Below are 113082 nucleotides of genomic sequence, written 5' to 3'. Positions count from 1 at the left end.
CGCTCGGCGCACGCAGCGGCAAGATCCGCAAGACCCCGCTGATGCGGGTCGAGCACGACGGCAGGTACGCGGTCGTCGCCTCGATGGGCGGGTCACCCCGCCACCCGGTCTGGTACCACAACGTGGTGGCGAACCCGCTGGTCGAGCTGCAGGACGGGCCCGTCCGGCAGGAGATGTCCGCCCGTGAGCTCGGCGGCGCGGAGAAGGCCGAGTGGTGGGAGCGCGCGGTGGCGGCCTTCCCCGACTACGCGGCGTACCAGAAGCGGACGGAGCGGGAGATCCCGGTCTTCCTGCTGGAGCCCGTCGGCCATGGCTGACCGCTCGGCGGCTGACCGGGTCAGGTGTCGCCGACCGGTCGGCGCGCGGCGGGGACGGACGTCAGGGCCGCCAGCCGGCGGTGGCGCCGAGGACGACGAGCAGCAGCACCGCGCCCGCGTTCGTCCGCGGGTAGCAGAGCAGCAGCGCGCCGAACTCCCGCAGGACGGCGCCGGGCCAGAGCACTCCGGCCGTCGGCGCGCCGACCACCTGCCCGGACACGCCGGCCCGCCGGGCCTCGACGGCGGTGCGCAGCACGTGGAAGTTGCTGGTGACCACGGTGCACCGGTAGTCGGGCCGGTGGTCGCGCATCAGCCGGTCGCTGAACCGCAGGTTCTCCGCGGTGTTGCGGGAGCGGTCCTCCCGCAGCACCGCGGCGGCGGGCACGCCCCGGTCGGCGGCGTACCGGGCCATCGCCTCGGCCTCGCTGAGCTGCTCGTCGGTGCCCTTGCCACCGGAGACCACCAGGACGGGCGCCGGCGGCCCGTTGCGCTCCTGCTCGGCGCGGAGGCCGAGGGCGCGGTCGAGCCGGGCGGCGAGCAGCGGCGACACCCGGTCGTCGTCGTCCAGTCCGGCGCCCAGCGCCACCACGAAGTCGACCTGCCGGGGCGGCGGGATCCGGCCGTACAGCGCCGAGTACCCGAGGCAGCACAGCAGCAGGAACGCCAGGTAGCCGGCGACCAGCAGGGCGGCCGCGGCGGCCGCGTGCAGCGGCCGGGAGTCGACCCGGGCCGCCGTCCACAGCACCCCGATCAGCACCAGCCCGGCCGACCCGGCGAGCAGCGGCAGCAGGTGGACGGGGCTGCCGCCCGCCCGGCGCACCATCAGCACCCCGTTGCCGACCAGCAGCACGGCCACGGCCAGCGCGGCGAGCAGGGCGGCGACCGGCAGTGCGTCGGCGACGGCGCGGGCCGTGCCCGGCGGCAGCCGGTCCAGCTCGCCCAGCAGACCGGCGGCCGCGGCCGCCACGGCCAGCCCGAGCAGCACCGCGTTGCTCAGCCGCCGCAGGTCCCGCGCGGCGCCGATCACGAAGAGGACCAGCAGAACAGCGGCGAGCAGGAAGGCGACCATGCCGCGATGGTAGGCGCCCGCACCCGAACGGCGGCACGGCCGGGCCCAGGAGGGGCCGCTTCAGGGGCGCGTGGGGCATCTCCCGGCGCCCTTCGAAGACACGTCCTAGCGGGCGGCCGGGAGGCCGTACTCGGGCAGGGCGATGTCGCCGGCCTTGGCGAACTGGGCGGCCAGCAGCTGCCGCATCGGCCAGCGGTTCATCGACCGCATCGACATCGTGCGCAGCCGGATCGCCAGCGCACTGTTCGGGGCGAATCCGCCGGCGCCGCCGGGCGGCAGCTCCTGGGCCTTGGTGACGTACGGCCGCATCACCCGGTCGTAGCGCCGGAACGCGGCGGCGAGGTCGCCGCCGGCGGCGGCCGCCTCGCCGGCCAGGACGTAGGCGCCGACCAGGGCGAGGCTGGTGCCGAGGCCGGTGAGCGGCGAGGGGCAGTGGCCCGCGTCGCCGAGCAGCGCGACCCGGCCGCGGGACCAGGTGTCCAGGTGGACCTGGCCGAGCGAGTCCAGGTGGAAGTCGGTGGAGCGGCGCATCGCGTCCAGCAGCCTCGGCGTCTCCCAGCCGACGCCGGCGAACCGCCGTGCCACGAGCTCCTGCTGGGCGGCGGTGTCCCGGCGGTCGAACTCCAGCGGTCCCGAACGGAAGCCGAAGCCCGCCTTGACCTCGCCGGGCAGGCGGCCGGGGCGCACCGAGGCGACCAGGCCGCCCGGCGCGTTGTGCATCAGGTACCAGCCGTCCAGGTCGAGCTCGGTCTCGGCGGTGAACCAGGCGAGGTAGAGGTCGAGCGGCCGCACGCACTGCGACTCCGGGCCGAAGGCCAGGCCGCGGACCACCGAGTGCATGCCGTCGGCGCCGATGACGGCGGCGTAGCGCCGCGTCCCGGCCCGTTCGAAGTCGACGGTGACGCCGTCGGCGTCCTGGGCGAGCGCGGTGACGGTGTCGTCGAAGAGGTACTCGGTGTAGGGCGCGGTGTCCTCGTACAGCAGGCCGGCGAGGTCACCGCGGAGGATCTCGATCTCGGAGACGATGCCCTCGCCGCCGAAGGCGTCGGCGGGCAGCCGGGAGGTGATCCGGCCCGCCGCGTCGACGGTGGCGATGCCCTTCTGGTCGAGGCTCAGTTCGCGGGCCCGCTCCATCAGGCCCATCCGCGAGATGACGGTGCGTCCGGCGCCGCGGAGGTCGACGGTCTGGCCGCCCGGGCGCGGCGCGGGTGCGCGCTCCACGACGGTCACCGTGAAGCCGGCCGCGTGCAGCCAGTGGGCGAGGGCCGGACCGGCGATGCCGCCGCCGGAGATCAGGATGTCTGTGTTCCCCATGCCGTCGAATGTACGCTGTACGCATCGCACCGCGCAAGCCAGAAATCGCCTTCCCAGCAGGGCGTTTACCTCGGGTGCACTAGTGCTCCTGATGGGTGGTGCACTGCCCTCGGGCGGTCCGGGCGCAGGTGTGGCTAGGCTGACCGGCAGAGCAAGGTGCACTAGTGCGGAGGGGACGGCATGGACCGGACCGACGGATCGCGGTACCGCAGGATCGTCGACGAGCTGCGGGCCAGGATCGAACGGGGCGAACTGGCCCCGGGCGACCGGGTTCCCTCCACCCGGGAGATCACCCGGCAGTGGGGCGTCGCCATGGCGACCGCGACCAAGGCGCTCACCGAACTCCGCCGCACGGGGCTGGTCCGCGCCGTCCCGGGCATCGGCACCGTCGTGGCCGCGCCGCAGGCACCGTCCCCGGCCGGTCCTCCCCCGGCGGCCCCTCTCCCGGCCCCCGTGAAGGCTCCCCGCACCGCCGCCACCGACCCCCGCGGCAGCCGGGACGCCGCCCTGACGGCGGACCGGATCGTGGCCGCCGCAACGGCGGTCGCCGACGCGGAGGGCCTCGCCGCACTCTCCATGCGGCGCGTCGCCGCCGAACTCGGCGTCGCCACCATGTCGCTCTACCGGCACGTGGCCGACAAGGACGACCTGCTGCTGCGGATGCTCGACACCGCCCTCGCCGAGTTCGGCTTCCCCGACGAACGGCCCGACGGCTGGCGCGAACCGCTCGCCCTCGCCGCCCGGATGCTCTGGGACACCTGCCGCCGCCACCCCTGGCTCGCACCCGCGCTCTCCATGACGCGGCCCCAGATCGTCCCCTCCGCCATGCCGTTCACCGAATGGGTGCTCGGCGCCCTCGACGGCCGCGGCCTCGACCCGTGGACGGTCTTCACCACCCACCTCACGCTGTTCAACTACGTCCGCGGCACCGCCGTCAACGTCGAGTCGGAGAGCACCGCCATGGCCGACAGCGGCCTCGACGCCGACGAGTGGATGGCCACCCAGGAACCGGCCCTGCTGGCCCTGATGGACACCGGCCGCTTCCCCCTCCTGCAACGACACGTCACCGACGGCTACGACTTCGACCTCGACCGCCTCTTCGAGTTCGGCCTGCAACGCCTCCTCGACGGCATCGCCGCCCTGATCGACGGCCCGCGCCCCGGCCCGGCCACCGCGTAGCATCGGCCCGTTCGCTGTCGGACGCTCAGGAGGCCGTCGTGGAGATGTTCCGGTTCGACCGCGCGGAGACGGTCGTCGACCGGTTCGGCAGCACGGGCACCGCAGCCACCGGCGTCGCGTCGGGCGAGGGGGCGGTACGGCTGACCTGCCTGACGATCGCACCCGGCGGCGTCCTCGGCGCCCATCCGGCACCGGTGGAGCAACTGTTCCTGGTCGTCGCCGGCGAGGGCTGGGTCGCCGGCCCGGACGGCACCCGGGTGCCCGTCTCCGCCGGGGACGCCGTGCACTGGGCCACCGGCGAGGAACACGGCTCCGGCAGCACGACCGGGCTCACCGCCCTTGCGCTGGAAGGGCCGTCGGTGCGGCCCCTCGCCCCGGCGGCGGGTGGGCCTGCGGCGGGGTGAGGGCGGGGGGATCAGGCGCTCGGCTCGGAGAAGGTGAGGCCGCCGGCGGCGAGGGGGCGGCGGTCCGCGGCGGTCGGGGCCTCCTGGCCGGGCGGGGGCAGGAAGAGGGCACGGTCGATCGGCGGCAGCGGCCGCCGGTCGGGGACGCCCGGCGCGTCGGTGTGCGGGGCGGAGAAGACGGGCAGGCCCAGCGGGCGGCGATCATCGGTCACGAGCGGCAGCCTGTCCCATCGGCCCCCTCCCGGGCAACGGGATTCCCCCGGGAGTCCGCGCAGATGCTGTGAAGACCCACCGGACGGAAGGCGGATCAGGGGTGCAGGGAGCTGCGCGACCCGGATGCGGCTCAACGATGGACTCGGGCCGAGCCTGAACCTGTCCGGAAACCCGCCCCCGGACTGCGCAGTTCCCCGCGCCCCTGGTCTGCCCGGGCCCGATCGCTGCGTGCACCGCATCCGGACTGCGCAGTTCTCACCCGGCCTTCGGCCGGGAGGCGCCCCCGCGCCCCTGGTGGCGGTGCCGCTGGTCCGCTGCCCCTGGGGGCTTCACGGCTCGAAGCGGTAGCCCATGCCGGGTTCGGTGACGAAGTGGCGGGGGTTGGAGGGGTCGTCCTCGAGTTTGCGGCGGAGTTGGGCCATGTAGACCCGCAGGTAGTTGGTCTCGGTGCGGTAGGCCGGCCCCCACACCTCCTGCAGCAGTTGCTTCTGGCTGACGAGGCGGCCGGCGTTGCGCGCGAGCACCTCCAGCAGGTGCCACTCGGTGGGCGTCAGGCGGACGTCGGTGCCGCCGCGGTGGACCTTCTTGGCGGCGAGGTCGACGGTGAAGGACCCGGTGGTGAGCACGGCCTCGGTGCCGCCGGCGGTCACCGGTTCGGCGCGGCGGACGGCGGCCCGCAGCCGGGCCAGGAACTCGTCCATGCCGAAGGGCTTGGTGACGTAGTCGTCGGCTCCGGCGTCGAGCGCCTCGACCTTCTCGTCGGAGGCATGCCGGGCGGAGAGGACGATGATCGGGACGCGGGTCCAGCCGCGCAGGCCGCGGATCACCTCGGTGCCGTCCATGTCGGGCAGGCCGAGGTCGAGGACGACGACGTCCGGGGGCCTGGCGGCGGCCGCGGCGAGGGCGGAGGCGCCGTCGTGGGCGGCGTCCACCTCGTACTTCCGTGCCTTGAGGTTGATCACCAGGGCGCGGACGAGCTGGGGTTCGTCGTCCACCACGAGGACCCGGGTCATGGGGTGTGCGCCGCCTTTCTGCGGTTGGCTGTGCTGTGCCCCGGCGGTGGCCGGGGCACGGGTGGTTCAGGAGGTGCTGGGGGTGGGTTCGCGGGGTTCGCGGGCGGTGCGGGCGGCGGCGGCCAGCGAGACCACCATGGTGAGTCCGCCGCCGGGGGTGTCCTCGGCGGTGATGCTGCCGCCCATGGCTTCGGCGAAGCCGCGGGCGACGGCGAGGCCGAGTCCGACGCCGTTGCCGCGCGGGGCGTCGCCGTGCCGCTGGAAGGGCGCGAAGATCCGTTCCCGGGCCTCTTCGGGGACGCCGGGGCCGCGGTCGGCGACGCGCAGTTCGACGCGGTCGCCACCGGGCAGCCGGAGGGCGTCGGCCCGGACGGTGACGGGCAGGTCGGGCGGGCTGTACTTGACGGCGTTCTCGACCAGGTTGGCGACGACCCGTTCCAGCAGCCCGGAGTCGGCGCGCACCAGCGGCAGGTCCTCCGCGACGTCGAGCCGGACGGCGCCGGCGGGCACTCCGGCGAGGGCGAGCGGGACGACCTCGTCGAGGTCGACGTCGCGCTGCAGCGGGGTGACGCTGCCGGTCTGCAGCCGGCTCATGTCGAGCAGGTTGTTGATCAGCTGGTTGAGCCGGTCGGCGCCCTCCTCGATGCCGGCGAGCAGTTCGGCCTCGTCCTCGGGGCTCCAGGCGACGTCCTCGGAGCGCAGTGAGGTGACGGCGGCCTTGATGCCGGCGAGCGGGGTGCGCAGGTCGTGCGAGACGGCGGCGAGCAGCGCGGTGCGGATCCGGTTGTTGTCGGCGAGCCGGCGGGCCTCGGCGGCCTCCTCGGCGAGCCGTTGCCGTTCGAGGACGGCGACGGCCTGGGCGGCGAAGGCGCCGAGCATCCGGCGGTCGCCGGCGGGCAGCACCCGGCCGGTGAGGACGAGGGCGAGCCGGTCGCCGACGGGGACGTCGACGGTGGCGTCCTCGGGACGGGCGGCCGGGCGGTGGCCGACGGCGGCGCGGGTCTGCCAGGAGCCGCGGTCGCCGGGGCGTTCCAGCAGGGCGACGGACTCCATCTGGAAGGTCTCCCGGACGCGTTCGAGCAGGTCCTCGGGTCCGTCCTGGCCGCGCAGCGCGCTGCCGGCGAGGAAGGCGAGGGTCTCGGCCTCGGCCCGGCTGCGGGCGGCCTGCTGGGAGCGGCGGGCGGCGAGGTCGACCACCGAGGCGACGGCGATGCCGACGCCGACGAAGACGCCGAGGGCGAGGATGTTGGCCCGGTCGGTGATGGTGAAGGTGTGGGTGGGCGGGGCGAAGTAGTAGTTCAGCAGCGCCGAGCCGACCAGGGCGGAGGCGATCGCCGGGAAGACGCCGCCGGCCAGGGCGGCGCCGACGGTGAGGGTGAGGAAGAGCAGGACGGCGGTGGGCAGGCCGACGCCGGGGCCGAGGGCGAGCAGCAGCAGGGTGAGCAGGACGGGGCCGAGGCAGCCGAGCAGCCAGCCCGCGACGGTGCGCAGCCGGCCGAGTTTGACGGGGAGTCGGCCGGGCAGACCGGGTCGGCCGCGGGCGGCGTGTTCGTGGGTGACGACGTGCACGTCGACGTCGCCGGACTCGCGGATGACGGTGGCGCCGACGCCGGGGTAGAGCAGGGAGCGCCAGGCGCGGCGGCGGCTGGTGCCGACGACGACCTGGGTGGCGTTGACGCCGCGGGCGAAGTCGAGCAGGCCGGCGGGGACGTCCTCGGCGAGCACGGCGTGGTAGCTGCCGCCGAGTTCCTCCACGAGGCGGCGCTGGGCGGCGAGTTCGCCGGGGGCGGCGGGGGCGGCGGGGCCTTCGGGGCGGACGATGTGCACGGCGAGCAGTTCGCTGCCGGAGCCGCGGGCGGCGATCCGGGCGGCGCGGCGGATCAGGGTGCCGCCCTCGGGGCCGCCGGTGAGACCGACGACGATGCGTTCGCGGGCGGGCCAGGTGGCGGCGATGCCCTGTTCGGTGCGGTAGCGCTGGAGGTACTCGTCGACCCGGTCGGCCGTCCAGAGCAGGGCGAGTTCGCGCAGGGCGGTGAGGTTGCCGGGGCGGAAGTAGTGCGAGAGGGCGGCGTCGACGCGGTCGGGCGGGTAGACGTTGCCGTGGGCGAGGCGGCGCCGGAGCGCTTCGGGGGACATGTCGACCAGTTCGATCTGGTCGGCGCGGCGGACGGTCTCGTCGGGCACGGTCTCGCGCTGGCGGACGCCGGTGATGCCCTCGACGACGTCGCCGAGGGATTCGAGGTGCTGGATGTTGACGGTGGAGACGACGTCGATGCCGGCGGCGAGGAGTGCCTCGACGTCCTCCCAGCGCTTGGCGTTGCGGCTGCCGGGGACGTTGGTGTGGGCGAGTTCGTCGACCAGGGCGACCTCGGGGCGGCGGGCGAGCACCGCGTCGAGGTCCATCTCGGTGAAGCGGGCGCCGCGGTGTTCGACGGTGCGGCGGGGGACGGTCTCCAGGCCGGTGGCGAGTTCGGCGGTGCGGGCGCGGCCGTGGTCCTCGACGAGGGCGACGACGACGTCGGTGCCGCGGGCGGCCCTGCGATGGGCCTCGCCGAGCATGGCGTACGTCTTCCCGACCCCGGGGGCCGCCCCGAGGTAGATCCGAAGCCTGCCGCGCGCCATGTGCACCATTCTCGTTCCACCGCGGCGCCCGCCGTTGGTCCGGACGCCTTTTCGCGCCTCCGAGCCTAGGTCCACCGGTGGGCGCAGCACCCGGTTTGTCCGGTTCGCCGGGTAGATCCTGGCGTTTTCTTGACGCGTACGGCGGCATGCCGCCGTACGCGTCACGAGTGCCCCCCCCGCGCCGCGGGTCAGCCCTGCGCGGCGGCGAACCGGGCGGCGACGTCCTGCCAGTTCACGACCTCCCACAGCCGCTCGACGTAGTCGGGGCGGACGTTGCGGTACTGCAGGTAGTAGGCGTGCTCCCAGGCGTCGAAGGCGAGCAGCGGGGTGGTGCCCTGGCCGACGTTGCCGTGATGGTCGTAGACCTGCTCGACGATCAGGCGCCGGCCGAGCGGCTCCCAGGAGAGGATGCCCCAGCCGCTGCCCTGGACGCCGACGGTGGCGGTGGTCAGCTGCTTGCGGAGGGCCTCGAAGGAGCCGAAGTGCTCGGCGATCGCGTCGCCGAGGGCGCCGTCGGGGCGGTCGCCGCCCTCCGGGGAGAGGTTCTGCCAGAACAGCGAGTGCAGGACGTGGCCGGAGAGGTGGAAGGCGAGCGTCTTCTGCAGGCCGACGAGGCCGCCGTACTGCTCCTTGTCGCGCGCCTCGGCGAGCTGTTCGAGGGTGTCGTTGGCGCCCTTGACGTAGGCGGCGTGGTGCTTGGAGTGGTGCAGCTCCAGGATCTCGGCGGACATCGCGCGCTCGAGGGCGGAGTAGTCGTACGGCAGGTCGGGAAGCGAGTAGGTGCCCATGGCGGGACACGGCCCCTTTCGACGGACGGTGGTGATCGTGCCGGGGCCACACTATTGCGAATAACTTGCAAGAGCGAATCTCATGCTTCAGCATGTTGAGTGCGAGGTCGGCCGGTCGGCCGTCCGGGGCGCCGTGCGTCCTTCCTGACCGACGATCGTCTTCCCAACCGGCGCCCGCCGGGACGCGGCCGACCCCGCGCCACGACGTGCACCCGGGAGCGCACGCCCCGCAGCCGCCGGCCGGCGGGTGCCCACGGGCGGGTGGGTCCGCCGGCCGGCTTCCGTGCGGTCGCGCCCCCGGTCAGGGCGCCTAGGGCGCGTCGACGGACCAGGTGGTGTCGGCGACGAAGCTCGGCGTGTTGCCGTCCCAGGCGTTCGGCCCGTCGTGGGTGGCGATCCGTACCTGCGAGTCGATGTGCCGCAGGTAGCGGTCCGGGTAGTTGTAGGCGGTGAACCGGACGCCGCCGCTGCCGGGCCGGGCGCAGAAGGTCGCGTCGGCCTGGAAGAGCGCGCCGCTGCCGGCCTCCCGGTACACCCGGCTGTCGCGGTGCCGCAGGTACTGCCCCGGGTAGTTGCGCGACTCGAAGGAGTGGCAGCTGCCGTCGGCCAGGCCCGGGACGACCCTCCGGGTGGCGTCGGCCTTCAGCAGGGCGCTGCTGCCCGCGTCGACCGGGTCGGTGTTGGCGAGGCCGTCGTGGTGCCGCAGGTAGCGGGTGGTGCAGCACGGGGTGGTGACCCGCAGCGACTTGTAGGCGCCGGTCGAGCAGGCCGGTGAAGCGGTCGTTCAGCGCCGCGGTGCCCGGCTGGTCCTCGTAGCTGAACCCGCCGCCGGGGAACCGCTCGTGGCCGGCGACGCGCCGGCCCAGGCCGCCGTCCACCGAGCCGCAGCGGTTGACGCCGCTCATGTCGCCGACCAACCGGGACGGGTCGCAGGCCTTCACGTCGTCGGCGATCCGGGCCTGGTCGTACCGGCCCCAGCCCTCGTTCTCGTCCACCCACTGGATCAGCGCGGGCGAGCTGCGGTTCTGACGTAGAGTCAATTCTTCGTGCTGAAGCGGAACTCGGTGCGGCTGCGGAAGACCCGGCCGGGTCTCAGCACCGTGCTCGGGTACTCGGGGCGGTTGGGCGAGTCCGGCAGGTGCTGGGTCTCCAGGCAGATCCCGGCGTGCTGCGGCAGCGGCCGGCCGTCCGCGCCCGGCAGGGTGCCGTCGAGGTTGTTGCCGGTGTAGACCTGCACGCCGGGCTCGGTCGTCCAGACCTCCATCCGGCGGCCGGCCGAGGGCTCGGCGAGGGTCGCGGCGTGCCGCAGCTCCCCCGGTCCGGCGGCCCGCAGCACCCAGCAGTGGTCGAGCCCGCCCGCGGCCCTGACCTGCGGGTGCCCGTCGGCGATCCGCCCGCCGAGCCGGACGGGCCGCCCGAAGTCGAAGGGCGTGCCCGCCACCGGTTCGGGCGGGCCGTACGGGATGCCCTCGGTGGTGACCGGCAGGTAGTGGTCGGCGGACACCTCCAGCAGGTGGTCGTGGACGGTGCCGTGCCCGGCCAGGTTGAAGTACGCGTGGTTGGTCGGATTGACCACCGTCGGACGGTCGGTGACGGCCCGGTAGTCGACCGCCAGCGTGCCCGGGCCGGCCAGCCGGTAGGTGGCGGTGAGGTCGAGCGCGCCGGGGAAGCCCATGTCGCCGTGCGGGCTGTGCAGGCTCAGCTCGACCCCGGTGCCGTCGGCGGTCGGCTCGGCCCGCCAGACGCGGCGGTGGAAGCCGTCCGGCCCGCCGTGCAGGGCGTGGCCGCGGTCGTTCACCGGGACGCGGTGCTCCGTCCCGTCCAGGGTGAAGCGGCCGTGCGCGATGCGGTTGGCGTACCGGCCGACCACCGGGCCGAGGTACGGGTGGTCCCCGGTCCGGACGCTCAACGAGGGCAGGCCGAGCACCACCGGGCCCGGCGACGCGCGCGGGGCGGGGGCGGTCAGTGCGGCCAGCGAGGCGCCGAGGGTGAGGACGGTGGCCCGCAGGCCGCCGGTGGCCTCCAGCGTCCAGGCGTGCACCGCCCTGCCGTCGGGGGTGGTGCCGTACGCGTCCTGCCGGACGGTGGGTGACATTGCCTCGCTCCTGCAACTGATGGACGGATGAGGGCAGGCGTCCCAGGGGCGGGGGGAACCGCGCGATTCGGGTGCGGGCCACCGGATGAACCAGGGGTCGGCCGATTCTGCACGACACCCACTCCCGGACTGCGCGATTCCCCCGCCCCCTGAAGCGACCACCCGAGCACCCTTTGAAGACAGCTCCTAGCGGGTCCGCCCGACGGTGGAGTCGCGCACGACCAGGCGGTGGCCGGGGCGGGCGCGGCGTGGTTCGGTCGCGGCGGTGCCGGCCAGCCGGTCGACCAGGCAGTCGACGGCGAGCCGGGCGATCGCCTCCTTGTCGGGGGCGATGGTGGTGAGCGGGGTGTGGGCGAACCGGCTCTCGTCGATGTCGTCGAAGCCGACGACGGCGACGTCCTCGGGCACCCGCAGCCCGCGGTCGGCGAGGGTGCGCAGCGCGCCGACCGCCATGGTGTCGTTGTAGGCGAACACGGCGTCCGGGCGGGGGCCGCGGTCGAGCAGGGCGGCCATCGCCCGGGCGCCGTCCTCCCGCCCGTACGCCTCGGTGGCGACGACCAGGTCGTCGCCGGCCGGCAGTCCGGCCGCGTCGAGCTCCTCCCGCCAGCCGCGCAGGCGCAGGTGGGCGGGGCGCCTGGCGCTCTCCTCGCGGGCGCCGAGGAAGGCGATCCGGCGGCGGCCGGTGTCGACGAGGTGGCGGACGGCGAGTCTCGCCGCGGCGACGTTGTCGATCGCGATGTGGTCGTACGGCGCGTCGTACTCCCGCTCGCCGAGCAGCACGAGCGGGGAGGTGTCGGTGCGGGCGAGCAGGTCCTCGGGCTCCAGCTCGATGGGGCTGAGGATGAGCCCGTCCATGACGTGCGCCCGGAAGCCCTGGCAGACGAGCAGCTCCTGGTCGCGCCGGCCGCCGGTGTGGTCGAGCAGGACGGTGTAGTCGTGCCGGGCCGCGGCGTCGATCACCGCCCCGGCGAGCTCGGCGAAGTACGGGTTGCCGAGCTCGGGGACGGCCAGCGCGATGATGCCGGTGCGGCCCTTGCGCAGGTGGCGCGCCGTCAGGTTGGGCCGGTAGCCCAGCTCGTCGATGGCGCGCTGGACGCGTTCGCGCATCGCCGGGGTGACGTGCTGGTAGCCGTTCACCACGTTGGAGACTGTCTTGATCGACACTCCGGCGCGCTGTGCGACGTCCTTCAGACTGACCACGGTGTTCCCTCTCGGCCGACGGTTTCTCGGGTCATTTCTACGGGGTTGGACGCGCGCGGAAGAGGTACCGCTGCGCGAGGACGACCACGATCAGGAAACCGCCGCTCACCACGGACTGGTAGGAGGAGTTCAGCGAGCCGATCTGGTTGATGAGGTTCTGGATGACGGCGAGCAGCAGGACGCCCCACAGGGTGCCGCCCACGGTGCCGGCGCCGCCGGTCAGCAGGGTGCCGCCGATCACCACCGCGGCGATCGCGTCGAGCTCCATGCCCACGCCGACGATGGTGACGCCGGAGGAGAGCCGGGCCGCGCTGAGCGCGCCGGCCAGCCCGGCGAGCAGGCTGCTCAGCAGGTAGACCAGGACCCGGGTGCGGGCGACCGGCAGGCCCATCAGGGTGGCGGCGTCGCTGCTGCCGCCGATCGCGAAGACGCTCTGGCCGAAGGGGGTGCGCTGGAGCAGCACGCCGCCGAGCCCGAAGAGGGCGAGTGCGATCAGCACCGGGTGGCCGAAGCCCCAGACCGTGCCCTGGCCGAGTCCGGCGAAGGCGGAGCCGCGGGGCACCAGGTAGGTGGTGGCGCCCTCGTGGGTGACGGCGAGCAGCAGGCCGCGGGCGGCGAGCAGGGTGGCCAGGGTGACGATGAACGGCGCCATCCCGGCCCGGGCGACCAGCAGTCCGTTGATCGCGCCGATCGTGCCGCAGACCGCGAGCGGCAGCAGCAGCGCCGGGACGATCCCCCACGGGGAGGCCCAGGCGGCCAGGACGCCGCCGAGCGCGAAGACCGAGCCCACGGACAGGTCGATGCCGCCGGTGAGGATGACCAGGGTCATGCCGAGGGCGACGATCGCGAGGAAGGAGGTCTGCACGGTGATGCTGCGGGCGTTGTCGAGCGTCCCGAAGGACGGGAACAGCACCGAGGAGACCAGCACCAGCAGGACGAGCACGGCGGGCACGGCCTGGCGCTGGAGCCGGCCGAGCAGCCGGGCGGCGAGGGCACCGTCCGCGGTGGCGGGGCGGGTGGCGGTGGCGGCGGGTGCGGGACGGGGCCCGGCGGGCGCGGCGGCCGGCACGGGTGTGAGCAGGGCGGGCTTCTTCATCGCGACCGGCGCTCCCGGGCGGCGTAGACGGCGGCCAGGATGATGGCCGCCTGGGCGATCTGGGCGGTGGAGTCGGGCAGGTCGTGTTTGACGAGGGTGGCGCGCAGCAGCTGCATCAGCAGGGCGCCGGTGACGGTGCCGAGGACGCGGACCGAGCCGCCGGTGAGCGGGGTGCCGCCGACCACCACCGCGGTGATGGCGGACAGCTCCATCAGGGTGCCCAGGGCGGACGGGTCGCTGGCGGTGAGCCGGGCGGTGGCCAGCACGCCGGCGAGGGCGGCGAACACCCCGCAGATCACGTACACCCCGCACAGGATCCGGCGGACGGGCAGGCCGGCCAGTCCGGCGGCGGTGCGGTTGCCGCCGACGGCGACCAGGCGGCGGCCGAAGGTGGTGCGGTGGACGAGCCCGGCGACGAGCAGCGCGAGCGCCCCGGCGATCAGCACCGTCCACGGCACGCCGAGCAGGCTGCCGGAGCCGAGGGCGAGCAGGTCGGGGTTGACGATCTGCTTGAGCCGGCCGTCGGCGACGACCAGGGCGAGGCCGCGGCCGCCGACGAACAGGGCGAGCGTGGCGACGATCGGCTGCAGTCCGACGACGGACACCAGGGTGCCGTTGACCAGGCCGACGGCGATTCCGGCGAGCAGGGCGATCAGCAGGGCCGGGACGAGCCCGTAGCCGAGGTAGAGCGGCAGGAGCGCACTGGCGAGGGCCATGGTGGAGCCGACCGACAGGTCGACGCCCTCGGTGCCGATGACCAGGGCCATGCCGAGCGCGACGATCACCACGGGGGCGACCTGGACGAGCTGGGTGCGCAGGTTGTCGGCGGTCAGGAAGTGCTCGGTGAACAGGGCGTTGAACAGCAGCAGGACGGCGACGGCGAGGTACACGCCGTACTTCTGCAGCCAGGCGGCGTCGGGCAGCCGCAGCGCGGCGGGCCGCCCGGCGAGGGCGGGCTGGGTCATCGCTTCTCCTCGGGGGCGGGCTCCGCGGCCGGGCCGTCGGCCGCAGCGGGCTCGGCGGGCTCGGCACTGTCGGCGCTGTCGGCGCTGTCGGCGGTGTCTGCTCGGTCGGCGCTGTCGGCGAGCAGGGCCAGCAGTTCGGACTCGGTGACGTGTTCGCCGGTGAGTTCGCCCGCGACGGCGCCGGCGTGCAGCACGGTGATCCGGTCGGCGCCCTCGACGAGCTCCTCGATGTCGGAGGAGATCAGCAGCACCGCCAGCCCTTCGCGGGCGAGCTCGTCGATCAGCGCCTGCACCTCGGCCTTGGCGCCGACGTCGATGCCGCGGGTGGGCTCGTCGAGCAGCAGCACCCGGGGCTCCAGGCAGAGCCAGCGGGCGAGCAGCACCTTCTGCTGGTTGCCGCCTGAGAGTTCGCCGACCTTCTGCTCGGGGCTGGACGCCTTGATCCGCAGCCGCTTCATGAAGACCTCGACCAGCCGGTCCTGGCGGCGCCGGGAGACCAGGCCGAAGCGGGAGAGCCGGGGCATCGCGGCGAGCACGATGTTCTCCCGGACGGACAGCTCCGGGACGATCCCCTCGGCCTTGCGGTCCTCCGGCAGCAGGCTGATGCCGGCCCGGATCGCGGCGGCCGGGGAGCGCCGGGCGAGCGGGCGGCCGGCCACCTCGACGGCGCCGGAGTCCAGCGGCAGCGCGCCGGCGAGCGCCTTGGCGGTCTCGCTGCGGCCGGAGCCCAGCAGTCCGCCGAGGCCGAGCACCTCGCCGGGGCGCAGTTCCAGGCCGACCCCGTGCAGCTGGTGGCGCCTGGTCAGGCCGCGGGCGGTGAGGACGGGTTCGCGGTCGGCGCGGTGGCCGTCGCCGAAGCCGGTGACCCCGTGCCGGCGGACCTCGGCGACGTCCCGGCCGAGCATCATCGAGACCAGGTCGAGGCGGTCCAGTCCGGCCAGTTCGCCGGTGTGCACCAGGCGGCCGTCGCGCAGCACGGTGACCCGGTCGCAGAGCCGGTACAGCTCGTCCATCCGGTGGCTGACGTAGAGGATCGCGATGCCCTGCGCGTGCAGGTCGCCGACCACCCGGAAGAGCGTCTCCACCTCGCGCGGCTCCAGGGCGGAGGTGGGCTCGTCCATCACGACCACCCGGGCGTCGACGGAGACCGCGCGGGCGAGGGCGACCATCTGCTGGGCGCCGATGCCGAGGGTGTGCAGCGGGCGGCGCGGGTCGACGGTGACGCCGAGGCCGGCCAGCAGTTCGGCGCTCTCCGCGTGCATCCGGGCGAAGTCGATCAGGCCGAAGCGGGTGCGCGGCTCGCGGCCGAGGAAGACGTTGCGGGCCACGCTCATCAGCGGGACGAGGTTGACCTCCTGGTAGATCGTCGAGACCCCGGCCTGCTGGGCGTCGAACGGCCGGTGCAGGGTGACCGGGCGGCCGGCGATCCGCAGTTCGCCGGCGTCGGGGCGGTGCACGCCGGTGAGCACCTTGATCAGGGTGGACTTGCCGGCGCCGTTCTCCCCCACCAGGGCGTGGATCTCGCCGGGCCGCAGGGTGAGCGAGACGTCGTCGAGGGCGACGACGCCGGGGAAGCGCTTGGCCACGCCGACGGCCTCCAGCGCGGGCGGCGCGGCGGCTCCGTCCTCGGGCGGGGCGGCCGCCTGGGCGGGTGGGGCCATGGGTGGGACCTCCGGGGCATACGGGGTGTACGGGGTGTACGGGGTGTACGGGGGCGCACAGGTGTGCGGCGGAGGAAGGGCGGAAGGGCTGGTCCGGGGCGCGCGGCCGGGAGGGCCGGCCGGGCGCCCCGAGGTCAGCGGGGCGCGCGGGGCGAGCCGGCTCAGTACGCGCCGGCGACCGAGGCCGCGGCGTTGCCCGGCTCGTAGGCGCGGTCGGTGATGATCACGCTGTCGGCGACGGACTCCCCGGCGAGGAACTTCTGCAGGGTCTCGAAGGCCAGCGGGCCGAACCGCGGGTTGGACTCGATGACGCCGTTGTAGTCGCCGGCGGCGAGCGCCTGGACGGCGTTGCGGGTGCCGTCGATGGAGACGATCTTGACGTCCTTGCCGGGCTTGCGGTTGGCGCTCTTGAGGGCGGTGACGGCGCCGAGGCCCATCTCGTCGTTCTCCGCGTACACCGCGGTGATCTCCGGCTTGGACTGGATGAGCTGCTCCATCACCTGCTGGCCCTTGTCCCGGGCGAACTCGCCGGTCTGCTGGGCGACGATCTCCATGCCGGGCGCCTTGGCCTTCAGCTGCTCGACGAAGCCGTTGGTGCGGTCGGTGGTGACGTTGTTGCCGGAGGAGCCGAGCAGGATGGCGACCTTGCCGGTGCCTCCGGTGGCCTGGACCAGCGCGTCGGCGGCCCGCTTGCCCTGCTCGACGAAGTTGGAGCCGATGAAGGTCAGGTAGTCCTTGCAGGCGGTGGCGTTGACCTTGCGGTCGATGGTGATCACCGGGACGTGCTTGGCGGCCGCGGCGGCGAGCGCCGGCTGCAGGCCGTCGGAGTTCAGCGGCGCGACGACGAGCAGCTGCGCGCCCTGGTTGAGCATGTCCTGGATGTCGCTGATCTGCTTCGAGAGCTGGGACTGCGCGTTGGTGGTGAGCAGCTTCTTGACGCCGAGCCTGGCGGCCTCGTCCTTGATCGACTGGGTCTCGGCGATGCGGAAGGGGTTGGCCTCCTTCTCCGACTGGGAGAAGCCGACGATCGCGTCCTTCAGGTCGATCTTGGGGGTGCCGGTGCTCTGCAGGGTGCAGCCCGCGCCGGCGGCCGGGGCGGAGGCGGCCGCGCCGGTGGCGGCCTGGGCGGCCTGGCCGTCGCCGGAGCCTGCGGCCGGGGTCTCCTCCTTGGCGCAGCCGGTGAGGACGAGGGCGGCGGAGGCGAGCAGCGCGGCGGAGGCGAGCAGGCTGCGGGATCTGCGGATGCTGGTCATGCGAGGACGCTCCTTGACGGGTGGGACGGCGCGGCCGGGGGGGTTCCGGGCGTGCCGAGGCAGGCCGGGGCGCACCGGTGGCGGGCCGGTTCGGGGAGGCGGGGAAGGCTTCGCTGACGTGCAGGACGAGCGGCCCGGCGGGGAGATCGCGCTCTCCAGCGGGCGTTTACAACGTTATACAACCGGTGTTGCAGGGCCGACAAGAGTCACGGCACGCCCTGTCGAATCCGTTGCCGCACGCGTCCCGGGCCGAGTTGACGGGCCGGCAGCCGACCCGGGCCGACCCCGGGGGCCGGTTCCCGGCCCGCCGCCCGGAGCCGCTGCACTCCCCGTCACCTGGAGTGCAGCGAGGGAAAGGTCACACTGGATTGATCTGCTGTCCGCCTGCTAACGGGCACTAACCTGCACTCATGACGGTCCAGCCCGAAGGGCTTCCCCTGGCCGCCGAGTTCCCGGATGCGACCCGCGAGCAGTGGCAGTGCCTCGTCGAAGGCGTGCTGCGCAAGTCGGGTGTGCAGGACGCGAGCGGCGTTCAGGCGGAGGAAGCGCTCACCACCAAGCTCCAGGACGGGCTCAGCGCCCGCCCGCTGTACACCGCCGAGGACGCGCCGGCCGACGCCGGCCTCCCCGGCTTCGCCCCGTACGTGCGGGGCGGCCGGCCGCACGGCTCCGCCGTGTCCGGCTGGGACGTACGGCAGCGCCACGCCGACCCGGACGCGGCACGCGCCAACGAGGCGGTCCTCGCCGACCTCGAGAACGGCGTCACCTCGCTCTGGCTGACCGTCGGCGACGGCGGCCTGCCGGTGGCCGCGCTGCCCGCCGTGCTGCAGGGCGTGTACCTCGACCTCGCTGCCGTCGTCCTCGACGCGGGCGCCGAATTCCGTCCCGCCGCCGAGCAGTTGTTCGCGCTGCTGGCCGAGCGCGCGGTGCCCGCCGACGTCGCCTCCGGCAACCTCGGCGCCGACCCGCTGGGCCTGCTCGCCCGCACCGGCGACGACTCCGCCACCACCGCGCAGCTCGCCGAGGCCGCCGACCTGGCCGCGCACTGCGGCCGCACCTACCCGAACGTCCGTGCCCTGGCCGTCGACGCCCTCGTCTTCCACGACGCCGGCGCCTCGGCCGCCCAGGAGCTCGGCTGCTCGCTGGCCGCCGGCGTCGCCTACCTGCGCGCGCTGACCGCCGCCGGGCTCACCGCCGAGGAGGCCGCCGGCCAGCTGGAGTTCCGCTACGCGGCCACCGAGGACCAGTTCCTCGGCATCGCCAAGTTCCGTGCCGCCCGGCGCCTGTGGGCCCGCGTCGCCGAGGTCTCCGGGGTGACCGGCCCGGCCGCCGCGCAGCGCCAGCACGCCGTCACCTCCTCGGTGATGATGACCGCCCGCGACCCGTGGGTGAACATGCTGCGCACCACCGTCGCCTGCCTGGCCGCCGGTGTCGGCGGCGCCGACGCCGTCACCGTGCAGCCCTTCGACGCCGAGGCCGGCCTGTCCGACGCCTTCGCCCGCCGGATCGCCCGCAACACCCAGGCGATCCTGCTGGAGGAGTCCAACCTGGCGAAGGTCGTCGACCCGGCCGGCGGCTCCTGGTACGTCGAGGCGCTCACCGACGAGCTCGCCCGGGCCGCCTGGGCCTTCTTCCAGGAGATCGAGCGGGCCGGCGGCCTGCGCGCGGCCCTCGCCTCCGGCCTGGTCGGCGAGCGGATCGCCGCGACCTGGGCGGAGCGCACCGCGAAGATCGCCAAGCGGCGCGAGCCGGTCACCGGCGTCAGCGAGTTCCCGAACCTGGGCGAGCAGCCGCTCGTCCGCGAGCCCGCGCCCGCCCGCCGCGGCGGCGGCCTGCCGCAGGTCCGCCGCGCCGAGGCGTACGAGGCGCTGCGCGACCGCTCGGACGCGCACCTGGCCGCCACCGGCGCCCGGCCGAAGCTGTTCCTGGCCTCGATCGGCACCGCCGCCGCGCACACCGCGCGCACCACCTTCGCCGCCAACCTCTTCCAGGCCGGCGGCATCGAGACCGCCTCCGTCGAGACCGCGATGACCGGTCCGGGCGACCCGGCCGCGCTGGCCGAGGCGTTCGCGGCGAGCGGCGCCACCGTCGCCTGCCTGTGCTCCGGCGACGCGCAGTACGCCGAGCACGGCGAGGCCGTCGCGAAGGCGCTGAAGACCGCGGGCGCCGCGAAGGTGCTGTTGGCCGGACGCCCCGGCGAGCTGCGCGAGGCGCTGGAGCGCGCCGGCGTGGACGCCTACGTGTTCGCCGGCTGCAACGCCGTCGAGGTCCTGACCTCCCTCCTGGACGAGATCGGAGTGGCCCGATGATCCCCGACTTCACCACCATCGGGCTGGGCTCCGGCACGCCCGCCGGCGACGGCGGCCAGTGGCGCGACGCCTGGCAGCGGGCGACCGGCAAGGACGTCGACGAGCAGGTCTGGGAGACCCCGGAGGGCATCGGCGTCAAGCCGCTGTACACCGCGGAGGACCTGGCCGGCCTGGACTTCCTCGGCACCTACCCGGGCGTGGCGCCGTTCCTGCGCGGCCCCTACCCGACCATGTACGTCAACCAGCCGTGGACGGTCCGCCAGTACGCGGGCTTCTCCACCGCCGAGGAGTCCAACGCCTTCTACCGCCGCAACCTCGCGGCCGGCCAGAAGGGCCTCTCGGTCGCCTTCGACCTGCCGACCCACCGCGGCTACGACAGCGACCACCCGCGGGTCACCGGCGACGTCGGCATGGCCGGCGTGGCCATCGACTCCATCTACGACATGCGCCAGCTCTTCGACGGCATCCCGCTGGACCGGATGTCGGTGTCGATGACCATGAACGGCGCGGTGCTGCCCGTGCTGGCGCTGTACATCGTGGCCGCCGAGGAGCAGGGGGTGCCGCCGGAGAAGTTGGCCGGGACCATCCAGAACGACATCCTCAAGGAGTTCATGGTCCGCAACACGTACATCTACCCGCCGCAGCCCTCGATGCGGATCATCTCGGACATCTTCGCGTACACCTCGCAGAAGATGCCGCGGTACAACTCGATCTCCATCTCGGGCTACCACATCCAGGAGGCCGGAGCCACGGCCGACCTGGAGCTGGCGTACACCCTCGCGGACGGTGTGGAGTACCTGCGGGCCGGCCTCGGCGCCGGACTGGACGTGGACGCCTTCGCGCCGCGGCTGTCGTTCTTCTGGGCGATCGGCATGAACTTCTTCATGGAGGTCGCCAAGCTGCGCGCGGCCCGGCTGCTGTGGGCCAAGCTGGTCAAGCAGTTCGACCCGCAGAACGCCAAGTCGCTGTCGCTGCGCACCCATTCGCAGACCTCCGGCTGGTCTCTCACCGCGCAGGACGTGTTCAACAACGTCACCCGCACCTGCGTGGAGGCGATGGCGGCGACCCAGGGCCACACCCAGTCGCTGCACACCAACGCCCTCGACGAGGCGCTCGCCCTGCCGACCGACTTCTCGGCCCGGATCGCCCGCAACACCCAGCTGATGCTGCAGCAGGAGTCCGGCACCTGCCGGGTCATCGACCCGTGGGGCGGCTCGGCGTACGTCGAGAAGCTCACCCACGACCTGGCCCGCCGCGCCTGGCAGCACATCCAGGAGGTCGAGGCGGCAGGCGGCATGGCCAAGGCGATCGACGCGGGCATCCCCAAGCTGCGCGTCGAGGAGGCCGCCGCCCGCACCCAGGCGCGGATCGACTCCGGCCGCCAGCCGGTGATCGGCGTCAACAAGTACCGGGTCGCCAACGACGAGCAGATCGACGTCCTCAAGGTCGACAACTCCTCGGTGCGCGCCCAGCAGATCGAGAAGCTCCGCCGGCTGCGCGCCGAGCGCGACGAGCAGGTCTGCCAGGACGCCCTGCACGCGCTCACCCGGGCCGCCGAGGCCGGCCCGCAGGGCGCCTCGCTGGACGGCAACCTGCTGGCGCTCGCGGTGAACGCCGCCCGCGCCAAGGCCACCGTCGGCGAGATCTCCGACGCGCTCGAGAAGGTGTACGGCCGGCACTCCGGGCAGATCCGTACCATCTCCGGTGTGTACCGAGACGAAGCAGGCCCCTCCACCTCGCTGCAGCGCACCCGCGACCTCGTCGAGCGCTTCGAGGAGGCCGAGGGCCGCCGCCCCCGCATCCTGGTCGCCAAGATGGGCCAGGACGGCCACGACCGCGGCCAGAAGGTGATCGCCACCGCCTTCGCCGACCTCGGCTTCACCGTCGACGTCGGCCCGCTGTTCCAGACCCCGGCGGAGGTCGCCCGGCAGGCCGTCGAGGCCGACGTGCACATCGTCGGCGTCTCCTCGCTGGCGGCCGGCCACCTCACCCTGGTGCCGGCGCTGAAGGCCGAACTCGCCGAGGCCGGACGCGAGGACATCACCATCGTGGTCGGCGGCGTGATCCCGCCGCAGGACATCCCGACGCTCCTGGAGATGGGCGCCGCCGCGGTCTTCCCGCCCGGCACCGTGATCCCGGACGCCGCCCACGACCTGCTCACCTCGCTCGCCGCCGACCTCGGCCACGAGCTGTGAGCCGCTGAGCCGTGGCCCGGACGATCGACCTCGACCAGTACCGGCAGGGTGTCCTGGACGGCTCGCGCGCCTGGATCGCGCGGGCCATCACCCTCGTCGAGTCCATCCGGCCCGACCACCGCGAGCTCGCCCAGCGGCTGCTGGTCGACCTGCTGCCGCACTCCGGCCGGGCCGTCCGGGTCGGCATCACCGGTGTCCCCGGTGTGGGCAAGTCGACCTTCATCGAGGCCCTCGGCACCATGCTCACCGGCATGGGGCACAAGGTCGCGGTGCTCGCCGTCGACCCGACGTCCAGCCGGACGGGCGGCTCCATCCTCGGCGACAAGACGCGGATGGAGAAGCTCTCCGTCGACCCGAACGCCTTCGTCCGGCCCTCCCCCACCTCCGGGACGCTCGGCGGCGTGGCCCGTGCCACCCGCGAGTCCATGGTGGTGATGGAGGCCGCCGGCTACGACGTCGTCCTGGTGGAGACGGTCGGCGTCGGGCAGTCGGAGACCACCGTGGCGGGCATGGTGGACTCCTTCCTGCTGCTCACCCTCGCGCGCACCGGCGACCAGCTCCAGGGCATCAAGAAGGGCGTCCTGGAGCTGGCCGACCTGGTCGCGGTCAACAAGGCGGACGGCCCGCACGAGCGGGACGCCAAGGCCGCCGCGCGCGAACTGGCCGGCGCCCTGCGGCTGCTCCAGCCGCCGGACGCCGCCTGGACACCGCCGGTGCTCACCTGCAGCGGCCTCGGCGGCCTCGGGCTGGACGTCCTCTGGGACCGCCTCCAGCAGCACCGCAGCCTGCTCGACGCCACCGGCGCCCTGGACGCCAAGCGGCGCGACCAGCAGGTCGACTGGACGTGGGCGATGGTCCACGACCAGCTGCTCGCCCGGCTCCGCGAGCACCCCGAGGTGCGGCGGCTCGTCCCCGTCGTGGAGGAGCAGGTCCGACAGGGCACCCTGACCGCCACCCTGGCCGCCCAGCGCATCCTGGACGGCTTCGGCACGGCGAACTGACCCCGCGGCAACGGCCGGTGGGAGCGCGGCACGCGCCCCGCCGGCCGTTGCCGTCCGGGGGCGCGCCGGCGGGGCGCACGGCACTCCGTTCGGGGCGGAACCACTCGAAGGGGGCACATCCGCGGCGTGTCCCCGGCACGTCCGGCTCCGGCTGCGCTGTCCTGGTCGGCACCGAGGGCGGCACACCGCCGCCGATCCGTCCGTTCCCGGAGGTTCCCCGATGTCCACGACCGCCGTCTTCAGTGTCGAAGGCATGAGCTGCGGCCACTGCGAGCGGACCGTCACCGCGGGCCTCGCCGCCCTGCCCGGCGTCACCGACGTCAACGCCCACGCCGCCACCGGCCGGGTCACCGTGGAGTCGGCCGGCGACCTCGACGAGTCCTTGGTGCGCAGCGCGGTCGGCGAGGCCGGCTTCACCCTCGTCGGCCGGGTCTGAGGCACGGCCCTACCGGCGTTCCCCGGCCGGCGTGTTCAGGCCGGCGTGTTCAGGCGGGCGTGTTCAGCGCATCGGGGGCCGGTTCCGGTCCGGCGGCGCGGCCGGGGAGCAGTGGCGTCAGCACCGCCGCCAGGCCGCACCAGGTCAGCAGGCCGAGACCGTTGGCCTTCAACACGCCGAGGCCGGCGGCCTCGACGTAGAACCCGGTCGCGACGGCCGCGTTCACCAGGGCCGCGCTGACCGCCATCTGTGCTTCGGCCTCGTGGCGGCCGAACACCCGGCCGAGGCCGCGGGCCAGCGGCTTCTGCAGCACCAGCAGGACGGGGCACATCGCCACCGTCATGATCAGGGCCACCCACCAGGCCGTCCGCGAGGAGAACAGCAGCAGGACGCCGGAGAACAGGGTGACCACCACCGCGGCGAAGAGCCCGCCGGTGCCCCGGTCGAGCTGCGGCGAGGGCTTGTCGATCCACAGCAGGGCGGCGACCACGAGGAAGGCACCGACCCCGGCCAGCGCGGCGGCCCACGGCGTCCAGGAGTCGAAGGCGGCCAGCTGAACGGCGACGGCCACGCTGCCCGCGAGGGCGCTGCGGAGCAGCGCGGAGGTCCGGGCGGTCATCGGCCGTCCCGGCTCGGCGGGCAGGCCGGCCGGGTCCCCGGTGGGCGGGATCCCGGCGGGCCGGGCGGGGTGCGGCGTCGCGGGTGCGTCCGTGTACGGGGTCGGGCCGGCGGTGGCGGCCGGTCCGGTGGTCGGGGCCACGGGTGCGTCGACCCGGCTCGGGGAGCCGTCGAGGGCCGTCGACGGGTGCGGCACCGCCGGGGACGGGCGCCCCGCGCCGCCGCCCGGACCGGCGGGAGCGGGTTGACCGACGGAAGCGGGCCGGGCGGCGAGCAGCGCGCCGATGATGTCGGCGACCTGCTCGGCGCTGCCGGGCCGCTGCGCCGGTTCCTTGGCCAGCAGCGCCAGGACCAGGGCGTCGACCTCGGCCGGGACCTCGGACCGCACTCCGCCGGGCGCCTCGGGCTGCCGGGTGAGGTGCTGGTGGAGGACGGCCAGGGGCGCGCCGGTGAACGGCGGACGGCCCGTCAGGAGGGTGTGCAGCAGGCAGCCGACGGCGTAGAGGTCCGCGGCCGGGCCGATGCCGCGGTCCCCGCGGGCCTGTTCGGGCGCCATGTAGGCGGCGGTGCCGATGGCGTGGCCGGTGCCGGTGAGCGAGAGGTCCTCGTACAGGTGCTTGACGATGCCGAAGTCGAGGATCTTGACCGTGCCGTCGGGCAGCAGCATGGCGTTGGCGGGCTTGATGTCGCGGTGGACGAGGCCGGCCCGGTGGGCGGCGGCCAGGCCCGTGCAGACCTGCCGCGTCCAGTCGAGGGCCAGGGCGACCGGTGGCAGCGGTCCCTCGGCGAGGACGTCCTCCAGGGCCCGGCCGTCGAGGTGCTCCATGACGAGGAAGGGCGCGCCGCCGTGCGCGGGCCCGGCCCGGCCGAAGTCGTGGACGGTGACGATGTGCGGGCTGCTGAGGTTGCCGGCGGCCCGGGCCTCGGCAGCGAACCGCTCGACGCCGGAGGTGCTGGTGTCGGCACCCGTGAGCAGCTTCACCGCGACGGGCCGGCCGACCCGTTCGTCGAAGGCCCGCCACACCTGGCCCATCCCGCCGGACCCCAGTACCGCCTCCAGCCGGTACCGGCCGTCCAGTTGCTCGCCCTGCATGCCCACCCCCGTCGTGCCCGGGGCGCGACTCGTACGGACACCCCCCACCGCCCCGGCACTCTACCGGGACGACCACCCCGCCCGGGCGTCGTCATCCGGCCCCGCGCTCCGGCGGGCGCACCGCAGGGGATGGAAGGATGACGGCATGTCGGACTCCGAGATCGCCGGGCGCCACGCCCGACTGCTCCGGTACGCACAGAGCCTGACCGCGCCCTCCGGCTGGAAGGTCGAAGTGTCCGGGGACGAGATCATCGTCATGGCCGGCCCGTCGGTGACCCACCAACGCAATCTCCTGGTCGTCCGCGAGCAGTTCGACGCCCACCGCCCGGCCGGGCTGATGCCGAGCGAGAACACCGACCTCGCCTCGCCGAACGTCGGCAAGCTGCGCAACCCGGACCTCACCTACATCCCGTTCTCCGTGGTGGAGCCGGGCGGCAGCGAGGTGCCCGCGGAGCTCGCCGAAATCGCGGTGGAGGTGGTCTCGCCCTCCAATCCCGAGAACGACCTGGTCGGCAAGGTCCGCGACTACCCGCTCATGCGGATCTCGCTGTACCTGCTGATCGATCCGCGCGAGGGCACGATCGTGCTGTTCTCGGAGCCGGACGACGGCGTCTACCACCGGCAGTGGCGTGGGAAGTTCGGCGACCCCGTGCCCGTTCCGGCGCCCTTCTCGTTCGAGCTGGCGACCGGTGAGCTGATCCGCTACGCCGTCTGAGCGGACGTCAGGGCGGGCCCGGCGGCCGCTTCGACGGCGCTCACCGGGACGGTCGCGGGGGTGGATCCGGGTGCCGGGCGGACCCGGACCGGGACGCCGTTGAGGACGGCGGTGCCGGAGAGCGGGTCGAGGGCGTCGGGGTCGGTGAGCCGGTTGACGTTGACGCCGGGATCGCCGGCGGCGGTGCGCAGCCGGGTGCCGGGCCGGTCGTGGCCCCAGCCGTGCGGCAGACTGACGACGCCGGGCATGACGTCCTCGGTGATCTCGACGGGGGCGGTGAGCTCGCCGGTGCGGCTGCTGACGAGGGCACTGCCGCCGTCGGCGAGCCCGAGGGCGGCGGCGTCCACGGGGTGGACGTGCAGGGTGCACCGGTTGCTGCCGCGGGTCAGTGCGGGCAGGTTGTGCAGCCAGCTGTTGTTGGAGCGCAGGTGGCGGCGGCCGACCAGGACGAGGCCGTCACGGCGCTCGGCGAGGGCGGCGCGCAGCCGGTCGAGGTCGGCGGCGAGCGGTGCGGGGCAGAGTTCGACGGTGCCGGAGGGGGTGCGCAGCACCTCGGGCAGCCGGGGTTCGAGCGGGCCGAGGTCGATGCCGTGCGGTGCGGCGAGCAGCCGGGCCAGGGTGAGGCCGTCCGGGTCGGCGCCGAAGCCGTCGCCGTAGGCGCCGAGGCGGAGCATCAGGTCGACCTGGCGTTCGCTGCCGCTGTCGCCGTGCAGGGCGGCGGCGAGTTCGGCCGGGTCGCGGCCGTGGACGGGCGAGGACGGGTCGGCGACGGCCTTGGCGAGGACGCCGGCGATCACCGTGTCGTCGAGGGCGTACGGGTTCGCGGCGGCCGCGGCGCCGTGGCCGGCGGCGATCATGGTGAGCCGGGAGAGGATGCGGCACTCGTCGAGTTCGCCGTCCTCCGGCGGGAGGGGTGCCGGGGACCAGCGGGCGGTGTTGCGGATCGCGAGGTCGCCGAAGGCCAGGTCGAAGTGCGGGGAGCGGCCGGGCGGCGGGGGCGGCAGGACGACGTGGGCGTGCCGGGTGGTCTCGTTGAGGTAGGGGTCGACGCTGACCATGAAGTCGAGGCCGGTGAGGGCCTCGTCGAGGCGGTGGCCGCCGGGAGTGGAGAGCACCGGGTTGCCGGCGACGGTGATCAGGGCGCGGACCTGCCCGTCGCCCGGGGTGGTGATCTCCTCGGCGAGGGTGACGGCGGGCAGTTCGCCCTTGATCTCGGGCAGGCCGCGGACCCGGCTGTGCCAGCGGCCGGTGGTGAAGCCTCGGCCCCGGCCGGTGCCGCGGCGGCGCCGGGCGGCGAGCGGGAACATCGCCCCGCCCGGGCGGTCGAGGTTGCCGGTGAGGGCGTTGAGGACGTCGACCAGCCAGCTGGCGAGGGTGCCGAACTCGACGGTGCTGGTGCCGATCCGGGCGTAGACGGCGGCGGTGGGTGCGGCGGCGAGTTCGCGGGCGAGGTCCTTGATCGACTCGGCGGGGATGCCGCAGGCGTCGGCGACGGCCTCGGGCGGGAAGGGCTCGACGAGCCGGCGGACGTCCTCGGCGCCGGTGAGGTGCGGGCCCGGTGCGGTGAGCTCCTCGGCGAAGAGGGTGTGCACCAGGGCGGCCAGCAGGTAGGCGTCGGTGCCGGGGCGGATCGGCAGGTGGCGGTCGGCGAGGGCGGCGGTGCGGGTGCGCCGCGGGTCGACGACGACGAGACGGCCGCCGCGCCGGCGCAGGGCCTTGAGTTTGCCGGGGAAGTCGGCGGCGGTGCACAGGCTGCCGTTGGACTCGACGGGGTTGGCGCCGAGCATCAGCAGGAGGTCGGTGCGGTCGAGGTCGGGGACGGGGATCGCCAGCGGGTCGCCGAAGAGCAGCCCGGAGGAGACGTGCTTGGGCATCTGGTCGACGGTGCTGGCGCTGTAGACCTGGGTGCTGCCGACGGCCTTGGCGAGGGCGCCGGCGTAGAGGCCGCCGGCCAGGGTGTGGACGTTGGGGTTGCCGAGGTAGGTGGCGACGGCCTGTCGGCCGTGCCGGTCGATGACGGAGGTGAGGCCGGCCTCGACGGCGGCGAAGGCCTCCTCCCAGTCGACCTCGCGGTGGCCGGTGACGGTGCGCAGCAGCGGGCGGCGGATCCGGTCGGGGTCGTTGTCGAGCTGGCCGAGGGCGGCGCCCTTGGGGCAGACGAACCCGCGGCTGAAGACGTCGGCCCGGTCGCCGCGGGCGGCGGTGATCCGGCCGGTGTCCAGGGTGAGTTCGAGTCCGCAGGTCGCCTCGCACAGCGGGCAGACGCGGTACGCCTTCTCGGTCATGCCGACTCCCATCGCCGCGGGTTCTCGCCACCGCTCCGCAGGTTTTAGCGGAACGATAAACCACATCGGGCCGCTTGTCTCCGGCCCCGGCGATTCCGGTGCCGCGCGCTCCCGGGTGGCTTTCAGCGTTCTGCTAGAAATCCGGGTGGCGTCGGCCTCAGGGGCGGGGCGGCCTGGACACCATGGCGTCCAGGCAGCGGGCCACCCGGCCGTCCAGTTCCTCCACCGGCACGTCGATCTCCCGGGCGAGGTGCTCGCGGAACAGCGCGTAGCCGTACACGGCGGAGGCGAGGGCCGCCTGCAGGGCGTCGGTGTCGTCGACGGGCAGTTCGCCGCGGGCGGCCTCGGCCTCCAGCAGCCGGTGCTCGTGGGCCCGGCCGGGCATCGGCCGGGGCCGCTCGTCGCCGTCCAGGACGAGCAGGGCCATCAGCCGGATCGGGCCGGGGCGGCGCAGCGCCGTCCAGAAGAACCGGGAGAGCCGCTTGCGGAGCGGGAGTTCCTCGGAGGCGGCGGCCGCCGCGTCCTGCACGCTCTCCTGGCCCTGCGACCACAGGGCGGAGCGCAGCAGGTCGCGGCGGGAGCCGAAGTACTGGTAGACGAGGCCGCGGTTGACGCCGGCCTCGTCCGCCACCTCGCGGAGGTTGAGTCCGGCGAGCACGCCCTGCTTCTGCAGCAGGTCCAGGGCCGCGCTGCGCAGGGCCTCCTCGGTCGCCGCCCGGTCGTGCGACGAGCGGGTGCGCTGCGGCGTCCGTGGGGTGCTCACCGGGGGCCTCCGCGGGTGGGTTCGGCGCCGCTGCCACCGGCGCGGCCTGCGACGACGACTCTACGGCCTCGGCCCGCCCTGCCGGCGGTGGGCGTCGATCGCCGGTGGGACACCAACGAACGGATCGGTTCGACGCCTCCCGCCTCGACGGCCTCCGCCAGGGCCCGGGTCTGACCGTCGATCATGTCGGGCAGGCGGGCGGCGGCGACCACGGCCGGGGCGGCCTCGAGCGCCGCCGGGTTCCTCTCGGGACGGGGGATGAGCTCGGTACCGCCGTGCGCGGGCCGACTCGCTGCAGCACTGCTCTCCTCGGACGTGCGGCCACTCGGTCGCGGACCACTCGCCGGTGCGGACGCCTCCGGGCCCGTCCCCGTGCGCGCCGACCGCCTCCACAGCGAAGGCCCCGCCGTCGGAACGGCGGGGCCTTCGGTCACTCCGGGGAGTGCGGGATGGTTCAGCCGAGGGCGGCGATGGCGTCGTTGAAGGTCTTCGACGGGCGCATCACGGCCGCGGCCTTGGTGGTGTCGGGCTGGTAGTAGCCGCCGATGTCGACCGCCGAGCCCTGGACGGCGATCAGCTCGTCGACGATCGTCTGCTCCTGCTCGGACAGCGCCTTCGCGAGACCGGCGAACGCCTGGGCGAGCTCGGCGTCGGCGGTCTGCTGCGCCAGCTCCTGGGCCCAGTACAGGGCCAGGTAGAAGTGGCTGCCGCGGTTGTCGATGCCACCGAGGCGGCGGCTCGGCGACTTGTCCTCGTTGAGGAAGGTGCCGGTGGCGCGGTCCAGGGTGTCGGCCAGCACCTGGGCGCGGGCGTTGCCGGTGGTGGTGGCGAGGTGCTCGAAGCTGACGGCCAGGGCGAGGAACTCGCCGAGGCTGTCCCAGCGCAGGTAGTTCTCCTTGACCAGCTGCTGGACGTGCTTCGGGGCGGAGCCGCCGGCGCCGGTCTCGAAGAGGCCGCCGCCGTTCATCAGCGGGACGACCGACAGCATCTTGGCGCTGGTGCCCAGCTCCAGGATCGGGAAGAGGTCGGTCAGGTAGTCGCGCAGCACGTTGCCGGTGACCGAGATGGTGTTCTCGCCGCGGCGGATGCGCTCCAGCGAGAACTTGGTCGCCTCGACCGGCGAGAGGATCTCGATCTGCAGGCCCTCGGTGTCGTGCTCCGGCAGGTACGCCTTCACCTTGGCGATCAGCTGGGCGTCGTGCGCGCGGCCCTCGTCCAGCCAGAAGACGGCCGGGTCGCCGGTGGCGCGGGCGCGGGTGACGGCGAGCTTGACCCAGTCGCGGATCGGGAGGTCCTTGGTCTGGCACATCCGGAAGATGTCGCCGGCGCCCACGACCTGCTCCAGCACGACGGCGCCGGAGGCGTCGACGACGCGCACGGTGCCGGTGGTGGCGATCTCGAAGGTCTTGTCGTGGCTGCCGTACTCCTCGGCCTTCTGCGCCATCAGGCCGACGTTCGGGACGGAGCCCATGGTCGCCGGGTCGAAGGCGCCGTGGGCGCGGCAGTCCTCGATGACGGCCTGGTACACGCCGGCGTAGCTGCTGTCCGGGAGGACGGCGAGGGTGTCGGCCTCCTGGCCGTCCGGACCCCACATGTGGCCGGAGGTGCGGATCATGGCCGGCATGGAGGCGTCGACGATGACGTCGCTCGGCACGTGCAGGTTGGTGATGCCGCGGTCGGAGTCGACCATCGCCAGCGCGGGGCCTGCGGCGATCTCGGCGTCGAAGGACGCCTTGATCTCGGCGCCGTTGGCGAGCGCCTCCAGGCCCTTGAAGATGCCGCCGAGGCCGTCGTTCGGGCTGAGGCCCGCGGCGGCGAGGTCGGCGCCGTAGGTGGCGAAGGTGTTCGGGAAGAACGCGCGCACGACGTGGCCGAAGACGATCGGGTCCGAGACCTTCATCATGGTGGCCTTGAGGTGCACCGAGAACAGCACGTCCTCGGCCTTGGCGCGGGCGACCTGGGCGGTCAGGAACTCGCGCAGGGCGGCGACGCGCATCACCGAGGCGTCGACGACCTCGCCGGCGAGCACCGGCACCTTCTCGCGGAGCACGGTGGTGGAGCCGTCGTCGCCGTGCAGCTCGATGCGGAGGTCGCCGGCCTCGGCGACGACCGCGGACTTCTCGGTGGAGCGGAAGTCGTCGACGCCCATGGTGGCGACGTTGGTCTTGGAGTCGGCGCTCCAGGCACCCATGCGGTGCGGGTGGGCCTTGGCGTAGTTCTTCACCGAGGCGGGGGCGCGGCGGTCCGAGTTGCCCTCGCGCAGGACGGGGTTGACCGCGCTGCCCTTGACCTTGTCGTAGCGGGCGCGGGTCTCGCGCTCCTCGTCGGTCTTCGGGTCGTCCGGGTAGTCCGGCAGGGCGTAGCCCTGGGCCTGCAGCTCGGCGATCGCGGCCTTGAGCTGCGGGATGGAGGCCGAGATGTTCGGCAGCTTGATGATGTTGGCGCCGGGGGTCTTGGCCAGCTCGCCGAGCTCGGCGAGGGCGTCGTCGATGCGCTGCCCCTCCTCGAGACGCTCCGGGAAGCTCGCGATGATGCGCCCGGCGAGGGAGATGTCGCGCGTCTCCACCTTGACGCCCGCCGTCGAGGCGTACGCCTGGACCACGGGCAGGAAGGAATACGTTGCCAGGGCCGGGGCCTCGTCAGTGTGCGTGTAGATGATGGTCGAGTCAGTCACCGGGTACTCCGCTTCACGTGTACAACGTCTCGACGTCAAGATATCTCGTCCGGGACCCTTTTCGACACCGCCCCCCGGATCGAGTTCTCCCGCGGCACCGGAGGCGGCCCGCCGCACGAGGAGTCCGCCGCCACCCTATGACCGTTCCGCGGCCACCGCGCCGCGGCCGCGCCGGGGCCCGGACACCGCCGCGGAGTCCACCCCTCCGGCGCCCGGCGGTGCCATCATCGGGTCATGACGGGATCACCGGACGCGATCGGGCACGGGGACGGCACCCGGCGGCGCTGGGCGGCACGCCTGGCCTTCGCCGCCGTGGGCGGCGCCATGGCGGTGCTGCTGATCGTCGGCGGCCTGAAGTCGCTGGGTCTGCTGATCGCCGGGCTCCTCGCGCTGGCGGTGGCCGTGGCGGGCCTCTGGTGGGCGCTCACCCACCGCGGCACCCGGCGCCTGCTGGCGATCGGCCTGGCCGTCGGCGCGGTGACCGCCGTCCTGGTCGGGTACGCGCTGGTCGACCTGCTCTGGGCCGTGCTGCTGGTGCTGGCGCTGTGGGCGGTCGCGGTGGCGGCCGGGAGGTCCGCCCTGTCCCGCGGCACCAGCAAGCCGGTCGAGCACCGCACGCCGGCGCCCGCCCGGCCGTTCCTGATCATGAACCCGCGCTCCGGCGGCGGCAAGGTCGAGCGGTTCGGGCTGGCCGAGCGGGCCCGGGCACTCGGCGCGGAGGTCGTCCTGCTCGACCCCGGGCACCACCAGGACGTCACCGAGCTGGCCCGGGCCGCGGTGGCCCGCGGGGCCGACCTGCTCGGGGTCGCCGGCGGCGACGGCACCCAGGCGCTGGTCGCGGGCGTCGCCGCCGAGCACGGCGTGCCCTTCCTGGTGATCTCCGCCGGGACGCGCAACCACTTCGCGATGGACCTCGGCCTCGACCGCACCGACCCGGGCACCTGCCTGGACGCCCTCACCGACGGCGTGGAGGTGCGCATCGACCTCGGCCTGATCGGCGACCGGGTCTTCGTCAACAACGCGTCCTTCGGCACCTACGCGGCCGTGGTGCAGAGCCCGGCCTACCGGGACGACAAGGTGCGCACCGTCCTCGACATGCTGCCCGACCTGCTGACCCACCAGAGCGGGCCCCGGCTGGTGCTGCGCGCCGGCGGCACCGCGGTGGACGCCCCGCAGGCCGTCCTGGTCAGCAACAACCCGTACGCGCCCGGCGACGCGGGCGGGCTGGGGCGGCGTCCGCGGCTGGACACCGGGGCGCTCGGGGTGCTCGGGGTCAAGGTCGACAACGCGGCCCAGGCGGTCGGCCTGCTGCGCGGCGGCAGTGCGACCGGGCTGACGGCGCTCGCCGCCCGCGAGGTGGTGGTCGACGCCGACGCCCCCGAGATCCCGGTCGGGGTGGACGGCGAGGCGCTCGTCCTGCCGACCCCGGTGGTCTGCCGGATCCGTCCGGCCGCGCTGCGGGTGCGGGTGCCGCGGCACCGGCCCGGCGTGCCGAGCGCGCGGCCGCCGCTGGACTGGCAGCGGCTGCGGGAGATCGCCTTCCCGCCGCGCGACTCCGCCGGCTGACGCCCCGGCTGCCCGCGGACCGCGCGGGGGCTCCCGCCCGGATCCCCGGTCCGGTGCCCGGGTTCAGTGCCCGAGGGCGGCCTTGGCCGCGACGATGATCAGGCCGAGCAGCAGGTTGGCCACGCCCTCGCCGACCGCCATCCGGCGGGACGCGCCGGCCCGGACGGCGCCGAGGGTCGCCCAGGTGACCTGCTGCGCCACCGCGACCGCGAGCGCGAGCCAGGCCGTTCCGGCGAGGTCGAGGCCGAGCAGCGGGCTGACCGCCACCGCCGCGGCCGGCAGCACGGCGGCCTCCACGATGGACCACTCGTGCCCGGCCACCCGCCGCAGCTCCCGGCGGTCGATGGCCTGGCCGACGATCCGCTCGCCGGCGACCTGTGCGTAGACGTGGGCCGCCCAGAAGACCACGCCGGTGACCAGCAGCAGTCCGATCAGCTGCAGCCGGGGGAACTCCCCGGCCGTACCGGCGGTCGCGACGACGGACGCGGCGAGCAGAGAGCCGTACACCGCACCGGCGTAGTCCGTCCGTCCGGCGTGGGGCCGTTCCTTGTGCACGGGCCGCCCGGTCGGGGCGGGAGTACTGGTCACCCGACCCAACATAGGGGCGCGAACCGGACATTCCGGGGAGCGACGCCGCCCTCCCGCCGGCCCGGATCGGTCCGGCGGGTGCGGTCAGGGGCCGGCGCCGCCCCGCTCGGCGCCGGTCCGGCGGGTCAGCTCGTCGAACCGAGAATCGCCAGTACGACGAGTCCGATGAGCGCCAGCGCCCAGGCCCACCAGGTGTCCTTCAGGTCCATGTGCATCCTCCCGGGAGTGTTGCGCCGATCAGAGCACTACTGTGACGGACGGTCAACACTTCTGACAGAGGGTCGCGTCCGATCACCGGAACAGACCGCCCCGGCGGCCGCTCAGCCGGCCGGGTTGACGAACTCCGGCTGGTCGAGGACGCGCAGCCAGCTCCCGTCGGGCTGGCGGCGCACCACCTGGGCGCGCGCCCCGGCGCCGTCCCGCGGCGGGGTCGAGGTGAGGGCGACGTCCCCGCTGACCAGGGTCGGCAGCGGCGCCTCCGGCTCGAAGTGCGGGCGGTTCGCCAACACCTTCTCCCAGAGTGCCCGGATCGCCTCCCGGCCAACCGTGAACGACCCCGGAGGATAGGCCAGCACGGCATCCTCCGTGTACAGCGCGGCGACCCCGGCGGCGTCGCCGGCGTTGGAGCGCTCGACGAACAGACGGGTGATGTCCTCGGGCCGCGCGGCCTTCTCGTAGCGCCCGTAGTCGGTCCGCTGCTGCTCGCTCTCCGGCATGACGCCCTCCCGGCGATCGATCCGTTCCTGGGTTCCGCGGCCGCCCTCCGGCCCGGTGCTTCCAGCCTCGCCCCGCGGTGATCAGAAGTCCAACAGCTGGATCTGATGGAAGCTAGAATCATCAGTCATGGAATTGCGGCAGCTGGAGTACTTCGTCGCGGTGGCGGAGGAGCAGAGTTTCACCCGGGCGGCGGAACGGGTGCACATCAGCCAGTCCGGGGTCAGCGCCCAGATCCGACAGCTGGAGCGGGCGCTCGGCGCGGAACTCTTCGACCGGTCGGCGCGGGCCGCGACGCTCACCGTGGCGGGCAAGGCGGCCCTCGACCACGCCCGCGCCACGCTGGCGTCGGCGGCGGCCGTCCGGCAGGCGGTGGGCGAGGTGACCGGCCTGATCCGGGGGCGGCTCACGGTGGGCATGGTCGTCGGCTGCACGGTCACCCCGCTGTTCGACGCGCTCGCCGCCTTCCACCGGGCCCACCCGGGGGTGGAGATCACGCTGCAGGAGGACAACTCGGAGCGGCTCGCCGACGCCGTGCGCAGCGGCACCGTAGACCTCGCCCTGGTCGGCACGGCGACCGCCGCGCCGGAGGGCCTGGAGGCCCTGACGATCGTCAGCGAACCGCTGGTCGCGGCCGTCCCCGCGGGCCACCCGCTGGCCGGGCGCGGCCGCCTCGCGCTGGCCGACCTGGCGGAGCACGCAGTGATCTGCATGCCGCGGGGCACCGGGATCCGCACGGTGCTGGACGGGGCGTCCGCCGCCGCCGGCGTCCGGCCGGCGATCGCGCTGGAGGCCGGGGCGGCGGACGCCGTGGCCGACCTGGCCGCGCGGGGCCTCGGGGTGGCCGTGCTCAGCGCCTCGATGGCCGCCGCGCACGCGGACCGGCTGACCGCCCTGGCGATCGAGGACGCCACCGAACCGGCCCTGCTCGCGCTGGTCTGGCGGCCCGCGCACGGCCCGGCCGTCCGCGAGGCCGTCCGCGCGTGCCGCCGGGCGTTCGCCGCGGGGCCGGCCTGACCCGCGCCCCTCGTGGTGCACCCGCGACCTTCGCGGACGCGCCCCGGGCCGGGTTCCCACGGATCGCCGGCCGATCACCGCGGGCACGGGGGCAGACAGCGCGCCCACCGCCGGGTACGATCCCGGACACCGTAGTTACCAGCCAGTAGCTTCCGGCCCGGTCCCGTACGGCTCGGTCCACCGCGGCTGCCCGAAGGAGATGCCATGCCCGCACTCGAGCGCATCGACGACGTCTTCGTCCTCGATCTCGGCGACACCGAGAACCGCTTCCACCCCGACTGGGTCGCCACCGTCGACGGCCTGCTGGACGAGGTGGAGAAGGCCGAGGGCCCGCGCGCCCTGGTGACCACGGCCACCGGCAAGTTCTACTCCAACGGCCTCGACCTGGACTGGCTGTTCGCCAACACCGACCGGGCGCTCGAGTACGTCTCCTCCGTCCAGGAACTGCTGGCCCGGATGCTGACCCTGCCCGTGGTCACCGTCGCCGCGCTGCAGGGGCACACCTTCGCGGCCGGGGCGATGTTCTCGCTGGCGCACGACTTCCGGGTGATGCGCGGCGACCGGGGCTACTGGTGCCTGCCCGAGGCCGAGATCAACATCCCCTTCACGGCCGGCATGTCGGCCCTGATCCAGGCCCGCCTCCACCCGGGGACGGCCCACGAGGCCATGGTCACCGCCCGCCGCTACGGCGGCCGCGACGCCCTCGCCGCCGGCATCGTCGACCGCACCGCCGACGAGGACTCCCTCCGCCGCACCGCCCTCGACCTCGCCGCCACCCACACCACCAAGGCCGGCCCCACCGTCGGCACCATCAAGACCCGGATGTACGGCCCCGCCCTGGCCGCCCTCCGCGAGAAGGACATCCCCCTCGGCTGAGCCGCCCCACCCGGCCGGAACGCGAAAACCGGTCGCGGCGACCGCGGACCGGCCGGGAAGCTCGACCCGTGCACCTGAAACCCGACGGGGTCACCCCGGTGCCGCGAGCGATGTTGATCAGCGAGTTCCTGCTCCGACCCGACTTCCGGGTCGCACCGGACCGGGCGGTGTTCGTCGCGGCGGGCGACCGGCTCGCCCACGAGGACGGCGACCTCGTGGTGACCCGTCCCTCCGGGGAGCAACGCAGGCATCCGGCCCGCGACAGCCACTGGATCTGCCGCTGAGGCACCGGGGGCGGCACACGGGCCCGTCCCGCTACTCGACCCGGAATCCGCCGTGGGCCGCGGCGCGGGTCAGGTAGTCGATCCACTCGTCCCAGCGGGGATGCTCCGCGAACGTCCCGGCCTTGGCCTCCTCGGGCTGTGCCGCGAGGGCGGCCAGGGCTGCACGGATCTCGGCGGGTGTCACGATCCAGCCGTCGTTCGTGCCACCGATCTTGTGGTCCGGGATGCCGGTCGGCGGCTCCGCATGCCACGCGGCCACGGCCCGGCAGGCGGCTTCGTAGGTGCGCATCGTCTCCGAGACCCGACCGTCCGCCGCACCGACGAAGTCGGCGGACGTCAGACCGAAGTCGGCCGACTTCGGCCACGCAGGCGGCTCGTGACCGTACGACAGCATTCCGAGGCGGTCCATGGCCCGCAACGCCGGCCCCATGCTCGACATGTCGAACCGGAACTCGGGATCCCCCGCACCCTCCGGCCGCTCGATCGTCATGTCCCAACCCACGTCCCACCCCCGCGTCCGACCTGCGCCTTTGCCGGCATCACCGCAGGGCACGCACCGCTGCCCGGCCCACCGGTTTCCCACCCCTCCGCCGCGGGGCCCGCAGCACCGGAAATCCGCTCGAAGAAGTCCGCCCGGCCCGACCCCGGAGGGCCCTTTCACGGCCCCTCGCGGGGGCGTGAACAGCAGCGGGCGGGCGCGGTGGGGTGCCGCCCCGTCCGGCCCCTCCGCGGGCCCGCCACGGGGCCTGCGCGGCCCCGCCGAACCAGCCGTGACCTGGCCTTTCTCCGCCCACGGGGGTAATCTGACGACCTGTCGGAAGGGGGCCGGATGGACCGGACCGTACGTACTGTCGATGACGTTCTCGCTCTCCTGGACGGGCTGTTCGCCAGCCGGGACGGCCGGTTGGCCACCGGGGACGGCGCGGGCTACTGGGACCGCTTCTACGCCGACCGGTCGAAGCCCGTCCCGTTCTTCGCGGACAAGCCGGACGAGAGCCTGGCCGCCCACGTCGACCGGGGGCTGATCGCTCCCGGCCGGGCCCTGGACCTCGGGTGCGGGCCGGGGCGCAACGCGGTGTTCCTGGCGTCCCGGGGGTTCGAGGTGGACGCGGTCGACCTCTCCCCCGCCGCCCTGGCGTGGGCCGGGGACCGGGCGCGGGAGGCCGGCGTCGAGGTCCGCCTCCTCCGCGGCGACGCCTTCCGGCTCGCCGGAACGGAAATGACCGGCCCGTACGAGCTGGTGGTGGACTCGGGGTGCTTCCACCACCTGCCGCCGCACCGCCGCGTCAGTTATCTGGCGCTCCTCGCCGGGGTGTTGGCGCCCGGCGGCCACCTCGCGCTGACCTGCTTCGCCGCCGGCGCGATGGGCTCGGAACTCTCCGACGCGGACCTCTACCGGGAGGGGCGGCTGGGCGGCGGCCTCGCGTACACCGAGGAGTCGCTGCGCCGGATCTTCGCGGACCTGACGGAGGTCGAGCTGCGCCGGATGAACGACGAACCGGCCGACTCGCCGCTGTTCGGCGAGGCCTTCCTGTGGACGGCGCTGTTCCGCCGCGACGCACCGGCGCACCCGGAGGGCCGGCCTCAGCCGGCGGCGGCGTCGAGGCGGGCGGCGATCGCGTCGAGGAGGAGTTCGAGCGCGGTGGGGTAGCCGCTGCGCCGCATCTCGACGGCGAGCAGGGGCGCGGTCGCCGCGATGTTGGGGTGCGTGTCGGCGGAGAGGGTGCCGTAGTTGGCGTGCCAGACGGCGAGGTCGGCGGCCTGGGCGGCCGCGGGGAGGGCGAGGGCGGCGGCGTCCAGGGCGGCGAAGCCGAGCGCCTGGTCGACGAAGGCGTGGTAGATCCGCACCGCCTCGCCGTCCGGGAGTCCGGCGGCGCGCAGCACGCCGAGGATCGCCTCGACCACCCGGACCTCGTGCTCGCGGCCGGTGGTGCGGTGGGCGGCGAGCACGGCGGCCTGCGGATGGGCCTGGTAGCAGGCGTGGATCCGGCGGCCGATCTCCCGCAGGTCGGCGCGCCAGTCCCCGGTGGCCCGGTATCCCTGCTGGGCGCGGCCGATCATCTCGTCGGTGAGGGCGAGCATCAGGGCGTCGGAGCTGTGGAAGTAGCGGTAGATCGCGCTGGGGTCGGCGCCGAGGGCGGCGCCGAGTTTGCGCACGGTGAGGGCCTGGGCGCCCTGCTGGTCGACGAGGTGCAGGGCCGTCTCCACGATCGCCCGCTCGGAGAGCACGGTGCCCTGGCGGGTGGGGCGCCTGCGCCGGCGGCGGTCTTCCGGTACCACGCGTTCGGTCATGGCCGGGGAGCTTATGACAACAGCATTGACGTGTGAAGTGCCCGGCCGGTTTCATTCCGGCCACCGGCACAGCGCCACCGGCCACCGGCTCTCCCGACCCTCCGGCGTCCTCCCTCCCCGCCGGTCACACCCCCACAGTTGAGGCGGTTCTCCCTTGGCATCACCGCTCAAGCCCCCCGGCCGCACCGCGGGCTCCCCCGCCGCGGCCGCCCCCCGCACGACGATGCGCAAGTCGGTCGGCATCGAGGGCGGCGTGGTCATCGCCGCTTCGACGACCGCGGCGACCACCAGCATCGGCATCGGCCTCGGCCTGATGGCGGGCGTGGTCGGCCTGCACCTGCCGGCGCTGATGCTGCTGGCCTTCCTGCCGGTGCTCGCCATCGCGGGCGGCTACGGCCGCCTCAACCGGGTCGAGCCGAACGCGGGCAACAGCTACAGCTGGATCGGCCGCACCCTCGACCCGTGGCTGGGCTTCCTCTCCGGCTGGGTCAACATCGTGGGCACGGTCGTCTTCCTGGCCTACACCACCGCCGTGACCGGCTCCGCGGTGCTGCAACTGCTCGGTCTCGCCGGGCTGCACCGGATCGGCGGCCTCGCCCTGGACCCGGACTCCACGCCGCAGACCACCGTCATCGGGCTGACCGTGCTCGCCGCGGCCACCGCCGTCGCCGTCCGCGGGCTGGACCTCTCCGCCCGGCTGCAGAAGTACCTGCTGGTCTTCGAGTACGCGGTGCTGCTGGTCTTCTGCGGCTACGGCCTGTTCGCCGGCGACCAGCCGTTCTCGCTCGACTGGTACAACCCGTTCACGATCCCCTCGCTCTCCGCGCTGGCCCAGGGCATGGTGCTCGCGGTGTTCTGCTACTGGGGCTTCGAGTCGGTGTTCAGCATCGGCGAGGAGGTCCGCGACCCGCGGGACGCCTCGCGCGGCGGCTTCATCGCGCTGACCGTCGTCATGCTGCTCTTCCTGCTCGCGGGAACGGCCTTCCAGCGGGTGCTGCCGCTCTCCGAGCTGGCCGACAACGGCGCCCGGGGGCTGACCTACTTCGGGGCGAAGCTCGCCGACCAGCCGCTGGCCGCACTGCCGCTGGTGGCGCTGCTGTTCTCCGCCGCGGCCTCGCTGCAGGCCGGCATCATCCCCACCGCCCGCGGCATGTTCGCGATGGGCCGCGACGGCACCCTCGGCCCGGTGTGGACGCGGCTGCACCCCCGGCACGGCACCCCGGCCGTCGGCACCGTGCTGATCGCCGCGGTCGCGACCGTCCTCGCCGTGCTCTCGACCGCCATCCCCACCGTCAGCGACCTGATCTCGGCCGCGGTCAACGCCAGCGGCATCCTGGTCGCCCTGTACTACGCGCTCACCGCGCTCGCCGCCGCGGTGCGCTTCCGCGGCCTGCTGCGCACCGCGCCGTGGGAGGGGCTGCGGGCGGTGGTGGCGCCGCTGCTGGGCGCGGTCGTGCTGCTCGCCGTCGGCGGCCACCTGGTGTGGACCTTCTGGTCCTCCGCCGACCACCTCGAAATCGGCGCCGACAACGGCTGGTTCCAGCTGCTGGTGCCCGGGCTGATGGTCGGCACCGGCCTGCTGGCGGCCGCGTGGGCGCGCTGGGTGCGCCGCTCCCCGTACTTCGACCGCCGCTCGCCGGACCCCGCCGCCGAGCCGGTCCTCGAACCGACCGTCTGATCCCGGTCCGGGCCTGCCCGCCGCGGGCCCGGACCGCAACACCCCCTCTCCACCCGCGGCGCCGCCGCCCGAGCACGGGAGCACCACCCATGGCCCAGGCCGATCTGGTCTTCACGAACGGCCCCGTCCACACCAACGACCCGGCCCGCAGCCGGGCCACCGGCCTCGCCGTCACCGCCGGGCGGATCACCGCCGTCGGTCACGACGAGGTCCGCGAACTGATCGGTCCGCGCACCCACGTCGTGGACCTGCACGGCCGGTTGCTGATCCCCGGCTTCCAGGACGCGCACGTCCACGCGGTGTACGGCGGGACGGAACTCGCCGAGTGCGACCTGTCCGGCACCACCGGCGTCGACGAGTACCTGCGCCGCGTCCGCGACTACGGGGCGGCCCACCCGGAGCGGGAGTGGATCACCGGCAGCGGCTGGTCGATGGAGAGCTTCGAGGGCGGCCTGCCGAGCCGGCAGCTGCTCGACTCCGTCTGCGCCGACCGCCCGGTGTTCCTGCTGAACCGGGACCACCACGGCGCCTGGGCCAACACCCGCGCCCTGGAGCTCGCCGGGCTCACCGCCGACACCCCGGACCCGGCCGACGGCCGGATCGAGCGCGAGGCCGACGGCACCCCCGGCGGCGTGCTGCAGGAGGGCGCGACCGGCCTGGTCTCGCGGCACGTCCCGCCGAGCACCGCCGCCGACCGGCTGGCCGGCCTGCTGCGCGCCCAGGAGCTGCTGCACTCGCTCGGCATCACCGGCTGGCAGGACGCCCTACTCGGCGTCTTCAACGGCCAGCCCGACGTCTCGGACGCCTACCGGACGGCCGCCCTCGACGGCACGCTCACCGCCCGGGTCACCGGCGCCCTCTGGTGGGACCGCGGGCGCGGCGCCGAGCAGATCCCCGAACTGGAGGCGCGGCGCGAGGAGTTGAGCCACGGCCGGTTCCGCGCCGGCGCGGTGAAGATCATGCAGGACGGCATCGCGGAGAACTTCACCGCCGCCATGACCAGCCCCTACCTCGACCGCTGCGGCTGCGCCACCGCCAACAGCGGGATCAGCTTCGTCGACCCGCTGCGGCTGCGCGAGCACGTCACCGCCCTCGACGCCCTCGACTTCCAGGTGCACTTCCACGCCCTCGGCGACCGCGCCGTGCGCGAGGCGCTGGACGCGGTCGAGGCCGCCGTCGCCGCCAACGGCCGGCGCGGGAACCGGCACCACCTCGCCCACCTCCAGGTCGTCCACCCCGACGACCTGCCGCGCTTCGCCCGGCTCGGCGCGATCGCCAACGTCCAGCCGCTGTGGGCCGCCCACGAGCCGCAGATGGACGAGCTCACCATCCCCTTCCTCGGACCCGAACGCGCCTCCTGGCAGTACCCGTTCGGCTCGCTGCTGCGCGCCGGCGCCACGCTCGCCGCGGGCAGCGACTGGCCGGTCAGCAGCCCCGACCCGATCGCCGGGCTGCACGTCGCCGTGAACCGGTCCGAGCCCGGCGCCACCGACGGCCGGGTCTTCCTGCCCGAGCAGCGCCTCGACGTGGTCACCGCCCTCGCGGCGTACACCGCCGGCTCGGCCCACGTGAACGGCCACGACGACGCCGGCAGCCTGCGCCCCGGTCACCTCGCCGACCTGGTCGTCCTGGACCGGGACATCCTCACCGCACCGCCCGCGGAGATCGCCGACGCCCGGGTCGAACGCACCTACGTCGGCGGGGAACTCGTCCACCTGGCCGGCTGACACCGGCGGCCCCCGGTGCGCCCGGCCGGCGCACCGGGGGCTGTCAGTGATCGCCACTAGCTTTCTCAGCGTCCCGCCGATCCGGCGCGGCACACCCCCGGACGCAAGGAGAAGGTGCATTGTCTGCCTGGGAGGGGTCGAGCACGGCGCGCGTGGTGCCGCCCGCGCGGCCGCGCAAGCTCGCCAAGGTCCCGTTCGTCGAACTGGCCGACGGCCGGCTGCAGGGCGTGGTGTCCAGCGGCTCCGACATCGAGCGGGTCTACGTGTCCTCGGTCGCCGCCGGCGACTTCGCGTTCGCCTGCAGCACCAACAACAACCGGCCCTGCGGCGGCGCCCGCGGCTCGTTCTGCAACCACATCGGCGCGCTGGTCACCGAGGCGGTGCTGCAGTACGGCGCCGAGCGGGTCGCCCGCTACCTGCGGGTCGAGGCCGCCGACGACGCGGCGGCGATCGCCGGGGCGATGCGGGCCACCCTGCCGCCGGCCGCGGACCGGGCGGCCGCCGCCCAGGTGTTCAGCCGGTTCCTGCGCCACCTGGCGTACCTGGAACTCGCGCCGACCACCGCGCCGCTGCCCGAGATGCAGTGGTTCCCGCCGACCCGGGCGGCGGTGGCCTGATGCGCGCCGACCTGCTCACCGACCCGGTCGACGGCCTCGACGAGGCGCTCGCCGCCGTCGACGGCTTCGACCGGGTGCTCGCCGCCGGCGTGCTCCGGCCCCGACCCGACCAGGCCGCCGGACTGCTCGCCCTGGCCGCGGCCGTCGCTGGCTCGCCGCTCGCCGCCCGGGTCGCCGAGGCCGCCGAGAAGACCGCCGCCGGCATCGGGGACGAAGGCCACCTCACCGCCCTGGCCGCCGCCCGCTGCGCCCTGCTCGGCTCCGTGCACGACGCGCTGACCGCCCGGATCGACGGGGCGACCGGCCGCGACCGCACCGCCTTCCCGGCCACCGCGCCGGGCGCCCCGCAGGCCGCCAACCTGCCGGCCGCCGCCCGCGCCTGGCTCGCCGACCTCGCCCGCGCCGGCTGGCAGGGCATCGACCACGACCTCGTCGCCGGGGCCGCCCCGGTGGTCAGCGCGATGCTGCCCGACCCGGCGCTGCGCCGCCTCGCCACCCTGCTGGACGGCTTCGCCGCCGAACTCGCCGCCTCCTGCCCCGGTGCCACCCTGGAGCGGGTGCCGCTGCGCCGCTGGGCCGACCTGTGGTCGCGGGCCCTGGTGCTCACCGTGCCGGGCGCGGCCGACGCACCGCCCGCCGAGGCCGTGACGGGCCGTCTGCTGCCGCTCGGCATCGACCTGCAGGAGCACGCGACGGCCGTCCAGGCCCAGGTGCACGCCGTGCTGGAGCCCGTCGACGGCGGCACGCCGCGGCTGGTGCGCGCCTCCGTCTCCGTGCCCAAGCCGGACACGGTCGTCGGGACGGGGGTCTGGCAGCTGCTGCGCCCGCACACGGCACTGCTCGCCGCCGTCGGCGAGGGCCGCTCGATGGAGCTGACCGACATGCCCGCGACGGCCGGGGGCGACCTGCTCTGGAGCGAGGAGCACGCCCGCCCGGGCGCCCCCGCCGACGCCTTCGGCACCGCCCGGGTCGTGCTGGCCGCGGCCGAGGCGGCCGCCACCGCGCCGCTGGACCGGCACCCGGCGGCGATCGCGGTGCCGGTGCTGCTGGAGGGCTACACCGCCCGGCAGGACGGCGACGCGCTGGAGTTCGTGCTCGCCGGGCAGCCGCTCGCCGTCGACACCGACCGGATCCCGGCGGCCGGCCCGCTCACCCCGGAGGCCGTCGCGGCCTCCGCCGCCTGCATCGGCCTGCTCCGCTGGGACGCCGGCCGGTACCTGCTGCAGCCGATCGCCGTCGAGACCACCGTGCGGAAGAAGGCCGTCGCCCTGCACGCCGGGGCCTGGGCCGGCGGCACCACCGACAAGCTGGGCGTCAAGGCGGAGAAGGCCGCCACCGACGCCGTCGCGGTGCTGCGCGAGCGCGCGGGAAGGCTGCTGCGGAAATGACCGAGCCGACCACCGTGCCGAACGCCGAGCCGAACGCCGAGCCGGTCCCGGACGCGGACGAGAACCGCCGTCAGGTCCTCTACTGGCGGCTGCTCGCCCGCCTCTTCGACCCGGAGGAGCAGCACGCCCTGGAGTCCGCGAGCCTCGCCGTGGTCGAGGACATCGGCCTGCCGGCCGCCCTGCTCGACCCGCAGACCTCCGTCGACTCCGTCGTCCAGCGCCACCCGGAGCTGGCCGCCGAGATCGACGGACTGATGGTGCCGGGCGAGGACGGCGGCCCCCGGGAGGACAGCCGGCGGGACGGCGCCGCCGAGGTGCGCCGCGCCGCCCTGGCGTCGAAGGTGCTGCTGAACGTCTTCGCCACCGGCAGCGGCACCGTCACCGCCGGGCAGCTCGCCCGCTGGCAGTCCGACGCGGGCTGGCTGGAGCGCGCCCTCGGCTGCCGGCCCGGCGAGCTGCGGGCGGGCCGTGGCCCGGCACCCGCCGGCTTCCAGGGCCTCGGGCCCGAACTCGGCGCGGTCGAGGCCGGCCTGGTGAAGCGGATGCAGCTGCGCGAGGTGCTCGCCGATCCGAAGCTCGCCGCGCAGCTGACGCCGAGCATGTCGCTGATCGAGCAGCTGCTGCGCGACAAGCACAACCTCTCCGGCGTCGCGCTGGCCAACGCCAAGGCGCTGATCCGCCGCTTCGTCGACGAGGTCGCCGAGGTGCTGCGGACCCGGGTCGCCAAGGCCTCCACCGGCCGGCCGGACCGCTCGGTGCCGCCGAAGCGGGTCTTCCGCAACCTGGACCTCGACCGCACGATCTGGAAGAACCTCACCAACTGGAGCCCGGAGGAGGAGCGGCTCTACGTCGACCGCCTCCACTACCGGCACACCGCCCGGAAGACCACGCCGCAGCGGCTGATCGTGGTGGTCGACCAGTCCGGTTCGATGGTCGACTCGATGGTCAACTGCACCGTCCTGGCGTCGATCTTCGCCGGCCTGCCCAAGGTCGACGTGCACCTCGTCGCGTACGACACCCGCGCGATCGACCTCACCCCCTGGGTCGGCGACCCGTTCGAGGTGCTGCTGCGGACCAACCTCGGCGGCGGCAACGACGGCCCGGTCGCGATGGCGATGGCCCGCCCGAAGATCACCGACCCCGCCGACACCGTGATGGTCTGGATCTCGGACTTCTACGAGTTCGACCGGTCCCAGCCGCTGTTCGAGGCCATCGAGGCGGTGCACCGCTCCGGGGTGAGGTTCATCCCGGTCGGCTCGGTGACCAGCTCCGGCCGCCAGGAGGTCAACCCCTGGTTCCGGGAGCGCTTCAAGGCGCTCGGCACACCGGTGATCTCCGGCCACGTCGGCAAGCTCGTCCACGAGCTCAAGAACTTCCTCGCCTAGGCCCCCGGGCCGGCACACCCCCCTCGATCCCTTCCCGAAAGGCCCTGCCATGTCCGACCTGTTGCGCGCCCCCGCCGAGCTCAAGTACGCCGAGGAACTGGCCTGGCTGGAGTCGATCGACGACAACCCGAAGCCGTTCAGCTGGCGGCTCTCGCCGAAGATGGTGCGGCTGTTCGTGCTCGGCTCCGAGCGTTCCGACGGCCTCGACCGCGAGGTCGCGCAGAAGTGGTTCGGTGACCGCAGCATCGTCGAGCGCGCCATCGTCACCCTGGCCTCCGACCGCGGCCTGCTGCTGATCGGCGACCCCGGCACCGGCAAGAGCTGGCTGGCCGAGCTGCTCGCCGCGGCGGTCTGCCGCGACTCCACCCTGGTCGTCCAGGGCACCGCCGGCACCACCGAGGACCACATCAAGTACTCCTGGAACGTGTCCATGGTGATCGCCAAGGGGCAGTCCCGTGAGTCGATGATCCCCTCGCCGATCATGACGGCGATGGAGTCCGGCGCGATCGGCCGCTTCGAGGAGCTCACCCGCGCCACCAGCGACGTGCAGGACGCGCTGATCTCGATCCTCTCCGAGAAGTACGTCTCGGTGCCCGAACTCGACGGCGACGGCATCGTGTTCGCCAAGCCGGGCTTCTCCGTCATCGCCACCGCCAACAGCCGCGACCGGGGCGTCAACGACCTCTCGTCGGCGCTGAAGCGGCGGTTCAACTTCGTGCGCATCCCGGTGGTCACCAACAAGAAGAGCGAGGCGGAGATCGTCCGCTTCCGCACCGAGGAACTGCTGCGCCGCCACTCCATCGAGCTGGAGGTGCCGCCCACCCTGCTGGACGTGCTGCTGCAGTCCTTCGCCGACCTGCGCGCCTCGGCCGCCGCGGCCGGCAGCGACGACGAGAAGCTGGAGTCGGCGCTCTCGACGGCCGAGCAGATCGGCGTGCTGGAGGACGCCGTGCTGCACGGCAACTTCTTCGGCGAGCGGACGCTGACCGCCCGCACCCTGGCCTCCTCGCTGGTCGGTTCGCTGGCCCGGCGCGAGCCGGAGGACCTCGCCATCCTCAACAAGTACCTGCACGGCGTGGTCGAACCGCGCGGCAAGGAGCAGGGCGGCGAGTGGCCGGAGTTCCTGGAGGGCGGCCGCGACGCGATCGCCACCCTGTCGTGACGGCCGCACCCGCGGGCGCCTTCGACCCGCTGCGGTCCCGGCTCCAGGAGGCGGCCGCCGAGTTCGCCGACGGTCCGGACGCCCTGGAGGGCATCCTGCTCGGCATCGTCGACGACGTCGACCGGGCGGTGCGCGAGCCGCTGGAGGTCTTCCCGGTCTGCCACCACTCGCCGGCCTCCGCGGTCGCGATGGCGCGCCGGCTGCGCGAGAAGCAGCCCAAGGTGGTGTACCTGGAGCTGTGCGAGGACATGGCGCCGCTCCTCACCGAGCTGCGCAACTGCCGCCTGCCGGTGGCCGTCCAGGCGTTCGCGACCGAGGTCGACGGCTTCCCCGCCGACTGGGCGCCGCTCTCGGTGGTCGCGCCGATCACCGAGGCCTCCGCCGAGTACCAGGCGATCGCGTACGCGCTGGACACGCCCGGCGTCGAACTCGTCCTGGTGGACCGCTCCTCGGACCACGTCTTCCAGTGGCAGCCGCGCGACGGCGAACCGGACGCGCCGGCCGACGCCGGTGCCGAACCGGAGGCGGCCGCCGACGACGGGGAGGCCGCGCTGCACGGCGACGCGGTCGGCGTGGAGATCGGCGACCTCCGGCCGCGCTTCGCCGAGCTGGAGGAGCACCTGCTCCGGCACGGCAAGGTCCGGCACTGGTCCGAGTGGTGGCACCAGTACGTGGAGGTGCCGCTCGGCGACAGCGACCACGACACCTACCGCCAGGTCATGCTGCTGATCGGCAGCCTCTTCCGGCGGCTGGCGCCCGGCGACCCGCGCCGGGTCGCGGTCGACGAGGACCGCGAGCGGTACATGTGGACGAGGATGCGCGAGCACCTGGCCGCCACCGGCACCGACCCGGCCGACTGCCTGTACGTCTGCGGCGCCTTCCACGCGGCCAGCCGGGTCGCCGAGTTCGGCGTCGACGGCAGCGACGGCTTCGCGATCCCGCCGCGCTCGGCGACCCGCTGGCAGCACGGCCTGATCCCGTCCAGCCACACCGCGATCGAGGCCCAGTTCGGCCTGGCCGCCGGCTCGGTGTCGATCGCCGCCGCGGTGTGGGCGAAGAACCTGAAGCGCACCGGGGTCCGGCCGTACCGCCTCGCGGGCCAGGCCGGCGGCGCGAAGGGCACCGACCGGGCCGCCGCGGCGCCCGTGCCGGCCGTCGGCCCCGCGCCCTCCGACCGGCTGTCCGGCTTCCTGCAGCGGCCGCCGGCGCTCGACCCCCTGGACGAGGCCGAACTGCTCGGCTGGTCCGTCGACGTCGTGCGCGCCGCCCGACGCAACGGCTACCTCGCCTCGACCGCCGACGCCATCGCGGTCTTCCAGACCTCGGTGCTGCTGGCCGGGATGCGCGACCGGGCGCGGCCGACCCCGTACGACTTCCAGGACGCCGCGGTCACCTGCATCGAGAAGGACACCGTGCCGGGCCGGCGCGACGTCCGGCGACTGGTCGAGATCATGATGGGCGGCGACCGGATCGGCCGGGTCGGCTACGACGCGCTGCCGCCGCTCGCCCGCGACGTGCACGACCGGCTCGCCCCGCTCGGCCTGCGGCTGGAGCAGCGCGGGGTGCAGCGGGCACTGCTGGACCTCGCCGCCCGGCCGGAGCTGAACACCTGCTCCGACGTGCTGTGGCGGCTGCGCTACCTGCTGCCGCACGGCGCCGCACGGCCGATCATGGGTGAGCGCACGTTCGGCGAGCGGTCCCTCCAGGAGTCCTGGGACCTGGCCCTCGGCACCCACCAGCGGGCCCTGATCGAGCTCGGCTACGAGGGCGTCAGCATCGAACAGGTGCTGGAGCAGCGGCTGCGGCGCAAGGCCTACGGGCCGCAGGCCACCACCGCGGACGTGCTGGGCGCCGTCGAGGACGCCGTCCTCTACCTCGGCAGCCGCCGGCTCGCCGACGAACTCGGCCGGCACGCCCTGGAGGTGCTGGCCACCGAACGGAGCGTGGACGGCGCACCGGAGGTGCTGCGCCGGGTCCGCCGGCTGCTGGCCCACTACCGGACGAGCGAACCGGTGCTGCCCGGCTGGATCGAGTCCTTCGTCCGGACGGGGTACGCGCACTACTGCACCCTGCTGCCGACGGCGTTCACCGACGAGGACGCGACGGTCCGCCAGGTCGCCGCGACGCTGGGCTTCCTGTTCGGCATGGAGGGCCTGGCCCTGTCGCTGGGCTGCGACCGGACGCAGCTGGAGCTGGCGGTGGCCCAGTCCCACCCCGAGGAGCCGTCCCGGGTGGCGCTGCTGTGGGCCGCCCAGCTGCAGCTCGGCCGGCTCTCCCGGGCGGAGCTGCGCGAGCGCTGCGCGGACCTGCTGGCCAACCCGTTGGCGCTGCCCGCCTATCCGCGCTACCTGAGCGGATTCGTGCAGGCGCTGGAGCCGGTGCCGGGCCTGGCCGACTTCGTGGTCGAGGCGGTGTCCCGGGCGTTCGGGCAGCTGCCGGACGCGGTGCTGCTGCCCTGGCTGCCCGCACTGATCACCGGCCTGCGGGCGGACGGCACCGAACTGGCGCCGCTGCTGATCCGCGAGGCCGGGCGGATCTTCCCCGGCCGGCTCGCGGCGCTGGACACCTGGGTGCCGCCGTGGCGCGCCCCGCAGCCCGGCCCGGCCGCCCTGCCGAATCCCGCCCGGCGCGGGGGCGGCGCCGCCGCCCTGCTGGCGGCCCACCCCGCGGCCTGCGACGCCCTGGCCGGTCTGCTGGGCTGCGAGGACGGCTGGGAGTCCGTGGACGCCGTCCCCGGTGGCGCGGCCCTGCTCGGCCGCCACCCCGGCACCGCCGAGGCCCTGGAGGCGCTGCTGGCGGCCCGCTGACCGCCCGGACCGCCCGGCGGCCGCACCCCTGCCGGGTGCGGCCGCCGGGTGCCGTGGGCCCGGTCCTTCAGGTACCGCCGGAGGGCGCCGCCCGGCGGGCCCGGGCGAGGTCGCGGGCGAGGGCGAGCGCGGTGATCAGCCAGGCGCCGGCGGCGACCCACAGCAGCGGGTGGCCGAGCCCGTTCAGCCAGGGGAGGTGCGCGGCGGAGCCGGTGGAGAGGGTGGCGACGGCGCTCATGCCGAGCGGGAAGACGGTGGCCCAGCGGCGGATGTTGTACCGCAGCCTGGGGTGGCGGATCTCGGCGGCGAGCAGGACGAGGTAGCCGGCCAGGTCGAGGGTGAGCAGGACGAGGGTGGCGTCGCGCAGCACGGTGTGCCCGGCGCCCGTCCACTCGGGCCAGGCGGTGAGCTTGGAGCCGGCCAGGGCGCAGATGGCCAGCGCCCCCGCGGAGATCCACTGGTCACCGGCGCCGGTCAGGACCTGGCGGACGTCGAAGCGGAGCAGCGCGGCGACGTAGAGCACCAGGCCGAGTGCGAAGGCGGCCAGGGCCGCCGGGGCGAGCCAGTCGCCGCTGCCCGCCAGCGCCAGGGTGCCGGCCAGCACGGCGAGCCCCTCGGTGGCGACGCAGACCAGGAAGGCGACGCCCGGCAGGTGGTGCTTCCAGTGCCGCAGGACGGAGATCAGCAGCGGCGGCCAGGCGGCCGCGGCGATCGCGAGCAGCACCGCGGCGGTGCCCTGCCAGCCGGCGAGCGAGAAGCGGGTGCCGACCACCGCGGTGGCGGCGACGGCGGTGAGCGCGGGCGGGGTGGCGGCGTTGGCGGCCCAGCGGTCGCGGTCCCGCAGCAGGGTGAGGCCGAAGGCGAGGGCCAGCATCAGCCAGCCTGCGGCGGCCAGCGCCAGCAGGACCTGCGAGGAGGTCTCCCGGCCGACCAGGTGCAACCCCACGGAGACGATGCCGGTGGCCATCACCGCGGAACCGGCGGCGGGCGGCACCTTCGTCCACCAGCGCGCGGCCTGCCGGTCGTCGGCCCGGTTCAGGGTGGGGAGGTCCATGCTGCCCATCGCAGCGCAGCGCGGCCGGTGCTGCCAGCGGGCCGCGCCGGGGGCCACTCGGCCGGGTGCAGCCGGGGTGGTCCGCCCGGTGCGGCGGGAGAGGCGCCGCACCGGGCGGGGTCGGGGCGGGGCGGACGGTCGCCGGGCCGCCGGCCCCGGGGGTCAGAGCAGCGGGCCGGTGACCGGCAGCACCACCTGGCAGGGGATCGGCCGCGGGTGCGCCGGGTCCAGGGCGTTCAGCACGTCCGTGAGGGCGATCGGGTCGTAGCCGATCTCCAGGTGGTCGGTGGCGTCCAGCGGGCACTGGTCCTGCACGGTGAGGTCGGTGACGTGCGGTCCGGCCGGCAGGAAGGCGTTGGTGTACGGGGTGACGACCTCGTCGAAGCGGGTCGCGATCACGGTGTAGTCCACACCGGGGACGGTCTGGCCGCCGGCGTCGAGGGCGGCCAGGAACGGGGAGCCGACCTCCTGCTCGACGCAGGCCGCGCAGAGGTCGTCGAGCAGTTCGTTGGCGGGCTCCAGGACGTGCAGCTGGCGGCCGAGTTCGGTGATGCCGTCCAGGGTGGTGCCGCTGTTGTTGGGCGCGATGCCGACCAGCTTGCGCACCTTGGCGGCGCCGCCCAGGTTCTTCAGGTAGTAGCGGGCCATCAGGCCGCCGCCCTGGGAGTGGCCGACGAGGTCGGCCTCGGGGGCTCCGGTCGCGGCGAGGACCCGGTCGACGAAGGCGGCGAGGTCCTGCGCCGAGTCCGCGATCGGGCCGGTGCCCTGGACGGGCGACCCGGCCGCGCCGCCGTAGCTGAAGGCGTAGACGCAGTACCCGGCGTTCGCGAGCAGCGGCGCCGCGCCGCCCCAGTTGTCGTTCATGTTCTCGAGCGTGCCGTGCACCAGCACGACCGGGGCGGGGCGGTCGGCCCCGGGGCGGCAGGACCAGTCGTTCGCCCCGGCGGGCGGCCGGTCCGGCGTGAAGAAGCCCTTCACGAAGCCGGCGCCGAAGTGGTACTCGACCGGGTACGACGCGGCCGCCGCGGCCGGCTGTCCACCGGCCGCCAGCAGACCGGCCGCAGCCAGCGCCGCCACCGCGAACGACCGTGCACGTCTCGCTCCCATATTGCACACCTTCCGATTCCGCCGGAATTCCCTGACATCCGGACGGGACCAGAAGCTAAGTGCGGCCCGATGGTGCGTCAACACACGCGGCAGCCCGCCGACGGAAATCCTTCGGCGGATGCCAGGAATCCCCCCGCCCCCTTGCAGAAAGTGTCACCCGGACGAGCGATTCTCCGTCAGCTTCGTTCCACCGCAGGCCATCACGGTGCGCCGGGCCTATTGACCCGTCGGTAACATCGCCCGCATACTCCCCCTGTGACACGCCCCAGAGAGGCCCTTCCGCGCAATTTCTCCACAGAACTCAGGGCCGAGGAGAAGAGTCTCGCGGTCGAGATCATCCGGGAGATCAGGGCCGCCATTCCGGAATTCTCCCGCCCGCTCGCCGGACAATTCGGCGCCGGAATCCAGCACGGCGTGGAGACCGCGCTCGCCGAGTTCGCCGACCGGATCGAGGGAGCCGGCGGCCTCGGCGCGGAACGGCTGCGGGTCTACCGCTCGCTCGGCCGCGGCGAACTCACCGAGGGGCGCAGCCTCGACGCGCTGCAGGCCGCCTACCGGCTCGGCGCCCGGGTGGCCTGGCGCCGCTACGCCAGGGTGGCCCGCCGCTGCGGGCTCGGCCCCGAACCGCTGGTGACCCTGGCGGAGGCGGTGTTCGCGCACATCGACGAGATCGCCGCCGCCAGCGTGCAGGGCTACGTGGAGGCCCGCGCCGACCGGGCCGGTGCGCTCGGCCGCTCCCGCCACCAGCTGCTCGGCGCGCTGCTGGGCGGCGCGGGCCCGGAGGAGATCCGGTCGGCCGCCGCCGCGGCGGACTGGGCACTGCCCGAACGGGTGGCCTGCGTGGCGCTGGACCCGCCGCCCGCCGCCCGGCCCCGGCCGCCGCGGCTGCCCGATCCCGTCCTCGCCGACCTCGACCGCCCGGAGCCCCGGCTGCTGGTGCCCGAACCGGAGCTGTACCTGCGCGACGGCCAGGTCCAGGAGGCGCTGCGCGGCCGGGGCGCCGTGATCGGGCCGCCGGTGCCGCTGGCCGAGGCCGCGGAGTCGCTGCGCTGGGCGCGGCTCGTACGGGAGCGGCTGCCCGGCCCGCCGCCGGAGCCCGTGGACTGCCGGGACCGGCTGGCGGACCTGCTGCTGCTCGCCGACCGCCCGCTGGTCCGGCTGATCACCGAGCGGCGGCTCGCCCCGCTGGCCGGCCTGACGGCCAAACAGAGCCACCGGCTCGCCGAGACCCTGCTCGCCCGGCTGCAGACCGACCACGGCAGCGCCCCCGAGGTGGCGGCCCGGCTCGGCATCCATCCGCAGACGGCCCGCCGGCGACTGCACCGGGTGCAGGAGCTGTTCGGCGACGCACTCGCCAGCCCGGACGCCCGCTTCGAACTCGAGGTCGCCCTCCGCTCGACGCTCCGCGACCCGGACTGAGCGAGGTGGATCCGGGCCACCCCACGGACCAGGGGTGAGCCGGATCCGTCGGGAGCACCGCCCCCGGACTGCGCGGTTCTCCCCCGGCCCTTCGCCCGGGAGGTGCCCCCCACGCGCCCCTGGGCGGGCAGCCGTACGCCCTTGAAGACGACTCCTACCGACCGACCTCGCGGGCGCGGAAGTCCTCGACGGTCTCGCGGCGGATCAGCAGCCGGATCCGGCCGTCCCGGACGGCGGCCACCGCGGGGCGGCCGACCAGGTTGTAGCCGGAGGCCATCGACAGCTGGTAGGCGCCCGCGGCGGGGACGGCCAGCAGGTCGCCCGCCCGCAGGTCCGCGGGCAGTGCGGCGCCGCGGACGAGGACGTCCCCGGCCTCGCAGTGCCGTCCGACGACGTCCGTCGGGGCGGCGGGCCCGCTGCCGCTGCGGCCGACGGGGCGGACCTGGTAGGCGGAGCCGTACAGCGCCGGGCGCGGGTTGTCGCTCATCCCGCCGTCGACGGCCGCGAAGCGCCGGCCGTCGGCGGTGTGCTTCACCGACAGGACCCGGTAGACGGCGACACCGGCCGGCCCGGCGATCGCCCGGCCGGGCTCGACGATCAGCCGGGGCACGGCGAGGCCGTGTGCGGCGCAACGTTCGGCCAGTCGCGTCCCGACCGCGCGGGCGAAGCGGGCGGGATCCAGCTCGCCGTCCCCGGGCAGGTAGCGGATGCCGTGGCCGCCGCCGAGGTCCAGTTCGGGGAATTCCCGGCCGTGCCGGTCGCGGACCGCCGCCAGCAGGGCGACCAGCCGGTCCACCGCGGCGAGGTAGGGCGCGGTGTCGGTGATCTGCGAGCCGAGGTGGCAGTGCAGTCCGGCGAGGTCGAGGCCGGGTTGGCCGAGGATGCGGGCGACCGCCTCGGCGGCGTCCCCGCCGGCGATCCGGAAGCCGAACTTCTGCCCGTCGGTGCCGGTCCGCACGGCGCTGTGGTGGCCGGCGGCGATGCCGGGCACCACCCGGAGCAGCACCCGCTGCGGGGTGGCGGCGTCGGCCGGGGCCGCGATCCGGGGGATCTCGGAGAGGCCGTCGACGACGATCCGGCCGACCCGCAGCCGCCGGGCGAGCCGGAGCTCCTCCGGGCTCTTGGCGTTGCCGTGCAGCAGGATCCGCTGCGCCGGGAAACCCGCGGCGGCGGCCAGCCGGAGCTCGCCGGCCGAGCAGACGTCCAGGCCGAGGCCCTCCTCGGCGATCCAGTCGGCCATGGCGCTGCACAGGAAGGCCTTGGCGGCGTAGTGCACGTCGGCGTGCGGCAGGGCGCGGCGCCAGGCCCGGGCCCGGCTGCGGACCTCGGCCTCGTCCAGGACGTACAGCGGGGTGCCGAAGCGGTCGGCGGCCTCGGCGAGGCCGACACCGCCGATCAGCAGGTCGCCGCCGGGGCCGGGCCGGGCGGAGGCGGGCCAGGGGCTGCCGAGCGGCCGGGTGCCGGCCGGGCCGGCGGGCGGACGGGGGCCCGCGGACGGGCGACCGGTGGGCGGGTGGGCGGACAGAGTGGTCATGGCGCGGCGCTCCTGACGAGGAGGGGCGGGGACGGCGGCGCTGCGGGGACGGCGGCCGGGGCGAGGGTGCGGAGCACCAGCTCGACGCGGAGGCGGGTGGCGCCGGCCCGGCGCAGTTCCGCGACCACGGCGTGCAGTTCGCGGGGGCCGGTGCAGGCCAGGAGGAGTTCGAGGTCGGCCTCTCCGGCCAGCGCCAGGCCGGACCGCACGGCGGGGCAGCGCGCCGCCAGGTGGTCGAAGTCGAGGGGCACGGGGCCGTGGCAGAACCGGACGACGGCCTGCAGCGGACGCGGCGTCACCACTGCCGTTCCAGCGGCCGTTCGGCGGCGGGCAGCCCGCGGAGCGTGGCGTCGGCGGGGAACCCGGTGTCACCGGGGTGGGGCGCGACCAGTCCCGGGTCGAGGACGAGGCGGTCGATGCCGAGCGGGGCGGTGAGGCCGCGCAGGGCGGGTTCGGTGAGCTCGGCCGCCTCCTGGTCGGGGCCGAGCAGGGCGTGCAGGGCGGCGGCGGTGCTGAAGGCGACGGCGCAGCGGCTGCCGTCGCGGTGCCGGAAGAGCCGCAGCACCTGCACCGGGCCGGTGGTCCGCACGGGCACGAAGCGCAGGGCATGCGTCGCCGGTCCGCCGGGTGCCCCTGGTGCACCGGGTTCCTCGGGTTCGTCGGGTTCGTCGGGCACGGTGGTGTCGGTGGTCATCGCTCGTCCTCGGGTGGCCTGGTCGGGAGGGTCGGTGAGGTGCCGTCAGTCGAGGTACTGCAGTGCCGTGCGGCAGTTGCCGGTGGTGCGGGCGTGGTCTGCCCGCGGTTCCCCCGGGCCGTCGGCGGCGGCCCGGCGGAGGGTGAGGGCGGTCCCCCGCGCCTCGGCCGGCGGCACGGCTCGGCGGCTGCTCGACGGCGCGGGGACGGCGGCGAGGACATGGCGGTCGGTCACGGCAGGTGCTTCCTTCCGGTGGTCGGACGGGCGGCCCGGCTACCCGGGTCCCGCTCCACCAGTGGATTCCCTCCGCCCTCCCCGGGCACCGGTTCTTGACGCACGGCCTACGCGGACGGGCCCCGCCTTGACGCGTTCCTGACGCCGCCGTACCACGGCACAGCACTGCACGACGCCGCTCCGCACCGTGCCCGTGGCTCGCCCGTCACCCGAGGGTGCGGCGGAGCCGACCGGACAGGCGGCGCCAGATGGCCGTCCCGACGTGGCTCGTCTCCAGGCGGTCGGCCTCCCGGGCGGCCCGCTCGTTGCCGCACTCCGCGGCCCAGCGGTACCAGTCGATGGCCTCCCGGATGTCGCCGCGGGCCTCGCACGCCCGGGCGCCGTCCATGATCGCGGCGTTGTTCCCGGCCTGGCCGGCCCTGCGGAGCCAGTCCAGTGCGGTGCGGACGTCGCCGGGGCCGTCGGCCTCCAGATGGGTCCGTGCGACCTCACGCATGGCCTTGGTGCTGCCCGCCAGCGCGGACTGGCGCTGCCACTTCTCGCTGTTGGTGGTGTCGAGCTCGGCCATCGCGTGGATCGCCCTGGGGTCGCCGGCCTCGGCCAGTTCGCGGTACCGCTTGACGGCGCGCTTCCGCAGCCGCCGGCGCTCCTCGGGATCGTCGGTCCGGTCACGCAGCTTCAGGCAGATCCGGGCGATCTCGTGCTTGGCCTCCTTGTCGCCCAGGGCCTCGGCCTGGGTGTAGAAGCGGAGGGCCTCCTGCAGCCGGCCGGTCCGCTCGTGCCCGCCGGCCTCCGCCCGCGCGGCGGCCCGGGCGTCCGCGTCCGCGGTTCGGGCCGCCTTCGCCGACGGCTTCTCCGCGGGCGCGGCAGCGGCCTTCGCCGTGGCCTTGGGCGCGGCGGCCTTCTGGCCCGCGGCCTTCTGGCCCGCGGCCTTCTGGCCCGCGGCCTGCTGCGCTGCCGCCTTCGGCGGAGCGGCCGTCTTCGGCGGAGCGGCCGTCTTCGGCGGAGCGGTCTTCCCGGCCGCGGGTGCGGAGGCGGCCCGGAGGCGGCGGGCTTCCTGCGCCGCCCCGGCGTGCCCCTTCGCGGCGGCGCGGTCGTACCACTCGAGGGCCCGGACCCGCTGGCCGGTGCTCTCCAGCAGCGCGGCCGCTTCGACCATCGACGGGAGGTGGTCCCGTTCGCCGGCCCGGCGGAGGTGGTCGATCGCCTCCGCGGTCCGTCCCTCCTCGCGGAGGCGCCGTCCGACGACGTGCAGCGCCTCGGTGTTTCCGGCGGCCCCGGCCCGGCGGTACCAGTCCGCCGACTCGGCCTGCCGCTGCGGGTCCTTGCTCAGGAGCTGCGCGGTCAGCAGCATGCCGTGGGCGTGGCCGGCCTCGGCGGCGCGCCAGTACCAGACCAGCGCCTCCTGGGGCCGCTTCTCCTTGTGGTACCAGGTGCCCAGCGCCAGCATGGCGTTGCTGTCGCCGTCCAGTGCGGCGGCCCGGTGCTGGCGCAGCGCCGCCCGCTCGGCGGCGGGCACCGTGCTGTGCGCCTCGGCGGCCCTCACCCGCAGGACGGCGTCGGCGGCCTTCGGGTGGTTGCGCTCGGCGGCCTTCTCGAACCACTGCAGGGCGTCGGCCAGCCCGCCGGGTTCCTTCTCCATCAGCTCGCCGAGCCGCATGGCGGCGTGCAGGTCTCCGGCCTCGGCCGCCTGGCGGTACAGCGCCGCCACCTTGGGGAGGTGGTGGGGCAGCCGCTGCTCGATGAGGAGGGCGGCCTCGCGGGCGCCGGTAGGGTTGCCGCCCTCGGCGGACCGCCGGAACCAGTGCAGCGCCCCCTCGGGATCACCCGCCTGCTTGAGGGAGGCGGCCAACCGCCGCATCGCCTCGGTGTCGCCGGCCTCGGCGTCCGCCAGGAACTTCGCGCCGGGGGTACCCGGCCGCCCCTTCACCGCGGCGGCGGGCGGGGGCGTGGGCGGGGGCACCTTGACCTTCGCCGGAGCGGTCGGCGGCAGGGTCGTCGACTCCTCCCCCGGTCCACCGGTCGGCGCGGACGCGAGGCTCCGCTCCCGCAGGGCCCGTGCACCCGCCGCCGGCAGGCCGTCGGCCGCCGGTGCGGGAGCGGGCGTCGGCGTGGGCGTCGCCGGACCGGACCGCACCGACCACGCCCGCCCGCTGCGCATCGGCTCGGCCAGGTCGAGGGCGATCGCCGACCGCTCGTCGACGGCCTCCCGCAGCACCGGCGGCAGCCAGTCCCGGCCCCGCGGCTGGGCGTCGGCGGGCAGCAGACCGGCGAGCTCCGCCGGGTCCGGCCGGTTCTGCGGCTTCGGCTCCAGGCAGGGCCGGACGATCCGCTCCAGCGTCGGCGGCATGCCGTCGAGCTGCGGCCTGCCCTGGAGGATGTTCGCGCCGATCTGCATGGCGGATCCCGGACCGAACGGGTGCCGGGCGAGGGCGGTGTAGGCGAGGACGAGGCCCAGCGCGAACATGTCGCTGGCCGGGCCGACGCGTTCGTCGCGGAGCTGCTCGGGCGAGGCGAAGGTGGTGGTGCGCAGCGCGACGCCGGTGGCGGTCAGGGTGCCGCCGTGCGCGGGGGCGAGGTGGCGGGCGATGCCGAAGTCGATGACGGCGGGCCCGGTGCCGGCGAGCAGGACGTTGGCCAGTTTGAGGTCGCGGTGCACCAGGCCGGCGGCGTGGATGCCGCGCAGGGCGTCGGTGAGGCCGGTGGCCAGCACCCGCCAGGTCCGCTGGGGCAGCGGGGCGCCGTGCAGGTCGAGGGCGTCGGCGAGGTCGATGCCGGGGATGTAGCGGGCGGCGAACCAGGGCTCGGGGGCGTCGGTGTCGGCGTCGACGACCTCGGCGGTGTACTCGGAGCCGACCGCGCGGGCGGCCTGCACCTCCCGGGCGAACCGGGTGCGGAACCGTTCGGGGGCCTCGGCGAGCCGGTCGGGGCGGACGGTCTTGAGGGCGACCGCGCGGCCGTACTCGGTGCGGGCGAAGTAGACGTTGCCCCAGCCGCCCCGACCGAGCAGCGCGAACAGCCGGTAGCGGCCGATCAGTTCGGGATCGTCCTGCTGCAGGTGCTCCACTCGCCCCCCCTCTGCCCGTGCCGCCGCCGTTCTCGACCTGTCCGGATCCGCCCGTCCGGGCCGGTCCGCCCGGATCGGTCCGCCCGGATCCGTCCGCCCGACTCAGTCCGTCCGGGTCAGCTCGTCGTCCTTCCCCGGCCGCCGGGGCGGGCGGGCCCGGACGCCCTCGGCGCGCTCGCCCGGCCAGCGCTGTCCGCTGCGGCGGAGGACGACACCGGGCACCAGCTCGATCTCGTCGTCCGGGCCGAACCCGCCGTACCGGGCGACGTCCGCCCCTCCCGCGGCCAGGTCGTCGCGGTGCGGCAGCGCCCGCCACGGCGAGGCCGCGCCGCCGGGGCGCAGGGTGCGGATCCGGCTGCGTCCCTTGCTGGTGTCCAGGACGCGGAGGGTGCCGCGGTGGGCGACGATCACCAGGTGGTGGCGGCTGACCGCCAGGCGGCGCCGCTCGGCGAGGAGTTCGGGGTCGATCCGGGCGAGGTGGCCGCGGCCGAGGGCGAATTCGCGGCCCTCGTCCTCGGCGAGGTTCTCCCAGGCCTGGCACTGCCCGTCGACGAGGATCTTGAGCTGGAGGCGGGGGCGCCGGGGGCCGGCGTCGGCGAGCAGGGTGCCGTGGCTGCGGCAGACGACCTTGCCGCCGCGGATCGCCGGGCCCGGGTTACAGGCCTGCCGGGGGCAGCGCCAGGAGCGTTCGAGGATGTCCGCGCGGGGACGGCCGCCGAGCATCAGGTTGCGCGCCTTGAGGTCGTCGCGTTCGCCCTCGCGGGAGATCTCCCGGTCGGCGACGACCCGCATGTCCCGCCGGACCAGCCGGACGGGACCGCCCCGGGCGGGGCGTTCCGGCCTGAGGAAGTGCTCGCGGTCGCCCTGGATCCAGGGGTGGTCGCCGCGGTGGCCGGTGAAGTTGTCACTGCTGACGACCGGGGTGCCGAAGACCTTCGCGTGGTCGAGCAGGTCCGGGTCGGCCTTGCCGATGGCGGCGATCAGTCCGCGGTCCCGCCACTCGCGCAGCAGGCCGGGTTCGCCGGGGTCGGGGAACTCGTCGTCGTACCTGCGGTCGAGCAGGCTGTTGTCGGCGATCGCGTGGGCGGTGACGTCGGGGTCGCCGGTGGTCCGGCAGAGCGCCGCGAGGACGAGCCGCAGCCGATCCAGGGAGCGGCGGGTGCCGCCGCCGAGCGCGGTCTCGCGGACGATGTTGGAGAGGTCGATCAGGTAGTCGGCCTGATCCGGTTCGCCCCGGAGGTGGCGTTCCATGCCGCGGAAGGCCGCCAGGTCACTCGCCACGCCCGTCACCCCATGCAGCCGGCCCGCCCCGTACAGCAGGAGAGGCTAGCGACTCCCGCGGCCCCGCAGACCGTAATCCGGCAAACCGGGCCCACGGGCGCTCCGGGGATGGTAAGCGCCCGGCCCCGGACGGGCCGGTTGCGGGCTGCTTCCGGACTGTTCCCGGGTGTCCGCCCGAGCGGCCCGCCCGGGCGGCCGTCCGGCTTGCCGCCGGGGCGGCCGTCCGGGCTGCGGACAGCCCTTGACATGCGTGTCCGTGGCTGGATTACTGGGATTCCCGGCACCGACCGAACGGTCGGTGGGCATTGGCTGGAGGCGTGATGAGCGGCAGCGGCACGGAGCACCATCGGGACGGGGCGCACCGCCTCGGCGAGCCGCTGCCCGCCGACCTGCGGGACGCCGGCGAGCGCCTCGACCGGCAGGAGCTGGCCGAGCTCCAGCTCCGCCGCCTCCAGCAGACCCTGCGGCACGCGTACGCGAACGTCGAGTTCTACCGCCGCTCCTTCGACACGGCCGGCGTCCGCCCCGAGGACTGCCGCACCCTCGCGGACCTGGCGCGCTTCCCGTTCACCACCAAGGCCGACCTGCGGGACAACTACCCGTTCGGGATGTTCGCCGTGCCGATGGCCGACGTCCGGCGGGTACACGCCTCCAGCGGCACCACCGGCCGTCCCACCGTGGTCGGCTACACCGAGAACGACCTGTCCGTCTGGGCGGACGTCGTCGCCCGCTCGATCCGCGCGGCCGGCGGCCGGCCCGGCCACAAGGTGCACATCGCCTACGGCTACGGCCTGTTCACCGGCGGCCTCGGCGCGCACTACGGCGCCGAACGGGCCGGCTGCACGGTGATCCCCGCCTCCGGCGGCATGACGGCCCGCCAGGTGCAGATCATCCGGGACTTCGAGCCCGAGATCATCATGGTCACCCCCTCGTACATGCTCACCCTGCTGGACGAGTTCGAGCGGCAGGGCGTCGACCCGCGCAGCACCTCGCTGCGGGTCGGCATCTTCGGCGCCGAGCCGTGGACAGAGGAGATGCGGCGCGAGATCGAGGAGCGCCTCGACCTGCACGCGGTCGACATCTACGGGCTGTCCGAGGTGATCGGCCCCGGCGTCTCCGCCGAGTGCGTGGAGACCAAGGACGGCCTGCACGTCTGGGAGGACCACTTCTACCCCGAGGTGGTCGACCCGCTCTCCGACGAGAGCCTGCCGGACGGCGAGAGCGGCGAACTCGTCTTCACCTCCCTCACCAAGGAGGCGATGCCGATCGTCCGCTACCGCACCCGCGACCTCACCCGGCTGCTGCCCGGCACCGCCCGCCCGGCGTTCCGCCGGATGGAGAAGGTCACCGGCCGCTCCGACGACATGATCATCCTGCGCGGGGTCAACGTCTTCCCCACCCAGATCGAGGAGATCGTGCTGCGCACCCCGGCGGTCGCGCCGCACTTCCAGCTGGAGCTGACCCGGCGCGGCCGGATGGACCACATGTCCGTCCGGGTGGAGTGCCGCCCGGACGCCACCCCCGAGCAGCGCGAGGCCGCGGCCGCCGCCATCGCCGCGGGCGTCAAGGACGGCGTCGGCGTGAGCGTCGCCGTGGAGGTCGTGCCGCCCGACACCCTGGAGCGCTCGGTCGGCAAGCTCCGCCGGGTCGTCGACACCCGTAACCGCTGAGCCGCCCGGGCCGGACGGACCGTCAGACGGGCTCCTCGCCGAGCACCCGGTGGAGCAGGCCGAGCAGGGCCGTGCGGTCGGCGGCCGGCAGGTCCGCGTAGCACTCGGCGAGGACCTCCTCCGCAACGGTGCGGCCGGCCTCCAGCATCCGTTCGCCGGCGGGTGTCAGCCGGTGGTCGATGCGCCGGCCGTGGCCGGGGGTCCGCTCGATCAGGCCCTGGGCGACGAGCCGGCCGGCGAGGGTGCCGAAGGCCTGCTCGGTCTGGAAGGTCTCGGCGGCGAGGGTGCGGGCCGAGGCGCCGGGCTGCCGGCCGACGGCACGCAGCGCGTCCCACTGGGCGAGGGTGGTGCCGACCGCGGCGAGTCCGGTCTCCAGCGCCCGGTGCTGACGGTACTGGACCTGCTTGACCGCTCTGCCGAGTTCCTGCAGCTCACTGTGCATGGGCCGATTCTAGGCCATGACCAAGCTAGCTTATATAAGCATCCTTAGTTATGCTCGGCCCATGACCACGAACCGCGCAGTCGCGCTCGACGACGACCTGACCATCACCCTCACCGAGAACGGAACGGGCCGCCCCGCCCTGGTCCTCCACGGCGGCGGCGGGCCCGCCACCGTGGCCGGCCTCTCGGCCCACCTCGCCCGCACCCTGCACACCCTCACCCCCGTCCACCCCGGCTGGGACGGCACCCACCGCCCCGACCGGCTCACCCGCATCGCCGACCTCGCGCAGGTCTACCTGCGGCTGCTCCGCGACCGCGGGCTGACCGACGTCCTGCTGGTCGGCTCCTCCCTCGGCGGCTGGATCGCCGCCGAGATGGCCGTCCGGGACACCGCCGGGACGGTCGGCGGCCTCGTCCTGGTCAACGCCGTCGGCGTGCACGTCGAGGGCGAGCCGATCCGCGACGTCCTCACCCTCGACGCCCGCGGCCTCGCCGAGCACGCCTGGCACGATGCCGAGCGGTACCACGTCGACCCGGCCGGGCTCCCCGCCGCCGAACTCGCCCGCCGCCAGGGCAACACGGCCACCATGCGCGCCCTCGCCGGCGACCCCTACATGCACGACCCCGAGCTGCTCGGCCGGCTCGGCGGGGTCGAGGTCCCCGCCCTGCTCGTCTGGGGCGAGAGCGACCGGATCGTCACCCCCGCGTACGGCGCCGCCTACGCCCGCGCATTCGCCGACGCCCGCCTCGCCCTCGTCCCCGCCGCCGGCCACCTCCCGCACGTCGAGCAGCCCGAGGCCACCTTCGCCCTCCTCGACGCCCACCTCGCCTGACCCGCCCGGATCCGGCTCCGGGCAGTGGGCTCAGCCGGCGCCACCCGAGTGCTCCCGCCCGTTGGCGTTGAACCCGGTGAAGGGGTGCACACCCGTCGGATCGGCTCCTGCGTCCGCACCGCCCCCGGCCCGCCGGTCGGCGTGGAACCGCCCGACCAGCAGGGCCAGCACCCGGCGGAACCGTGACGGCGCGGGCGCGCCGCCACCGGTCCGCACGTAGTGCGGCCGCCGCGGCAAACCCGCCGGTCCGGGACGGTCACCGTCCACCGGGCGCTCCTCGTCTGCCGGAGGAAGCCCTCGGGCCCGGGTTGCGCACCGGTCCCGGGACGTCCTCGAACTCCTCGTACACCACCTCGTTCCAGGGTCCCACCGGGATGCGCTTCGCCGCGTTCACGGCAGGGATCGCGGTGTCGCCGGCGCACGGTGCGGGTGGGGCCGTCGTCCTGTCTGCCCGAACTCCGTCCACCCGCCCGCACCCGGGAACCGGACCCCGCTACACCACCGCCGGTTCGGCGCGGCCGTGCAGCCGCGAGGGACGCAGCGCGACGAGGGCCGTCACCGCACCGAGGAACACGGCCGCCGCGGTGAACGCCGCCGCCGGGGCGGCCCGGTCCGCCAGCAGGCCGCCCGCGGCCGAGCCCAGGGCGCCGCCGAGGTTGTAGGCGGTGTTCACCCAGGCCCCGGCCTCCGTGCGGGCGCCGGCCGGGACGAGGTCCTCGACCAGCAGGTAGCCGGTGACCAGCAGGGCATCCGTGCAGGCGCCCGCCAGGAACAGGCCGAGCGCGGCACCCGGCGGGGCGAACAGCACCGCCGGCAGCCCGTAGCAGACGGTCGCCGCGGCCGCGAGCAGCAGCAGCCGCCGTCCCGGTGCGGCCCGCCAGGCCAGTCGCCCGTACACCAGGCCGCCGACCGCGCCGCCCACCGAGAACAGCGCGAGCAACGGCCCGGCCGCGCCGGCACCCCAGGCGGCGACCACCACCAGCTCGTCGACCGCGAGTGCCGCCGCGACGGCGCACACCACCGCCAGCAGCGGAGCGAAGCCGGGCGCCCGCAGCGGACCGAGGACCGTGCCGCCCGCCGCGGGCTCCGGAAGGGCCGCCGGCCGGCCGCGCAGCGCCCGGGCGAACGCGGCGAATCCGGCCGATGCGAGCAGGGCGCAGACGGCGAGCGCCCGGGCGGCCGTGGTGTGCGCCGCGAGCAGTCCGCCGAGGACCGGACCGCAGGCGAAGATCGTCGACTCGGCCACCGTGTCGAGGCTCAGCGCGCACCGGCGCTGCTCCTCGCCGTCGGTCAGCCCGCCCCACACCGTGCGCATCAACGGCCCGACGGGCGGCGGGAAGACGCCGGCCGCCGCGGCCAGCAACAGGGCCGCCCAGGACGGCAGGCCGACGGCGGAGCCGGTCGCCAGTGCGAACAGCAACAGGGTGTAACAGCACGTCAGGGCCATCAGTGCGGCGGGCCGCCGGGACACCAGCCGGGCGCGGGCCGGGCCGAGCAGCGCCGAGAGCAGACCGAACACACCGGCGGCCGCACCGGCCGCCGCGAACGAGCCGGTGCCGTCGCGGAGCGCGAGGAGCAGCGGCAACGGGAGGACGCCGTAGCTCAGCCGGGCGAGGAGCGCCGCGGCGAACGGCGCACGGGCATGCGGAAGGGAGAGGACAGCGCGATAGCCGACGCTGCCCCGGGAGGATCGGGACACGGGTGATCTCCGGTACGGGGAACGGACATGACGGGTCGACGGATCGCCGCCCCGTCCCGCCCGAGGAAGGGGCGAGGGGCGGCCGGAGTCGACCTGTCAGTGCGGCCCGGAGATGTCCATGCCGGGATCCTACGGTCCCCCACCGCCCGCCCACCACCGCCTTCACCGAACCGGTTCCGCCCGCGGCGGCGCTCCCCGCCCCGGGCGGCCGGCGAGCAGCCACCCCGCTGACGGCGGCGGGTCATGGGCTGCGCCGGGTGGACGTCGACGATCTCGCACGGCAGGCGGTCGACCTCGGTGGGGCTCCGCCCCGGGTGGTGGACCCGCTCCTCGCACACGGGCACCTGGACGTGGTGGTCCGGGCGAGCAGGGCAGCGGCGGCTGCACCGAGGAACCACCGTTCCAGGCCGTGGATCGTGGTCACGGATGGGAAGGTCAGGCCCGGGGCGCTCCGAGGAACCGCAGCACGGCCAGGACGCGGCGGTGGTCCGCGTCGACCACGGGCAGGTCGAGCTTGGCGAAGATGTTGTTGATGTGCTTCGCCACGGCGCTCTCGCTGACCACCAGCGCCTGCGCGATGCCGGCATTGGAGCGCCCCTCGGCCATCAGGCCGAGCACCTCCCGTTCGCGGGGGGTCAGCCGCGCGAGCGGGTCGCTGTCGCGCCGCAGCAACAACTGGGCGACGACCTGCGGATCCAGGGCCGTTCCCCCGTCCGCCACCCGCCTGACCGCCGCCACGAAGTCGGCGACATCGGCGACCCGCTGCTTGAGCAGGTAGCCCACACCGCTGGTGTTCGCAGACAGCAGGTCAGCCGCGTACCGCTCCTCCACGTACTGCGAAAGCAGCACCACCGCCGTCCCCGGCCAGCACCGACGGATCTCCATCGCCGCCCGCACCCCCTCGTCGGTGAAGCCGGGCGGCATCCGGACGTCGATCAAGGCGAGTTCGGGCCGGTGCTCCGCCACCGCCGCCAGCAGCCCCTGCGCATCGCCGGCTTCCGCGGCGACCTGGAACCCGCCCGTCTCCAGCACCTTGATCAGGCCGACCCGCAACAACACCGAATCCTCGGCGATCACCGCGCGCACGGCAGCTCCGCGGTGATGGTGGTGGGCCCGCCGACGGGGCTGCTGACGTGGAAGGCCCCGTCGAGGGAGCCGACCCGCTTGGCCAGTCCGGTCAGCCCCGTGCCGGCGGCGGCGTCGGCACCGCCCAGCCCGTCGTCGGTGACGCGCACTCGCAGCACCTCGCCGACCCGACGAACCGTCACCTCCGCACGCATCGCGTTGGCGTGCTTCGTCGCATTGGTCAGCGCCTCCGAGATCACGAAGTACGCGACCGACTCCACGCTGGGCGCCACCCGCTCCTCCAGACCGACCCGCAGCCGCACCGGCAGGGGCGTGCGGGCAGCCAGCCCGGACAGCGCCGCGTCCAGGCCCCGGTCTTCGAGCACGGCCGGGTGCAGCCCCCGCACCAGGTCATCGAGTTCGGCGATCGCCTCCTTCGCCTCCAGGTGCGCTCTCGCGATCACCTCGCGGGCATCACTCGGCAGGTCCGGCCGGGTGGCGACGGCCAGACCCAGGTTGACCGCGAGAGACACCAACCGCTGCTGGGTGCCGTCGTGCAGGTCACGCTCGATCCGGCGGCGCTCCGCGTCGACGGCCTCGATCAAGTCGGTCCGGCTCACGGCCAGCTGATCGACCCGCTCCTGGAGCCGCTGCGCCCGGCTGGGCCCGAGCAGGCCCAACGCCAGCCGCGTCTCGGCCCGGGCCACTGCCCGTGCGGTCCGGGGCAGGGCGCACAGGAGGAGGAGTCCAGCCGCTGTGTAGACCGGCAGCTGGGTCAGGTAGCCGAACCGGTCCTGGCGGATTCCGGTCGGCAGCGCCCATGCCCAGGCGTAGACGATGACGCCCGCCAGGCCCGCCGCCGCCAGCGCGAGCACCAGCAGCTCCAGCAGCGCGAGCAGCGGGCCCAGCAGGAGGTGGTAGCCGATCTTGCGCCAAGGCCGCGTCACCGTGAGCCACCGGGCGGCCGAGGCCCACGTCCGTCGTTCCGGCGCGGCGGGGGTGAGCCGGGGGACGCCCACACCGATGAGCGCCCGGTAGCGGGCCCGCTGAACGGCCGTCAGCACCGGGGTGCCGAGCAGGATCAGCGCGGCCGACACGGACACCGTCAGGAGCCGGTTCCCCGTTTCGGCGGTGGTCGTCGCCGCCCAGGCCCACACGGGCACCAGCGCCAGGTGCGGCGGCACACCGGCGGCCAGAAAGCCGGTGTCCCGCCGTGCCCGGAGGGCCGAGCGTCTCAGCCCGGCTGGAATCGTCATGGCACGACGCTAGGGCACCGCAGGAGGACGGCGCCATGAAGCCTGCACCCCATTTCATGGTGAACCTAGTACCAGCTGCAGATCTTGATCTTGGCCTGTGGGCGGACAGCATCTCGGGTCGGCAGGTCGGCTTCTGCCGGCCGCCGGCAGGTAGACCGGGCCCGGTGGAGCAGGCGCCACGCCCCCGGTGAGCACCGTCATCAAGTTCTTCGTGGCACCGGACGCCGAAGCTGCCGCTGCTGTCGCGGAGGGTGGTCCCGACGGGGTCTTCGAGTCCCCGGCCTTCGGCAACTTCGATGTCGAGGAGGCTCCGATCGAGCGGGAGGGCATCAGTCGGTCATGCCGGCGCCGACGACACCGGGCCCGTGCACGGAGCAGCCACCACCGACGTCAGGCCCTCCAACGGTCGTGATCAAGATCTACAGCCGGAGCACCAGGAGCAGCCCTCACGGCTCCCGGTGGGCGAAGAAGGCGCTCATGCCGTCGACGTCCGAGAGGTAGCTGTCGATCGCGGTGATCACGCCGTCCCGCACGGTGAGGACGGTGGCGAGGTGCTCGTCGAGTTCGCGGCCGTCGGCGGAGAGGGCGGTGTTGTGGAGCGAGAGGGCGACGCCGTGCTGGCCGACGAGGACGTGGAGCAGTTCGGTGCGGACGCCGCGTCCGGCGATCTCCCAGGCGCGGGTGGCGGCGGCGTCGCGGCCGTGCACGGCGCCGGAGATCGTTCCGCTGCCCGGCATCGACCAGACGACGTCCTCGGCCAGCAGTGCCCGCAGCCCCGCGTCGTCGCGTGCCCCGAACGCGGCGAGGAACCGCTCCGCGACCCGTGCGTGTCCGCTGCTCTCCACCATTCCGGCTCCTCCCGAGGGCGATTCGTCCTGACCGACCCTAGGCCGCCGCGCGGCGGTCCGAACAGCCCTCGACGGGTGGTGTTGATACCGGTGTCAGCAACACCGGGACGCCCGCGAGGGCCACCGTCCGCCGCCGACAAGGAGATCCGTCCGTTTACCGGTCAGTAGCCAATTCGTCCCGGAGCCTTGACGGGTGCTTTGCCGCTCGCGATTCTCGGGTGGATCCCGCACGGCATGCGCAGTACAAATCCCCCCACCGCCTCCCGATGAAGCGAGGTGCGATTCCTTGACCACGCATCACCGCCGCAGAAGCCGCACGGCCACCGCCCTCGTGGCGCTGCTTCTCGCCCTCACCGCCGGTGCCTTCGGCGCCGTCCGAGCCCCCGCGGCGCACGCCGCCGGCGGCTGGTGGGAGCCCGCGGCCCGACCCGCGCCCGACTCGCAGATCAACGTGACGGGGGCGCCGTTCACCGGTACCGACGCCGACGGAAACGTCCGCGGCTTCGTGGACGCGCACAACCACCTGATGTCCAACGAGGGTTTCGGCGGCCGCATCATCTGCGGCGCGACCTTCTCCGAGAAGGGCGCGGCGGACGCGCTCAAGGACTGCCCGGAGCACTACCCCGACGGCGCGCTCGCCCTGTTCGAGAACGTCACCGGCGGCGCCGACGGCCACCACGACCCGGTGGGCTGGCCGACCTTCAAGGACTGGCCGGCCCACGACTCGCTGAGCCACCAGCAGAACTACTACGCCTGGGTGGAGCGCGCCTGGCGCGGCGGCCAGCGCGTCCTGGTCAACGACCTCGTCACCAACGGGCTGCTGTGCTCGATCTACCCATTCAAGGACCGCAGTTGTGACGAGATGACGGCGATCCGGCTGGAGGCGCAGAAGAGCTACGACCTGCAGGCGTACATCGACCGGATGTACGGCGGACCGGGCAAGGGCTGGTTCCGGATCGTCACCGACAGCGCGCAGGCGCGGCAGGTGATCGAGCAGGGCAAGCTGGCGGTCGTCCTCGGGGTGGAGACCTCCGAGCCGTTCGGCTGCAAGCAGATCCTGGACATCGCCCAGTGCAACGAGGGCGACATCGACCGCGGCCTCGACGAGCTGTACAAGCTCGGGGTGCGCAGCATGTTCCTGTGCCACAAGTTCGACAACGCGCTGTGCGGCGTCCGCTTCGACGAGGGCACCATCGGCGTCGCGGTGAACGCCGGGCAGTTCCTGTCGACGGGCACGTTCTGGAAGACCGAGAAGTGCGCCGGCCCGCAGCACGACAACCCGATCGGTCTGCCGACCGCGCAGGCGGCGTCGCTGCTGCCGAAGGGCGTGCAGATCCCGACGTACGCGGGCGACGCCCAGTGCAACACCCGTGGCCTCACCCGGCTCGGCGAGTACGCCGTGCGCGGCATGATGCAGCGTCACATGATGCTGGAGGTCGACCACATGAGCGTGAAGGCGGCCGACCGCGCCTTCGAGCTGCTGGAGTCGCAGGCGTACCCGGGTGTGATCTCCAGCCACAGCTGGATGGACCTGCAGTGGACGGAGCGGCTGTACCGGCTCGGCGGGTTCGCCGCGCAGTACGCGCACTCCGCGGAGGGCTTCGTCGCCGAGGCGCACCGCACGGAGGCGCTGCGCGACCGGTACCACGTCGGGTACGGCTACGGCACGGACCTGAACGGGGTCGGCGGCTGGCCGGGTCCGGTCGGCGAGGACGCCCCCAACGCGGTGCGCTACCCGTTCCGCACCGCCGACGGCGGATCGGTGGTCGACCGGCAGGTCACCGGCGACCGCACCTGGGACTACAACAAGGACGGCATGGCGCACGACGGCCTCGTGCCGGACTGGATCGAGCAGATGCGGCTCAGCGGCGGCCAGGACGTGGTGGACGACCTGATGCACGGCGCCCAGTCCTACCTGGACACCTGGAAGGCCACCGAGGGCCACCGGCCGGGCACCGACCTCGCCGCGGGCCGGACCGCCGCCGCCAGCTCGTCCGAGTGGTCCCTGTTCACCAGTTACCGGCCCGGCCGGGCGGTGGACGGCGACCGGGGCACCCGCTGGGCGAGCGGCTGGAGCGACGACCAGTGGCTGCAGGTGGACCTCGGTTCGCTGCGGACGGTGAACCGGGTCACCCTCGACTGGGAGCGCGCCTACGGCCGGGAGTACCGCATCGAGCTGTCGGCGGACGGCGGCACCTGGCACACCGCCTGGTCGACCGCCGCGGGCAACGGCGGCATCGACACGGCCTTCTTCGACCCGGCCCCGGCCCGCTACGTGCGGGTGCACGGCGTCAAGCGCGCCACCGGCTGGGGCTACTCGCTGTACGAGGTCGGCGTCTTCGGCCCCTGACCGGGGCCGGAGGGAACGAGTGGGGCCGGCGTCCGGACGGGCGCCGGCCCCACCCCGTTCGACGGGTACGGCGGTCAGGCCGCCGGGGGCTGCGCCGGTGCGGCCGCGGCCGGCTCGCCCCCGGCGGCGGCCGCCGGGGCCTTCCCGGCGCCGGCCGGGAGGAGCTTGCCCAGGCCGACGAAGAGCAGCACGAGGCCGGCGGTCAGCAGGATGTGCCCGAGGCCGGCGATCCCGGCGATCGCCGCGCCGCTCTCGCGGCCGAGCACGGTCAGCGTCCCGTGCACGGTCATCATGCCGACGGTGAGGGCGAGGCCCGCGTTGTAGATCCAGTAGAACCAGGGGAAGAGTCTGCTGCCGGTCAGTCCGAACTGCTTCTCCAGCACCAGCACGACGAGGAAGAAGAGCATTCCGAGGGCCAGCAGATGGGTGTGGACGACGCCGAGTTGGGAGTCGCCGGTGAAGTCCTCGGCCTTGGTCAGCTCGCGGTAGTACAGGCCGCTGACCACGCCGAGGATCATGTAGACGTGCGCCGTGTTGAGGATTCTCCGCATACTGCTCGCCTCCGGACCGGTGGGATCGTGAGGCCCCACCCTCACCCGGAATCCGATGATCCATCAACCGGGTTGCCGGTGAAGGTCCCGTGATCTCCGGCCCGCCGCCGCGGCCCGCCCTCCCCCGTGGCCGCACGGTCGCGGCGTAGGCTCGAAGGCATGGCGGACGCGCAGTTCACGGTGCGGGCGATCGGACGGGTGGAGTCGGCGCTGCGGTCCCGGGCCGAGGCCCCGAGGCAGGGCGACGAGGGCGCCCCGGAGGCCTGTCTGGTCTTCGAGCCCGAGGTGGCCGGGGGGCTGCGCGAACTGGCGGCCGGCCAGGAGGTCCTGCTGCTGACCTGGCTCGACCGCGCCGACCGCGGGGTGCTCGCCGTGCACCCGCGCGGCGACCTCGCCCGTCCGGAGACCGGCGTCTTCGCCACCCGCTCCCCCGACCGCCCCAACCCGATCGGGCTGCACCGCGTCACGATCCTCGCCGTCGACGGGCTGCGTCTGCGCGTCAGCGGCCTGGAGGCCCTGGACGGCACCCCGGTCCTGGACGTCAAGCCGGTCCTCCCCGGATCCGCCGAGCGCTGACCCGGCCTCCCCCGTCCCCGGCGCGCCCCTCCGATCCGGCCGCCGCACCGACCCCTTGCCAATTGGTATAGGCCAATCGTAGGCTCCAGGGCGGCTGACGGTGTGTCGGGTCCACACCGCCGCGCCCGCAGGCTCCCCGGGTTCGCACCTCTCCCCCACAACCGGCCCGAATCCGTACGAGGAGAACCATGTCCTGGACCCGCAGAGTCCTCGCCGCCGGCGTGCTGACGGCCGGCGCACTGGCCGCGACCGCCGGCACGGCCGGTGCGCACGGCTCGCTGTTCGGCCCCACCAGCCGGGTGGCGGCCTGCTACGCCGAGGGCCCCGAGCACCCCCAGTCCCAGGTCTGCAAGGACCTGGTCGCGATGAGCGGCACCCAGCCGCTGTACGACTGGAACGAGGTCAACATCGCCGACGCGAACGGCCGCAGCCAGCAGATCATTCCGGACGGCAAGCTGTGCTCGGCCAACCGCGACAAGTACAAGGCGCTCGACATGGCCCGCACCGACTGGCCGGCCACCTCCGTCACCGCGGGCAGCAACGCCTTCAACTTCCGCGTCACCGCCCCGCACCAGGGCGTCATGACGCTCTACATCACCAAGAGCGGCTACAACCCGACCCAGCCGCTCAAGTGGTCCGACCTCGACCTGGCCAACCCTGTCGCCCAGTACGCCACCGGGCGGACGGCGACCAACGGCTACTACACCTTCAACGGCACGCTGCCCAGCCGCACCGGCCGCCAGCTGGTGTACCTGGTCTGGCAGCGCACCGACAGCCCGGAGGCGTTCTACGGCTGCTCGGACGTCGACTTCGGCGGTTCGGCGGCCGCGGCCGGCCTCGCCGCCCCGATCGCGCCGGGGACGCCGACCGAGCAGCAGCTCGTCGCCGACGCACCCAAGTCCACCGTGAGCCACCACGACCACGGCGCGGCGGCGGCCGCGGCGACCGCGGAGCTCGCGGCGGCCCCGGTCACGCCGGCCACCGGCTCGGCCTCCTCCGCCGTGCTGCTGGGCGTGGTGGGCCTGTCGCTGGTCTCGGCCGGCGCGTCCGGGGTGTACCTGTACCGGCGCATCCGGACGGTGGCCGCCGCCGTCTGACGGGTCGCCCCTGCCGGGCCGGGAGCGCAGCGCGCGTCCGGCCCGGCAGGGCACCGCCCCGCACGATGACGCCGCACTCGGACGACTCCGAAGCGCCGGCCGGGTGTTGGTCGGGCGACGGGCGGATCACGGCTCCACGACGTGCCGGGCCGGCCGCCCCGCCGCGGCGATGGCGTCGGCGCGCCTCGCACCGCCGACCCTGGGGAGCCCATGCGCGTCCGCACCACCGCCCTCGTCTGCACCGCCGTCCTCGCGGCCGCGACCGCCTGCGCCGACCCCGGTCCTGGGGCCACGGCCGGCGGGCCCGCCGCCGCTCCGGTCTCCGGCCCGACCCGGGCGGTCGGCGACGCGGCCGCCGTCACCAAGCGCCTGCTCGCCGCCGGACTCCCGGTGAGGCTGACCGTCACCTACACCGGCGCCGACGACCCGGACGGGCTGCTCGGCCGACCCGGCCGGTACACGTCGAAGGCCGCCTTCGACGACACCCGGGTGTCCGACAGCCCGCTGGCCAGGGAGGAGGCCGCCGGACGCCGGCGCGACGCCGTCTCCTACGGCGGCGCCGTGGAGGTCTTCACCGCCCCGGAGGACGCCGGGGCACGGGCCGACGACCTGGCCGGCCGGCAGCAGCCCGGGGCGGGCGGTGCCCGGCCCGACTACGTGTACCGCTCGGGCGTGGTCGTCGTCCGGGTGTCGCACCTGCTGACGCCCGAGCAGGCGCAGGCCTACGCGCGGGCGATCGGCTGACCGCTGCCGCTGCCGCTCAAGCCTGGGCCGGAGGCCGGACGGGGGACGTGACCTACCGGATCGTCGGGCGCCGCCCGCCGTCCGGCAACCCGGACGACCGCACGCGCCCACCCGTTCCGGCCCGGAGGCAGCGGGGGAGGCACCGGCCCGGGACCTCTGGGATCCTGGCCGTACCACGCCCCCACGCCCAGCGAGGAGCGGACATGTCCGGACAGTTCGAGGCGACCGTCGAGATCGACCGGCCGGTGGACCAGGTCTTCGCCTATCTGGCGGACGGCCGGCACGACCCCGAGTTCAGCCCCCGCGTCCAGCGGATCACCAAGTCGCCGGACGGCCCGACCACCGTCGGCACGGTCTTCCGCAGCACGGTGAAGGACGCCGGGATGAAGTCGGCCCGCGAGTTCCGCATCACCCGGTTGGAGGCACCCCGCACGGTCCGCTGGGCCGAGCAGAGCAAGAACCTCATCACCGCCGAGGGCGGCTACGACCTCGAACCGCTGCCGGACGGCCGCACCAGGGTGCGGATCTTCAACGAGCTGGAGGGCCACGGCCTGGGCCGGCTGCTGCTCGGCCCGGCCCTGCACGCCGCCCGCAAGGACGCACCGGCCTTCGGCGAGCGGATCAAGAACGCGGTCGAGCACTCCTGACGACCCGGTCGGCGGCGGTCCGCAGCGCCGTCGCCCCGCCGGGACAACCGGTGGGCGCACCCGCGGAGTTGCCGTCCGGGCGGGCTCCGGCGACCGTGGGGAGGTGGAGTGCCGCCGGGGCCCGTCGGACGGGTCCCGGGTCCGGCGGATCAGCGCCGGAGCGGCTATGCGCCGAGCACGCCGGCCGGTTCGCGGGTGTGCGTCCCGGACCTCCGCGTCCGCGGGGCACCCTGCCGGCCCGAGCGCAAGGGAGCAGGACATGACCGAGGCCCGACCCGGAGTCGACGGGCAGCCCTCCGCCGGAGCGCCGCCGACCCCGGCCCGGCCGGACGGCCGCCGCGGCGAGTCGGCCGCGGACCTCCGGCGGATCGGCGTCAACCCGGACTTCTGGTACCCGGTGGCCGTGTCGCGGAAGGTCAAGCGGCAGCGCACCTTCGCCGCCGTCTTCGCGGGCGAGCGGATCGCGCTCTACCGCGGCCGCAGCGGCAGGGTCTACGCCCTGGAGGACCGCTGCGCGCACCGCCAGGTGCCGCTCAGCATGGGCGTGGTGGAGGACGAGATCCTGCGCTGCTGCTACCACGCCTGGGCCTACCGCGGGAACGGCCGCATCTCGCAGATCCCGTACCTGCCGAAGGGCTGCGAGCGGCCGCCGCGCGGAGTGCGGTCCTTCCCGGTGCGGGAGGCCTTCGGGCTGGTGTTCGTCTTCCCCGGCGATCCGGAGAAGGCCGAGTCCGCGCCGTTCCCGGTGCTGCCGGAGTTCGGCTCGCCCACGCACCGCACCATGACGTTCTCCCGCACGGTGAAGTGCCACTACTCGTTCATGCACGAGAACCTGCTCGACATGAACCACCAGTTCCTGCACCGCGGCGTGCTGGGCCGGATCAGGCCCGAGCTGCTCGGGTACGAGAGCGGGCCGCGGTCCGTGGAGGCGCGCTACCTCTTCGTGCCGGCCGGCGGCCGCAAGGACCGCGGCGCGGGCCTGCTGTCCGCCGAGGGCTTCGGCGGCAAGGACCGCCCGGACGTCATCACCATCCGCACCGAGTACCCGTACCAGACCCTGCACGACGTGCCGGAGGACGCCGAACTCCCGGCGTTCTCGCTCTGGGCGGCGTACGTGCCGGAGGACGCCGAGCAGCGCACCAACCACGCCTACGGCCTGCTGATGATCGCCAAGCCGCCCGTCCCCGGGGCGCTGCACGTGGCGTGGCCGTTCATCCGGCGGTTCACCGAGCGGGTCTTCGCACAGGACCGGATGGCGGTGGAGGCCGAGCAGCGGGCCTGGGACGAGCAGGGCGCGGACCGCAACCACGAGGTGTTCCCGCTCATCCTGGACGTCCGCGACGTGCTGCGCAGCAACGGCGTCCCGATCTCGGCGCAGCCGGCCGCGGGCCCCGGCGGGGCACCGTCCCCCGACGGCTCCGCCGCCCGCGCCGGTGAGGGGCTCGCCGGGGCGTCCGCCGAACCGCAGTCGGCCGATCGGAGACAGCCGTGAAGGACCTGAAGTTCGAGCAGAAGCGCTCTCTGTCGCGGATCGAGGCGGCGGCGCAGCTGGAGGCGCTGGCGGCCGCGCTGCGCCACGGCGGATCGGCCGAGCTGGAACTCGGCCCGGGAGTGCTCACGCTGCGCGTCCCCGACGAGCTCCGCACCGAGTTGGAGGTGGAGTCGGGCGAGGGCGAGATCGAGGTGGAGATCGAGCTGAAGTGGTCGACCGGGGAGGCCGCGGACGGCTGAGCGGGACGGACCGCCGCGACCGACCGACGGGGTCGGCGGGGCAGCGGGTCGAGACCGGCGGGAGCGCGCCCGGAGGGGCGCGCTCCCGCCGGTCCGTGCCCGCCCCGCCGTTCGTCACGCCATAGCAGAAGATCTCGATCCGGTGCGGAGCTGAACCCGAAGTCCGCCCGCACGAGCGAATCCGGCTCCGGACCCCTCCATGACAACTCCCGGTGCGGCAAGTCTGGTTGGCGGCAGCGACCGGCGGACCGACGGGCCCGCCGCACGGCTGCCGGGCACCGGCGTGCGAATACCTGGCCGAAACCCTGGCACGTTCCACATGAATGCACTGATTCACCTGCGCAGTAGTGTTTTTGAGGACTCGTCAGACATGTCCGGAAACCAGCTATGCTTCTTCCGGCTCGGCCCGCCGCACCGCCGTCGCACCAGGTCACCCGGACCGACGCGGGTGCCGCGCCGCACGCCAGACGCAGCCCCCACGTCCCCCGGAGCGGCCGCCGCCCGTCCGTCCCCCGCCACCCGCTCGATCGCTTGAGGATGCCGATGCTTCGTGCTGGATCGCCCCCCGCCAACCGGGTCTCCGCTCCCGTCCTCGGGTGGCTCCTGCCCACGGTGGTGACAGCGACGGCCGTGGTCGCCGCCGTCTCGGCGGTCTCGTCCGGCGCCCGCGCGGGAGTCCTCTGGTGCGGGCTGGCGTGCACGGCGGCCGTGGCCGCGGCCGCCGCCGAGGCGGCCCGCCGGGGGCGCGCGCTGACCGCCCTGCGGGAGCAGTGCGCCCGGCAGGAGGAGGAACTGCACGCCCGGCTGGCCCGGCAGCAGGCCGAAACGCTCGAACTGGCCACGGTCGCCCTGCCCGAGGCGGTGGCCCGGCTCCAGCGCGGCGAGTTCCCCGAGGACGTCCTCAAGGCGTTCGAGCGCCGGGAGGCCGGCGCCGCCACCGAGTTCCGCGCCGCGCGGGAGGCCGTGCTGCGCACCGTGCTGGACGCGGTCGACAACGAGGAGGGCATGCGCGAGTCCGCCCAGCGGGCCTTCGTCAACATCGCCCGCCGCGTCCAGGCGATCGTCCACCGACAGGCCCAGGACCTGCGCACCATGGAGGACCGGCACGGCAACGATCCGGCCGTCCTCGACGACCTGCTGCTGCTCGACCACGGCAACGCGCTGATCGGCCGCCTCGCGGACAGCATCGCCGTCCTCGGCGGCGCCCGGCCCGGCCGCCAGTGGAGCCGGGCGGTGCCGCTGTACTCGGTGCTCCGCGGCGGCATCTCCCGGATCCTCGACTACCGCCGCGTCGAACTGCACCCGGTCTCCGAGGTCGCCGTGGTCGGCCCCGCGGTGGAACCGCTCATCCACGCGCTCGCCGAGCTGCTGGACAACGCCACCCGCTACTCGCCGCCGCACACCAGAGTGCACCTGTCCGCCGCCGAGGTGCAGGCCGGGATAGCGATCGAGATCGAGGACGGCGGCCTCAGCCTCAGCGAGGAGGGCCGGGCCCGCGCCGAGCGCATGCTCCGGGACGCACAGGCCGGCATCGACCTCAACGACCTCGGCGAGACCCCCCGGCTCGGCCTGGCCGTGGTCGGCCGGCTCGCCCAGGCGTACGGCTTCCAGGTCTCGCTGCGCCCGTCCGCCTACGGCGGGGTGCGCGCGGTGCTGATCGTGCCGCAGCAGCTGATCACCACGGCCCCCGCCACCGGCCGGGCGCACGGCATCGGCGCCGCCGCGGGCCTGCGGCCGGTCCCGGGCGCGATCCCGCAGCCCGCCTCCGAGCCCCGGCCGTACGGCCGGACGACGGCGGGCGCGTTCTCCGCCGGCCAGTCGTTCGGGTCGAACGCGGGGGTCCTCGCGGAGTCGGGCCGTACGGACGACGAGATTCCGGTGGTGGCCGAGCGGGCCCCGAACGGGTTGCCGCAGCGCCGCCGCCACGCCAGGCCCTCCCGGCCCGGCCCGGAGGTCTCCCGGGTCCCCGAGCCGGCCCAGGCACCGGTACAGCCCGGCATGTGGCTGGCCGCGTTCCACGAGGGGGTGAACGGCCACACGCCGTCCACCGGTACGGCCGGCCCCACCAGTGAAGAGTCGGCAGGGAAGGGCGAGCAGTGATTCAGCAGCGCAGCAACATGGACTGGATGCTCAAGGAGCTGGCGAACGGCGTCCCGCACACCCGCCACATCATCGTGCTGTCGGCGGACGGCCTGCGGATGGCGCAGTACGGCACCGACCCGGACACCGCCGACCGCCTGGCAGCCGCCTGCGCCGGCCTGCAGAGCCTGGCCACCGCCGTGGGCCACGAGTTCCCGCACGGCGACGGCCGGATGCGGCTGGTGGTGATCGAGGTGAGCGGCGGCTTCTTCTACCTGATGTCCGCCGGCGCCCGGGCCTACCTGGCGGTGCTCGCCGACGAGGGCGTGGACGCGGGCCTGATGGGCCAGCGGATGCGGGACCTCGTCGCCCGGATCGGCGAGCATCTCAGTACACCGCCCCGCAACGGCGAGCAGGTCGCATGAGTGCAGGCGACCAGGACTGGGACGAGGGCATCCCCGAACGTCTCTATGTGATCACGCGAGGCCGCAGCGGCCTGGCCGAGCAGGCCACGTTCGACCTGGTCACCCTGATCGTCTCCCGCGCGGAACCGGCGCCCACCATGCAGCCGGAACTTGCGGCGATCCTGCGGATCTGCGGTTCGCCGCTCTCCGTGGCCGAGATCTCCGCCTACCTCGGGCTGCCGACCAGCGCGGTCACCGTGCTGCTGGCGGACCTCCTCGCCGACGGACGGATCGAGGCGCGCTCCCCCGTCCCGCAGGCGATCCTCCCCGACCGCGCCCTGCTGGAGGCGGTGATCCATGGACTACAGAGGCTCTGACACGCTCGCCGGACCGGCGAGCGCGGACCTGCTGCCCGACTCGGCCACCATGGCGGTCAAGGTGGTGATCGTCGGCGGCTTCGGCGTCGGCAAGACCACCCTCGTCGGATCGGTGAGCGAGATCCGGCCGCTGACCACCGAGGAGACGATGACCCAGGCCGGCGCGGGCGTCGACGACCTGGCCGGGATCGAGCGCAAGACCTCCACCACGGTGGCGATGGACTTCGGCCGGATCAGCATCACCGACGAACTGGTGCTGTACGTCTTCGGCACGCCCGGCCAGGAACGCTTCTGGTTCCTCTGGAACGGGCTGTTCGAAGGCGCGCTGGGCGCGGTCGTGCTGGTCGACACCCGGCGCCTGGAGGTGAGCTTCGACGTGATCGGGCGGCTGGAGGACCGCGGCGTGCCCTTCGTCGTGGCCGTCAACTCCTTCCCGGAGTCCCCCGGTTACCCCACCGAGGACCTGCGGGCCGCGCTCGACCTGGACCCCGAGGTGCCGATCGTCGCCTGCGACGCCCGGACCCGCGAGTCCAGCAAGGACGTCCTGCTCACGCTGATGCACTACCTGTACGGCCTCTCCGCCCGGGCGGCCCGGTGACCCGGCCGCCCGGCTGACACTCCGCCGCCCGTCCCAGCACCGCCCGCCCGTCCCCGACGAACCGCCACACGCGACGACCCCGGAGCCATCGTGACCTCGCCGTTCCCCGAGAACACCTCCGCCACCCCGCCGCCCGGGTGCCCCGCCCACGGGCTCGGCCCCGACGGTCTGCGCCGCCTCTACGGCCCCGAGGCCGAGGCCGACCCGGCCGGCCTGTACGAGAAGCTGCGCGCCGAGCACGGCGAGGTGGCCCCCGTGCTGCTGCACGGCGACATCCCCGCCTGGCTGGTCCTCGGGCACTCGGCGAACCTCGCCGCGATGCGCACCCCGTCCCGGTTCTCCCGGGACTCCCGCCGCTGGACGGCCTTCCAGAACGGCCTGGTCACCCCGGAGTCCCCGCTGATGCCGGTGATCGCCTGGCAGCCGCTCTGCGTGTTCGCCGACGGGGAGGAGCACCGTCGGCTGCGCGGCGCGGTGACGGACGGCCTGAACCGCTTCGACCGGCGCGGGATCCGCCGCTACGTCACCCGCTTCGCCGACCAGCTGATCGAGGAGTTCGGCGCGTCCGGCCGGGCCGAACTGGTCTCCCAGTTCGCCGAGCACCTGCCGATGCTGGTGATGACGCAGCTGGTCGGCATGCCCGAGGAGTACGGACCGCGGCTGGTCGAGGCCGCCCGCGACCTCATGAAGGGCACCGAGACGGCGATCGCGAGCAACGACTACGTGGTGGCGACGCTGCGCCGGATGATGGAACGCAAGCGGGAGGCGCCGGGTGCCGACCTGGTGAGCTGGCTGATGCAGCACGAGGCCGGGCTCACCGACGACGAGGTGCTGGAGCACCTGCGGGTGGTGCTGCTCGCGGCGAACGAGACCACCGTCAACCTGATCGCGGACGGGCTGAAGATGGTCCTCACCGACCGGCGGTTCCGCGCCCACCTGTCCGGCGGCCAGATGACGCTGCCCGACGCCCTGGACCAGGTGCTCTGGGACTCCCCGCCGATGCTGCTGGTCGCGGGCCGATGGGCCACCGGCGACACCGAGCTCGGCGGGCAGCAGATCAAGGCCGGCGACATGCTCCTGCTCGGCCTCGCGGCCGGCAACGCCGACCCGGCCGTCCGCCCGGACCTGTCGACGCCGCTCTTCGGCAACCGCTCCCACCTGGCCTTCGGCAGCGGACCGCACGAGTGCCCGGGCCAGGACATCGGCCGGGCCATCGCGGAGACCGGCATCGACATCCTGCTGACCCGCCTGCCGGACCTCCGACTCGCCGTCCCCGAGGCCGAGTTGACCTGGACCTCGGCCTGGATCTCCCGGCACCTGGTCGAGCTGCCGGTGAGCTTCTCCCCGCGCACGGCCGAGTCCGCGCCGACGGCCGCGGCCGCCCCGCCGGTGGTACCGGCGACACCGACCGTCCCGGCACCGGCCTCACCCGCCGCACCGGCCGTCCCGGCCGCAGCCCCTGCCCCGGAGCCGGTCGCGGCGGTGGTGCCGCGCCAGCGGCGCAGCTGGTGGACGGCGCTGACGAGCGTCTTCCGGCGCTGACCGCGTCACGGACCGCCCCACGGACCGCAGGTCCCGGGGCGGCTCCGGTGGTGGGTGGTGGATGGTGGGCGGTGGTCAGCGGCTGTCGTAGGCCCGACGGGCCGCTTCCACCGCCGGGAGGGCGCGCTCGACCCAGCGGCCCAGGCCGCCGACCAGGTCGGCGGCCTGCTCGCCGAGCGGGGTGAGGCTGTAGTCGACCCGGGGCGGGATGACCGGGTGGGCCTCGCGGTGCACGAAGCCGTCCCGCTCCAGGGTCTGGAGGGTCTGCGCCAGCATCTTCTCGCTCACTCCGGCGACCGCGCGGCGCAGCTCGCTGAAGCGGTAGCCGCGCTCGCGCAGGGCGATCAGCACCAGGACGCCCCAGCGGCTGGTGACGTGCTCCAGGATCCCGCGGGAGGGGCACATCCGGTCGGTGACGTCTCCGATGACGGCGGCAGGGGCGGAAGCGCTGTCGAGCGGGGTGCTTACCTTCATATCAGTACCGTACTTCAAAGTGGGTACTTTCGATCGGTTAGTGCGACGCCTACCGTGGTGGTTGAAGTCGAAACCATCTGAGGAGCGCGTCATGATCGTCGTCACCGGAGCCACCGGACAGCTCGGCCGCCTGGTCGTCGAAGGCCTGCTGGAGCGGGTGCCCGCGCAGCAGGTCGCGGTGGCCGTCCGTTCGCCCGAGAAGGCCGCGGACTGGGCCGCCCGCGGCGTCGAGGTCCGCGAGGCCGACTACGGCCGCCCGGAGACCCTCGCCGGCGCCTTCCGCGCCGGCGAGACCGTGCTGCTGGTCTCCGGCAGCGAGGTCGGCTCCCGGGTGCCGCAGCACACCGCCGTCGTCGAGGCCGCCGAGGCCGCCGGTGTCGCCCGGCTCGTCTACACCGGCGTGCTCGGCGGCGACGAGGCCACCTTCGACCTCGCCGCGGAGCACCGGGCGACCGAGGCCGCGATCCTCGCCTCCGGCCTGCCCTACACCTTCCTGCGGAACGGCTGGTACACGGAGAACTTCACCGCCGGCGCGGCCGGCGCCGTCGAGCGCGGGGTGGTGCTGGGCAGCAGCGGCGACGGCCGGCTCGCCACCGCGGCCCGGGCCGACTACGCGGCCGCGGCCGTCGCCGTGCTCACCGGCGAGGGCCACGAGAACCGCGCCTACGAGCTCAGCGGCGACACCTCCTGGAGCCTCGCCGAGTACGCGGCCGAACTCGCCGCCCGCTCCGGACGCCCCGTCGCGTACCGGGACGTCGCCCCGCAGGAGCACCTGGACGCCCTCGTCGGCGCCGGGCTGCCGGCCGGTTTCGCGGCGATCCTGGTCGACGTCGACGCGGCCGTCCGCCGCGGCGAGCTCGACCGCGACCGCGGGGTGCTCTCCGCGCTGATCGGCCGGCCCACCACCCCGCTCGCCGACTCGGTGCAGGCAGCGCTGGGCGCCTGACCGCGGCAGGGACCTTGGTCCCTGCCCGCCGGAGCCGGCCGGACCTGGTGACGTACCGTCCGGGGCGCCGAGGATGGACCTGCGCCACTGCCGCGCAGCTCACCTCGGAGAGGAATTGCCATGCCCCAGTACGTACTTGCCGGGATCGACGGCTCGCCCGAGAGCACCGCGGCGGCCCGCTGGGCGGCCGGCGAGGCCGTCCGCCGCGGGCTGCCGCTGCGCCTGGTGCACGCGCAGACCTGGCTGGACGACATCCACGCCGACGCCGGTCAGCCCGCGGACGTCCGCGGGCTGACCCTGCGGATGCTGGCCGACGCCCGCGAGGAGGTCCGCGCCGCGCACCCGGCGCTGGAGGTCGGGGCCGAGCTGGTCGGCGGCGGGGACCCGGTCGACGTGCTGGTCGAGGCCGCTGCCGGGGCCGAGCTGCTGGTGGTCGGCTCCCGCGGGCTCGGCGGCTTCGCCGGGCTGGTGGTGGGCTCGGTGGGCCTCGCCCTCGCCGGCCGGTCCGAGGCGCCGACGGTGCTGGTCCGGTCCGCCGGGGCACAGGACGGCCCGCACCCCGAGGGGGCCGCCGTGGTGGTCGGGGTCGACACCCGCTCGCCCTCCCCCGAGGTGCTCGAATTCGCCTTCCGCGAGGCCGCCCGGCGCGGGCTGGTGCTGCGTGCGGTGCACGGCTGGACCCCGCCGCCGGTGTGGGGCTACGCGGGCGGCATCGCCCCGCAGGTCGAGGCCGACCAGTTCCGTGCCGTCGAGGCCGAGCTGCTCGACGAGGCCCTCGTCGGCTGGCGGGAGAAGTACCCCGAGGTGACCGTCCTTCAGGACTGCCGGATCGCCGGCGGCGCGCAGGCCGTCGTCGACACCGCCGCGGACGCCGCCCTGGTGGTCGTCGGCCGCCGGCGCCGCCGCCACCGGGTCGGCCTGCACCTCGGCCCGGTCGCCCACGCCGTCCTGCACCACGCCCAGGCCCCGGTCGTCGTCGTCCCGCACGACTGACGGCGCGCGGCTGACGGCGAGCGACGCGGGGCAGCGCCGGTGCGCAGGACCGCCTCCACGGGGTTCAATGCCGGGATGGCGGAGCGGGCGGGGATGTACGACAGCAGGTTCGAGGTCGACGGCGTGCCGGAACTGTTGGCGCGGGTGGAACGCCGGCACGACCCCGAGGCGTGGCAGGAGCTGGGCCTGCGGCTCGTCCTGGAACACGACCTGGTCTTCCCGGCGGGCTTCGCCGCGCTGCCCCGCCTGGTGCGCCTCGCCCCGCGCAGCGCACAGGCGCGCGCCCTGGCCGGGAGGATCCTCGCACGGGCCGCCGGGCACCACGGCTGCGACGACCTGTGGGCGGACTGCGCCCCTGCGGTCGCCGAGTTCGGCCGGGTGCTGCACGCGCACCTGCGGTCACGGCCGGCCGACTACCTGGTGGCCTTCCGGGCGCTGCTCGCCGTCGAGGAGGAGTACCACTGGGCGAACACCCTGGAGGACTTCACGGACGAGATCGTGCACGTCGACTGTCCGCACTGCGGTGCGCCGACGACGATCGCCGTCGGCGGGTTCGGCTGCTACTCCCAGGTCTGGGACGGGGACGAGGAACTGCGCCGGGACCTGCGGCCCGCGGCCGCCGAGGAACTCACCGGCACGGGTCGGTGGATGCACCGGCTCGCCGTCCGCGACGGACAGCAGGTGCTCGCCGACGGCATCGCCCACCTCTTCGGCCGTGCGCAATGCCCGGTCTGCGCCTGTCTCTACACCGTCGCGGACGAGTACTCGGCCGCCAACCGCCCGGTCGTGCGACAGGCGTGTCTTCACGGCGTACGGATGCCTCATGGGCCCGGAGAAGTGCGCGACCCGGATGCGGACACTGCGGGGACCGTGCGTACGCCGGATCCGTCAGGAGCACCGGTCACGGACCGCGCAGCTCTCCCCCGGCCTTCGGCCGGGAGGTGCCCCACGCGCCCCTGACGCCTGCGTCGGTGTGGCAGGCCCGGGGACGGCCCCCACGCCGTCCCCGGGTTCCGTGCGTCGGCCCGGCCGGCCCCCACGGCAGTCCGGGCCGCGTCCGCCCACCCCTGGTGCGGACGCCGCCGGTTCGGCGGTCCTGTCGGGTCCGGACGAGGGGTCCGGTCCGTGGACGGATCGTCAGGACTGCTTCACCGGTGCCTCCACCGTGCCGCACACCGGCCGGTCGCCCGGAGGGCCGAAGGTCCCGCCGATCGGCCCGGCGGCCGACCCGCCGGCCGGCCGGAGGTCTCCGGCCCGGCTCACGGGACTCAGGTGAGCAGCTGTTCGATGCGGTCGAGGGCGCTGGGCAGGTCGCGGGGGCGGAGGATGCCCGCGCCGGGCTGGTGGCCCGCCCAGCCCGGGCCTGCGGTGAGGACGACCGGGCGGGCCCGCGAGCCTCGACCGCCCCAGGCGGTCTCGGCGGCCCGGCGGGCGAGGACCCGGTCGGCGGTGTGCTTGGCCTGGGACCAGATCATCACGGCGGCCGGGCCCGTCCTGCGGACCGCCTCCAGCAGTGCCTCGGCGGGTACGGCGGGGCCGAACATCCGGTAGGGCAGGCCGCGTTCGGCCAGACCGGCGGCGACCGCCTCCAGCGGGAGGGTGTGCAGTTCGGCGGGCATGCCGGCGAGCAGGGCGGGCGGGCCGGGACGGGGCGGCACCGGCCGGTCGGCGACCCGGCGGAGCGCCGTGGAGACGTGCCAGGAGAGCAGGTGCTCGACCTCGACGTACCGCTCGCCCTCGCCGGCCCACCGGCGACCGGCCGCCCGCAGTGCGGGCATCATGACCTCCGTCCAGGCGGCCACCGCCCCCATGTCGTCGACGACCTGACGGAGGAGCCGGGCGACCTCCGCGGTGTCCAGGCGGACGGCGGCCCGGGTGAGGCCGCGGCACTCCGGGCTCACCGGCCCGGCCGCCGGGGCGTTCGCCGTGTCCGTCCGGTCGGGGAACCCTTCGGCGGGGCCTTCCCCGGCACCGTCGCCAAGGGCGGCACCGGCTCCGGAGGGGACGGGCGCCGCAGCGCCGAGGGCCAGCCGGGCGGCCTCGCCGGGCGGGACACCGCGGGCGGTCAGCCGGCACATGGCTTCGAGGACGGCGATGTCCTGCGGGGTCCAGCGCCGGTGGTGTCCCTCCTCGCGCCGGGCGGGCCCGATGCCGTAGCGCCGCTCCCAGGAGCGCACGGTGGTCGGTGAGACGCCGAGCCTGCGGGCCACTCCCCCGGTGGTGAGGCTGGCCTCGGCGAGCACCGGCGCAGCGGTGGAAGCCGTAGCAGCGGCGGGGGCCGTGACGGTTGTGCCGGGCGGGCCGGCGGCGGGTGAGTGGGCTCCCACGGTCTCCTCCTCACGGACGGCGGTCGAACGGGCTGTTGGTCGGGGCGGCGACTCCGGTGGCCGCGGGATCGCTGCCCGTCCAGCATGGCCAACCCGCACGCGGAGGGGCGCTCGCAGCGGTTGCGCACCGGAAGGGGCCGCGGCCCGTCCGGCGGCGGGTCAGTCGTGGACGGCGAGGCTGTCCCGCATCCGGATCAGCCCGTCCCGCATCCGGGTCTTGACGGTGCCGAGCGGGGCGCCGAGCATCGCGGCGATCTGCGACTGCGAGTAGCCGCCGTAGTACGCGAGGGTGAGCGACTGGCGTTGGAGTTCGGTGAGTGCGCCGAGGCAGCGCCGGACCCGGTCGCGGTCGATGCGGCGTTCCACGGCCTCGGCGACCTCGTCGAACACCGGGGCGGGCGAGGCGGCGGCGGCCCGCCGGTCGCGGTCGGCGGAGGCCTGCGCGGAGCGGACCCGGTCGACGGCGCGGCGGTGGGTGATGGTGAGCACCCAGGTCAGCACCCCGCCGCGGTCCGGCCGGTAGCGGGCGGCGGTGCGCCAGACCTCCAGCAGCACCTCCTGGGCCACTTCCTCGGCCTGCGCCCGGTCCCGGAGCACCCGGTGGGCGAGGCCCAGCACGGGGCCGGACACTGCCTCGTAGAGCACGCCGAACGCGCGTTCGTCGCCGCGGGCGATGCGCGGCAGCAGGCCCGACAGGTCCCGGGCGCCGGTGCCGGGCTGCACCGGAACGCGGTCGACGGGGTCTGCGGGGAGGGGGTGCTCACGGACGGCTGTCACGCTGCGACCCTCTCGGCCCGGCCGGTTCACGGGCTACTCGCAGCGTTCCTGCACCGTTCCCGCCGCGGCGGCCCGGCAGGGCCCGCGGGTCAGTCGGTGAGCAGCTCGGCGAGGCGCTTCGCCGTCCTCTCGCCGGCCCGCTGCTTGATCAGCCCCTCCTTGGCGGCGGCGCGCAGCAGGACGACGGTGGTGTCCTCGCCCTCCCCGGCGGTGAGCACCGCGGTCACCAGGACGGGGTTCATGCTCCAGGCGCCGCCTCCGGTCAGCACCCGCATCGTGCTGCGCCGCCCGGCGGGGGCGGAGCGGCCCGCCGGGACCCGCCGGCCCTGCCGGTCGAGGACGGCGGACACCCGGGCCCGGGCGCGGGCGGGCGACAGCGGGAGCGTCAGGGTGATCTCGTGGACGTTCTTCGGCAGCCGCAGGGCGACGAGCCGGGAGAGCCTGCCGCCGAGCGCGCCGACGGCCTCGGCCAGGATCTCGTCCTCGTCGTCCACTGCCGCTCCCCCGTCCCGGCCGCCACCCGGGCCGCCGCCGTACGAGGATCAGACTATCGGCCGGTTTCGGCGGGCCCGGGCTGCCGGCCCGTCAGGCCTTCGCCGGGACCGGAGAGGTCGAGGAGGACAAGGACGACGGGGAGGACGGGGAGGACGGTGACAGCGACGGCGCCGGGGACGACACCGGAGAGCCAGCGGGGGAGGCGGCCGGGGACTGCGGTGCGTCGCGGTGCAGTTCGGCAGGCGGGGTCCGCTCGGCGTCCATCGGGTCCACCCGCACCAGGCTGCCCCAGACCGCCATCCGGTAGAGCGAGGTGTAGACGGGGGTGCAGGTCGTCAGGGTGATGTACCGGCCGGGCGCGTGGTACGGGGAACCCGCGGGGACGGCCGCGACGATGCCGACGTTCTCCGGCGAGGTCTCGGGCAGGATCCCGTCCACCCGGTAGACGTACCAGCTGTCGCGGGTCTCGACGACGATCGGCGCACCGACGTCCACCGCGTCGAGGTCGTGGAACTTCGCGCCGTGGCCGTCCCGGTGGGCGGCGAGCGCGAAGTTGCCGGACCGGTCCCAGGGCATCGCGGCGCGGGGCTCCTGGTAGACGCCGGCGACGCCCTGATCGAGGACGGCCGGGGCGGTGCCGACCTTGATGACGACCGGGTCCTGCTGCATCGCGGGGACGTGCAGGAAGCCGACCTCCTGCCCGGTGGTCACGGTGCTCGGTGCGCCGGAGGGGCCGGGTGCCGCCCAGCTCTGCCGCAGCCGGTCGCCGGCCCGGTCGGCCTGCCGGTCGGCGAGGACGTCCGTCCACCAGAGCGAGTACGCGGCGAACAGCGCGGCCGCCAGGGCGATCGTCAGCATCAGGTTGCCGAAGGCGTTCGTCCACCTGCGGCGCGGGGATCGCCGCGCGTCCTCTGCCGGAGCCCGGTCCATCGGGTCCTCCTCCGCCGGGCGCCTGCCGGTCGCCTCGTCGGTCCGACGTCCGAAGATCCGTCAGACCGGCTTGCGGCGGCGCCGATTGTCCGTGTCCGGGTTCCGTCCGCCGCGGTGGGCCGTCCGTCCCGGAGTTGTCCGTTCCCCGACAGTCTGCCGACCGGGGACGGCCGATCGGCGCAGACGGCACGCGGCATTCGGGTGGCGTGGCCCGCCGGACGACCCGTCGGGGAAGGCCTGCGGGCCTCTTCACTCGAACGGCATGCGTGCCTTCCGGCCGACACCGTGCCCCGGGCCATTACAACTCTGACTGTCATACGAGCCCCCACCACCGATCCCCTCTCCGGCGAGGAGGCCATGTGCCATGACCACTGCCACCCGGCCGCTGACCCTCACGGTCATCGTTCCCGCACACAACGAGGAGCAGGGCCTCCCGGCCACGCTCGAATCCCTGCTGCGCCAGACAGTCCCGGCCGAGGAAATCATCGTGATCGACGACGGGTCGACGGACCGCACCGGCGAGGTCGCCGCCGGGTACGGCGTGACGGTGCTGCGCCCGCCCCGGAACCTCGGCAGCAAGGCCAAGGCGCAGAACTACGCGCTGCCGTTCTGCACGACCGACCTGGTGCTCGCCGTCGACGCCGACACCGTCCTGGCGGACGACTACATCGAACACATCAAGCCGGCCTTCGACGACGAGGACGTGCTGATCGCGTCCGGCTGCGTGCAGAGCCGGTTCGAGCGGACCTGGGCCGAGCGCGGCCGGTCCGTGGAGTACCTCTACGGCTTCCACTGGAACCGTCCGATCGAGAACATGGCCAACTCGCCGGTGGTCTGCTCCGGCTGCTGCTCGGTCTTCCGGCTCCAGCCGCTGGTCGACTTCGGCGGGTTCCCGGAGCGGACGATCGTCGAGGACATGGACTACACCTGGTCCGTGCAGATGGCCGGGAAGAAGGCCGTCTACGTCAGCGCGGCGGTCGCCTGGGCGGCCGACCCCGAGGACCTCACCTACCTGCGCAAGCAGACCTGGCGCTGGGCGGCGGGGTACTTCCAGAACGTCCGCATCCACCTGCCGCGGATGATCTTCAAGAAGCCGATGCTGGCGTTCTGGGTGGTCCTCAAGCTGTGGGAGACCATCGCCGTCCCGCTGTGGTTGGTCCTGCCGCTGGTGGTGCCCGGCGTCGGCTTCTCGATCGGGGACGCCTTCCTCTGGTGGTTCCTGTGGTGGCTGTCGACCAGCACCCTGATGATCGGCCTGCCGCTGGTCTACGCCGCCCGGAAGCGGAAGATCCCGCTGAGGCGCGTCCTGCGGAACCTGCCGTACGTCTTCCTCACCAAGCTGGTGGACTTCTGCTACCAGTGGAAGGCGCTGGTCGTCGAACTGGTCCTGGTGCCGCTGCGGCTCTCCAAGGGCCTGGTCAACTACGAGAAGGGCCGCGCCGACACGCCCGCCGTCCCGGCGCCGGCCGCCCGGGCCGGGGTCGAATCCGGGGAGCCCGCCACGACCACCTGAGTCCTGGTACTCCGGCCGGCCCCGGCACGCCCGCGGGGCCGGCCGCCGCGTGCCCGGACGAGCGGGCCTCGACACCGCCCGGTACGACGAGCGAGGTGCCCGGCACCGCCCCTCGCGGGGTGGGCCCGGGCACCTCGGTGCGTTCTCCTCGGAGTCGTCGACGCTCCGTCAGTGACCCGCCGTCCGTCGGCCGAAGAACTTCATCATCAGGCCGGACGCGCCCAGCACCAGCGCCACGCCCACGTACGCGAGGCCGCTGAAGCCGGTCTTCGGAAGAGAGTGCCCGTATCCCATGAGGGTGCTTCCTTTCGGTGAGGGGACCCAGCCCTGATGCACCGGTCGGCCGGTGCCGCCGGGCAACTGAGTGCCAATATGTTTTTAAGCCGCCAGCGGCCGTTTTCGGTGAGCGGCACGTATGTTGTTCGGGTGAAGCTCGTACGGAAACCGTCCGGCGACCCGGCCGGCCGGGGGTGACGACGGTGCACGGCTTCGCCGCCACCGAGTTCCAGCTCGTCCTGCTGCGCCGGATGGCCGACTTCCACCCCGAACTGGTGGAAGCGGCCCTGCACCGGCTCGGGGCCACCCGTGCCGGCATGCGGGAGGCGAACAAGCGCTGGCAGGCGATGGTCCGCTCGCCCCGCTTCCCGCACGGCGCCCGCCGGTACGCCGCCGTGCTCGGCCCGCCGGAGGCCGTGGGGCCCCGCCGGATCGGCGACCTGGACTGCACGGTGCAGCAGTGGGCGCTGCCGCTCTGGCCGGACCTGCGGTTCGAGATCCTGCTCGGGCCCGGCGGCGGCGCGTCCCCGCCGTGGAACGAGTGGCTGGTCCGTGCGCCCGGCGCGTCCCCGCCGCGGCTGCGCACCCTGGAGGACCTCCTCCCGTGGAGCTGCGTCGTGGCGGACGTCGGCGCGGCCTTCCCGCCCGCCGCGCCCCGCGAGGGCAGTGCGCCGACCCGGTGGCAGCTCGACTTCACGGCCCCGGACGCCGCCGGCCGATTGCACTCCTGCACCGCCGACTTCACCTGGGGCCTGCTGCAGGAGGTGCGCACCACCGGCACCGCCCCCGCCGCCGTCCCCGGCACGGAACCCGCCTGACGCCCCGTCCGGTCCGCGGCCGGCGGCTGCGGACCGGCGGAAAATCGCGGGAGGCCCGGCCGGATCTGTGGTCGGATACCGGTCGACTCGACCGTCCGAGAAGGGGGATGCCCGTGGGATCCGTACTGCAGGCGCCGGTGCTGGAGGGTTCGCTGGTGCGGCTGGAGCCGCTGGAGCACCGCCACGCGGCGGGCCTGGCCGCTGCGGCGGAGGAGGACCGCGGCTCGTACGGCTTCACCTGGGTGCCGGCCGCGGCGGAGGCCACGGCGTACGTGGACAAGCAGCTCGCCCGGGCGGCCGCCGGCCTGCTCGCCCCGTTCGCCCAGGTGGAACGCGCCTCGGGGCGGGTGGTCGGGGCGACCGCGTTCTGGGACCCGCGGCCTTGGCCGGACGGCGAGGGACTGTGCGCGGTCGAGGTCGGCTTCACCTGGCTGGCCGCGTCCGCGCAGGGCACCGGGCTGAACACCGAGGCCAAGTACCTGCTGTTCCGGCACGCCTTCGAGCAGTGGGGCGTGGCGCGGGTCGACCTGAAGACCGACGCGCGCAACGGCCGCTCGCGGGCCGCGATCGAACGCGTCGGCGCCCGGTTCGAAGGGGTCCTGCGGAACTGGTCGGCCTCGTGGGCACCCGGCGAGCAGGGCAGCCTCCGCGACTCGGCGATCTTCTCGGTGACGGCGCAGGAGTGGCCGGAGGTCCGGGCCGGCCTCGAACGGCGCCTCGCCGGGCACCGCACCGCACGGTGACGCCGCACCGGCCGGAGGCCCGCGGCCGATGACGGGAGCGGTGTCCGGCCCGGCGGAGGAGGACCCGTGACCGCATCCACCGCCACCGTGTTCCGCGGTGTCCGCCCGTTCGGCGTCGGCGAGCCGGTCGACCTGGTCGCCGTGGACGGGCTGCCGGCCGCTCAGGTCCCCGAGGCCGCCCGGGTGGAGGTCGTCGACGGGGGTGGCCGGATCGCCCTGCCGACACCGGTGGACGCCCACGTCCACCCGGACATGACGGCCTGGGGCGAGCCCTGGTACAGCCGCCGTCCGGCCGCCGGGCTGCCCGAGTACGTGCAGGGCGACGTCGACCTGTACGCGCAGCAGCGGACGCCGGTCGCCGAGCGGGCCCGGCGGCTGCCGGCGCACGCGGTGGCGCCGGGCACCCGGGCGGTCCCGGCGCACGTCGACGTGGCCCCGGCCCACGGGCTGGCCGGCGTCGAGGGCCTGGCGACGGCGCGGGAGCTGCTGCGCGGGGCGCCGGACGTCCAGGTGGTGGCCTTCCCGCAGCACGGGGTGCGGCGGACACCCGGCGCGGGCGCGCTGCCGGCCGAGGCGGCGGCGAGCGGGCCGATCGACGCGGTGGGCGGGATCGACCCGGCGGGATTCGACAGGGCGGGATTCGACGGGGTGGGCGCGGCGGGCGAGGGCCCGGACCAGCTGGACCAGGTCTTCGGCCTCGCCGAACGGCACGGCCTGCTCGTCGACGTCCACCTGCACGACGCCGGGGAGCGCGGTCCGGCCCCGCTGCGGGACATCGCCGCCCGGACGAGGGCGGCGGGCATGCAGGGCCGGGTGGTGGTGAGCCGCGTGTTCTGCGTGCCGGAGCTGTCCGGGGCCGCGCCGGCCGGCCCGGCGGAACTGCCGGCGGACGCCGGGATCGGGCTGACGACCGTGGCGCCCTCGGCGCACCAGGTGCTGCCGTTCCGGGTGCTGGCGGAGCACGGGGTGCGGGTGGGCCTGGGCTCGGACGGCGTCCGGGACTCGTGGAGCCCGTTCGGCAACGCGGACGTGCTGCACCGCGCGCACCTGCTCGGCTGGACGACCGACGCGCGGACGGACGGCGAGCCGGCCGAGTGCTTCGCGCCGGCCTCCGCCGGCGGCGCCGCGCTGCCGGGGCTGCCCGCCGCGGACCCGGCGCCCGGCTCGCCTGCGGACTTCCTGCCGCAGGTGGTGGTCGACCCGCCCCGGCGGGGCGTGGCCGTCCGGGTGGGCCGGATGGTCGCCCGGGACGGGCGGTTCACCGGCTGAGCGGCGGGCGGCAGCGCGACCGGCCGCACCATTCGTGGTGAAGTGCCCGGATCATCCCTAGGATGGATGACCGGCGCTCGGGCGTGGCCGGACGGGTGACGTCCAGGGCGGAAGCCGATCAGCTCGGGACGGGGTCCCCATGGCTCAGACCGCCGGTCCGCCGCGGACCGTTCTCATCACCGTGGACGACGATCCGGCGGTGTCCCGCGCCGTCGCCCGGGACCTGCGCCGACGGTACGGCGAGTCGTACCGGGTGGTGCGCGCGGAGTCCGGGGAGTCGGCGCTGGAGGCGCTGCGGGAGCTGAAGCTGCGCGGCGACCCGGTGGCGGTGATCATCGCCGACTACCGGATGCCGGCGATGAGCGGCATCGAGTTCCTCGAACAGGCGATCGACATCTACCCCGATGCGCGGCGGGTGCTGCTCACCGCGTACGCGGACACCGGCGCGGCGATCGACGCCATCAACGTGATCGACCTCGACCACTACCTCCTCAAGCCGTGGGAGCCGCCGGAGGAGAAGCTCTACCCGGTGCTGGACGACCTGCTGGAGGTGTGGCGGGCCGCCGACCACCGCCGGGTCGCCGTCACCAAGGTCGTCGGCCACCGCTGGTCGGCGCGCTCCTCCGCGGTGCGGGAGTTCCTGGCCCGCAACGAGGTGCCCTACCGCTGGTACTCCTCCGACGACCCCGAGGGGCGGCGGCTGCTCGCCGCCGCGGGCGAGGACGGCCGGCGGCTGCCGCTGGTGGTCACCCCGGACGGCACGGCGCTGGTCGCACCCGCCGACCGGGACCTCGCCGCCCGGGTCGGCCTGGCCACCACCCCGGCCGCCGACTTCTACGACCTCGTCATCATCGGCGGCGGGCCGGCCGGCCTCGGCGCGGCCGTCTACGGCGCCTCCGAGGGGCTGCGGACCGTCCTGGTGGAACGGTCCGCGACCGGCGGCCAGGCCGGCCAGAGCTCGCGCATCGAGAACTACCTCGGCTTCCCGGACGGCGTGTCCGGGGCGCAGCTCACCGACCGGGCGCGACGGCAGGCGGCGAAGTTCGGTGCCGAGATCCTCACCGCGCGGGAGGTCACCGGGCTGGAGGTCGGCGGCGCCGCGCGGGTCGTCCGGTTCGCCGACGGCTCGGCGATCGCCGGGCACGCGGTGATCCTGGCGACGGGCGTGTCCTACCGGCAGCTGGACGCGCCGGGGGCGGCGGAGCTGACCGGGTGCGGGGTGTTCTACGGCTCGGCGCTGACCGAGGCGGCCGCCTGCCAGGGCCAGGACGTCTACATCGTCGGCGGCGCCAACTCGGCCGGCCAGGCCGCCCTGTACCTGGCCCGTAGCGCCAAGTCGGTGACCCTGGTGGTGCGCAGGCCCTCGCTGGCGGCGACCATGTCGCACTACCTCGTCCAGCAGGTCGAGGAGGCCCCGGAGATCTCCGTCCGCGCCAACACCGTGGTGGAGGCGGCGCACGGCGAACACCAGCTGGAGCGGCTGACGCTGCGCGACACCGAGTCCGGCGGGAGCGAACTCGTCGACGCGCAGTGGATGTTCGTGTTCATCGGGGCGGCGCCGCGGACGGACTGGCTGGAGGGCACGGTGCTCCGGGACTCCCGCGGCTTCATCCTGACCGGCCCGGACCTGGCACCGGAGGGCCGGCTGCCGGCCGGCTGGGAGCTGGACCGCCCGCCCTACCACCTGGAGACGAACGTCCCCGGCGTGTTCGTCGCCGGGGACGCCCGCGCCGAGTCGGCCAAACGCGTCGCTTCCGCCGTCGGCGAGGGCGCGATGGCCGTGATGCTCGCCCACCGCTACCTGGAGCAGTCTTGACTTCCTCCCCCACTCAGAGGCGGGGGATTCCGGCGGTCGCCCGCCGGGGTTCCTGCTTCGCCGACGACCGCCCCGCACGGGAGGATTCCCGTTGAGGTCTTACACCGTCTCCACAGGCAGACGCCGCCGGCCCGGCGGCCAGGATGTTGCGTGCCGCGTTCACGTCGCGGTCGTGCACGGCGCCGCAGTCGCACGTCCACTCGCGGACGTTCAGCGGCATCTTCGCCACGACCGCGCCGCAGGCCCCGCACAGCTTGCTGGAGGGGAACCCGCGGTCGATCACGACGAGTTCACGCCCGTACCAGGCGCACTTGTACTGCAGCATGGAGCGGAGTTCCGTCCAGGACGCATCCGAGATGGCGCGCGCAAGCCTGCGGTTCTGCAGCAGGTTGCGGACGGCGAGGTCCTCGATCACGATCGTTTGGTTCTCACGAACGAGACGGGACGACAGCTTGTGCAGGAAGTCGCGGCGCCGGTCGGCGATCCGCGCGTGGACCCCGGCGACACGGCGCCGGGCCTTCTCCCGGTTCGCCGAGCCCTTCGCCTTCCGCGACAGCTCGCGCTGCGCGCGGACCAGCCGGGCACGGTCGCACCGTTCGTGCCCGGGGTTGGTGACCTTCTCCCCGGTGGACGGCGTCACCAGAGCATTGATTCCGGCGTCCAGACCGACCGCCGCACCGGTGGTGGGCGCCGGGGCGACGCTGTCCTCGACCACCAGGGACACGAACCAGCGGCCCGCGCTGTCGCGGGACACGGTCACCGTGGCCGGCTCCGTGCGCTCGGGCAGCGGGCGCGACCAGCGGACGTCCAGCGGCTCCGCCATCTTGGCCAGGGTCAGCCGGCCGCCACGCCATGTGAAGGCGCTGCGGGTGTACTCGGCCGACGCACGGGAGTTCTTCCGGCTCTTGTACCGCGGGTACTCGGCCCGCTTGGCGAAGAAGTTCCCGAACGCCGTCTGAAGATGGCGCAGCGCCTGCTGGAGCGGAACGGAGGACACCGCCGCCAGGAAGGCGAACTCCTCGGTCCTCTTCCACTCCGTCAGCGCGGCGGACGACTGCACGTAGGAGATCCGGCGCTGCTCGCCGTGCCAGGCCCGTGCGCGCTCCTCCAGCGCCTTGTCGTACACGAGGCGGACGCAGCCGAACGTTCGGGACAGCTCGGCCGCCTGCTCGCCCGTGGGGTAGAAGCGGTACTTGAATGCCCGCTTGACCTGCTGCGCCACACCTCACAGCCTATCAATTTCCGCGCGAGCAACCGGTGTCGGCCGGTGGCCGTGGGCGCCCGATCACCGTGGCGACGATTCGGCCTTCCCCGCCCTGCTCCGCAGGACCTCCGTTCCCTCCCCGACCTGAAGACCGGGGCATCCACGAAGGAATCACGATGACCGGCCGTCCGATGCCCTGCGATCCGGTGGAGCTCTCCACCCTCTTCCTGTTCGAGGAGCTCGCCCCGGAGCAGCTGGACCGGCTCTGCCGGGAGGGCTCGGTGGTGGAGTTCGACGCGGGTCCGGTGTACGCCGAGGGCGATCCGGCGAGCTGCTTCTACGTGCTGCTGGAGGGCACGGTGGTGCTCTCGCGCAAGGTGGGCGACTCCGACGTGGAGGTCACCCGGACCTCCGACCGCGGGGTGTACGCGGGGGCGTTCCAGTCCTACCTGGGCGACCGGGTGGCGCAGGTGTACAACAGCTCGCTGCAGGTGCCGGAGCGTTCGCGGTTCTTCGTGCTGCCGGCGGAGACCTTCGCGCAGGTGATGCGGGAGTGGTTCCCGATGGCCGTGCACCTGCTGGAGGGGCTGTTCTTCGGGTACAAGAGCGCGCAGGCCGCGGTCGGGCAGCGGGAGCGGCTGCTCGCCCTGGGGGCGTTGTCCGCCGGGCTCACCCACGAGTTGAACAATCCCGCGGCGGCGGCCGTCCGGGCGACCTCGGCGTTGCGCGAGCGGGTCGCCGGGATGCGCCACAAGCTGGGCGCGATCGCGGCGGGCCCGTTCCGGCGGGAGAGCCTGGAGTCGCTGGTCGAGGTCCAGGAGCGGACGGCGGAGCGGGTCGCCAAGGCGGTCGCGCTCAGCCCGCTGGAGGCCTCGGACCGCGAGGACGCGCTCGCCGACTGGCTGGACGACCACGGCATCGCGGGCGGCTGGCAGTTGGCCCCGACCTTCGTCCAGGCCGGCCTGGACACCGACTGGCTCGACCAGGTCGCGGCGCGGGTGGACGAGGGCCTGTTGGAGGGGGCGGTGCGGTGGCTCAACTACACGGTCGAGACCGAGCTGTTGATGAACGAGATCGAGGAGTCCACCAACCGCGTCTCGGCGCTCGTCACCGCCGCGAAGCAGTACTCGCAGCTCGACCGCGCGCCCTACCGGACGGCCGACGTGCACGAGCTGATCGACAGCACGCTGCTGATGGTCTCCGGCAAGATCGGCCCGCGGATCCGGGTGGTCAAGGAGTACGACCGGACGCTGCCGGCGATCCCCGCCTACCCGGGCGAGCTCAACCAGGTGTGGACGAACCTGATCGACAACGCCGTCGCGGCCATGGACGGCGACGGCGGGGAGGGCACGCTGACGGTGCGCACGGCGCGGGACGGCGACCGGCTGCTCGTGGAGTTCGGCGACACCGGCCCGGGCGTGCCGGAGGAGATCCGCGACCGCATCTTCGACCCGTTCTTCACCACCAAGCCGGTCGGCGAGGGGACGGGTCTCGGTCTGGACATCTCCTGGCGCATCGTCGTCAACAAGCACCACGGCGACCTGCGGGTGGAATCCGTGCCGGGCGACACCCGGTTCCAGGTGCGCCTGCCGCTGACCGCGCCCGGGGCGGGCGCGGCCGAGCAGCCGTCCTGAGCGGCCGCCGGGCGGCCCGACCGACAGAGCGAGGTGGACGGGATGGGATACATCGGCACGGTGGGGTTGGTGCTCCACCCGGAGCGCCAGTGCGCGGCCACCGTGGACGCCGTCCTCGACTGGGGGCACGGGCGCGGCGCGAAGGTGCTGGGGATGGCGGAGGAGGTGCACCGGATCGGCTGCCGGGCGATACCGGTCGGGGCCGAGGAGATGACGGCCTCCGCGGACCTGCTGATCAGCCTGGGCGGGGACGGCACCATGCTGCGGGCGCTGCGGCTCGCGGTCGGCGGGCACGCGCCCGTTCTCGGGGTCAACGTCGGACGGCTGGGGTTCCTCGCCGAGGTCGACATACCCGAACTGCCGTCGGCGCTGGACGCGATCGACGAGCACCGGTTCACCGTCGAGCAGCGCTCCGGCGTCCGGGCCGGGTTCAAGGCGAGCCACGAGACGGCGCTCAACGACGTGGTGCTGGTGCGCAGTCCGGGGCAGCGCTCGGCGGAGGTCGCCGTGCGCGTCCAGGAGCAGCCGTTCGTGCAGTACACGGCGGACGCGGTGGTGGTCGCCACGCCCACCGGGTCGACCGCGTACAGCTTCTCCGCCGGGGGCCCGATCGTGTCGCCCAACGCCGAGGGGCTGCTGATCACGCCGGTGGCGCCGCACGCGGTGTTCAACCGCTCGGTCTTCCTCTCCGCGGGCGAGCGGCTGTCGCTGGAGGTGCTGGCGCACAGCGGGGACCTCGCCGTGGAGGCGGACGGCCGGCTGGTCGGCCGTGTCCGGCCGGGTGACGTGGTCGAGGTGACCATGCTGCCGGCCGCGGCCCGGGTGGTCCGGCTCGGCCGCACCACGTTCTACCAGCGGGCGCAGCGCAAGCTCCGTCTCTCCGGTTCGGCCGAACCCGACTGAGGTCCCGGCACCGCCGAGTCGACGGAGGGATCTTTTCCGTCACCACGCCGAGAGCCCTCTCTGCACATCAAAGGAGGCTTAAGAGAGGGTTAAGCCGCAAGCCTTCTCACATTATTGCAGGTCAGAGCCGCATGAGGCGTGGTCTCCTGACATTGCCATGACGGTTGCCACTCCGTAATATTCAGGCCCACGGACGACGCCGCTTCAGATCTGAGAGCGCTCTCACTACTGTCGGTGAGCACAACCTGATGCGCGAACCGACGGACCCCGTACGGCAGTTGCCTCCCCCGCTCCCCCACCCGACCCGCGGAGAACGGAACCCCCACTCATGACGCCTCGTCACCAGCGCCCGATATCACGCCGCAAGCTCCTCGCCGCCACGGCGGGCGTGGCCCTCACCGTGCCCGCCGCGGTGACCTGGCTGCAGTCCAGTGCCGGCGCGTCGACCTCGGTCACCCTGCCGCTGGACCTGGTCAACACCACCGGGAACAACACCGTCTACGCCTACGTCCTCGGCCGCGACCCCGCCGCGGGCGGCAACTGGGCCTTCGTGCAGGCGAACGGCAGCAGCCTGTACCACCCGCCGTCCCCGGCCAACGACCAGACGCCGCTGGGCGTCGACTGCGCCATCGCGCTCAACGGCTCCGGCGCCGGCCCCCGCCGGGTGACCCTGCCGCGTCTGGACAGCGGCCGCATCTACTTCGCCGTCGGCTCGAAGCTCACCTTCCTGATGAACCGCGGCGGCGGCCTCGCCCTGCCGTCGGTGAGCAACCCGTCCGACCCGAACATCGACATCCGCCACGACTTCTGCGAATTCACGTTCAACAACGACCAGCTGTACGCCAACATCACCTTCGTCGACATGGTCGGCCTGCCGATCTCCTTCCAGCTGGAAACCGGTCAGGGCACCCAGAACGTACGCGGCCTGCCCGCCGACGGGCTCTCCCGGGTCGCGAGCGCGCTGCGGGCGCAGTCCGCGGCCGACGGCAGCGACTGGAGCCGACTGATCGTCAGCAAGAACGGCGCGGACCTGCGGGTGCTCAGCCCCAACCTGGCGATCCGCGGCAACAGCACGCTGTTCAAGGGCTACTTCGACAGCTACGTCGACCAGGTGTGGACCAAGTACCGCACCACCGACCTCAAGATCGACACCCAGTTCACCTGGGGCACCGTCACCGGCCGGGTGAACGGCGACACGCTGACCTTCCCCGGCGTCGGCAGCTTCGCCCGGCCCTCCACCCTGTCGATCTTCTCCTGCAGCGACGCACCTTTCACCACCGGCAACGACGAGATGGGCAACCTGAGCGCCCGACTCGCCGCCGCCTTCAACCGCACCACCCTGCTGGACAACCCGAACCAGCCGACCGCCGAGAACCCGTCGGCCTTCTACACCAAGCCGCGCACCAACCACTACGCCCGGATCCTGCACACCACCACCCCCGACGGTCTGGGCTACGCCTTCCCGTACGACGACGTGCACCCGTCCGGGGTGGACTTCGAGGGCAAGGTGCAGTCCGGCAGCCCGACCCGGTGGACGATCACGGTCGGCGGCACCGCGGGCGGCGGCGGCAGCACGCCGACCCCGACGCCGACCGCGACCGCCACCGGCGGCGGCGGGGCCAGCGCCTTCTCCACCATCCAGGCCGAGGCGTTCAACGCCCAGTCGGGCACCCGGACGGAGGCCTGCTCGGACACCGGCGGCGGCTCCGACGTGGGCAACCTCGGCAACGGCGACTGGCTGAAGTTCAACGCCGTCGACTTCGGTACGGCCGGGGCGACCCGCTTCAGCGCGCGGGTGGCGTCCGGCGCGGCAGCCGGGGTGAGCGGACTGGTGCAGGTCCGGCTCGGCAGTCCCACCGCCACGCCGGTCGGCAACTTCGCGATCGCCAACACCGGCGGCTGGCAGACCTGGCGGACCGTCCCGGCCGACATCGCCCGGACCACCGGGACGCACGACGTCTACGTGACCTTCGACAGCGGCCAGCCCGCCGACTTCGTCAACCTCAACTGGTTCACCTTCGCGTAACCCCCGAGGTCGTCGTGTGCGGTCCCCGGCGGGCAGGCCGGGGGCCGCACACCCGTTCCGCCGCAGGGCCGCCGGGGAGGCACCGGGCCCGCCCTACCGCTCGTCGTGGATCACCGCGAGGGCGTGCTCGCGGGCCCGGGCGCCCAGGGCGGCGTTGAGCGCGCTGAAGAGCTCGCCCGCACCGACGCCGTTCCAGCCCGGCGGGAGCAGCGAGAGCGGCAGGCCCGGGTCGCGGTAGGGCAGCCTGCGCCACTGGGTGAGCATCGGCACGTACACCCGGAAGGCCTCCTGCGGGGACACCCCGGCCGTCTCCGTCCGCTCCAGCACCGGGCGGTAGCGGCGCAGGAAGTCCGCGTACAGCGCGGTGAGTTCGTCGAGGTCCCACCAGCGGCGGACCTTGGAGCGCAGGTCGCCGAAGGCGAGGTGCTCGCCGGTGAAGAGGTCGACGTACCCGGCGAGCCCGAGGCGTTCCAAGGTCCGTCGGGTCTCGGCCGCGAGGTTGCCCGGGGCGATCCAGGCGCCGGGCGCGGCGGTGCCGAAGCCGAGCCTGGTCAGTGCTGCCCTCAGCTCGTGCCGCTTCTGGCGCTCGGACTCGGGGACGGAGAAGACCACGACGATCCAGCCGTCCTCGGCGACGGCGCGGACCCGTTCGAAGATCCGGACGTCGCCCTCCGCGAGCGTCTCCAGCACCGGCGCGGCGAGCGAGTAGCCGGCCGCGCCGTCGTGGCGGGCGCTCTCCAGGACGCCCCGCCGCTTGAGCCGGGAGACCGAGGAGCGGACGGCCGGCGGCTCGACCCCGAGGTCGCCCATCAGCCGGACCACCGAGGCGACCGAGAGCCAGTTCTGCTCGCCGCGGGCGTACAGCCCGAACGCGGTGATGATCAGCGGTCCGTGCCGCGTGTCGCGGCCGGCCACCGGGGACTCCTCGGGCCCGGCCGTCACAGCTGTGTTCTCCTCGCCTCGGGCCGGTGCCGTCCGTCGTGCCCGTCGGCGGGCAGCCTACCGCCTCGCCGCGGTGCATGATCGCGGCGTTCCCGGCGGCCGCCGTGCGGTGCCGGGCGGCCGCCGGCCGGGCTCAGACCAGGGATGTCGCCACCACCCGGTTGCGTAGTTCGCCGAGGCCGCCGACGCGGGTGACGACGAGGTCGCCGTGGCCGAGGAAGACCTGCGGGTCGCGGGCGCTGCCGATGCCGCTCGGGGTGCCGGTGAGCAGGACGTCCCCGGCGCGCAGGGTCATGCCCCGGCTGAGCTCGGCGATCAGCCGGGCGAACGGGAAGGCCATCTGCGCGCTGGAGGCGTTCTGCCTCAGGACGCCGTTCACCTCGCACTGCACCTGCAGGTCGGCGGGGTCGGCGATCTCGTCGGCGGTGGTGAGCCAGGGGCCGAGCGGCATGGTGGCGTCGATGCTCTTGCCCTTGAGCCACTGGCCGCCGTGCGCCCGCTGCAGGTCGCGCTGGGAGACGTCGTTGGCGACCAGGTAGCCGAGGACGTGCTGCAGTGCCTCGGCCTCGGGGATGGACCGGCCGTCGCGGCCGATGACGAGGGCGATCTCGGCCTCGTAGTCCCACTGGGCGGAGAGGTCCGGGTCGTAGGCGATGTCGTCGGCCGGGCCGATGACGGTGTCCGGGCCCTTGGTGAAGAAGGTGGGCCGGGTCGGCCGCTCGGCCGGGTCCTGGCCGCCGCGCTTGCCGGCCGACTCCTCGAAGTGGTCCTGGTAGTTCCAGCCGGTGCAGAGGATGTCCCGGTTGAACCGCTGCAGGGGCGGCTCCAGCCGGACGCCGTCGAGCGGCAGCACGTCGGGGCCGGCGAGGGCCGCCTCGGCCGCCTCGCGGGCCGCGTCCAGGGCGGCGGGGCCGCCGCGGACGAGGTCGTCGACGGTTCCGAGCGAGGCGGGCAGCGCCGCCACCGCCGTCCCCGTCCGGTCGACGGCCGCGGCGCGCCGGGCGCCCCCGACGGTGAGCGATGCGAGTCTCATGCCTGCCCTTCGTGAGGATCCGTGCCGGTCGTCAGAGAATGTCGATGCGAGGGGGGCGCTCGGGTGGTCGGTTCAGGGCGCGCGGGGGTACCTCCCGAGCACCTTGAAGACGACTCCTAGCGGCCGCCGGGGCGCACCAGGCGGTCGTCCGGGACGACGGCGACGCCGAGGATCTCGATCATGGCTTCGGGCTGCCAGAGCGCGGTGCAGCCGATGCCGGCCATGGCGGGGTAGACGGGGCCGGCCAGCTCCCGCCAGACCTTGCCGATCTCCTTGCCGTGGGCCTGGTAGTCGGGGATGTCGGTCAGGTACAGGGTCACGCTGACCAGGTCCTGCGGTTCGCCGCCCACCTCCCGCAGGGTGGTGAGCACGTTGCCGAACGCCTGGCGGAACTGCTCGACGATGCCGCCGGGGACGATCCGCATGTCGGCGTCGAGGGCGGTCTGGCCGCCGAGGTAGAGGGTGTTCCCCGCCAGCGTGCCGTGCGAGTAGCCGCTGGGCACGGGAAGGGTGTCCGGGTTCACGGCGACGGGCGTCATGCGACCTCCGGTCGGTGCTGCGTCGGGCCGGTTCCGCCCCGCCGCGCGGGGCGTATTGACAATAGATGACGGCCGTGAAAAAAACGAGAGACCGATCGGCCCGGGCGCCGGGCGGGAACAGCGCCGGCCCGGCAGCAGACACCTTCGACACCACCATGGCGCCGGGCGCCGCGGCCGGCCCACCGGCGCGCCGACGTCCGCCGCACGGAACGGAGCCGTCCGCAATGGAGCCCGACCTCAGCAAGTACCGCCTCGAAGGCGACAACTCGATGTACCGGCTGCCGAGCGGCCTGGTCGCGCCCGTCGTGACGCGCCGCGGTCTGGAGGACCCGGGCACGGCCGACTCGGGCGGCGCCGTCCGGGTCTCCGGCGTGAGCATCCAGCACACCCCGGCCCGGCGGCTCTGGTTCGGCAAGGTCAGCAACGAGCCCGGCTACCGCTCCGTCTCCCACCACCACGGCGAGGCCGAGACCGGCGGCTACGTGCTCTCCGGCCGGGCGCGCATCTACTTCGGCGAGGAGTTCGCGGACTACCTCGACATGGAGGAGGGCGACTGGGTGTTCGTACCGCCCTTCATGCCGCACGTGGAGTGCAACCTGTCGCGGACGAAGCCGCTGGTCTGGATGACCACCCGCACGCCCGAGAACATCGTGGTCAACCTGCCGGACGTCGCCGACGCCGACCTGCGGGACTGGACGGACCGATGACCGCCGACGCCGCCCCGCCCACCTCCGCGGTCTTCACCGCGGCGGTCACCCTGAGCCCGGCCGATCCCCAGCACTTCGACCTCGCGTTCACCGCCACCACCCAGCCCTGCCCGTGGCCGAAGGCGTACGGCGGCGACCTGGTGGCACAGGCCGCGGCCGCCGCGATGCGCTCGGTCGCCGACGGCAAGTCGCTGCACTCCATGCACGGCTACTTCCTCCGGCCCGCCGACATCGGCGCCGCCGTGCGCCACGAGGTCGAGCTGCTGCGGGACGGCCGCGGCTACAGCACCCGGCAGGTGCGCGCCTACCAGAACGGCCGGCCGGTCTACGTCTGCCTGGCGAACTTCGCGGCCGGCGAGCCCGGCGGCAGCTTCGAGGCCGGCCCCGACCTCGACCTGGAGGTGCCGGCCCCCGAGACCCTGCCCGACTCCGCGGCGTACCTGGCGGAGCGCAGCGGCGGCACCATGACGGAGGCGTCCAAGGCCTACTGGTCGGGCGGCCGGAGCTTCGACATGCGCCACGTGCCGGGCCCGCTCTACCTCGCCGTGGAGGGCAAGCAGACGCCGCACCAGGCGGTGTGGGTGCGGCCGTTCGACCGGTTGCGGCCCGTCGAGGGGCTGACCGACGACCAGCGGGACCGGGCGGCGCTCGCCTACGTCTGCGACTACACGATCCTGGAGCCGGTGCTGCGGGTGCTCGGACTGCCCTGGGCGATGCCCGGGCTGGTCACCGCGAGCCTCGACCACGCGATGTGGTTCCACCGGCGCGGGCCGGTCGACGACTGGCTGCTCTACGTCCAGGAGGCGGTCGCCGCCGAGAGCGGCCGCGGTCTCGGTACCGGGCGCTTCTTCACCCGGGACCACCGCCACCTGGCGACCGTCGCCCAGGAGGGCATGATCCGCACCGCCTGACCCTGCGTCAACGCCTTGGAAGGACTCCTCCGTTGACTCTTTCACCGTCGGCCCACCTGGACACCTTCACCCGCGACCACCTGCCCCCGGCGGAGCTGTGGCCGACGCTCGAGTTCACCACGCCGGAGCTGCAGTACCCGGACCGGCTGAACGCCGCGGCCGAACTCGTCGACCTGCCCGTCCTCACCCACGGCCCCGACGCCCCCGCGCTGCGCACCCCGGACGGCGAGACCTGGTCGTACGGCCTGCTGCAGCGGCGGGCCAACCAGGTCGCCCAGGTGCTGACCGAGGACCTCGGTCTCGTTCCGGGCGGGCGGGTGCTGCTGCGCTCCCCCAACAACCCGTGGGCGGTGGCGGCCTGGCTGGGCGTGCTGAAGGCCGGCGGGGTGGCCGTGGCCACCATGGCCGCGCTGCGCGCCCGGGAGCTGTCGCCGGTCGTGGAGCGGACGCTGCCGGCGGTCGCGCTGGTGGACCACCGCTTCACCGAGGACGTCGAGGCCGTCCGGGCGGCCGTCCTGCCCTCGCTGACGGTGGTGGCGCACGGCGGCGACGGCCCTGGGGACCTGGTGGCGCGGGCGGCCGCCAAGTCCGGCGAGTTCACCAACGTGCCGACCGCCGCGGACGACGTCGCCCTGCTCGGCCCGACCTCCGGCAGCACCGGCGTCCCGAAGATCACCATGCACTTCCACCGCGACGTGCTCTCCATCGACAACACCTTCGGCCGGCCGCTGCTCGGCCTCGGCCCGGGCGACACGGTCGCCTGCTCGGCGCCGCTGGCCTTCACCTTCGGCCTGGGCATGCTGGTCGTCTTCCCGCTGCGGGCCGGCGCCTGCGCGCTGCTGACCGAGTCGGCGACGCCGCTGCAGCTGGCCGAGCTCGTCGAGAAGCAGGGCGTCAGCGTGCTGGCGACCGCCCCGACCGCGTACCGGGCGATCCTGCGGGGCGGGCAGGAGCACCGGCTCGCCGGGCTGCGGGCCGCGGTCTCCGCCGGCGAGCACCTGCCGCGGACGACCTGGGAGGCGCTGAACGACCGGCTGGGGCTGCGGGTCATCGACGGCATCGGCGCCACCGAGCTGCTGCACATCTTCGTCTCGGCGGCCGGCGACGACATCCGCCCGGGCGCCACCGGCAGACCGGTGCCGGGCTGGCGGGCCGCCGTCCTCGACGTCGACGGCCGCGAGCTCGGCCCCGGCGAGGTCGGCCGGCTGGCCGTGATCGGCCCGGTCGGCTGCCGCTACCTCGACGACCCGCGCCAGTACGACTACGTGGTGGACGGCTGGAACGTCACCGGGGACCTCTTCCACCGGGACGCCGACGGCTACTTCTACTACCGGGCCCGCAGCGACGCGATGATCGTCTCCTCCGGTTACAACATCGGCGGCCCCGAGGTCGAGGCGGCCGTCGACACCCACCCGGACGTGGTGGAGTCCGGGGTCGTCGCCAAGCCGGACACCGAGCGCGGCTCCGTCGTCTGCGCCTTCGTCGTGCTGCGCGAGGGCGTCACCGGCGACGCCGCGAAGGCCAAGGAGATCCAGGACCACGTCAAGCGGATCCTGGCGCCCTACAAGTACCCGCGTGAGGTGCGGTTCTGCGAGGCCCTGCCGCGCAACACCAGCGGCAAGCTGCAGCGCTTCGTGCTGCGCAGGATCGTCGACGACGAGCAGGCCGCCGCGCCTGCCGCCGAGCACTGAGAGGACCAGCGCGTGAGGATCGCGATCGTCGGCGGCGGGCCCGGCGGCCTGTACTTCGCCGCCCTGATGAAGCAGCTCGACCCGGCCCACCGGGTGACCGTCTGGGAGCGCAACGCGCCGGACGACACCTTCGGCTTCGGCGTGGTGTTCTCCGACGAGACGCTCGGCGGCATCGAGAACGCCGACCCGGAGTTCGCCGCCGCGATGGCCGACCGCTTCGCGCGCTGGACCGACATCGACATCCACCTCGACGGCGGCAGCCACACCGTCGGCGGCCAGGGCTTCGCCGCCCTGGGCCGCCGGGAGCTGCTGCGCCTGCTCCAGGACCGCTGCCGCCACCTGGGCGTCGAGCTGCACTTCGGCACCGCGGCGCCCGACACGGCCGAGCTGCTCGCCTCGTACGACCTCACGGTCGCCGCGGACGGCGCCAACTCGCGGGTGCGGCAGGCGTTCGCCGAGGAGTTCCGGCCCGCGCTGGACACCCGGCGCAACAAGTACATGTGGCTCGGCACGGACCTCGTGTTCGAGGCGTTCCAGTTCTTCGTCAAGCAGACGCGGTGGGGCACCGTGCAGGTCCACGGCTACCCGTACTCCGACGCCGGTTCGACCTTCATCGTGGAGATGCACGAGGACGTCTGGCGCCGGGCCGGCTTCGACGCCACCGAGGGCGAGGAGTTCCCACCCGGCACCTCGGACGAGAAGGCCGTCGACCGGATCCGGGAGCTGTTCGCCGCCGAGCTGGACGGCCACCGGCTGTTCGCCAACAACTCCAAGTGGCTGAACTTCACCACCGTGCGCAACGAGCGGTGGCACCACGGCGGTCTCGTCCTGCTCGGGGACGCCGCGCACACCGCGCACTTCTCCATCGGCTCGGGGACGAAGCTGGCCATGGAGGACGCCCTCGCGCTCGCCGCCTGCCTGCACGAACACCCCGGCCTCGACGAGGCGTTGACGGCGTACGAGGCCGAGCGGCGGCCGGTCGTCGAGTCCACCCAGCGGGCCGCGCAGGCCTCGCTGGAGTGGTTCGAGAACATCGGCATGTACGTCCGCCAGGAGCCGACCCAGTTCTGCTTCAACCTGCTGACCCGCTCGCGTCGGATCACCTACGACAACCTCCGCGAGCGCGACGGCGACTTCGCCGACCGGGTCGCCGCCGGCTTCGCGGCGGCGCAGGGCGCGGTAGCCGCCGGCACGGCGGCCGGGGCCGTCCCGGCGATGTTCCAGCCGTTCCGGATCGGGCAGCTGGAGCTGAAGAACCGCGTCGTGGTCTCCCCGATGGACATGTACTCCGCGGTCGACGGCGTGCCCGGCGACTTCCACCTCGTCCACCTCGGCTCCCGGGCGATGGGCGGCGCGGGCCTCGTCATGACCGAGATGGTCTGCGTCTCCGAGGACGCCCGGATCACCCCCGGCTGCACCGGCCTGTGGACGGACGGGCAGCGCGACGCCTGGCGCCGGATCGTCTCCTACGTGCACGGGCAGAGCTCCGCCCGGATCGGCCTGCAGCTCGGCCACGCGGGGCGCAAGGGCTCCACCCGGCTGATGTGGGAGGGCATGGACGACCCGCTGGCGGAGGGCAACTGGCCGGTCGTCGGCCCCTCGCCGCTGCCGTACGGGCCCGGCTCGGCGACCCCGCGCGAGGTGACCCGGGCGGACCTGGACCGGATCACCGCCGACTTCGTCGCGGCGGCCCGGCGCGGCGCCGAAGCCGGCTTCGACCTGCTCGAACTGCACTGCGCGCACGGCTACCTGCTCTCGTCCTTCCTGTCGCCGCTGGCGAACCGCCGCACCGACGAGTACGGCGGTTCGCTGGAGAACCGGCTGCGCTACCCGCTGGAGGTCTTCGACGCCGTCCGCGCCGTCTGGCCGGCCGAGCGCCCGGTGATCGTGCGCATCTCGGCCACCGACTGGGCGCCCGACGGCAACACCGAGCACGACGCGGTGGAGATCGCCCGCGCCTTCGTCTCCCACGGCGCGGCCGCCGTGGACGTCTCCTCCGGCCAGGTCACCAAGGACGAGCGCCCCGCCTACGGCCGCTCCTACCAGACGCCGTTCGCCGACCGGATCCGGCACGAGGTCGCGGCCGCCGCCGGCGCCGCCGTCATCGCGGTCGGCGCGATCGCCTCCTACGACGACGTGAACTCCATCCTGCTGGCCGGGCGCGCCGACCTCTGCGCGATCGGCCGCACCCACCTCTACGACCCGCACTGGACGCTGCACGCGGCCGCCGAGCAGGACTACCGCGGACCCGCCGCGGACTGGCCGCTGCCCTTCCGGGCGGGCAGCCGCAAGCCGCCCTCGGCGCGGACGGACGCGGTGCGGCCCCGCCTCTCGCTGCTCCGCGCGGAGGGCCCGGACCGTGCCGTCCACCTGCGCTGGACGCCTCCCCGGCAGCCGGCCCGGGTGCCCTGAGGCGCCCCGGCGGCAGGGCGGGTCAAGCCGCCGAGCGTTCGACGGTGCCCCTGAGGTGCTTCATGATCGACTGGTCGCTCCGGGTGCTGTGGTCGGCGAGCGCGCAGAGCACGTTCGTCTCCGGCATGCAGCCCGCCGCGCAGCCGCGCGGGATGTCGTAGGGCACGGCGGGGTAGACGTGCGGCGAACGGGTCGAGCGGTCGCGGGCGGTGCTGGTGATGTCGACCGGTGTGTCGTCGTTCGGTCGGAGGCGTTCACGGCACTCACCCTTCGGCGTCGGGCCCCCTGGCGTCCGGCGCCGCGGCGTCCCGTCCCCCGGCTTCGAGGGGGGCATCGGAGGACGACGTCGGCGGGTGGGTTCCGGGACGCGGGCCGGTGCCCGCTGCCCGGGCCATGCCCGGTGGACGGCCCCCGCGGCGCCGAGGGCGGGGGCGGGGGCCGCGCGGCCGCCGTCCGGCCGGTCCGGCCGCCTGCCGCTAGGGTGGCAAGCGTTGTGTCCTTTTTGCAATGAAGTGAGTGATTTCCATGGGCTTGCCCCCCACGGAAGGCTTCGGCTCCTTCGGGTCCGCGGATCCCTTCTCCGACCGGCTCGACCGCTTCTTCGGCATGTCCGCGGCGTCCTCGCCGCCCGCCGTGCAGCGCGTGCCGATCGGTCGGCTGCTGACCGGGTCCGCCCGCGCGCTGATCGCCCGCGCCTCGCAGCGCGGGGACGGCAGCGGAGGCCCGGACACCGAGCACCCGGTCGCGCACGGCCACCGGCCGGGGTTCGGCGCCCGGCCGCTGCGCCGCACCGTCCAGGGCGAACTCGACAACCGCATCGCCGAACCGGTGCTCGGCGGGGCGGCCGACAAGGGCGACACCTTCGTCGCCGACGTGCAGGACGGCGAATTGCGGGTAACCGCCCGTCACCCCGCCGACGGCACCGCGCCGGACGCGGCATGACCGACACCGGCCGACAGGACGGCCAGGAGGGAAGGACGGTGGAGATGCCCGCTCCGCAGCCGGTGCTCAGCCCGCTGACCACCGCGTCGCTGTTCCTCGTGCTCACCGTCGACCCCGGCGGCGAGCCGGTGGTGCGCGAGCTGCTGGCCGACCTCGCCGGCCTGCAGCGCAGCGTGGGCTTCGGACACCCCGACGGGCGGCTCAGCGTCGTCGCCGGGATCGGCTCGGCCTGCTGGGACCGGCTCGTGGACGGCCCCCGTCCGGCCGGACTGCACCCCTTCCGGGAGTTGCAGGGCGCCCGGCACCGGGCCCCGGCCACACCGGGCGACCTGCTCCTGCACATCCGGGCCGCCCGGCAGGACCTCTGCTTCTCGCTCGGCTCGGAGATCATGTCCAGGCTGCGCGGCGCGGTCGCGGTGGCCGACGAGGTCACCGGCTTCACGTACCTCGACCAGCGCGACCTGCTCGGCTTCGTCGACGGCACCGAGAACCCCGTCGGCCGGGCGGCCGCCGAGGCCGTGCTGATCGGCGCGGAGGACCCGGACTTCGCCGGCGGCGCCTACGTGATCGTGCAGAAGTACCTGCACGACCTCGACGCCTGGAACCGGCTGCCGGTCGAGCAGCAGGAGCGGATCGTCGGCCGCCGCAAGCTCACCAACGTCGAGATCGACTCCCCCGGCTCGCACGTCGAGCTGAACACGATCACCGGCCCGGACGGCGGCGAGCGGCAGATCCTGCGCGACAACATGCCGTTCGGCAGTCCCGGCAGCGGCGAGTTCGGCACGTACTTCATCGGGTACGCGCGGACGCCGGAGGTCACCGAGGAGATGCTGCGCCACATGTTCCTCGGCGACGGGCCGGTGAGCCACGACCGGATCCTCGACTTCTCCACGGCCGTCACCGGCACGCTGTTCTTCGTGCCCTCCGCCGACCTGCTGGAGGACCTCGGGGCCGAGGAGGACGCCGGTGCGGGCGAGCGGGGGTCGCTCGGCATCGGCGATCTGAAGAGCCGCTGACCGCCCCCGCAGCCCGGCGGCACCGCAGCAACCGAACCAGGCAACAGGAGGCCCGACCCATGGACAACCTGCACCGCGAACTCGCGCCCGTCTCGGCCGCCGCCTGGGCCGACCTGGAGCAGGAGGCCCGGCGCACCTTCACCCGGCACGTGGCCGCCCGCCGCATCGTCGACGTGCCCGAGGCCGGCGGAACGGAACTCGCCGCGGTCAACACCGGCCGCCTGGACGAGATCCGTTCACCGGACCCGGGCGTGCGGGGCCGGCTGCGGCAGGCGCAGCCGCTGGTCGAGCTGCGGGTGCCGTTCACCGTCGACCGGTCGCAGGTGGACGACGTCGCCCGGGGCGCCCAGGACGCGGACTGGGCGCCGGTGAAGGAGGCCGCCCGGCGGATCGCCTTCGCCGAGGACCGCGCCGTCTTCGAGGGCTACCCGGCCGCCGGCATCGCCGGCCTGCGGGCCTCCTCCGCGAACGAGGCGCTGACGCTGCCCGCGGACCCGCGCGACTACCCGAACGTGATCAGCCGGGCGATCGGCGAACTCCGGCTGGCCGGTGTCGGCGGCGCCTACACCCTCGCCCTCAGCGCGGACGCCTTCACCGCCGTCAGCGAGACCTCCGACCACGGGTACCCGATCCACGAGCACCTGCGCCGCCTCCTCGACGGCGAGATCATCTGGGCCCCCGCCATCGACGGCGCCTTCCTGATCTCCACCCGCGGCGGCGACTTCACCCTCCAGCTCGGCCAGGACCTGTCCATCGGCTACCTCGCCCACGACACCGACACCGTGGAGCTGTACTTCCAGGAGTCGCTGACCTTCCTCGTGCACACCGAGGAGGCCGTCGTCGCGATCGGCCCCGCCCCCGCGGCGTAGCCGCGGCCGCCGGGGCCGGGGTTCAGTTGGCGGCGCTCTCCGCCGCGATCATGTTGATCAGCCCCGTCCTGCCGTGTTCCTCCAGGTGGCGGCGCTGGCGTTCGGCACCGTTGCCCTCCCGCAGCAGGCGACCGACCAGCGGGGCCACCGCTCGGGTGTCGCCGAGCTCCTCGAGGGCCGGGGCGAGGAGTTCCAGCATGCCCGCGACGACCGCGCCGGCCGGCCGGGACAATCCGGTCGCCGGGTCGTGCAGCGTGCCGTCCATGCCGTACCGGGCGGCGTGCCAGGCCGCGCCCTCCAGGCTCTCCGGCGTCCGGCCGTCCGGCGGGACCCCTTCGGCGGCGTCCCGCTTCACCGTGACGACCAGGGCCCGGACCAGCCCGGCCAGCATCACCGCCTCGTCGGCGCGCAGCTGGACGTCCATCGACCGCAGCTCCACGGTCGGGAACTTGGCGGACAGCCGGGCCTGCCAGTACAGCTGGCCGCGGTCGCGGATCAGCCGGGCCTCCAGCAGGTGGTCGATCCGGCGCTCGTAGTCCCGCGCGTCGGCGAAGTACGGCGGGATGCCGCTGATCGGCCAGCGGCCGAAGACCACCGTCCGCCAGCTCGCGTAGCCGGTGTCGGTGCCGTACCAGAGCGGCGAGTTGGCCGAGAGCGCGGTCAGCACCGGCAGCCAGGGCCGCAGCCGGTTGAGCACCGCGACCCCGGTCTCCGGGTCGGGCACGGCCACGTGCACGTGCATGCCGTTGATCATCGCTTCGTCGGCCAGCCGCGTGACGATGCTCCGGATCGAGTGGTAGCGCGGGGAGTCCACGATCGCCGGCGGAGCGTCCGGCGCGTACGGGGCGGTGCCGCAGGCCGCCAGCCGGCAGCCCGCCGACTCCGCCGCCGTCGCCAGCGCGTGCCGCAGCCGGAGCAGGTGGCCGCCGACCTCGCCCAGTCCCCGGCAGACCGGGGTGGCCACCTCCACCTGGGCCTGCAGCAGCTCGTTCTGCAGTTCGTCGTGGTGCACCGCGGGGTGCAGTCCGGCGATCCGCCGCACCTCGTCGACCCGCGGCAGCGGCAGCCCGCTCTCGGGGTCGAGCAGCAGGTACTCCTCCTCGACCCCGATCGTCGGGGGTCCGCCCGGATCCGTGACCGTTCCGCCCCCGCCTGCCGTGTCGGTGCCAGCGCCCATGACTCCGGGCTACCACGTCCGCCGTGTCGGCACATCCGGGCGGGCGTTCCCGGGGCGCCCGGCCAGGGCTTGTCCGACGATTCGCGTCGCATCGGCGCGCGGCGTCGGGCGCCCGACCGGGTGTGCCGCCGTATCGGCCTCGTACTGGACGTACTCGGGCGATACGGCGGTGCGTCCGGTCGGGATGCCCGGCGTCGCGCGCGCGGCGGGAATCGTCGGACAGGCCCTAAGGCTTGTCCGACGGGGCGAGGCCGCCGGGGACGGGGGCGACGGGCTTGCGGCGGCGGTGGCGCAGCCAGACGAAGAGCAGCAGGCAGGGCAGCAGCAGTCCACCGAGGGTGAGCACCAGGAAGGCCGTGAAGCTGGTGATGTTCCTGACCAGCCAGGCGAAGTTCTGGCCGAAGAAGCCGACGACGAAGGAGAGCGGCAGGAAGACCGTGGCGATGACGGTGAGTCGCTCCATGGTGGCGCTCTGGCGCAGGGTGATGGTGTTCTGCTCCACGGAGATCACCGCGATGTTCGCCTCCAGGACGGTGGCCAGCAGGTCGCGCTGGGCCGCGACCTCCTCGTTGACCAGCAGGAGGTGGTCGTGCACGTCGCGGAAGAACGGCAGCAGCTCGGCCGGTGCCCGGCCGGGCTGCAGGCGCCGGGCGAGCACGGCGAGCAGCGGGTGGACGGCGCGGTAGAAGTCGGTGGCCTCGCGCCGCAGGAAGTAGATCCGCTCGGTCGGCGCGACGGCGCCGGAGAAGACGGTGGCCTCGATCTGCTCGATGTCGCGGTCGAGTTCCGCGACGACCGGGGCGTAGCCGTCGACGACCTGGTCGAGGATGGCCCACAGGGTCGCGGCGCTGCCGGTGCGCAGCAGGTCCGGGCGGCGTTCGAGGCGGCTGCGGGCGCCGGCCAGTTCGCTGGCGATGCCCTGCCGGACGGTGATCACGAAGTGTTCGGCGAGGAAGATGCTGATCTCGCCGGTGTCGATCTCCTCGCGCTCGTCGTCGTACCGCGCGGTGCGCAGGATGATGAGTTCGGTGCCGTCCTCGTACTGCTCGGCCTTCGGCCGCAGGTGGAAGGCCTGGGCGTCCTCGACGGCGAGTTCGTGCAGGCCGAAGGTCTCCTGGACGCCGGCCAGCTCGTCGGGCCCGGGTTCGAAGACGCCGAGCCAGACGAATCCACCCTTCCGGGCGTGCGCGGCGGCCTCCTCCAGCGGCATCGCGCCCTCGTGCTGCCGGCGTCCGTCGCGGTAGTGCGCGCAGTCCACGATCATGACCGTCTCCTCGCGTCCGGCCGACCGCGCCGTGCGTCGCCCGGATGCGGCACGGCGCGCCGTACCCGCCCCCGGCAACCGATGTTCCTCCGAGTCGGGGGGGGGCCCCCCCCCGCGGCCCCCCCCCCCCGGGGGGGCCGCGGGGGCCCCCGGGGCCG

At 74.5% G+C, this 113082-nt stretch carries 98 protein-coding genes and 4 pseudogenes (1 of these 102 only partly in view); 54 read left to right on the top strand and 48 right to left on the bottom strand.

Annotated features, from left to right (window positions below; translation table 11 throughout):
* On the top strand, positions 1 to 317 hold the 3' portion of the coding sequence (locus AB0O09_RS12345) for a nitroreductase family deazaflavin-dependent oxidoreductase (RefSeq protein WP_363541539.1). Its footprint begins 127 nt before the window's first position; only the last 317 of its 444 coding nucleotides appear in the window; the start codon falls outside the window, past its left edge; it ends in the stop codon at positions 315 to 317.
* A gap of 61 nt (positions 318 to 378) precedes the next feature.
* On the opposite strand, the gene AB0O09_RS12340 is transcribed toward AB0O09_RS12345, so the two are convergent.
* Together AB0O09_RS12340 and AB0O09_RS12335 are read right to left on the bottom strand one after the other, a co-directional pair.
* Positions 379 to 1386: a YdcF family protein gene (locus tag AB0O09_RS12340; RefSeq protein ID WP_363541538.1), complete on the bottom strand. Its 1008-nt coding sequence runs from the start codon at positions 1384 to 1386 to the stop codon at positions 379 to 381.
* Positions 1387 to 1491: 105 nt separating this feature from the next.
* A complete protein-coding gene (locus tag AB0O09_RS12335) occupies positions 1492 to 2700 on the bottom strand; it encodes an FAD-dependent monooxygenase (protein WP_363541537.1) in 1209 nt (402 codons plus the stop codon).
* Between the two features lie 180 nt (positions 2701 to 2880).
* Here AB0O09_RS12335 and AB0O09_RS12330 point away from each other — a divergent pair, with 180 nt between their 5' ends.
* The gene (locus tag AB0O09_RS12330) at positions 2881 to 3879 is read left to right on the top strand and encodes a TetR/AcrR family transcriptional regulator C-terminal domain-containing protein (protein ID WP_363541536.1); all 999 of its coding nucleotides are present in this window, start codon (positions 2881 to 2883) and stop codon (positions 3877 to 3879) included.
* A gap of 44 nt (positions 3880 to 3923) precedes the next feature.
* Positions 3924 to 4283, top strand: a complete 360-nt coding sequence (locus AB0O09_RS12325; protein WP_363541621.1) for a cupin domain-containing protein — start codon at positions 3924 to 3926, stop codon at positions 4281 to 4283.
* Between the two features lie 11 nt (positions 4284 to 4294).
* Here AB0O09_RS12325 and AB0O09_RS12320 read toward each other — a convergent pair whose 3' ends face one another.
* The 11 genes and pseudogenes from AB0O09_RS12320 to AB0O09_RS12270 all read right to left on the bottom strand — a co-directional run bounded on the left by AB0O09_RS12320 (position 4295) and on the right by AB0O09_RS12270 (position 17189).
* Complete coding sequence (locus AB0O09_RS12320; protein WP_363541534.1) at positions 4295 to 4495, bottom strand: hypothetical protein; 201 nt, start codon at positions 4493 to 4495, stop codon at positions 4295 to 4297.
* 330 nt (positions 4496 to 4825) lie between these two features.
* Entirely contained in the window at positions 4826 to 5509 is a 684-nt protein-coding gene (locus tag AB0O09_RS12315; protein WP_363541533.1) for a response regulator, read from the bottom strand.
* Positions 5510 to 5575: 66 nt separating this feature from the next.
* Positions 5576 to 8131 carry a sensor histidine kinase KdpD gene (locus AB0O09_RS12310; RefSeq protein WP_363541532.1) on the bottom strand — a complete coding sequence of 852 codons (2556 nt, stop codon included), beginning with the start codon at positions 8129 to 8131 and terminating at the stop codon, positions 5576 to 5578.
* A gap of 188 nt (positions 8132 to 8319) precedes the next feature.
* Positions 8320 to 8919 carry a superoxide dismutase gene (locus AB0O09_RS12305; RefSeq protein ID WP_363541531.1) on the bottom strand — a complete coding sequence of 200 codons (600 nt, stop codon included), beginning with the start codon at positions 8917 to 8919 and terminating at the stop codon, positions 8320 to 8322.
* A gap of 310 nt (positions 8920 to 9229) precedes the next feature.
* Positions 9230 to 9947: pseudogene (locus tag AB0O09_RS12300) on the bottom strand (AbfB domain-containing protein); the annotation flags it as partial.
* Positions 9948 to 9955: 8 nt separating this feature from the next.
* Positions 9956 to 11014 carry an aldose epimerase family protein gene (locus AB0O09_RS12295; protein WP_363541529.1) on the bottom strand — a complete coding sequence of 353 codons (1059 nt, stop codon included), beginning with the start codon at positions 11012 to 11014 and terminating at the stop codon, positions 9956 to 9958.
* A 186-nt stretch (positions 11015 to 11200) separates the two neighbouring features.
* Positions 11201 to 12214: a LacI family DNA-binding transcriptional regulator gene (locus AB0O09_RS12290; RefSeq protein WP_363541528.1), complete on the bottom strand. Its 1014-nt coding sequence runs from the start codon at positions 12212 to 12214 to the stop codon at positions 11201 to 11203.
* A 37-nt stretch (positions 12215 to 12251) separates the two neighbouring features.
* On the bottom strand, positions 12252 to 13310 hold the full coding sequence (locus tag AB0O09_RS12285) for an ABC transporter permease (protein ID WP_363541527.1): 1059 nt from the start codon (positions 13308 to 13310) through the stop codon (positions 12252 to 12254).
* Positions 13307 to 14275: an ABC transporter permease gene (locus tag AB0O09_RS12280; RefSeq protein WP_363541526.1), complete on the bottom strand. Its 969-nt coding sequence runs from the start codon at positions 14273 to 14275 to the stop codon at positions 13307 to 13309. Before AB0O09_RS12280 ends, AB0O09_RS12285 begins: the two co-directional genes overlap by 4 nt.
* A complete protein-coding gene (locus AB0O09_RS12275; RefSeq protein ID WP_363541525.1) occupies positions 14272 to 15936 on the bottom strand; it encodes a sugar ABC transporter ATP-binding protein in 1665 nt (554 codons plus the stop codon). The genes AB0O09_RS12280 and AB0O09_RS12275 overlap by 4 nt, the downstream gene beginning before the upstream one ends.
* Before the next feature lie 161 nt (positions 15937 to 16097).
* The gene (locus tag AB0O09_RS12270; protein WP_363541524.1) at positions 16098 to 17189 is read right to left on the bottom strand and encodes an ABC transporter substrate-binding protein; all 1092 of its coding nucleotides are present in this window, start codon (positions 17187 to 17189) and stop codon (positions 16098 to 16100) included.
* A 410-nt stretch (positions 17190 to 17599) separates the two neighbouring features.
* Between AB0O09_RS12270 and mutA the strand changes: the two genes are divergently transcribed.
* The 4 genes from mutA (at position 17600) to AB0O09_RS12250 (ending at position 23130) form a co-directional block, all read left to right on the top strand.
* Positions 17600 to 19498: a methylmalonyl-CoA mutase small subunit gene (mutA, locus tag AB0O09_RS12265; RefSeq protein WP_363541523.1), complete on the top strand. Its 1899-nt coding sequence runs from the start codon at positions 17600 to 17602 to the stop codon at positions 19496 to 19498.
* Positions 19495 to 21693: a methylmalonyl-CoA mutase gene (gene scpA / locus AB0O09_RS12260; protein WP_363541522.1), complete on the top strand. Its 2199-nt coding sequence runs from the start codon at positions 19495 to 19497 to the stop codon at positions 21691 to 21693. Before mutA ends, scpA begins: the two co-directional genes overlap by 4 nt.
* An 11-nt stretch (positions 21694 to 21704) precedes the next feature.
* On the top strand, positions 21705 to 22694 hold the full coding sequence (gene meaB, locus AB0O09_RS12255; protein WP_363541521.1) for a methylmalonyl Co-A mutase-associated GTPase MeaB: 990 nt from the start codon (positions 21705 to 21707) through the stop codon (positions 22692 to 22694).
* Positions 22695 to 22914: 220 nt separating this feature from the next.
* Entirely contained in the window at positions 22915 to 23130 is a 216-nt protein-coding gene (locus AB0O09_RS12250; RefSeq protein WP_363541520.1) for a heavy-metal-associated domain-containing protein, read from the top strand.
* Between the two features lie 49 nt (positions 23131 to 23179).
* Here AB0O09_RS12250 and AB0O09_RS12245 read toward each other — a convergent pair whose 3' ends face one another.
* Positions 23180 to 24841, bottom strand: a complete 1662-nt coding sequence (locus tag AB0O09_RS12245) for a protein kinase (protein ID WP_363541519.1) — start codon at positions 24839 to 24841, stop codon at positions 23180 to 23182.
* Between the two features lie 145 nt (positions 24842 to 24986).
* Here AB0O09_RS12245 and AB0O09_RS12240 point away from each other — a divergent pair, with 145 nt between their 5' ends.
* Positions 24987 to 25556, top strand: coding sequence for a Uma2 family endonuclease (locus AB0O09_RS12240; protein ID WP_363541518.1), 570 nt, complete (start codon positions 24987 to 24989; stop codon positions 25554 to 25556).
* Here AB0O09_RS12240 and AB0O09_RS12235 read toward each other — a convergent pair.
* The 3 genes from AB0O09_RS12235 to AB0O09_RS12225 all read right to left on the bottom strand — a co-directional run bounded on the left by AB0O09_RS12235 (position 25544) and on the right by AB0O09_RS12225 (position 31278).
* Positions 25544 to 27841, bottom strand: coding sequence for a molybdopterin oxidoreductase family protein (locus AB0O09_RS12235; protein ID WP_363541517.1), 2298 nt, complete (start codon positions 27839 to 27841; stop codon positions 25544 to 25546). The two genes, AB0O09_RS12240 and AB0O09_RS12235, sit on opposite strands and share 13 nt — an antisense overlap.
* Before the next feature lie 157 nt (positions 27842 to 27998).
* On the bottom strand, positions 27999 to 28604 hold the full coding sequence (locus AB0O09_RS12230) for a TetR/AcrR family transcriptional regulator (protein WP_363541516.1): 606 nt from the start codon (positions 28602 to 28604) through the stop codon (positions 27999 to 28001).
* Positions 28605 to 29058: 454 nt separating this feature from the next.
* The gene (locus AB0O09_RS12225; RefSeq protein WP_363541515.1) at positions 29059 to 31278 is read right to left on the bottom strand and encodes an NADP-dependent isocitrate dehydrogenase; all 2220 of its coding nucleotides are present in this window, start codon (positions 31276 to 31278) and stop codon (positions 29059 to 29061) included.
* A gap of 234 nt (positions 31279 to 31512) precedes the next feature.
* On the opposite strand from AB0O09_RS12225, the gene AB0O09_RS12220 reads away from it, so the two are divergent.
* A complete protein-coding gene (locus AB0O09_RS12220) occupies positions 31513 to 32844 on the top strand; it encodes a diacylglycerol kinase family protein (RefSeq protein WP_363541514.1) in 1332 nt (443 codons plus the stop codon).
* Between the two features lie 63 nt (positions 32845 to 32907).
* Here the strand turns inward: AB0O09_RS12220 and AB0O09_RS12215 are convergent, their stop codons facing one another.
* Both AB0O09_RS12215 and AB0O09_RS12210 read right to left on the bottom strand, forming a co-directional pair.
* Positions 32908 to 33441 (bottom strand): hypothetical protein, encoded by a 534-nt coding sequence (locus tag AB0O09_RS12215; protein WP_363541619.1) that lies wholly within the window; start codon positions 33439 to 33441, stop codon positions 32908 to 32910.
* Positions 33442 to 33752: 311 nt separating this feature from the next.
* A complete protein-coding gene (locus AB0O09_RS12210) occupies positions 33753 to 34148 on the bottom strand; it encodes an SgcJ/EcaC family oxidoreductase (RefSeq protein ID WP_363541513.1) in 396 nt (131 codons plus the stop codon).
* A 127-nt stretch (positions 34149 to 34275) separates the two neighbouring features.
* Between AB0O09_RS12210 and AB0O09_RS12205 the strand changes: the two genes are divergently transcribed.
* From AB0O09_RS12205 to AB0O09_RS12195, 3 genes are all read left to right on the top strand, one after another.
* Positions 34276 to 35163 carry a LysR family transcriptional regulator gene (locus AB0O09_RS12205; protein WP_363541512.1) on the top strand — a complete coding sequence of 296 codons (888 nt, stop codon included), beginning with the start codon at positions 34276 to 34278 and terminating at the stop codon, positions 35161 to 35163.
* A gap of 204 nt (positions 35164 to 35367) precedes the next feature.
* Positions 35368 to 36039, top strand: coding sequence for an enoyl-CoA hydratase-related protein (locus AB0O09_RS12200; RefSeq protein ID WP_363541511.1), 672 nt, complete (start codon positions 35368 to 35370; stop codon positions 36037 to 36039).
* A 68-nt stretch (positions 36040 to 36107) separates the two neighbouring features.
* Complete coding sequence (locus AB0O09_RS12195; protein ID WP_363541510.1) at positions 36108 to 36323, top strand: hypothetical protein; 216 nt, start codon at positions 36108 to 36110, stop codon at positions 36321 to 36323.
* 31 nt (positions 36324 to 36354) lie between these two features.
* On the opposite strand, the gene AB0O09_RS12190 is transcribed toward AB0O09_RS12195, so the two are convergent.
* Positions 36355 to 36813, bottom strand: a complete 459-nt coding sequence (locus tag AB0O09_RS12190) for a hypothetical protein (RefSeq protein ID WP_363541508.1) — start codon at positions 36811 to 36813, stop codon at positions 36355 to 36357.
* Positions 36814 to 37152: 339 nt separating this feature from the next.
* Here AB0O09_RS12190 and AB0O09_RS12185 point away from each other — a divergent pair, with 339 nt between their 5' ends.
* Positions 37153 to 37974, top strand: coding sequence for a class I SAM-dependent methyltransferase (locus tag AB0O09_RS12185; protein WP_363541507.1), 822 nt, complete (start codon positions 37153 to 37155; stop codon positions 37972 to 37974).
* Here the strand turns inward: AB0O09_RS12185 and AB0O09_RS12180 are convergent.
* Positions 37908 to 38615 carry a TetR/AcrR family transcriptional regulator gene (locus AB0O09_RS12180; RefSeq protein WP_363541506.1) on the bottom strand — a complete coding sequence of 236 codons (708 nt, stop codon included), beginning with the start codon at positions 38613 to 38615 and terminating at the stop codon, positions 37908 to 37910. The two genes, AB0O09_RS12185 and AB0O09_RS12180, sit on opposite strands and share 67 nt — an antisense overlap.
* Before the next feature lie 223 nt (positions 38616 to 38838).
* Here AB0O09_RS12180 and AB0O09_RS12175 point away from each other — a divergent pair, with 223 nt between their 5' ends.
* From AB0O09_RS12175 to AB0O09_RS12145, 7 genes are all read left to right on the top strand, one after another.
* Positions 38839 to 40293, top strand: coding sequence for an APC family permease (locus AB0O09_RS12175; protein ID WP_363541618.1), 1455 nt, complete (start codon positions 38839 to 38841; stop codon positions 40291 to 40293).
* A gap of 89 nt (positions 40294 to 40382) precedes the next feature.
* The gene (locus AB0O09_RS12170) at positions 40383 to 42020 is read left to right on the top strand and encodes an amidohydrolase (protein ID WP_363541505.1); all 1638 of its coding nucleotides are present in this window, start codon (positions 40383 to 40385) and stop codon (positions 42018 to 42020) included.
* Positions 42021 to 42139: 119 nt separating this feature from the next.
* Positions 42140 to 42637, top strand: a complete 498-nt coding sequence (locus AB0O09_RS12165) for a hypothetical protein (RefSeq protein ID WP_363541504.1) — start codon at positions 42140 to 42142, stop codon at positions 42635 to 42637.
* Complete coding sequence (locus AB0O09_RS12160) at positions 42604 to 44025, top strand: hypothetical protein (RefSeq protein ID WP_363541503.1); 1422 nt, start codon at positions 42604 to 42606, stop codon at positions 44023 to 44025. The genes AB0O09_RS12165 and AB0O09_RS12160 overlap by 34 nt, the downstream gene beginning before the upstream one ends.
* A complete protein-coding gene (locus AB0O09_RS12155) occupies positions 44022 to 45410 on the top strand; it encodes a VWA domain-containing protein (RefSeq protein ID WP_363541502.1) in 1389 nt (462 codons plus the stop codon). Before AB0O09_RS12160 ends, AB0O09_RS12155 begins: the two co-directional genes overlap by 4 nt.
* A gap of 49 nt (positions 45411 to 45459) precedes the next feature.
* Entirely contained in the window at positions 45460 to 46572 is a 1113-nt protein-coding gene (locus AB0O09_RS12150) for an AAA family ATPase (protein ID WP_363541501.1), read from the top strand.
* Positions 46569 to 49379 (top strand): hypothetical protein, encoded by a 2811-nt coding sequence (locus tag AB0O09_RS12145; protein ID WP_363541500.1) that lies wholly within the window; start codon positions 46569 to 46571, stop codon positions 49377 to 49379. Before AB0O09_RS12150 ends, AB0O09_RS12145 begins: the two co-directional genes overlap by 4 nt.
* Before the next feature lie 67 nt (positions 49380 to 49446).
* Here the strand turns inward: AB0O09_RS12145 and AB0O09_RS12140 are convergent, their stop codons facing one another.
* Together AB0O09_RS12140 and AB0O09_RS12135 are read right to left on the bottom strand one after the other, a co-directional pair.
* Positions 49447 to 50433 carry a tellurite resistance/C4-dicarboxylate transporter family protein gene (locus AB0O09_RS12140; RefSeq protein WP_363541499.1) on the bottom strand — a complete coding sequence of 329 codons (987 nt, stop codon included), beginning with the start codon at positions 50431 to 50433 and terminating at the stop codon, positions 49447 to 49449.
* 162 nt (positions 50434 to 50595) lie between these two features.
* Positions 50596 to 51540, bottom strand: a complete 945-nt coding sequence (locus AB0O09_RS12135) for an alpha/beta fold hydrolase (protein ID WP_363541498.1) — start codon at positions 51538 to 51540, stop codon at positions 50596 to 50598.
* A gap of 255 nt (positions 51541 to 51795) precedes the next feature.
* Between AB0O09_RS12135 and AB0O09_RS12130 the strand changes: the two genes are divergently transcribed.
* A complete protein-coding gene (locus AB0O09_RS12130) occupies positions 51796 to 52959 on the top strand; it encodes a helix-turn-helix domain-containing protein (RefSeq protein WP_363541497.1) in 1164 nt (387 codons plus the stop codon).
* Positions 52960 to 53113: 154 nt separating this feature from the next.
* Here AB0O09_RS12130 and lysA read toward each other — a convergent pair whose 3' ends face one another.
* The 6 genes from lysA to AB0O09_RS12100 form a co-directional block, all read right to left on the bottom strand.
* Positions 53114 to 54493 (bottom strand): diaminopimelate decarboxylase, encoded by a 1380-nt coding sequence (lysA, locus tag AB0O09_RS12125; RefSeq protein WP_363541496.1) that lies wholly within the window; start codon positions 54491 to 54493, stop codon positions 53114 to 53116.
* On the bottom strand, positions 54490 to 54792 hold the full coding sequence (locus AB0O09_RS12120) for a hypothetical protein (RefSeq protein ID WP_363541495.1): 303 nt from the start codon (positions 54790 to 54792) through the stop codon (positions 54490 to 54492). The genes lysA and AB0O09_RS12120 overlap by 4 nt, the downstream gene beginning before the upstream one ends.
* Positions 54789 to 55187 carry an SAV_915 family protein gene (locus AB0O09_RS12115; RefSeq protein WP_363541493.1) on the bottom strand — a complete coding sequence of 133 codons (399 nt, stop codon included), beginning with the start codon at positions 55185 to 55187 and terminating at the stop codon, positions 54789 to 54791. The genes AB0O09_RS12120 and AB0O09_RS12115 overlap by 4 nt, the downstream gene beginning before the upstream one ends.
* 45 nt (positions 55188 to 55232) lie before the next feature.
* Positions 55233 to 55421 carry a hypothetical protein gene (locus AB0O09_RS12110; RefSeq protein ID WP_363541492.1) on the bottom strand — a complete coding sequence of 63 codons (189 nt, stop codon included), beginning with the start codon at positions 55419 to 55421 and terminating at the stop codon, positions 55233 to 55235.
* Positions 55422 to 55626: 205 nt separating this feature from the next.
* Positions 55627 to 58488: a protein kinase gene (locus tag AB0O09_RS12105; protein WP_363541490.1), complete on the bottom strand. Its 2862-nt coding sequence runs from the start codon at positions 58486 to 58488 to the stop codon at positions 55627 to 55629.
* A 102-nt stretch (positions 58489 to 58590) separates the two neighbouring features.
* The gene (locus AB0O09_RS12100) at positions 58591 to 59769 is read right to left on the bottom strand and encodes an FHA domain-containing protein (protein ID WP_363541489.1); all 1179 of its coding nucleotides are present in this window, start codon (positions 59767 to 59769) and stop codon (positions 58591 to 58593) included.
* Positions 59770 to 60089: 320 nt separating this feature from the next.
* Here AB0O09_RS12100 and paaK point away from each other — a divergent pair, with 320 nt between their 5' ends.
* Positions 60090 to 61439, top strand: a complete 1350-nt coding sequence (gene paaK / locus AB0O09_RS12095; protein WP_363541488.1) for a phenylacetate--CoA ligase PaaK — start codon at positions 60090 to 60092, stop codon at positions 61437 to 61439.
* A gap of 22 nt (positions 61440 to 61461) precedes the next feature.
* Here the strand turns inward: paaK and AB0O09_RS12090 are convergent, their stop codons facing one another.
* Positions 61462 to 61881, bottom strand: a complete 420-nt coding sequence (locus AB0O09_RS12090; protein WP_363541486.1) for a MarR family winged helix-turn-helix transcriptional regulator — start codon at positions 61879 to 61881, stop codon at positions 61462 to 61464.
* A 61-nt stretch (positions 61882 to 61942) separates the two neighbouring features.
* Between AB0O09_RS12090 and AB0O09_RS12085 the strand changes: the two genes are divergently transcribed.
* Complete coding sequence (locus tag AB0O09_RS12085) at positions 61943 to 62713, top strand: alpha/beta hydrolase (protein WP_363541485.1); 771 nt, start codon at positions 61943 to 61945, stop codon at positions 62711 to 62713.
* A gap of 493 nt (positions 62714 to 63206) precedes the next feature.
* Here the strand turns inward: AB0O09_RS12085 and AB0O09_RS12080 are convergent, their stop codons facing one another.
* The 4 genes from AB0O09_RS12080 to AB0O09_RS12065 form a co-directional block, all read right to left on the bottom strand.
* Positions 63207 to 64412, bottom strand: coding sequence for an MFS transporter (locus AB0O09_RS12080; RefSeq protein ID WP_363541484.1), 1206 nt, complete (start codon positions 64410 to 64412; stop codon positions 63207 to 63209).
* 435 nt (positions 64413 to 64847) lie between these two features.
* Positions 64848 to 65498, bottom strand: coding sequence for a response regulator transcription factor (locus tag AB0O09_RS12075; RefSeq protein ID WP_363541483.1), 651 nt, complete (start codon positions 65496 to 65498; stop codon positions 64848 to 64850).
* Entirely contained in the window at positions 65486 to 66733 is a 1248-nt protein-coding gene (locus AB0O09_RS12070) for a histidine kinase (protein ID WP_363541482.1), read from the bottom strand. The genes AB0O09_RS12075 and AB0O09_RS12070 overlap by 13 nt, the downstream gene beginning before the upstream one ends.
* A 446-nt stretch (positions 66734 to 67179) precedes the next feature.
* Positions 67180 to 67581 (bottom strand): nuclear transport factor 2 family protein, encoded by a 402-nt coding sequence (locus AB0O09_RS12065; RefSeq protein ID WP_363541481.1) that lies wholly within the window; start codon positions 67579 to 67581, stop codon positions 67180 to 67182.
* A gap of 286 nt (positions 67582 to 67867) precedes the next feature.
* Between AB0O09_RS12065 and AB0O09_RS12060 the strand changes: the two genes are divergently transcribed.
* A complete protein-coding gene (locus tag AB0O09_RS12060) occupies positions 67868 to 69931 on the top strand; it encodes a discoidin domain-containing protein (RefSeq protein ID WP_363541480.1) in 2064 nt (687 codons plus the stop codon).
* Between the two features lie 74 nt (positions 69932 to 70005).
* Here AB0O09_RS12060 and AB0O09_RS12055 read toward each other — a convergent pair whose 3' ends face one another.
* Positions 70006 to 70482 (bottom strand): DUF2871 domain-containing protein, encoded by a 477-nt coding sequence (locus AB0O09_RS12055; RefSeq protein ID WP_363541479.1) that lies wholly within the window; start codon positions 70480 to 70482, stop codon positions 70006 to 70008.
* Between the two features lie 159 nt (positions 70483 to 70641).
* Here AB0O09_RS12055 and tsaA point away from each other — a divergent pair, with 159 nt between their 5' ends.
* The 11 genes from tsaA (at position 70642) to AB0O09_RS12000 (ending at position 80277) form a co-directional block, all read left to right on the top strand.
* Positions 70642 to 71058 carry a tRNA (N6-threonylcarbamoyladenosine(37)-N6)-methyltransferase TrmO gene (tsaA, locus tag AB0O09_RS12050; protein ID WP_363541478.1) on the top strand — a complete coding sequence of 139 codons (417 nt, stop codon included), beginning with the start codon at positions 70642 to 70644 and terminating at the stop codon, positions 71056 to 71058.
* 188 nt (positions 71059 to 71246) lie between these two features.
* Positions 71247 to 72155: a lytic polysaccharide monooxygenase gene (locus AB0O09_RS12045; RefSeq protein ID WP_363541477.1), complete on the top strand. Its 909-nt coding sequence runs from the start codon at positions 71247 to 71249 to the stop codon at positions 72153 to 72155.
* A gap of 210 nt (positions 72156 to 72365) precedes the next feature.
* Positions 72366 to 72899, top strand: a complete 534-nt coding sequence (locus AB0O09_RS12040) for a hypothetical protein (RefSeq protein WP_363541475.1) — start codon at positions 72366 to 72368, stop codon at positions 72897 to 72899.
* A 203-nt stretch (positions 72900 to 73102) separates the two neighbouring features.
* Positions 73103 to 73546, top strand: coding sequence for an SRPBCC family protein (locus AB0O09_RS12035; RefSeq protein WP_363541474.1), 444 nt, complete (start codon positions 73103 to 73105; stop codon positions 73544 to 73546).
* 259 nt (positions 73547 to 73805) lie between these two features.
* A complete protein-coding gene (locus AB0O09_RS12030) occupies positions 73806 to 75038 on the top strand; it encodes an aromatic ring-hydroxylating dioxygenase subunit alpha (protein ID WP_363541473.1) in 1233 nt (410 codons plus the stop codon).
* Positions 75035 to 75277: an amphi-Trp domain-containing protein gene (locus tag AB0O09_RS12025; protein WP_344626925.1), complete on the top strand. Its 243-nt coding sequence runs from the start codon at positions 75035 to 75037 to the stop codon at positions 75275 to 75277. Before AB0O09_RS12030 ends, AB0O09_RS12025 begins: the two co-directional genes overlap by 4 nt.
* A 543-nt stretch (positions 75278 to 75820) precedes the next feature.
* Positions 75821 to 77377, top strand: coding sequence for an ATP-binding protein (locus AB0O09_RS12020; protein ID WP_363541472.1), 1557 nt, complete (start codon positions 75821 to 75823; stop codon positions 77375 to 77377).
* Entirely contained in the window at positions 77374 to 77781 is a 408-nt protein-coding gene (locus AB0O09_RS12015; protein WP_344627735.1) for a roadblock/LC7 domain-containing protein, read from the top strand. Before AB0O09_RS12020 ends, AB0O09_RS12015 begins: the two co-directional genes overlap by 4 nt.
* Positions 77778 to 78137 (top strand): DUF742 domain-containing protein, encoded by a 360-nt coding sequence (locus tag AB0O09_RS12010; RefSeq protein WP_344627736.1) that lies wholly within the window; start codon positions 77778 to 77780, stop codon positions 78135 to 78137. Before AB0O09_RS12015 ends, AB0O09_RS12010 begins: the two co-directional genes overlap by 4 nt.
* Entirely contained in the window at positions 78118 to 78735 is a 618-nt protein-coding gene (locus AB0O09_RS12005) for an ATP/GTP-binding protein (protein WP_363541471.1), read from the top strand. Before AB0O09_RS12010 ends, AB0O09_RS12005 begins: the two co-directional genes overlap by 20 nt.
* Before the next feature lie 90 nt (positions 78736 to 78825).
* Positions 78826 to 80277: a cytochrome P450 gene (locus AB0O09_RS12000; RefSeq protein ID WP_363541470.1), complete on the top strand. Its 1452-nt coding sequence runs from the start codon at positions 78826 to 78828 to the stop codon at positions 80275 to 80277.
* A gap of 75 nt (positions 80278 to 80352) precedes the next feature.
* On the opposite strand, the gene AB0O09_RS11995 is transcribed toward AB0O09_RS12000, so the two are convergent.
* Positions 80353 to 80682, bottom strand: a complete 330-nt coding sequence (locus AB0O09_RS11995; RefSeq protein WP_363541617.1) for a helix-turn-helix domain-containing protein — start codon at positions 80680 to 80682, stop codon at positions 80353 to 80355.
* 160 nt (positions 80683 to 80842) lie between these two features.
* On the opposite strand from AB0O09_RS11995, the gene AB0O09_RS11990 reads away from it, so the two are divergent.
* From AB0O09_RS11990 to AB0O09_RS11980, 3 genes are all read left to right on the top strand, one after another.
* Entirely contained in the window at positions 80843 to 81697 is an 855-nt protein-coding gene (locus AB0O09_RS11990; RefSeq protein ID WP_363541469.1) for an NAD(P)H-binding protein, read from the top strand.
* A gap of 120 nt (positions 81698 to 81817) precedes the next feature.
* Positions 81818 to 82690: a universal stress protein gene (locus tag AB0O09_RS11985; RefSeq protein WP_363541468.1), complete on the top strand. Its 873-nt coding sequence runs from the start codon at positions 81818 to 81820 to the stop codon at positions 82688 to 82690.
* A 93-nt stretch (positions 82691 to 82783) separates the two neighbouring features.
* Positions 82784 to 83650 (top strand): hypothetical protein, encoded by an 867-nt coding sequence (locus AB0O09_RS11980; RefSeq protein ID WP_363541467.1) that lies wholly within the window; start codon positions 82784 to 82786, stop codon positions 83648 to 83650.
* A gap of 308 nt (positions 83651 to 83958) precedes the next feature.
* On the opposite strand, the gene AB0O09_RS11975 is transcribed toward AB0O09_RS11980, so the two are convergent.
* The 4 genes from AB0O09_RS11975 to AB0O09_RS11960 all read right to left on the bottom strand — a co-directional run bounded on the left by AB0O09_RS11975 (position 83959) and on the right by AB0O09_RS11960 (position 87219).
* Positions 83959 to 84933 carry a MerR family transcriptional regulator gene (locus AB0O09_RS11975; RefSeq protein WP_363541616.1) on the bottom strand — a complete coding sequence of 325 codons (975 nt, stop codon included), beginning with the start codon at positions 84931 to 84933 and terminating at the stop codon, positions 83959 to 83961.
* Between the two features lie 243 nt (positions 84934 to 85176).
* Entirely contained in the window at positions 85177 to 85740 is a 564-nt protein-coding gene (gene sigK / locus AB0O09_RS11970; protein ID WP_363541614.1) for an ECF RNA polymerase sigma factor SigK, read from the bottom strand.
* A 143-nt stretch (positions 85741 to 85883) separates the two neighbouring features.
* Complete coding sequence (locus AB0O09_RS11965) at positions 85884 to 86288, bottom strand: hypothetical protein (protein ID WP_363541466.1); 405 nt, start codon at positions 86286 to 86288, stop codon at positions 85884 to 85886.
* Between the two features lie 91 nt (positions 86289 to 86379).
* On the bottom strand, positions 86380 to 87219 hold the full coding sequence (locus AB0O09_RS11960; protein WP_363541464.1) for a class E sortase: 840 nt from the start codon (positions 87217 to 87219) through the stop codon (positions 86380 to 86382).
* Positions 87220 to 87583: 364 nt separating this feature from the next.
* Between AB0O09_RS11960 and AB0O09_RS11955 the strand changes: the two genes are divergently transcribed.
* The gene (locus AB0O09_RS11955) at positions 87584 to 88732 is read left to right on the top strand and encodes a glycosyltransferase family 2 protein (RefSeq protein ID WP_363541463.1); all 1149 of its coding nucleotides are present in this window, start codon (positions 87584 to 87586) and stop codon (positions 88730 to 88732) included.
* Positions 88733 to 88900: 168 nt separating this feature from the next.
* Here the strand turns inward: AB0O09_RS11955 and AB0O09_RS11950 are convergent, their stop codons facing one another.
* On the bottom strand, positions 88901 to 89026 hold the full coding sequence (locus AB0O09_RS11950; RefSeq protein WP_363541461.1) for an LPXTG cell wall anchor domain-containing protein: 126 nt from the start codon (positions 89024 to 89026) through the stop codon (positions 88901 to 88903).
* A gap of 233 nt (positions 89027 to 89259) precedes the next feature.
* On the opposite strand from AB0O09_RS11950, the gene AB0O09_RS11945 reads away from it, so the two are divergent.
* The 4 genes from AB0O09_RS11945 (at position 89260) to AB0O09_RS11930 (ending at position 93654) form a co-directional block, all read left to right on the top strand.
* Positions 89260 to 89826 (top strand): hypothetical protein, encoded by a 567-nt coding sequence (locus AB0O09_RS11945; RefSeq protein ID WP_363541613.1) that lies wholly within the window; start codon positions 89260 to 89262, stop codon positions 89824 to 89826.
* 113 nt (positions 89827 to 89939) lie between these two features.
* Positions 89940 to 90569 carry a GNAT family protein gene (locus tag AB0O09_RS11940; RefSeq protein ID WP_363541460.1) on the top strand — a complete coding sequence of 210 codons (630 nt, stop codon included), beginning with the start codon at positions 89940 to 89942 and terminating at the stop codon, positions 90567 to 90569.
* Positions 90570 to 90635: 66 nt separating this feature from the next.
* On the top strand, positions 90636 to 91838 hold the full coding sequence (locus AB0O09_RS11935; RefSeq protein ID WP_363541459.1) for an amidohydrolase family protein: 1203 nt from the start codon (positions 90636 to 90638) through the stop codon (positions 91836 to 91838).
* A 139-nt stretch (positions 91839 to 91977) separates the two neighbouring features.
* On the top strand, positions 91978 to 93654 hold the full coding sequence (locus tag AB0O09_RS11930) for an FAD-dependent oxidoreductase (protein WP_363541457.1): 1677 nt from the start codon (positions 91978 to 91980) through the stop codon (positions 93652 to 93654).
* 13 nt (positions 93655 to 93667) lie between these two features.
* Here the strand turns inward: AB0O09_RS11930 and AB0O09_RS11925 are convergent, their stop codons facing one another.
* Positions 93668 to 94876 (bottom strand): transposase, encoded by a 1209-nt coding sequence (locus AB0O09_RS11925; protein WP_363541456.1) that lies wholly within the window; start codon positions 94874 to 94876, stop codon positions 93668 to 93670.
* A gap of 158 nt (positions 94877 to 95034) precedes the next feature.
* Between AB0O09_RS11925 and AB0O09_RS11920 the strand changes: the two genes are divergently transcribed.
* From AB0O09_RS11920 to AB0O09_RS11910, 3 genes are all read left to right on the top strand, one after another.
* Complete coding sequence (locus AB0O09_RS11920) at positions 95035 to 96492, top strand: ATP-binding protein (RefSeq protein ID WP_363541455.1); 1458 nt, start codon at positions 95035 to 95037, stop codon at positions 96490 to 96492.
* 42 nt (positions 96493 to 96534) lie between these two features.
* The gene (locus AB0O09_RS11915) at positions 96535 to 97395 is read left to right on the top strand and encodes an NAD(+)/NADH kinase (RefSeq protein ID WP_363541454.1); all 861 of its coding nucleotides are present in this window, start codon (positions 96535 to 96537) and stop codon (positions 97393 to 97395) included.
* A gap of 328 nt (positions 97396 to 97723) precedes the next feature.
* Positions 97724 to 99421 (top strand): beta-1,3-glucanase family protein, encoded by a 1698-nt coding sequence (locus AB0O09_RS11910; protein ID WP_363541453.1) that lies wholly within the window; start codon positions 97724 to 97726, stop codon positions 99419 to 99421.
* Positions 99422 to 99514: 93 nt separating this feature from the next.
* On the opposite strand, the gene AB0O09_RS11905 is transcribed toward AB0O09_RS11910, so the two are convergent.
* From AB0O09_RS11905 to AB0O09_RS11895, 3 genes are all read right to left on the bottom strand, one after another.
* On the bottom strand, positions 99515 to 100363 hold the full coding sequence (locus tag AB0O09_RS11905) for a PaaX family transcriptional regulator C-terminal domain-containing protein (protein WP_363541452.1): 849 nt from the start codon (positions 100361 to 100363) through the stop codon (positions 99515 to 99517).
* Between the two features lie 133 nt (positions 100364 to 100496).
* A complete protein-coding gene (locus AB0O09_RS11900; protein WP_363541451.1) occupies positions 100497 to 101396 on the bottom strand; it encodes a fumarylacetoacetate hydrolase family protein in 900 nt (299 codons plus the stop codon).
* A gap of 116 nt (positions 101397 to 101512) precedes the next feature.
* Entirely contained in the window at positions 101513 to 101935 is a 423-nt protein-coding gene (locus AB0O09_RS11895) for a RidA family protein (protein WP_363541449.1), read from the bottom strand.
* A gap of 224 nt (positions 101936 to 102159) precedes the next feature.
* Between AB0O09_RS11895 and AB0O09_RS11890 the strand changes: the two genes are divergently transcribed.
* The 4 genes from AB0O09_RS11890 to AB0O09_RS11875 are packed head-to-tail and all read left to right on the top strand — an operon-like array spanning position 102160 to position 107656.
* Entirely contained in the window at positions 102160 to 102642 is a 483-nt protein-coding gene (locus AB0O09_RS11890; protein ID WP_344627205.1) for a cupin domain-containing protein, read from the top strand.
* A complete protein-coding gene (locus AB0O09_RS11885; RefSeq protein ID WP_363541448.1) occupies positions 102639 to 103553 on the top strand; it encodes an acyl-CoA thioesterase domain-containing protein in 915 nt (304 codons plus the stop codon). The genes AB0O09_RS11890 and AB0O09_RS11885 overlap by 4 nt, the downstream gene beginning before the upstream one ends.
* A gap of 32 nt (positions 103554 to 103585) precedes the next feature.
* On the top strand, positions 103586 to 105244 hold the full coding sequence (locus AB0O09_RS11880; protein WP_363541447.1) for an AMP-binding protein: 1659 nt from the start codon (positions 103586 to 103588) through the stop codon (positions 105242 to 105244).
* 12 nt (positions 105245 to 105256) lie between these two features.
* Positions 105257 to 107656: a bifunctional salicylyl-CoA 5-hydroxylase/oxidoreductase gene (locus AB0O09_RS11875; protein WP_363541446.1), complete on the top strand. Its 2400-nt coding sequence runs from the start codon at positions 105257 to 105259 to the stop codon at positions 107654 to 107656.
* A gap of 22 nt (positions 107657 to 107678) precedes the next feature.
* Here AB0O09_RS11875 and AB0O09_RS11870 read toward each other — a convergent pair.
* A pseudogene (locus AB0O09_RS11870) lies at positions 107679 to 107885 on the bottom strand (hypothetical protein); the annotation flags it as partial.
* 296 nt (positions 107886 to 108181) lie between these two features.
* Here AB0O09_RS11870 and AB0O09_RS11865 point away from each other — a divergent pair.
* From AB0O09_RS11865 to AB0O09_RS11850, 4 genes and pseudogenes are all read left to right on the top strand, one after another.
* A pseudogene (locus tag AB0O09_RS11865) lies at positions 108182 to 108394 on the top strand (hypothetical protein); the annotation flags it as partial.
* Between the two features lie 15 nt (positions 108395 to 108409).
* Positions 108410 to 108598: pseudogene (locus AB0O09_RS11860) on the top strand (hypothetical protein); the annotation flags it as partial.
* 44 nt (positions 108599 to 108642) lie between these two features.
* A complete protein-coding gene (locus tag AB0O09_RS11855; protein ID WP_363541612.1) occupies positions 108643 to 109614 on the top strand; it encodes a Dyp-type peroxidase in 972 nt (323 codons plus the stop codon).
* A gap of 59 nt (positions 109615 to 109673) precedes the next feature.
* Complete coding sequence (locus AB0O09_RS11850) at positions 109674 to 110483, top strand: family 1 encapsulin nanocompartment shell protein (RefSeq protein WP_363541445.1); 810 nt, start codon at positions 109674 to 109676, stop codon at positions 110481 to 110483.
* A gap of 22 nt (positions 110484 to 110505) precedes the next feature.
* On the opposite strand, the gene AB0O09_RS11845 is transcribed toward AB0O09_RS11850, so the two are convergent.
* Both AB0O09_RS11845 and AB0O09_RS11840 read right to left on the bottom strand, forming a co-directional pair.
* On the bottom strand, positions 110506 to 111660 hold the full coding sequence (locus AB0O09_RS11845; protein ID WP_363541444.1) for a glutamate--cysteine ligase: 1155 nt from the start codon (positions 111658 to 111660) through the stop codon (positions 110506 to 110508).
* Positions 111661 to 111886: 226 nt separating this feature from the next.
* Complete coding sequence (locus AB0O09_RS11840; RefSeq protein ID WP_363541443.1) at positions 111887 to 112924, bottom strand: CorA family divalent cation transporter; 1038 nt, start codon at positions 112922 to 112924, stop codon at positions 111887 to 111889.
* Between the last annotated feature and the right edge of the window lie 158 nt (positions 112925 to 113082).

Source organism: Kitasatospora sp. NPDC093679, from assembly GCF_040683455.1.
In the GTDB taxonomy this organism is placed as follows: Bacteria; Actinomycetota; Actinomycetes; order Streptomycetales; family Streptomycetaceae; genus Kitasatospora; species Kitasatospora arboriphila.
The sequence above is the reverse complement of the archived record's forward strand: the minus strand, read 5'-3'. Positions and strand labels throughout refer to the sequence as shown.

What these genes read in the sequence shown, in the direction of transcription:
- AB0O09_RS12330 (WP_363541536.1), top strand. Translation starts at nt 2,881, where the DNA reads ATGGACCGGACCGACGGATCGCGGTACCGCAGGATCGTCGACGAGCTG.
- lysA (WP_363541496.1), bottom strand. Translation starts at nt 54,493, where the DNA reads ATGACCACTCTGTCCGCCCACCCGCCCACCGGTCGCCCGTCCGCGGGC.
- AB0O09_RS12220 (WP_363541514.1), top strand. Translation starts at nt 31,513, where the DNA reads ATGACGGGATCACCGGACGCGATCGGGCACGGGGACGGCACCCGGCGG.
- AB0O09_RS11930 (WP_363541457.1), top strand. Translation starts at nt 91,978, where the DNA reads ATGGCTCAGACCGCCGGTCCGCCGCGGACCGTTCTCATCACCGTGGAC.
- AB0O09_RS12045 (WP_363541477.1), top strand. Translation starts at nt 71,247, where the DNA reads ATGTCCTGGACCCGCAGAGTCCTCGCCGCCGGCGTGCTGACGGCCGGC.
- AB0O09_RS12170 (WP_363541505.1), top strand. Translation starts at nt 40,383, where the DNA reads ATGGCCCAGGCCGATCTGGTCTTCACGAACGGCCCCGTCCACACCAAC.
- AB0O09_RS12150 (WP_363541501.1), top strand. Translation starts at nt 45,460, where the DNA reads ATGTCCGACCTGTTGCGCGCCCCCGCCGAGCTCAAGTACGCCGAGGAA.
- AB0O09_RS12280 (WP_363541526.1), bottom strand. Translation starts at nt 14,275, where the DNA reads ATGACCCAGCCCGCCCTCGCCGGGCGGCCCGCCGCGCTGCGGCTGCCC.
- AB0O09_RS11855 (WP_363541612.1), top strand. Translation starts at nt 108,643, where the DNA reads ATGCCCGCTCCGCAGCCGGTGCTCAGCCCGCTGACCACCGCGTCGCTG.
- AB0O09_RS12030 (WP_363541473.1), top strand. Translation starts at nt 73,806, where the DNA reads ATGACCGAGGCCCGACCCGGAGTCGACGGGCAGCCCTCCGCCGGAGCG.
- AB0O09_RS11955 (WP_363541463.1), top strand. Translation starts at nt 87,584, where the DNA reads ATGACCACTGCCACCCGGCCGCTGACCCTCACGGTCATCGTTCCCGCA.
- AB0O09_RS12035 (WP_363541474.1), top strand. Translation starts at nt 73,103, where the DNA reads ATGTCCGGACAGTTCGAGGCGACCGTCGAGATCGACCGGCCGGTGGAC.
- AB0O09_RS12285 (WP_363541527.1), bottom strand. Translation starts at nt 13,310, where the DNA reads ATGAAGAAGCCCGCCCTGCTCACACCCGTGCCGGCCGCCGCGCCCGCC.
- AB0O09_RS12250 (WP_363541520.1), top strand. Translation starts at nt 22,915, where the DNA reads ATGTCCACGACCGCCGTCTTCAGTGTCGAAGGCATGAGCTGCGGCCAC.
- AB0O09_RS11990 (WP_363541469.1), top strand. Translation starts at nt 80,843, where the DNA reads ATGATCGTCGTCACCGGAGCCACCGGACAGCTCGGCCGCCTGGTCGTC.
- AB0O09_RS12270 (WP_363541524.1), bottom strand. Translation starts at nt 17,189, where the DNA reads ATGACCAGCATCCGCAGATCCCGCAGCCTGCTCGCCTCCGCCGCGCTG.
- AB0O09_RS11900 (WP_363541451.1), bottom strand. Translation starts at nt 101,396, where the DNA reads ATGAGACTCGCATCGCTCACCGTCGGGGGCGCCCGGCGCGCCGCGGCC.
- AB0O09_RS11910 (WP_363541453.1), top strand. Translation starts at nt 97,724, where the DNA reads ATGACGCCTCGTCACCAGCGCCCGATATCACGCCGCAAGCTCCTCGCC.
- AB0O09_RS12090 (WP_363541486.1), bottom strand. Translation starts at nt 61,881, where the DNA reads ATGCACAGTGAGCTGCAGGAACTCGGCAGAGCGGTCAAGCAGGTCCAG.
- AB0O09_RS11920 (WP_363541455.1), top strand. Translation starts at nt 95,035, where the DNA reads ATGACCGGCCGTCCGATGCCCTGCGATCCGGTGGAGCTCTCCACCCTC.
- AB0O09_RS12185 (WP_363541507.1), top strand. Translation starts at nt 37,153, where the DNA reads ATGGACCGGACCGTACGTACTGTCGATGACGTTCTCGCTCTCCTGGAC.
- AB0O09_RS12240 (WP_363541518.1), top strand. Translation starts at nt 24,987, where the DNA reads ATGTCGGACTCCGAGATCGCCGGGCGCCACGCCCGACTGCTCCGGTAC.
- AB0O09_RS11845 (WP_363541444.1), bottom strand. Translation starts at nt 111,660, where the DNA reads ATGGGCGCTGGCACCGACACGGCAGGCGGGGGCGGAACGGTCACGGAT.
- AB0O09_RS12210 (WP_363541513.1), bottom strand. Translation starts at nt 34,148, where the DNA reads ATGCCGGAGAGCGAGCAGCAGCGGACCGACTACGGGCGCTACGAGAAG.
- AB0O09_RS12135 (WP_363541498.1), bottom strand. Translation starts at nt 51,540, where the DNA reads ATGGGAGCGAGACGTGCACGGTCGTTCGCGGTGGCGGCGCTGGCTGCG.
- AB0O09_RS12085 (WP_363541485.1), top strand. Translation starts at nt 61,943, where the DNA reads ATGACCACGAACCGCGCAGTCGCGCTCGACGACGACCTGACCATCACC.
- AB0O09_RS12065 (WP_363541481.1), bottom strand. Translation starts at nt 67,581, where the DNA reads ATGGTGGAGAGCAGCGGACACGCACGGGTCGCGGAGCGGTTCCTCGCC.
- AB0O09_RS12340 (WP_363541538.1), bottom strand. Translation starts at nt 1,386, where the DNA reads ATGGTCGCCTTCCTGCTCGCCGCTGTTCTGCTGGTCCTCTTCGTGATC.
- scpA (WP_363541522.1), top strand. Translation starts at nt 19,495, where the DNA reads ATGATCCCCGACTTCACCACCATCGGGCTGGGCTCCGGCACGCCCGCC.
- AB0O09_RS12335 (WP_363541537.1), bottom strand. Translation starts at nt 2,700, where the DNA reads ATGGGGAACACAGACATCCTGATCTCCGGCGGCGGCATCGCCGGTCCG.
- AB0O09_RS11915 (WP_363541454.1), top strand. Translation starts at nt 96,535, where the DNA reads ATGGGATACATCGGCACGGTGGGGTTGGTGCTCCACCCGGAGCGCCAG.
- AB0O09_RS11950 (WP_363541461.1), bottom strand. Translation starts at nt 89,026, where the DNA reads ATGGGATACGGGCACTCTCTTCCGAAGACCGGCTTCAGCGGCCTCGCG.
- AB0O09_RS12325 (WP_363541621.1), top strand. Translation starts at nt 3,924, where the DNA reads ATGTTCCGGTTCGACCGCGCGGAGACGGTCGTCGACCGGTTCGGCAGC.
- AB0O09_RS12115 (WP_363541493.1), bottom strand. Translation starts at nt 55,187, where the DNA reads ATGACCACCGACACCACCGTGCCCGACGAACCCGACGAACCCGAGGAA.
- AB0O09_RS12140 (WP_363541499.1), bottom strand. Translation starts at nt 50,433, where the DNA reads ATGGACCTCCCCACCCTGAACCGGGCCGACGACCGGCAGGCCGCGCGC.
- AB0O09_RS12315 (WP_363541533.1), bottom strand. Translation starts at nt 5,509, where the DNA reads ATGACCCGGGTCCTCGTGGTGGACGACGAACCCCAGCTCGTCCGCGCC.
- AB0O09_RS12175 (WP_363541618.1), top strand. Translation starts at nt 38,839, where the DNA reads ATGCGCAAGTCGGTCGGCATCGAGGGCGGCGTGGTCATCGCCGCTTCG.
- AB0O09_RS12070 (WP_363541482.1), bottom strand. Translation starts at nt 66,733, where the DNA reads ATGACGATTCCAGCCGGGCTGAGACGCTCGGCCCTCCGGGCACGGCGG.
- AB0O09_RS11980 (WP_363541467.1), top strand. Translation starts at nt 82,784, where the DNA reads ATGTACGACAGCAGGTTCGAGGTCGACGGCGTGCCGGAACTGTTGGCG.
- AB0O09_RS11945 (WP_363541613.1), top strand. Translation starts at nt 89,260, where the DNA reads ATGGCCGACTTCCACCCCGAACTGGTGGAAGCGGCCCTGCACCGGCTC.
- mutA (WP_363541523.1), top strand. Translation starts at nt 17,600, where the DNA reads ATGACGGTCCAGCCCGAAGGGCTTCCCCTGGCCGCCGAGTTCCCGGAT.
- AB0O09_RS12295 (WP_363541529.1), bottom strand. Translation starts at nt 11,014, where the DNA reads ATGTCACCCACCGTCCGGCAGGACGCGTACGGCACCACCCCCGACGGC.
- AB0O09_RS12005 (WP_363541471.1), top strand. Translation starts at nt 78,118, where the DNA reads ATGGACTACAGAGGCTCTGACACGCTCGCCGGACCGGCGAGCGCGGAC.
- tsaA (WP_363541478.1), top strand. Translation starts at nt 70,642, where the DNA reads ATGGCGGACGCGCAGTTCACGGTGCGGGCGATCGGACGGGTGGAGTCG.
- AB0O09_RS12200 (WP_363541511.1), top strand. Translation starts at nt 35,368, where the DNA reads ATGCCCGCACTCGAGCGCATCGACGACGTCTTCGTCCTCGATCTCGGC.
- AB0O09_RS11995 (WP_363541617.1), bottom strand. Translation starts at nt 80,682, where the DNA reads ATGTGCCCCTCCCGCGGGATCCTGGAGCACGTCACCAGCCGCTGGGGC.
- AB0O09_RS11960 (WP_363541464.1), bottom strand. Translation starts at nt 87,219, where the DNA reads ATGGACCGGGCTCCGGCAGAGGACGCGCGGCGATCCCCGCGCCGCAGG.
- AB0O09_RS12040 (WP_363541475.1), top strand. Translation starts at nt 72,366, where the DNA reads ATGCGCGTCCGCACCACCGCCCTCGTCTGCACCGCCGTCCTCGCGGCC.
- AB0O09_RS12305 (WP_363541531.1), bottom strand. Translation starts at nt 8,919, where the DNA reads ATGGGCACCTACTCGCTTCCCGACCTGCCGTACGACTACTCCGCCCTC.
- AB0O09_RS12055 (WP_363541479.1), bottom strand. Translation starts at nt 70,482, where the DNA reads ATGCGGAGAATCCTCAACACGGCGCACGTCTACATGATCCTCGGCGTG.
- paaK (WP_363541488.1), top strand. Translation starts at nt 60,090, where the DNA reads ATGAGCGGCAGCGGCACGGAGCACCATCGGGACGGGGCGCACCGCCTC.
- AB0O09_RS12235 (WP_363541517.1), bottom strand. Translation starts at nt 27,841, where the DNA reads ATGACCGAGAAGGCGTACCGCGTCTGCCCGCTGTGCGAGGCGACCTGC.
- AB0O09_RS12010 (WP_344627736.1), top strand. Translation starts at nt 77,778, where the DNA reads ATGAGTGCAGGCGACCAGGACTGGGACGAGGGCATCCCCGAACGTCTC.
- AB0O09_RS12245 (WP_363541519.1), bottom strand. Translation starts at nt 24,841, where the DNA reads ATGCAGGGCGAGCAACTGGACGGCCGGTACCGGCTGGAGGCGGTACTG.
- AB0O09_RS11895 (WP_363541449.1), bottom strand. Translation starts at nt 101,935, where the DNA reads ATGACGCCCGTCGCCGTGAACCCGGACACCCTTCCCGTGCCCAGCGGC.
- AB0O09_RS11985 (WP_363541468.1), top strand. Translation starts at nt 81,818, where the DNA reads ATGCCCCAGTACGTACTTGCCGGGATCGACGGCTCGCCCGAGAGCACC.
- AB0O09_RS12155 (WP_363541502.1), top strand. Translation starts at nt 44,022, where the DNA reads ATGACCGAGCCGACCACCGTGCCGAACGCCGAGCCGAACGCCGAGCCG.
- AB0O09_RS11850 (WP_363541445.1), top strand. Translation starts at nt 109,674, where the DNA reads ATGGACAACCTGCACCGCGAACTCGCGCCCGTCTCGGCCGCCGCCTGG.
- AB0O09_RS12020 (WP_363541472.1), top strand. Translation starts at nt 75,821, where the DNA reads ATGCTTCGTGCTGGATCGCCCCCCGCCAACCGGGTCTCCGCTCCCGTC.
- AB0O09_RS11885 (WP_363541448.1), top strand. Translation starts at nt 102,639, where the DNA reads ATGACCGCCGACGCCGCCCCGCCCACCTCCGCGGTCTTCACCGCGGCG.
- AB0O09_RS12180 (WP_363541506.1), bottom strand. Translation starts at nt 38,615, where the DNA reads ATGACCGAACGCGTGGTACCGGAAGACCGCCGCCGGCGCAGGCGCCCC.
- AB0O09_RS11890 (WP_344627205.1), top strand. Translation starts at nt 102,160, where the DNA reads ATGGAGCCCGACCTCAGCAAGTACCGCCTCGAAGGCGACAACTCGATG.
- AB0O09_RS12310 (WP_363541532.1), bottom strand. Translation starts at nt 8,131, where the DNA reads ATGGCGCGCGGCAGGCTTCGGATCTACCTCGGGGCGGCCCCCGGGGTC.
- AB0O09_RS11840 (WP_363541443.1), bottom strand. Translation starts at nt 112,924, where the DNA reads ATGATCGTGGACTGCGCGCACTACCGCGACGGACGCCGGCAGCACGAG.
- AB0O09_RS12275 (WP_363541525.1), bottom strand. Translation starts at nt 15,936, where the DNA reads ATGGCCCCACCCGCCCAGGCGGCCGCCCCGCCCGAGGACGGAGCCGCC.
- AB0O09_RS12205 (WP_363541512.1), top strand. Translation starts at nt 34,276, where the DNA reads ATGGAATTGCGGCAGCTGGAGTACTTCGTCGCGGTGGCGGAGGAGCAG.
- AB0O09_RS12190 (WP_363541508.1), bottom strand. Translation starts at nt 36,813, where the DNA reads ATGACGATCGAGCGGCCGGAGGGTGCGGGGGATCCCGAGTTCCGGTTC.